Below are 112,472 nucleotides of genomic sequence, written 5' to 3' on the forward strand. Positions count from 1 at the left end.
CGAATCTCTGGAATGCCAGCTCAGTCCCCCCCCTACCTCCTTCAAGGCTCTAGACTAGGCGTCCCCGAAGAAATGCTGGAGCCTTTTTCGTTTATATCGAAAACAGAGCCGCAGATTCCGCCACACCGAAAATCAGCGCGTGTTGGAAGCTTGTGCGCCAGCCCTGTCCAACCCTGCCATCTTTAAGTAGGCATCCCCGAAGAAATGCAGCGGGGAAATCATATTGTTGTTATATCGAGCTATTATCGATGAATACAGCAATGTATTTGATGGCATTATTTTAGCTAAGAGTGTGATTAGCCTCAGGAAAATACCGTTGCTTTTATTGGCCAAGCCAGTAGAATGAGTGCTTATAGGGGTGTAGCTCCAATTGGCAGAGCAGCGGATTCCAAATCCGCGTGTTGGGAGTTCGAATCTCTCCACCCCTGCCATCTTCAAGGCTCTAGCAGAAATGCTGGAGCCTTTTTCGTTTCTGATATTTGTAAAACTGACCTTGCTAGCAGGTACAACGCAGCTCCTGGGCAACCGTGATCATGAGGATACGAGAGCCTTAGCGATGATTGGATTTTTGACTGTTTTCGTTGAAAAGTGCGCTGAGTTTTGTGGTGGATTGCATGAGGAAGGTTGCTTGGTAGCCTGTTATAAGAAAAAGCCCCCAACCAAGGTGGGGAGCTTTTCCTTATGCGGTAACAGTGTATGGTTAGCTTTTCATCATGAGTTGGTAGCCGATGAAGCAAGCTGCGACACTGACGATAACGTTGAGTAAAATATTTACCCCTGCTTTTAGAAATTCGCCTTGTTGCATCAAAATGACGTTATCCATTGAGAATGTCGAGAACGTAGTGAGTGCCCCGAGAAATCCTAATCCGATAAGCGGGCGTGCTGGAACCGCTTCAATCATTCCCTGGTTCAGGGCAGACATGAGCAGTCCCATAATCATTGAGCCTATTACGTTAACGACTAGCGTGCCGTAGGGAAAGCCTCGTCCGAACAGGGACACACAAAACTCAGATATGAGGTAGCGGGAGCAAGCACCAAACGCCCCGCCAAGGGCGATAAGCCCCAGAAACATTAATTGACTCATTGTTATCTCAAGTGCTGATATAAATTATTGCCATACTAATACCATGTTATGGCTGCCATGAGCATTTTTCCTGCCTCCTAAAAACGCAATCATTGATTTAGCGGTAAGTACTGCTGCAGTTTTGGTATAGGCTGTGTGTAGATATAGCAGAAAATTGGCACATTGATGAGTCGATAGGAGAATTGAGAGATGGCGCTCTACCAAACGATACTATTGGCCGTAGATCCTACAGACAATGAGGCTCACCGGTTAATGGTAAAAGCTGCCGTTATTGCTGAGCAGAACAATGCCGAATTGCACTTGGCGTTTGTTGAACCGGGTATGGGCAATGTTAGTTTTGCCGATGCCGAATTAGGGATTGAAGAAGCTCATAACGAGCTTGAACAGCGAAGAATGGAGCAGCTGAGGGGGTTAGCTGATACGTCACCTTATAAAGTTAGGGCTATTCATATGGCCAATGGCGATGTGGTTAAGCATCTTGTCTTCTTGGCTGATAAGGTAGGGGCTAATCTGGTGGTGACCGGACATCGACGATCTGGGATCCATTGGTTCAAGGATATTAGCAGAGCCTTAGCTGATGAATTGGATTGCGATGTGTTGATTTGCCAGTAATTGGGGATTGTTATCTAATTGTTGTCGCTGGGTTGCTGTGAACGCCAGAGTTCCTTATACTCGCTGTACTTGTCGGAGTGCCATCTGGCTGAGACCGCATTGCGGGATCCGTTGAACCTGATCAGGCTAATACCTGCGAAGGGAACAAGAGATAATCATCTGTATCGCTGCTCGTTTGGGCAGTAGTTCCTTCAGAATGTAAGCTATACACCCTACGTGTAGCCTCTTGTTTACGCACCCATCCGCCAAGCAACTTTCCCGATTAAGAAGACGAAAAGGAAATTGCTATGACGAATCGCAAGCAAGCGAGACTGGAAGCGAAACAATTTATCGATTCACTGACCACACAAGCCTATCCCAATTCGCGTAAGGTGTATGTCGCCGGTAGCCGGAGTGATATTCGCGTACCGATGCGTGAGGTATCGTTATCTGACAGCCTTGTGGGGGGTACCAAAGAAACGCCTGTTTTTGAGCCCAATGAGCCCGTTCGTGTTTATGATACCTCTGGTTATTATACCGATCCTGATCATCAACTGGATATTTATAGCGGTCTGCCAAAGCTTCGTGAGAAGTGGATCGTTGAACGAGCGGATTGTGATGTCCTTAGCGAGTTGAGTTCCCGCTACGCCAAAGAGAGATTGGCGGATGGTACGCTTGATGAACTTCGCTTTGGTCAGCCGGGAAGTGTTCGGCGTGCTAAACGCGGGGCCAAAGTCACCCAACTCCATTATGCTAGGCGCGGTATTGTGACCCCTGAGATGGAGTTCATTGCCATCCGCGAGAATATGGGGCGCGCTCAGTATCGTGATCAGACTCTTTCCCAGCAGCATCCCGGTATAGCGTTCGGGGCCAACCTTCCATCTGAAATAACCCCAGAGTTTGTCCGCAAAGAAGTGGCCGAAGGCCGTGCGATCATTCCTTCCAATATCAACCATCCCGAGTCGGAACCAATGATCATCGGGCGAAACTTTCTGGTTAAGGTCAATGCCAATATCGGCAATTCCTCGGTAAGTTCGTCCATTGAGGAGGAAGTGGAGAAACTGGTGTGGTCGACCCGTTGGGGAGGCGACACGGTGATGGATCTCTCTACTGGGCGCAATATTCATGAAACCCGGGAGTGGATTATCCGCAATAGCCCTGTGCCTATCGGCACGGTCCCTATGTATCAGGCGTTGGAGAAGGTGAACGGTATCGCCGAGAACCTCAACTGGGAAGTCTTTCGCGATACCTTGCTTGAACAAGCTGAGCAGGGCGTCGACTATTTTACAATCCATGCCGGTGTCTTGCTGCGTTATGTCCCTCTTACGGCAAAGCGGGTCACGGGGATTGTCTCTCGGGGCGGATCGATAATGGCGAAATGGTGCCTGGCCCATCATCAAGAGAGCTTTCTCTATGAGCACTTCCGTGAGATCTGTGAAATTTGTGCCCAGTACGATGTTGCGTTGTCGCTTGGTGACGGCCTGCGGCCGGGATCGGTGGCAGATGCCAATGACGAGGCGCAATTCAGTGAATTGCGAACGCTTGGTGAGTTGACCAAGATTGCATGGGAATACGATGTCCAAGTCATGATAGAAGGCCCGGGTCATGTGCCGATGCATATGATTAAGGAGAATATGGATGAACAGCTCAAGCATTGCCATGAAGCCCCGTTTTATACATTAGGCCCGCTGACAACGGATATTGCTCCTGGCTACGATCATATTACTTCCGGTATCGGTGCGGCAATGATTGGCTGGTATGGCTGTGCCATGCTGTGCTACGTCACCCCGAAAGAACATCTTGGCCTACCGAACAAAGAGGACGTAAAGGTGGGGCTGATCACGTACAAGCTGTGTGCCCATGCGGCAGACTTGGCCAAGGGCCATCCCGGTGCACAGGTTAGGGACAATGCCCTGTCTAAGGCTCGGTTTGAGTTTCGCTGGGAAGACCAGTTCAATTTGGCACTGGATCCGGAAACCGCGAAGGCCTATCACGATGAGACCCTGCCGCAGGAATCCGGCAAGGTGGCCCATTTTTGCTCGATGTGCGGACCAAAGTTCTGCTCAATGAAAATATCACAGGAAGTCCGCGATTACGCCAAGGGCCTAGAGCAGGAAGCGATAGAGATCCAATTGCTTGATGATCCGCTGGCAGGGATGCAGCAAAAAGCAGAGGAGTTTCGTGCCCTGGGCAGCGAGCTTTACCATCCCATAGGAGAGGACAGCAAATGAACACCTTGTGTTTACCCGATCACCTAACCCCGCTACTGATGCATATTGAGCCTTTGCTGGCGGCAGCTGATCAATTTCAGCTTGGCGAGCCAGTCAGTGTCGGGTGGAGTGATTCGGCAGTGGTAAACATTTCCCGTAACGGGCAGGCGTTGAGCGTAGCGTTTAACGCTTTGCAGCAGGACGTGGATTTTGATATTCGCGATCAATGGCTAGCTCCATATCCATCGGTTAGTGAGGTGCAGCAGCAGGTTGCTGCGAATCCTTCATTGGTTGTATGCGGATTGCCGACCGAGCAAGGTTGTATCGATATCTGGCATCACCAAGGTGTCGCCAGAGCGACCTATTGCCATCATGCTGGTAGTAGCGAAGCCCAGCGAGCTATGCTGCTGGTTGCACTCGCTTTGGATTTTCCGCTCGAAGATGGCGTGACCTTGGCTCGTGCCTATGCCAGAAGCTACTTGGAAAGCCATACCAATGGTTATGGCGATATAGGCTGGCCGACCGAGCCGCGCCTGTTTCCCCGGGCGCTGACAGCAAACCATCCGGAAGCCGTAGAGCTGGGGTGGGTGGAGAGAGGAAGGGTTCTCGCACCGTTCTCACCGGTCGAGGCCGATAAGTTGGCCTTGTACCCGGTGGTTGATAGTGCCCGCTGGGTCGAGCGGTTGCTGGATTTGGGTGTGAAGACGGTTCAGTTGCGGATTAAAGATCCCAATGCCTCGGCATTGGCTGAACAGATAGCCCAGGTTGTTGCCGTCGGTCGGAAGGACGATGCACAGGTTTTTGTGAATGACCATTGGCAGCTGGCGATTGAGCATGCGGCATTCGGGGTGCACCTTGGGCAGGAGGATCTGGATACCGCCGATTTGGCCGCGATTCAGGGAGCCGGGTTGAGACTGGGACTGTCGACCCACGGTTATTACGAGATCCTAAGGGCAGCAGAGTACCATCCTAGCTATATCGCCCTTGGTCATATATTCCCTACCACGACCAAGGAGATGCCCTCAAAACCACAGGGCCTTAACCGGCTCGCGCTGTACCAGAAACTTATTGGCTCAAGCTACCCGACCGTGGCGATTGGCGGGATCGACCTGGCCCGTGCCGAGCGCGTTTGGCGAACCGGCGTCAGCAGCGTGGCAGTGGTTAGGGCCGTGACAGAAGCGGAAGACCCGGGCGAGGCCGTTGCGGCATTTGCCAGAATCTTGATCAGGCCGGAAAGCGGTCAGGGGGATGCGGATGCTTGATGATCAGGTATTTGTCCGATACAGCCGCCAGATCATGCTGCCGGAGATCGGCGAGGTGGGTCAGGAGGCTATCGGTCAAGCCCGTGTGTTGCTGGTCGGGGCGGGAGGGCTCGGCTCGGCGGCCGCCCTCTATCTTGCCGGAGCTGGTGTCGGCACCATTGTCATTGCCGATGATGATGTTCTGGAAGGCTCTAATCTCCAGCGGCAGGTGCTGTATCGGCAGCATGACGAGGGGCTTAACAAGGCCGGTCAGGCCGCGGCCCAGCTGCGCTCACTCAACCCCCATATACGTATCAGGCCCGTCAACGCAAGGTTGTTGGGGGAGAGGCTTGCCTTGGAAGTTGCGCAGGCCGATGTGGTGCTGGATTGTTCGGATAACCTGCCGACCCGCTATGCGGTGAACCATGCCTGTTACCAAGCTGGCAAGCCTCTGGTTAGCGGAGCGGCGATCCGCTGGCAGGGGCAGCTGATGGTTTTTGGTTTCCATAACGGTCAAGGGCCTTGCTACCACTGCCTGTTCCCCGAGCCGGAGGCCAATGAGCCGGGCGGCTGCAGCCAGAACGGTATTGCCGGGCCGGTCGTGGGCATTATCGGTACCATGCAGGCTCTGGAAGCGCTCAAAATTATCTGTGGGGCTGGTTCGGTTGGGCTGGGCTGCCTGAGGCAGTTCGATGGCCTGACAATGCAATGGCATACCTTCAGGATAAGCCACGATATCAGCTGCCCAGTTTGTGGCCAAGGAGAATAACGCTACGATGACGACACACCAAGATATTCAAATAGTGGTCAATGACAAGCCGCTTACCGTTGCGGGTGGCACTCATCTGGCCGGCTTGCTGGCTCTGCTGGAGATGCCTCTGGCCGCCACGGCCGTCGCGCTCAATGAAGATATTGTTGCCCGCGGCAACTGGGAAGACACCGTTTTGAATGACGGTGACCGTATTGCACTGTTCCAAGCGATTGCCGGAGGCTAAATGCTAACCATTGCAGACAAGACTTTTTCGTCACGGCTATTTACCGGAACCGGTAAATACGCCAATCGCCATATGATGGCCGACTCGATTATTGCATCGGGCTCAGAGCTGGTGACGATGGCCCTTAAGCGGGTGGATATAGATAACCGGGATGATGACATCTTGGCGCCTCTGATAGGGGCGGGTGTCAACCTGTTGCCCAATACGTCCGGTGCCAAGACAGCTCGCGAGGCGGTTTTTGCCGCCAAATTGGCCCGTGAGGCCTTGGGGACCAATTGGCTCAAGCTGGAAATTCATCCTGATCCCAAATACCTGATGCCCGATCCCATCGAAACCTTGAACGCTGCCGAGCAGTTGGTCCGGGAGGGCTTCGTGGTGTTGCCGTATTGTCATGCCGATCCCGTCCTGTGCAAGCGGCTTGAGGAGGTCGGCTGTGCCGCGGTGATGCCGCTAGGGGCACCGATTGGTTCGAACAAAGGGCTGGCATCACGTGATTTTCTGGAGATTATCATCGATCAGGCCCGTGTTCCGGTTATTGTGGATGCTGGCATTGGTGCCCCTTCCCATGCCGCAGAGGCGATGGAGATGGGGGCTGATGCCGTACTGGTCAATACCGCAATGGCAGTGGCTGCAGATCCTGTCGCTATGGGGCGGGCATTCCGCTTGGCGGTTGAGGCGGGTCGGATGGCGTATGAAGCAGGGTTGGCCAGCCGGGCCAACCATGCTGTCGCATCGAGTCCGTTGACGGCTTTTCTAGACAGCGCTGGCTAAGGGGGCATGATGAGCTTTGTCGAGGTTTGGCAGCAGCTTGACTGGGATGCAGTCAAGCTGTCGATCTACAGCAAGGATACTGCCGATGTCGAACGCGCCCTGCGAAAACCGAAACGCGATCTGGAAGATTTTAAGGCACTGATTTCCCCTGCCGCTGAGCCCTACCTTGAGCAGATGGCTCGGCAGTCGGCTGCCCTGACTCGCCAGCGTTTTGGCCAAACAGTGTCTTTTTACGTGCCGCTTTATCTGTCCAATTTGTGCGCCAATGCCTGTACCTACTGTGGTTTTTCGATGGAGAACCGGATCCGGCGTCGAACGTTGGCAATGGACGAGGTGGAGCGCGAATGCGATGCCATTAAGTCGATGGGGTTCGACAATATCCTGCTGGTGACTGGGGAGCATGAACGCAAGGTCGGGATGGACTATTTTCGCCAGGCCCTGCCAGTGATCAAATCGCAGTTCAGTTACTTGGCGATGGAGGTTCAGCCGTTGGATCAAGACGAGTACGCCGAGCTGAAATCATTGGGGCTTGATGCCGTGATGGTGTACCAGGAAACCTACAGTGCACCGACCTATGCCCAGCATCATCTGCGCGGCAATAAGATGGATTTTGCTTATCGGCTTGAAACACCCGATCGGTTGGCCCGTGCCGGGATCGACAAAATAGGCATAGGCGCGCTGATTGGCCTGGAGGAGTGGCGGACAGACAGCTTCTTTGTGGCCGCGCATCTGGCGTATCTGGAGCGAACATACTGGCAGACCCGCTATTCGATCTCCTTTCCGCGCCTGCGCCCTTGTGAGGGTGGGTTGCAGCCAAAGTCTGTGATGAGCGACCGCCAACTGGTCCAGCTGATCTGTGCCTACCGCTTGCTCAACCCCGAGGTTGAGTTGTCGCTGTCGACCCGAGAGTCACCGCAGTTTCGAGATAATGTCTTGCCGTTGGGGATCACGACGATGTCGGCGGGCTCCAAGACCCAGCCCGGTGGTTATGCTGACGGCGGCGAGCCGGAACTCGAGCAGTTCGCGATTAGTGATGAGCGCGCAGTGGCTGAGGTTGCAGAGGCCGTGAGGTCGCGCGGACTGGAAGTGGTGTGGAAAGACTGGGATCGGGCCTATTCAGGCTGATCAGGTATGGGATGAAAGTGAAAACGCCCGCGGAGCGATGCTCTGCGGGCGTTTTTTTATTAGCGGCCTAGCGGGGCGGTTGCCTGCTGTAGCCATGCCAAATCGTCACCGTCCAGTGCTGGGCTGATCGCCGCGAACACTTTGTCATGGTAGGTGTTCAGCCAAGCCAGCTCACTGTCTGTCATCAAAGAGATTTCAATCAAGCGGCGGTCAATCGGCGCGCGGGTCAGCGATTCGAAGCCCAGTACGCTCATATCACCGTTGGTGCTCACCTCGACAACCTGCTCCAGGTTTTCGATCCGGATACCGAAGGCATCGGCGCGGTAGTAGCCAGGCTCGTTAGACAGCACCATGCCCGGCAGCAGTGCCGTTGGGTTGTAAACCTTGGCGATACGCTGCGGACCTTCGTGAACGCTGAGGAAGTGGCCGACGCCGTGGCCGGTGCCGTGATCGTAGTCGAACCCGTGTGCCCATAGGTGCTGGCGGGCAAGGGCATCCAGCTGCGAGCCTGTTGTGCCTTTCGGGAAACGGGCAGAAGCCAAGGCAATATGGCCCTTCAGGACCAAGGTGAAGGCCTGCTTGATCTCATCGCCCGGGGTACCGATCGCAATGGTGCGGGTGATATCCGTGGTGCCGTCCGGGTACTGGCCGCCTGAATCGACAAGGTAGACATTGTCCATTTCCAACACGCTAGGCGTTGGTTGTTTCAGGTGGTTGTAGTGACACATGGCGGCATTGGCACCTGCTGCAGAGATAGTATCAAAGCTGACATCGGTGCAGCTGCTGTCTTCGCTGCGGAAGGCCCATAGCTGGTCGGAAAGCGTCCCCTCGTCGAGCAGGTTGCCCTGTGCGACTTGGCGGTCAACCCAGGACAGGAATTTCGATACGGCAACACCATCGCGGATATGGCAGGCTTGCATACCAGCAAGCTCGGTGGCGTTTTTGGCCGCTTTGGGTAGCAGGCAAGGATCGGCTGCCTCAATGAGGGTGGCGTTGGCCGCACGCAGGACCTGGCTTGCCCAGGCATTGCTGGTGGCAGGGTCGACAAGTACGGTTTTGCCGCCGAGCTGCTGCAGGGTCGCCTCAAGGGCATCCGGCGCCTGGACGCGTACACCGGCGCCTACATGGCTGGCGAAGTCCGCAGGCAGGCGGGTCGGGTCGATAAAGAAGTCGACGCTCTCATCGGCATGGATAATAGCTGTCGATAGCAGGACCGGCAGGCTTGGTATGTCGCTGCCGCGGATATTTAGCAGCCATGCAATGCTGTCCAGCTGGGTCAGCAGCGCGGCAGCCGCTTTTTGCTTCTTCACGTTGGCAGCAATGTGCTGGCGCTTTTCCGCACAGCTTTGGCCGACGAACTCGATCCCCATTAGTTTGGCGTCGGACAGGGTAGGTGCCGGGCGGTCATGCCAGAACAGTTCGATAGGGTTTTCGTCGATACAAACCAACTCCAGTTCGCCGTTCACCATCTCGGAGTGGCGAGCGAGCCAGGCGCTGCTGTGAAGGCGGGCGTCAATGGCCACTTTGCTGCCGCGAGGCAGGTTCTCAAGCGCCCATTGCATTGGTGGTTCGTCAATCAGGTGGCGGTACTCGTAGATTTCGGCAGGAACCTGTTTGCGTACCTGCACCACATAACGCCCGTCGACAAACATCGCCGCGCTATCGCGCGCAATCACGGCCATGCCGGCCGAACCGGTGAAGCCGGTCGCCCAGTGCAGGCGCTCGTTGTGGTCGGGAATGTATTCACCGAGGTATTCATCCTCGTGGGGGATCAGGAGCGCATCGAGTTGCTGATCGGCCAGCCATTGGCGGATCTGCGCGACGCGTTGCGAGATTTCAGCTTGCATGGGGTTTCTTTTCCTTTCACTAAGTCACCGTCCCTGTGACGGTTTGGCGGGATTTCCTACGTTATCGCTTTTGCTGTCGGCCTGCAATTGGCCTGCAGACAAATCATGGCAGCCATGGATGATGATTTGGCGCAACCAGCTGTGCCCGAGATCTTTTTCCTGATGTTGATGCCAGAACAGGGTATAGGCCATAGGAGGAAGTGCTGATGGCAGCGGTAGCATCTCGAGTCCGAGTTGGCTGCTGATGTAACTGGCGAAGTGACTCGGTGCGGTGAAGACCAGATCGGTATGGGTACACAGGCTGGCGGCGCTGTTGAAATCCGGGACGTACATGGCGATGTCGCGGCACAGTCCGCGTTCGGCGAGCTTGAAGTCGAGCAGCCAGCGGTCGTTGTTGCCGCAGCGAACCTGAATATGGCGCTGGCGAAGGTAGCACTCTTCGTCCCAGCGTTGGCTGAGGACCGGGTGGCCTTGGCGGATCAGGCAGACTTGCGAATCGCGGCAGAGCTCGGTGGATCGGATCCCCTTGGGCGGCATCATGGTCATCATCGCATCCTGTGGGTTGAGATCCTTGCCGGTGATGCCGAAGTCGATTTCACCGCGGCCGAGTTTTTCGAATGTGTCCCCGTTCCAGGCTTGGGTGTCGAGGATGATATTCGGCCCCTTGGCAAAAATGTCGCCGAGGAAATGGGGCAGGAAGAGCGGATAGGCGCTTTCTACCAGTGCCATTTTGAAATGGCGGTGGCTGGTGGCAGGGACGAACTCGGCCGGCGCGGTGAGGTGGGCGATATCACGCAGTAACTGTTCGAGCTGTGGCTGTAGTGCTTGGGCCCTCGGGGTGGGCTTGAGGCCGTGGGCTGTGCGGGTGAATAGCGGATCGCTGAATTGTTCGCGTAATCGCCCGAGGCTCTTGCTGACGGCTGACTGGCTCAGGCAGAGGCGGTTGGCCGCTTGGGTGACGCTGCCTTCCTCGAGAAGGACAAACAGGCAGATCAAGAGGTTGAGGTCGAGACGGGAGAGTTTTTCCGGCAACACGGGAGCCTCGGTAGAGATATTCCAAATGGGAAATTAAGATTTGAATATATACCATTTCTATTCATATCTCTAACCACGTAGACTGCCGCTATCTCGATATAGGACACCTATTTATGCAAGTAACAACAACGGCAGGCCCGCGCCTGATCGCCTTGATGGTGGTGCTGGTCTTGTTCAGCCCCTTGGCCATTGATATTTATCTGCCGGCGTTCCCGGCCATCGCCGATACGTTTGCGGTCGACGTAACCCGGGTTCAGGATACCGTGACCTGGTTCATGTTCAGTCTGGGTCTTGGCCAGCTATTGGCCGGGCCGCTGGCCGATCGTTTTGGCCGCCGTCCTATCGCCTTGGGTGGCATTACCATCTACGGCCTGAGTGCCGCGTTGGCCTATACGGCCCAGTCGCTTGACCTGTTGCTGGTCGCACGCCTGCTGCAGGGGTTCGGTGCTTGTGCCACCTCGGTCGCGGCATTTGCTGCGGTGCGCGACAGTTTCGGCCCGGAGAAAAGCGGGCGGATGATCAGTTACCTCAACGGTGCGATCTGCTTTATTCCTGCTCTGGCCCCGCTGCTCGGGACATGGCTGACCCATGTATTCGGCTGGCGTTCTAATTTTAGCTTTATGGCAGGCTTTGCCATCGTCGCCGGTGCTCTGGTTCTGTGCCTGTTCCGCGAAACCCGCCCGGCCAATACTGATGTTTCCGGCTCGGCGATCAGCCTGTCGCGCTATCTGTCGGTACTGCGCGAGCCGATGTTCCTGTTCCACGCGACCCTGTGCATGCTGTCGATGTCAGTGATTTTGGCTTATGTCACCTCAGCCCCGGTCTGGCTGATGATGGAGCTGGGTCAGGATATGAACCAGTTTACGGTGTGGTTCGGGATCAATGCCGGCCTCAACATTATTGCCTGCATGGTGGCCCCTCGGTTCATTGACCGCTTTGGCACCCGCAAGACACTCAATACCGGTTTGTTGATCTTAGTGGTGGCTGGTGGCGCGATGCTGGTGATGAGCCACCTACATCAGGCATGGGCCTTCATGCTGCCGATTTTTGCCTCGTCGTTCGGCTTTGCCTTTGTGCTGGGCTCGGCGGCCGGCAAGGCTCTGGCACCATTCGGTGACCGGGCGGGTACGGCAGCGGCATTGTTGGGGCTGTTCCAGATGAGTGGTGCAGGGGCCTTGGTGAGCCTGACCCAGCGCCTGGATCTGACGCCGCCAAACCTGATGGTGCTGCAAATGTGGTTGTTGGTTCCGGGGCTGCTGCTGCTCTGGTCACGTTACGGCAAGCGCTGGCACGCACCGGCAACCGCCTGATTAGTTTTTAGGTTCTCGACATAATAAGACGCCGTCCCTTTCAAGGCGCAGGGTCTCGACAACCCATGATTCACTGCTTGTTTGCCTGCCACTGACGTGGCAGGCTTTTTTTTGCCCGTTATTTGCGTGGTAATGGATATGTCTCTAGGTCGCATTTTGGGTCGTGCTGGCCTTGCCTTTCCATTGCTGGACGACCAGACCGCAGATGATCAGTACCAGCCCGACCAAAGTCGACGGCTGGATCGTCTCGCCGATAATCGTGGCCAGCAGGAGCAGTGAGATAAACGGTGAGATGAAGATCAGGTTGCTGATGCGGGCGGTATTTCGGGTCAGCTTGAGGGCGTTGATCCACAGGACGAAGGTGATCCCCATCTCGAACAAGCCCACATAACTGACGGCGGCCCAGCCCTGCCAGGGAATCGAGCCCCACCCGCCTTGGTAGATACTCAGACCGATCGAGAAAGGCAGGGAGATAAGAAAGCCCAGTAGTACCCCGAGAACCGGGTCGGCTTGGTTCTTGGTATTGAGGATCCAGTACATCGCCCATAGCAGGGTGGAGAGCAGGGCCAGTGCGACCCCGGTCGGGTTGTCGAACTGCAGGGCCATGACATTGCCCTTGGTGGCGATCACGACCACGCCGAGGTAGCCAAGCAGGCAGGCCGCCCAGTCCTGCTTGCGGATGGTCTGGCCGAGGAAGACGGCCGCCATCAGGGTCAGGGTGATGGCCCAACTGTAGTTGAGCGGCTGGGCCTGCGATGCAGGCAGCAGATCATAAGCCTTGAACAGGACCAGATAATAGGCCAGCGGGTTGATAAGACCGAGCAGGAGGTAATACAGCGGCCGCTTGAGGAAGGTACGGCCAAGCAGATGGATCTTGCCTTGGAGGGCGGCGATGACCATCAAGGCGGCGGCCGATACCACGCTGGCGGCAGCGAGCATCTGGGTTGGGGTAAAATAATCGAGGGTTATTTTAAAGGCGGTAGCGACGGTCGACCACAGCAGGACGGCTGCCAGCCCGTAGCCGAGCGCATGACGTTCGTTCATTGTTCATCCATAAATCAAAGGCTGTCGGCAGGACAGCAGGTCAGGGGAGTCAGTGTAAGCGATTACAGTATCACCAACTAGCTTATCGATAGGGGGTGATGCGGATTTTGCTGGCGTGATCTTACCCTTGATGCGGGTCTGGACATTTATCAAGTGCCGACATAGCCTTGGTGTCAACAATACACAGGCTGCCGCCTGTTGGGATAATGGGTCTGGATAGAATAAGAATATGATCAGTGAGTGGTTATCGGGATACGGAGTGGTAGTGGTCAGTGGTGTGTCCGGGGCGGTACTGGCCGGTTCGGTTGCGGTATGGCTGGTCAATAATCGCTGGCAGCAGCAATTGGCTCTGCTTCGGCAGCAGGCAGAATCGGAGCTGGTGTTGGCTCGCCACCGTGAGCAGCATTGCCAGCAACAGCTTGATGAGCGCAACCAAGAGCTGGATGAAATGGATATCGAGCGCGATCGGCTGACGGCCGAGCTGCGCCAGATGCACGGCCGGTTGGCGGCGGCATTGGAGAAGATGCGCCATTTCGATGCGCTCAATAACGAGAAGCAGTATTTGTCCGAGCAGATCGAGAATGCCCGGATGGCCAATGCTGGTCTTGAGGCTGACTTGCGCGAGCAGGAAGCCCGCCACTTCGAAGAGCAAAAGGCGGCAGACGAGAAGATAGCCTTGTTGGAAAATGCCGAGGAGCGGCTGCGGATCCAGTTCGAGAGTTTGGCCAACCGCCTGTTCGAGCACAAGACCCGTACCGTGGATCAGCAGAACCAGCTGAGCCTCGATCGCTTGTTGGGGCCGCTGCGCGAGCAGCTGGAGGGGTTCCGCAAGCAGGTCAACGACAGTTTTAGCTATGAGGCCCGCGAGCGCCATACCCTGGTTCATGAGATCAACAACCTCAAGCAGCTCAATGAGCAGATGGCGCGCGAGGCCGTCAACCTGACGCAGGCCCTCAAGGGGGACAACAAAGCCCAGGGCAACTGGGGGGAAGTGGTCTTGGCGCGGGTGCTGAGTGAATCGGGATTGCGTGAGGGGCATGAGTACCAGACTCAGGTGAGTCTCGAGAACGAAGACGGCAAGCGCTACCAGCCTGATGTGGTGGTGCATCTGCCGCAGAACAAAGACGTAGTGATCGATGCCAAGATGTCACTGGTGGCCTACGAGCGCTTTTTCCATGCCGACACGGCTGCCGAGCGCGAGCTGGCACTCGGTGATCACGTCGCCTCGGTGCGCGGCCATATTCGCGGCCTAGGCCGTAAGGACTACCATCAGCTTCATGGCGTCGATAGCCTTGATTACGTATTGATGTTCATTCCGGTGGAGCCTGCGTTCCAGGCTGCGGTAGAAGCTGACCCGAGTTTGATCCGCGATGCGATGGATCAGAATATCATGCTGGTCAGCCCGACGACCTTGCTGGTGGCACTGCGTACCATCAATAACCTGTGGCGCAATGAGCGCCAGAACCAGAATGCCAAGCAGATAGCCGAACGGGCTAGCAAGCTATACGACAAGCTACGCTTGTTTGTCACGGATATGGAAGCGGTCGGGGCATCGCTTGACAAGGCGAGCCAGAGTTATCAGGGGGCGATGAACAAGCTGGTGACAGGTCGGGGTAACGTGATCCGTCAGGCCGAGGGATTCCGCCAGCTTGGGGTTGAAGTAAAGCGGGATATTAGCCCGCAGTTGGCCGAGCGGGCGATGTTCGGGGGGGCTGATGACATCCCCGGGCAAGCGGAGTTGCCAGTGGGATTGGCTGGCCGGGTAAATGAATAAGGTTGTGCTTTGAGCAAAGCTCAACCATCAAGTACACTAGGGCTTGTTTAATACAGCAAGTTAACCATGACGGAAGTAGCATGACGGACACCACACTAGAGACGACCCATTTTGGCTACCGTACTGTAGCCAAGGACGAAAAGGCGGAGCTGGTTGCAGAAGTATTCCACTCGGTCGCAGCCAAATACGACATTATGAATGACCTGATGTCGCTGGGTATCCACCGCGTATGGAAGCGCTTTACCATTGATTGCAGTGGTGTTCGCCGTGGTCACAAGGTGCTGGACCTAGGCGGGGGCACAGGTGATCTGACCGCCAAGTTCTCGCGCATTGTCGGTGATAGCGGGCAGGTGATTTTGGCCGATATCAACAACTCCATGCTCAAGGTTGGCCGCAGCAAGCTGCGCGACTCAGGGGTTGTTGGCAATGTCGGCTATGTGCAGGCCAACGCCGAGGAGCTTCCGTTCCCTGATGATTATTTTGATTGTATTACTATCAGTTTCTGCCTGCGTAACGTGACAGACAAGGACAAGGCGCTGCGCTCGATGTACCGCGTGCTCAAGCCGGGCGGCCGACTGCTGGTCTTGGAATTCTCCAAGCCGATCATCGAGCCGCTGTCCAAGATCTACGATGCCTATTCGTTCCACCTGCTGCCGAAAATGGGAGAGGTGATCGCCAACGATGCAGACAGCTACCGCTACTTGGCCGAGTCAATCCGTATGCACCCAGATCAAGATACGCTGGAAGGCATGATGCGCGAGGCCGGTTTTGAGCAGACCAACTACTACAACCTGACCGGTGGTATTGTTGCTCTGCACCGTGGCTACAAGTTCTGAGGATGCCATGCCGTTAGATGCTTTTGTTACCGGCGCGGTCGAGACCGCGCTAAACACCCTGCTCAACGAAGACGAGGCCAGCCAGCGCCGACTTGCCCGCCTTAAGGGGAAGGTGATCGGGGTAACGATCAACGAATTCGGCAAGCAGCTGTATTTTGTTTTCAGCCAGCAGATTGATGTGCTGGCCGGTTACGAGGGTGAGTTGGACTGTGAGTTGGCGCTTAACCTTTCGGTGCTGCCGGAGCTTCGCCAGCAGGCGAACCTGACTCAGCTGATCAAGGCCGATAAACTTTCGCTGGATGGTGATATCCAGTTGGCCCAGCAGTTCTCGACCCTTCTTAGTGGCCTCAAGCCGGATGTGGAAGAAAAACTGTCGCAATATACCGGCGATATCATAGCCCACACGCTGGTGTCTGGGGTAAAGAACGGAGCCGAGTTCGTCCGCCGTGGGATCGCCCGTCGCCAGCGCGATCTGGCCGAGGTGATCACCGAGGAGTGGCGTTTGGCCCCGCAGGCGCTGGAGATCGCCTATTTTGCCGATCAGGTTGATGATATTAAATCTGATGTGGCCCGTGCCGAAGCGCGGATCAACCGTTTGCTGGAGCGCCTCCCATCATGATGGCAATTTCCGAACTCAAGCGCTTGTACCGGATCACTGCCGTCCAGCTTCGATATGGCCTTGATGAGTTGCTGCCGGAAGACCCGCGCCTGCAACTGCCGAAAAGCCTGCGCAAATCACTGTTCTGGATCCGCAATGAGCATCCGGACAAGCCGCTCGGCGAGCGCCTGCGTCTGGCACTGCAGGATCTCGGTCCGGTATGGATCAAGTTTGGCCAGATGATGTCGACCCGACGTGATTTGTTCCCGCCGCATATCGCTGACCAACTGGCCCTGCTTCAGGATCAGGTCGCCCCATTCGATGGCCGCGAGGCGAAACTCCAGATGGAGGCCGCGCTGGGCGGGCCGATCGAAACTTGGTTTGATGATTTTGACGAGGTGCCGCTGGCATCGGCGTCGATTGCTCAGGTTCATACGGCAACCCTGCGCGAGACGGGCCGCGAGGTGGTGCTCAAGGTGATTCGCCCGGATATCCTGCCGGTGATACAGGCTGATATCCGCCTGATGTATCGAATGGCCGGCCTGTTGTCCAAGATTTTGCCCGAAGCCCGTCGCTTGCGCCCGGTCGAGGTGGTGCGCGAGTATGAGAAAACCCTGCTCGATGAGCTGAACCTGATGCGAGAAGCTGCCAACGGTATTCAGTTGCGGCGTAATTTCGAGGACAGCGATATGCTCTATGTCCCGGAGGTATTCACTGACTACTGTCGGGAAAACCTGCTGGTCATGGAGCGGATTTACGGTATTCAGGTATCGGATATCGACGCGCTGGTGGCCAACGGAACGGATATGAAGTTGCTGTCGGAAAATGCGGTGACGATCTTCTTCACCCAGGTGTTCCGCGATAGCTTCTTCCATGCCGATATGCATCCTGGCAACATTTTTGTTGCACGGGAAAACCCACAAAACCCACAGTGGATTGCACTCGATTGTGGTATCGTCGGCACCCTCAATAGGGACGACAAGCGGTATTTGGCTGAAAACCTACTGGCTTTTTTCAACCGGGATTACCGCAAGGTTGCTGAATTGCATGTCGATTCGGGTTGGGTACCTGCGGATACCAACGTCGATGAATTCGAGTTTGCGATCCGTACCGTGTGCGAGCCGATATTCGAAAAACCCTTGGCCGAGATTTCGTTTGGCCATGTGCTGTTGAACCTGTTCAATACCGCGCGCCGCTTCAATATGGAAGTGCAGCCGCAGCTGGTGTTGCTACAGAAGACGTTGTTGTACGTCGAGGGGCTGGGGCGGCAGCTGTATCCGCAGTTGGATCTGTGGGATACCGCTAAGCCGTTCCTCGAAGACTGGATGTCCCGTCAGGTCGGGCCGCAGGCCGTGATTGACGGGATTAAGAGCCGTGCGCCGTTCTGGGCGGAGAAACTGCCGGAGCTGCCGGAACTTCTTTACGATAGTTTGCGTCAGGGCAATGTGCTGAACCAGCGAATCGATACACTTTACGATCACTTTATGGAAAGTCGACGTTACCAGGGACAGGCAAGGTTCTACTTTGGCATTGGTGCAACTCTGGTTGTATGTTCTGCCATACTTTTTAGTAATCATGTGGAAACCTATCCTGCCATCAGCGCAGGTGTCGGTATCATGTTTTGGTTATTGGGGTGGCGTGCCTGCCGTAAATAAGGGTAGAGTATGCAGCCTACGAATAAAACTTTGTTATTAACCACAAGAAGCTGAGGTAAAACAAGCATGGGTGGTATTAGTATCTGGCAACTGTTGATCATCGCACTGATCATTGTCCTTCTGTTCGGCACCAAGAAACTGCGTACACTTGGTGGTGACCTTGGTTCTGCAGTGAAAGGCTTCAAGAAAGCGATCAGCGACGAAGAGCCAGCAGCCAAGAAAGACGTGGAAGTAGACGCTGATTTCGATCAGAAGAAACTGGCCGATCAGCAGGGCGAACAGGCTCAAAAGAGCCAAAAAGACAAAGAGCAGGTTTAACGCGTGTTTGATATCGGGTTCTGGGAATTAATACTGATCTCCGTGGTGGGATTGGTTGTACTGGGGCCGGAACGCCTCCCAGTCGCGATCCGTTCGGTATCGCGCTGGGTTGGTGCTGCTCGTAATATGGCAAACTCGGTTAAGGACGAACTGTCCCAGGAGCTGAAGCTTCAGGAGCTACAGGAAAACCTACGCAAGGCCGAGCAGATGGGGATGAAAGATTTGTCTCCTGAACTACGGGATTCTGTCGAGGAGCTGAAAAAAGCAGCCTCGGATGTGCAGCGCCCGTATGCCGAGAAAAAAGACGAGCAGCCATCGGCGACGACCTCTCATAAGCAGGAATAAACAACATCACTATGTCTAGCGTTGAAGATGCGCAGCCGTTATTCAGCCACCTGTTGGAGCTGCGTAACCGTCTGCTGCGAGCCATCCTGAGCGTCATCGTGGTTTTTCTTGGTCTGGTCTGGTTTGCCAATGACATCTATGCCTTCTTGGCCTCCCCGCTGGTAGAACGTCTGCCGGAAGGGGCGTCGATGATCGCAACCGATGTGGCATCGCCTTTCTTCACGCCAATTAAGCTGACTCTGGTGACCTCGGTATTTGTTGCGGTGCCGATGATTCTGTATCAGGTATGGGCGTTTGTCGCGCCGGGCCTGTACAAGCACGAACGCAAGCTGATCATGCCGCTGCTGTTTTCCAGCTCGCTGCTGTTCTATGCTGGCGTGGCTTTTGCCTACTTTGTTGTCTTCCCGCTGGTATTTGGTTTCTTTACCAGTATCGCGCCGGAAGGGGTACAGGTGGCAACAGATATTGCCAGTTACCTGGATTTTGTCCTTGCGCTGTTTATGGCATTTGGTATCGCATTTGAGATCCCGGTGGCCATTATCCTGCTGTGCTGGACCGGGGCAACTGATCCGGAAAGCCTACGCGAAAAGCGTCCGTACATTATTGTCGGGGCGTTTGTGGTCGGTATGCTGCTAACCCCGCCGGACATTATCTCGCAGACCTTGCTGGCAGTGCCGATGTGCCTGTTGTTCGAGGTTGGCCTGTTCTTCTCGCGCTTCTACGTGCGTGACGAGGAAGAGGAAGATGATGCCGCCGAGGAGCAATAGCCCTGCTAGCGACAGATGACAGTAATAAAAAACCGGCCAAGGCCGGTTTTTTATTATCTTTTGTTTTTGGATCGCGGTGGGAGATTAAAGCTCGGTGCCCCACTTGGCCAAGATAGATTCAGCAAGAGCCTTGTCTTTTAGTAGCAGGCTGAAGTGGTCCTTGCCCGTGCTGTTGGCTTGGTCGGCAATGGTCATGATGTTGCTGTCTTTGGTAAGCAGCTTGATGTTCATGTCATTTTCGCCCTCAGGGAAATCAATAAGCAGGGTGTTGTAGTCTCCGTTTTCGTTTTCTTGGATATGCCATTTGGCAGTCAAGATTTCATCGCCTTCGGTGATGGTTACGTTATCGTCTGTGCCGAATGTCATGCCAGCCAGCATAGGGTCAGCATGCTCGTTGATTGAGTCATCGCTTAGGAAGTACCAAGTTTGGCCAGTAAGTAGCGCGGTGGTGAACTTCTTAGGTGTATAGTCAGAAGCATTCAGATTCTCGGTAGTCCAAATACTCAAGTCGCCTTGCGGGGTAACTGCCAGACTGGTTTGCGCTGAAATGTAGACGAATTCTTCTTGGCTCTTTTCGCCTTCTTCTTCGTGGATCAGCGTATTGTCTTTGATGCTGTATGTACCCGTTATACTTTCGCCTAAGTCATTAGTTACGGTTAGGGTGCCTTTATCCAGATGGACTTGGAAAACGCCTTCTTCTGCCGCATAGGATTTGTTCATGCTGGCAAAGTGCAGGGTGTTACCTTCTAGATACTGGTTTAGCGAGGCGATCACCGGTGCCGTGCTGGTCTGACCGTTCTCGTCAATGTCGATCACGATATCATCGAGTTTGTCGGTGCCTTGGTTGTTGATGGTCTCATCAATAACCTTGGTGATTTTCTCAGCCGATGTCGCCAGAGTCTCGGGATTGTTGCCAGCCAGTGTCGGAGCCAATTCGTTGGTCAGGCTGCGGGCAAGCAGGTGGGCTTTCTGGGCTTCGGCTTTGTCAGCTGCCGTGCCTTTGGCTGCCACGTAGTCACCGCTGATCACGTTGGCATCTAGATTGAGCTTGGCTGCCAGCGCTTCGACAGTGGTGTTCTGCACTTCGGCCATGGTGGTGAACGGGGTAACAACCTTGCTGTCGGCATTGGCGACAAGCTCGTAGCTGCTGCCCAGCTTGCCCGCTTTGTCGCTGTCGCTGGTTTTGCCTGCAATCGCCTTGGCAATAACCGCGTGGCCGGCATCTTCTTTCTTGATGGTGATTTCGCCTTTGGCATTGGTCATGCCAACAACTTCATTGCTCTCACACAGGTCGTTTTTGTTACGGTCGACACACACTTGGGCTTCTGAGAGGTAGCCGTCGATTACCTTGATGACCTTTGCTGTTGGTGTGGTAGTACCACCGCCATTGTTGCCGCCTGTGGATGACGATGAATCGTCGCTACCACAGCCGGTAAGGGCTAGTGCGGAAAGAAGTGAGGCGGCAATAATTGAACGCTTGAACTGCATGAAAATTCCTTTCAAATAATATTTTTTGTTAATTATTCATCCGAGGTGTGATCCTTTACCGAAAAACGGTAAAAATCACCGTGACTATATAGGGTAACACTACTGTCTTGTTATTGATGACAATCACAATTGCAGAATTATCTTGTCGAAATTTTGCTTCGTTTTGCAGCTTTGTGCGGAGAGTGCTGAAGAAGTATTCTAAATGGAGGTTACAGCTCAGTATGAGGCGACTCTTCTGTGGTGCTTAAAAAGATAACCCGGGGAATTGTGTTGCCATATCTTCATTTTGAATTTTTATTCGTTTTTTATTCTTTGTACGGAATGGGATTGTCACGGTTCGGAGCAAGTGTAGCCGTGTGCGGGGAGGGGATATCGATTCGTTTGCTTGGCCTGGTGGCGCAATGTAAAAAGCCAGCGGCAAAGCGCTGGCTTTTTGTTGTCAGGCAGGGATTGTTAAAAGAACAAGTGTGCCATCAGCGTAATGACCGGCAGGGTGACCAGAGTACGCAGGATGAAGATCAAAAACAGTTCCCATGGTTTGACCGGGATTTTGCTGCCGATCAGCAGGGCACCGATTTCCGACATGTAGATCAGCTGGGTGACCGACATCGCGGCAATCACGAAGCGGGTCAGGTCGCTTTCGATACCGGAAGCCAGGATCGACGGCAGGAACATATCGGCAAAGCCGACCACGATAGTTTGCGAGGCCGCGGCTGCTTCTGGGATTTGCAGTAACTCGAGGAACGGGATAAACGGCTTGCCGAGTAGGCTGAAAATCGGGGTGTTCTCGGCAATCACCAGTGCCGTGGTGCCAATTGCCATCACGACCGGCAGTACGCCGAAGATCATATCGATGGCATTTTTCAGGCCTTCTGCCGCCACGGCGCGCAGGCTTTTTACCTCGGCGGCTTTTTCTAGGGCCTGTTCAAGGCCGAAGCTGAATACCGTTTTGCCTTCAGGCAGGGTTTCGCTGTCATTGTTCTCGATGGTACCGTCAATGAATCGGTCTTTCTTCCAAGATAGCGGTGGCAGGCGTGGTACGATCACGGCAGCCACTAGGCCAGCCAGACACACGGTCAGGTAGAACGGGGCAAACATGTGCTCGAGGTTAACCTGGGCGATGACCACCAGGCTGAAGGTGATGGATACCGCCGTGAAGGTTGTGCCGATCACGGCAGCTTCGCGTTCGGTGTAGATCTTGCTTTCATACTGCTTGCTGGTCATTAGCACGCCGACACTGCCGTCGCCGAGCCATGAGGCGATACAGTTGACGGCTGAGCGGCCAGGAAGGTTGAACAGCGGGCGCATGATACGGGTAAACAGCGCGCCGACAAATTCTAGCAGGCCGAAATTGAGCAGCAGTGGCAGCAGCAGGCCAGCAAACAGGAAGACCGAGAACAGTACAGGTAGCAGGTCGTTGAGCACCAGCCCGCCAGTCGCGCCGTCATAGATCATTGCCGGGCCGACTTGGAAATAGCTCATCAGTACAAACAAGGCCCCAGTTTGCTGAACGACAAACCACGGCAGGCTAGGGTTTAGCAACCCGCTGAGAAAGGCACTATTGGTAACAAGGCGGGGCTTGCACAGTTTGGTGGCAATGGTGGCTAAAGCCGTCAGGGATATCGCTGCTGTGACGATCGTTGTCAGCATTCCCTCGAATAGGGTCTGTACTGATTTGGCCAGAATGGCAATGGGGATGGTAAGTGAGCCTTCGTAGCTGATTGGTGCCATGAAGAGGAATACACCAAGCAATGATGGCAAGGCGAACATCAACCAGCGGTTTTTCTTGCCGGCCTGAGTAAGAACCTGATCCTGCATGTCTGACCTTTTGTTGTGGTAAAGAGGTAAATAACGGCCTTATTCCCAAGGAATAACTATTCACTGATCGTCCATAATCAGGGAGGGGCAAGGTTACATTCTTTATTCAGCAATTGGAATTTTTTTCGCTGGTATTTGAGGGATTATGCAGTGGCAGGTTTTAGCTTGTATTGTTATCAATGGTTTATTGTTCTGCCTGAATAACCGTATGCACTTTATTTGCAGGAATAAAAAAAGGAGGCGTAGCCTCCTTTTTTCAATTTATCATCTCGAAAGCCCGTGGCCCTTGAGAGGATCGGTTAGCGCATGGTTACGAACTCTTCCGAGCCGGTCGGGTGAATGGCGACCACTGAGTCGAAGTCGGCCTTGGTTGCGCCCATCTTCATCGCGACGCCGAAGCCCTGGATCATCTCGTCAACGGTGTAGCCGATACCGTGCAGGCCAACGACTTTCTCGTCTTCGCCGGCACACACCAATTTCATCTTGCATGGTTGGCGGTGGCTGGTTACCGCGGTGTACATCGCGGTGAAGCTCGAGGTGTAGACTTTGACGTTGTCCTCGCCGTAAAGGGCGATGGCATCAGGCTCGCTCAGGCCGATAGTGCCAATTGGCGGGTGGCTGAAGACCACGGTAGGCACCAGTTTGTAGTCCATCTTGGCGTTAGGCTTGTTGTTGAACAGACGCTCGGACAGCTGGCGGCCTGCCTTGACGGCCACTGGGGTCAGCTCGATACCGCCTTCCATGATGTCGCCGACACAGTAAATGCCGTCGATGTTGGTGCGCTGGTACTCGTCAACTTTGATGTAGCCGCGCTCATTGGTTTCGACACCGGCTGCTGACAGGTTGATGGCTTCGGTGGCCGGGTGGCGGCCGATCGCCCAGATCAGCAGGTCGGTATTGTGCGACTCGCCGTTTTCGAAGTGCAGGGTCAGGCTGCCGTCGGCTTCCTTGACCACTTCTTTCGGTACCGAGTGGGTATGTAGGCTTGGGCCTTCGCTGTCCATGACCTCGACCAGCGTATCGACGATCATCGGGTCGAAGCTACGTAGCGGCGAACCCTTGCGAACAAACAGGTGGGTGTCGGTACCCAGCGCGCTCAGTACCCCTGCGATTTCAACGGCGATGTAGCCGGCACCGACAACGGCGGTGCGTTTTGGCTGCTCGGTGAGCTCGAAGAAGCCGTTGGAATCGATGCCGTGCTCGGCACCCGGGATAGCCGGGATAGTTGGTTGGCCGCCGACGGCGATCAGGATGTGGTCGGCAGTGTAGTGCTCGCCGTCAACCTCGACGGTCTTGCTGTCTACGAACTTGGCAAAGCCGCGGATCACTTCCACCTTGTTGTTGCCCAGCACGTTGTCGTAGGCGGTGTGGATACGGCTGATGTAGGCTTCGCGGCTCTCGACTAGCTTGGCCCAGTCGAACTGGTTGACGCTGACATCGAAACCGTAATCCTTGGCGTAAAGGTGCATCGCTTCTGCAATCTGCGCACCGTGCCACATCACTTTCTTCGGCACGCAGCCGACGTTGACGCAGGTGCCGCCCAGTGCTTTGGCTTCAATCAGTGCCACCTTGGCGCCGTACATCGATGCACGGTTTGCCGAGGCGATACCGCCGCTGCCACCACCGATACAGATGTAATCAAAATGCTTTGCCATGACTCTACTCCAATGATTTTTTATTTATTTGGTTGGAGCTAGTGTAATCAAGAACGGGGGGAGTTACGAGGGGGGATGATCGAGAAAATCAGATTGCGAAAAAGGCGGGGGAAAACCCCGCCTCTCGTTTATTGTTGATGGCTGTCGTCGGCTTATTCCGGTACGACCCACTCGACCTTGCAGTGGCCGTGTGTCGGTGCAATGGCCTCTTTGAGCCACGGCAGGATTGCCTGCATCTGGCCTTCCAGCTTCCACGGCGGGTTGATCACAATCATGCCCGATGCGGTCATGCCACGCTCTTCTGTATCAGGCTCGACGCCCAGCTCGATTTGCAGGATCTTGCGGATGCCCAGCGCCTCGAGGCCGCTTAGCATCTTGTCGATATTGGCGCGGTAGACAACCGGGTACCAGATCGCATAGGTGCCGGTTGCCCAGCGCTTGTAGCTTTCGTCGATGGCTTTGACCACGTCCATGTATTCGTGCTTGAGCTCGTACGGCGGGTCAATCAGCACCACACCACGGCGCTCTTTCGGCGGCAGGCTGGCCTTGAGGCGGGCAAAGGCATCTTCCTTGTAGATTTTTACTTGGCGGTCGCCACGGAATTCCTGCAGTAGCAGCGGAAAGTCGCTCGGGTGCAGCTCGGTCAGTACCATTCGGTCCTGATCGCGGATCTGGGCCCTGGCCACTTTCGGTGAGCCCGGGTAATAGCGTAGCTCGTCGCCCTGGTTGAGGGCCTTGATCGCGTCGATGTAGCTGGCAATGTCGGCCGGGATATCGTCGCGCTGCCAGATCCGGGCAATGCCCTGCTTGAATTCGCCGGTTTTTTCACTGCGCTCGTCTTGCAGGTCGTAGCGGCCGACACCCGAATGGGTATCGTGGTAGACAAACGGCTTGTCCTTTTGCTTGAGGGCATCAAGGATCAGGCTTTGGACAATGTGCTTGACCACATCGGCATGGTTGCCGGCATGGAAACTGTGGCGGTAGCTCAGCATGGCTGGGATCTCGGCAGAAAAATGTGATGAGTTGGGGTCGTATTATGGCGAATTGGTACGGAATAGCCAGTATTGGCATGGATTTTCACCGCCCATGATGTTAATGGCAGGTTAAAATGGTAATATCGGTTCGTGACTTCTTGCCAGTAAAGGATTGAATTTGGCCTGATGAAGACACATTTAATAAGGGACAACATATTGAAGGAATAGCGCATGTCTAACCCATTACTCACCATGACGGATTTGCCTCCGTTTTCTCTTATCCAGCCTGAGCATGTCAAACCTGCGGTTGAGCAGGCGATTGCCGATTGCCGTGCAGCGGTAGAGACCGTGCTGGCAACCGATGCCGCGCCGAGCTGGGATACCATCTGCGTTCCGCTGGCTGAGGTCGATGATCGCTTGAGTCGTATCTGGTCGCCGGTAAGCCACCTTAATGCCGTAAAGAACAGCAATGAACTGCGTGAGGCCTATGAGAGTTGCCTGCCGATGCTGTCCGAATACAGCACTTGGCTTGGCCAGCATAAAGGCCTGTACGAAGCCTACAAGACGCTTAAGGCCGATGCCGGCTTTGCCGAGCTGAGCCTGGCCCAGCAGAAATCGATCACCGATGCACTTAAGGACTTCGAATTGTCCGGCATCGGTCTGCCAGCCAAGGAGCAGCACCGCTACGGCGAGATCAGCAAGCGCCTGTCAGAGTTGGCGTCTACATTCAGCAACAATGTCCTTGATGCCACGATGGGCTGGAGCAAATTGGTTTCCGACGAGGCCGAGCTTGGCGGACTGCCTGAATCGGCGCTGCTGGCTGCCAAGGCGGCAGCCGAAGCCAAAGAGCAGGAAGGCTACCTGTTTACCTTGGACATTCCGTCCTACCTGCCGGTGATGACCTACTGTGACAACCGCGCCTTGCGTCAGGAAATGTATGAGGCCTTCGTGACCCGCGCGTCGGATCGCGGCCCGAATGCCGGCAAGTGGGACAACACCGAGATCATCGCCGAGAAGCTCAAGCTCAATCACGAGATCGCGCGGATGCTCGGTTTCAATACCTACAGCGAGAAGTCGCTGGCGACCAAGATGGCCGAGACCCCGGCTCAGGTACTCGGGTTCCTCAATGATTTGGCCAGCCGTGCCAAGCCTCAGGGCGAGCGCGAAGTGGCCGAGCTGCGTGAGTTCGCCGCCGAAGAATTCGGGGCGGCCGATCTGGAGCCGTGGGACTTTGCCTTCTACGCCGAGAAGCTCAAGCAGCACCGCTACAGCATTTCCGACGAGGAGCTACGCCCTTACTTCCCAGAGCAAAAAGCCGTATCCGGCCTGTTCGAAGTCCTCAAGCGCGTGTTTGGTATGGATGTTAGGCAGCGCGAAGGCGTCGAGGTGTGGCACGAATCGGTCAAGTTCTATGACATTTTCGATGCCAAGGGTGAGTTGCGCGGCAGTTTCTACCTTGATTTGTATGCCCGCGAACACAAGCGCGGCGGCGCATGGATGGACGAGTGCATGGTACGCCGAGTCCGTCAGGACGGCAGCTTGCAGCAGCCGGTTGCCTACCTGACCTGTAACTTCAACAAGCCGGTCGGCGGCAAGCCAGCGCTGTTTACCCATGATGAGGTCGTCACCTTGTTCCACGAAACCGGTCACGGTATCCACCATATGCTGACCCAAATCGACGTGCCTGCCGTGTCGGGGATCAACGGGGTGCCTTGGGATGCGGTCGAGCTGCCGAGCCAGTTCCTCGAGAACTGGTGTTGGGAAGAAGAGGCGCTGGCGTTTATTTCCGGCCATTACGAAACGGGCGAGCCGCTGCCGAAAGACATGCTCGACAAGATGCTGGCTGCCAAGAATTTCCAATCGGCGATGGGGATCCTGCGCCAGTTGGAATTCGGCCTGTTCGACTTTACGCTTTACACCGAGTACGACCCAGAGGCTGGTGCCAAAGTGCTAGAGACCCTGTTCGATATCAAGTCGCGGGTGTCCGTGGTGCCGAGTCCGGAGTGGGGCCGATTCCCGCACAGTTTCAGCCATATCTTTGCCGGTGGTTACAGCGCGGGTTATTACAGCTACCTATGGGCCGAAGTTCTGTCAGCCGATGCCTACTCGCGCTTCGAGGAGGACGGGATCTTCAATGCCGACACCGGCGCGGACTTCCTGGGCTGTATCCTAGAGCGAGGCGGCAGCGAGGAGCCAATGGCATTGTTCAAGCGCTTCCGTGGTCGTGAGCCGCAGATTGATGCTTTACTCCGCCATTCGGGCATCACGGGTTAATGCACTGATTGGGCTGGCTCTTTCACCCCAGCCCTGCATCGGACATGCTCATTGATGGTTATCAACTGCGCGTGTCCTCTTTGTGCTGAGGCGAAATGTCTGCGTCATAAATACGAAATTAGATCTGAGCGGGATGAGGTTTTGGCTTTAGTGCGAATTCGAGCTCTAGCCAAACTCCGGCGCTTGCTCTGCCAATTAGAACGTGGAACGAACCGATAATAAAAAAGCACCCATTGGGTGCTTTTTTTTGTTGGTGGTGCGGGAGTTACTCACTGGCAATGAGGGTCAGCGGCCAGCCCATGTCGCTCTGGCGGTTTGCCTCTTGTTGCAGCTCGGCATCGGTCAGCGGGTTGGCGGCCAGCCAGCTTGCCGGTAGGGTCAGGCTCAGCTTGTTGTCCGTAACGTCCAGCGTAAATGGCGGCTGGTGGCAGTGGTCGCGGCGATGGCACAGGATCACGGCCAGACGGAGCAGGCGCAATAGTCGGGTTGCGCTCGGAGCCGACAGGGCATGTTGCTCCGGCAGGCTGCTTAGCTGCTCACGGTAGCGACGCAGCAATTCGCCGATCAGGTGCTTCTGGGCCCGGGTAAAACCGGGCAGGTCACTATGGTGGATCAGGTAGGCGGCATGCTCGCCGCTCTTCTTGAATTCCACCATGGTGCCGATCTCGTGCAGACCTGCACAGGCTTTCAGTAGGTAGCGGGCTTGGGGCTCAAGTTGCCAGGCCGACTGGCAGGCATCGAGCAGGTTGAGCGCGGTACCGGTGACTTCGGCAGCATGGCCGGTGTCGAGCTGGAAGCGATTTTGCAGACTGGCCAGCGTGCGTTCGCGAACATCATGGTGGCGCATCTGGGTCATCATGTCATAGACCATACCTTCGCGCAGGGCACCGCCAGCAAGGGTCATCGATTCAATGCCGAGCGATTCGAAAATCGCGATCAGGATAGACAGCCCGCTCGGGAAGACCAGAGCGCGCTCGAGCGTCAGGCCCTCGATATCGAGATCTTCCAGTCGCTCGTATTGCATGGCTTGGCGTTGCATCCGCTTGAGTTTGGCGAGGGTGATAATCTCGTCCATTCCTTGGGCCAGCATAATTTCCTGCAGGGCCTGGACAGTACCACTGGCGCCGACACAGGTCGTCCACCCTAGAGTCTGGTACTGCTCAACGATAGGGCTAATCGCTGCCTTGGCTGCGGTAATGGCCGTATCGAAGTTGGCTGCCGTCAGCGCGCGATCCTTGAAGTAGCGTTCGAGCCAAGTGACACAGCCGATCTTGAGGCTGGTCAGGGCGCTGGCATCGAACCCTTCGCCGATAATGACTTCGGTACTGGCTCCGCCGATGTCGACGACAAGACGCTTGCCGCAGCCGCCGGAGGTATGGGCCACGCCCTGATAGATGATCCGGGCCTCTTCCTCACCGGGAATGATCTGGATCGGGTAACCGAGAATCTTCTCGGCCTTGGAAAGAAAGGCATTGGCGTTAACCGCAGTACGAAGCGCTGCGGTACCGACGATGCGGATGTTTGCCGCTGGGATATCTTGCAGGCGTTCGGCAAACAGGCTCAGGCAGTCCCACCCCCGTTGCATGGCATCAAGGCTAAGCTCGTTGTTGCTGTTCAGTCCTGCCGCCAGGCGGACTTTGCGTTTGATCTTGGCCAGTGTCTGGACGGTGCCAGCGATGTCTCTGACAATCCACATATGGAAGCTGTTAGAGCCGAGATCAATCGCGGCATACAAGGGTGATACTGTTCTTTCCATGGTCATATCTACCGGTTACTGCTGTTTGTTTTGCTGTGGACGGCGACGGCCGCGCTGGCGTGACTGTCCTTGGCGTGACGAAGAGCCGTTACGGCGGCCGCCGCTCTGACGTGGTGAGCGTGGGACGTGAACCGGTGGTGGCAAATCGTCGAGCAGGGCATCCGCATTGTACTTTGACAGTGGGATTGCATGCTCAATATAGGTTTCGATCGCTGGTAGGTTGATCGCGTACTCTTCACAGGCGAAGCTGATCGAGTGGCCGCTGGCCCCAGCTCGGCCGGTACGGCCGATACGGTGGACGTAGTCCTCGGCATCGTCAGGCAGATCGTAGTTGAATACGTGTGTCACCTGCGGGATATGCAGGCCGCGTGCCGCCACATCGGTGGCAACCAGTACGTCCAGCTCACCTTGGGTGAATTGTTCCAAAATACGCACGCGCTTCTTCTGCGGTACGTCGCCGGTCAGCAGGCCGACACGGATCTGGTCTGCCATCAGGTGCGCCCAGATATCCTCGCAGCGGTGCTTGGTGTTGGCAAACACGATCGCGCGATCAGGCCATTCTTCTTCCAGCAGGGTCTGCAGCAGGCGCATTTTGTCCTGGTTGGACGGGTAGAACAGCTCTTCTTGAATGCGGTGGCCGGTCTTCTGCTCAGGCTCTACCACAACGCTTGCCGGATCGTTCATGTGCTCGAACGCCAGCTCTTTCACGCGGTAGGACAAGGTGGCCGAGAACAGCATGTTCAGACGCTCAGTCGGCGCAGGCATACGGCGGAACAGGAAGCGGATATCTTTGATGAAGCCAAGGTCGAACATACGGTCGGCTTCGTCTAGCACAACAGCTTGAATCGAACTCAGGTCGATAACGCGCTGCTTGAAGAAATCAATGATCCGGCCGCAAGTGCCGATCAGGATGTCGACGCCATCTTCCAGAATTTTCTGCTGTTTTTCGTAGGCTTCGCCGCCATAGGCCAGGCCTGCGGTCAGTCCGGTGCTTGCAATCAGCGGCTTGGCATCGTTATAAATCTGGATGGCCAGCTCGCGGGTTGGTGCCATAATAATGGCACGGGGATGGTTTTGTTTGCGTCCCTCTTTGGCTGGCGTTAGCAGCAAATGGTTAAAAGTCGCGGTCAGGAAAGCCAGGGTTTTCCCTGTACCCGTCTGGGCTTGACCTGCAATATCACGGCCGGAGAGCACTACCGGCAATGCCTGCGCCTGGATAGGCGTACAACTGTGGAAACCATGGGCTTCCAGTCCTTGTAAAACCTGAGGCTCTAGCCCCAGATCGGCAAATTTTTGCTCTGTGATGTGAGTCGTCTTCATTCGTATAGAATATCAGCTTAGGGTTGCATTACGAAACGGATTCCATTCAAATAGGGCATCGATTTGCTGGTTAAAATCAAATCAGCTAAGAAAATCAACCATTGGAGTGGAAGATGAGCGACAAGATTGTGCAGCTGACAGACGAAAGTTTCGAAAGCGACGTAATTAATGCTGCAGGCCCGGTACTAGTCGATTTCTGGGCAGAATGGTGTGGTCCTTGCAAAATGATCGCCCCTATTCTGGACGAGATCGCTAACGAATACGAAGGCCAGCTGACGATTGGTAAACTAAACATCGACCAGAACGCGGCAACCCCACCAAAATTCGGTATCCGCGGTATCCCAACTCTGCTACTTTTCAAAGACGGCAGCGTGGCGGCGACCAAAGTCGGTGCGCTTTCCAAGAGCCAGCTGAAAGAGTTCCTAGACGCGAACCTGTAACAGCCGGTGTCGAACCATGCACAATTTCTCAGTTGTGCATGGTTTGACAAACGTCTATGCTAGACGGATACGATCATTGGTGCTAACTTATTGCACGTATACTTCAGTATCGTTCATTCCTTGACCAGCCCTATAGGTCAACTTCATCTCAACCAATATAGAACCCCAATTTTGACTGACAAGAAACCCACCACTATGAATCTAACTGAATTGAAAAACCAACCTATTTCACAGTTGGTTGCGCTTGGCGAAAGTTTAGGACTGGAAAACCTAGCGCGTTTGAGAAAACAAGATATTATCTTTGCAATTCTCAAGCAGCATGCGAAAAGTGGTGAGGACATTTTTGGCGATGGTGTTCTAGAGATTCTGCAAGACGGCTTCGGCTTCCTTCGCTCTGCAGACAGTTCTTACCTTGCTGGTCCCGACGATATCTACGTTTCTCCTAGCCAAATCCGCCGCTTCAACCTTCGTACCGGTGACACCATTTCCGGTAAAATCCGCCCGCCTAAAGATGGCGAACGTTACTTTGCCCTGCTGAAGGTTAACGAAGTTAACTACGACAAGCCGGACAATGCCCGTAACAAGATCCTGTTCGAAAACTTGACTCCGCTGCACGCTAACGAGCGTATGCGTATGGAGCGTGGCAACGGTTCTACCGAAGATATCACGGCGCGCGTACTGGATTTGGCATCGCCAATCGGTAAGGGCCAGCGTGGCTTGATCGTGGCACCGCCGAAAGCCGGTAAGACCATGTTGCTGCAGAACATCGCCCAGAGCATTACCTACAACCACCCTGAGTGTGAGCTGATGGTACTGCTTATCGATGAGCGTCCTGAAGAAGTGACCGAGATGCAGCGTCTGGTTAAAGGCGAAGTGATTGCCTCTACGTTCGATGAGCCAGCTTCTCGTCACGTACAGGTTGCCGAGATGGTAATCGAGAAGGCCAAGCGTCTGGTTGAACACAAGAAAGACGTGGTTATCCTGCTTGACTCTATCACGCGTCTGGCTCGTGCTTACAACACCGTTATCCCATCATCAGGCAAGGTTCTGACCGGTGGTGTGGATGCTAACGCCCTGCACCGTCCGAAGCGTTTCTTCGGTGCGGCACGTAACGTGGAAGAGGGCGGCAGCCTGACTATCATCGCAACGGCGCTGGTTGATACCGGTTCTAAGATGGATGAAGTTATCTACGAAGAATTCAAGGGTACAGGTAACATGGAACTGCACCTGTCACGCAAGATTGCCGAGAAGCGCGTCTTCCCTGCGATCGACTTCAACCGTTCGGGTACCCGCCGCGAGGAGCTGCTGGCCAAGCCGGACGAGCTGCAGAAGATGTGGATCCTGCGCAAGATTGTCCACCCAATGGGCGAGACAGACAGCATGGAATTTTTGATCGACAAGTTGGGCATGACCAAGACCAACGACGAGTTCTTCGATGCGATGCGTCGCCAGAATTCATAATTTCACGCTGTGATCACAGATTGTCAAACGCCACCCCCGGGTGGCGTTTTTTATTGCCTGTCCATTGGGCATACTGCTATGAATTGCTGTTCGATTGCTGGATTGTTGCGAGTAGACTCCAGCTTGGGGTAAGTTGGGTATAATAATCATTTTCGCTCCTTCATGCAGATACTGGGAGGGGGCGTTGTCGGACATGGGTAACAATCATCGATGAAATTCAAGGATCTGCGCGACTTCATTGCCTATCTTGAGCAGGAAGGGCAACTGAAGCGAATCAAGCAGCCGGTCGATCCGGTTCAGGAAATCACTGAGATTTGCGATCGCACCCTACGGGCGGGTGGACCGGCATTGCTGTTTGAAAACCCCGTTGGCTATGGCATGCCGGTACTGGCCAACTTGTTCGGCACTCCGGGGCGGGTAGCCATCGGGATGGGGCGGCATGATGTCCGGGAGTTGCGCGAGGTGGGCAAGCTGCTGGCCTATCTCAAGGAGCCCGAGCCGCCGCGCGGTTTCCGTGATGCCATCGACAAGCTCCCGCTCTTCAAGCAGGTGCTGAACATGCCGGTAAAACGGCTGCGCAAGGCTCCGTGCCAGGAGGTGGTCTGGCAGGGCGACGAGGTGGATCTCGACAAGATTCCGGTGATGAGTTGCTGGCCGGGGGATGTTGCACCACTGCTGACCTGGGGGCTGACGATTACCAAGGGGCCGCACAAGAAGCGCCAGAACCTCGGTATCTACCGTCAGCAGAAGCTGGGCAAGAACAAGGTGATCATGCGCTGGTTGGCCCACCGTGGCGGCGCGCTGGATCTGCGTGACTGGATGGAGACCCATCCCGGCGAGCCGTTTCCGGTGACAGTGGCGTTCGGTGCCGATCCGGCAACAATTCTCGGGGCCGTGACCCCTGTGCCCGATACCCTGTCGGAGTACGCCTTTGCAGGCCTGCTGCGGGGTTGCAAGACCGAGGTGGTGAAGAGCCTCAGCAATGACTTGGAGGTACCGGCCAGTGCGGAAATCGTGCTGGAAGGATATATCTATCCGAATGAGTTTGCCGATGAAGGGCCATACGGCGATCACACCGGTTACTACAACGAGGTGGAGCGTCATCATGTGTTCACCATCACCCATGTCACGATGCGCCGCGATCCGATCTACCACAGCACCTATACCGGCCGTCCGCCCGATGAGCCAGCGGTGCTGGGCGTCGCGTTGAACGAAGTGTTCGTGCCGATATTGCAAAAGCAATTTCCGGAGATCACCGATTTCTACCTGCCACCGGAGGGGTGCTCCTACCGGATGGCGGTCGTCACCATGAAGAAGCAGTACCCGGGTCATGCCAAGCGCGTGATGATGGGGGTGTGGTCGTTCCTGCGTCAGTTCATGTACACCAAGTTCGTGGTGGTATGTGACGAAGATGTCGATGCCCGCGACTGGGGCAGCGTGGTCAAGGCGATGGGCGGCCATATGGATCCGGCTCGCGATACCCTGGTTATCGACAGCACGCCGATAGACTCGCTGGATTTTGCCTCGCCGGTGGTGGGGCTGGGCTCTAAGATGGGGGTGGACGCGACCCGCAAATGGGAGGCTGAAATTGCCCTGGGTGGCGAGGTGGCTTCCCCTGCGATGCTAGCGCCAGAGGCGCTGATCACTGCGGTGCGCGGGGCCTGTCCTGAAATTATTGACCTACACTTGCCCGATGGCGAAGGCAAGATGGCCATCGCGACGGTAGACAAGCAGGCTGCCGGTCTTGGGCCGGATCTGCTGGCTCGGATGTGGGCGGCTGCGGGTGACACCGGTGCATTGGCTCTGGTTATTCTGTGTGATGCCGGTGACGTCAACGGCCGTGATTGGAATGATGTGATCTGGGCGGTGACGACGCGGATGGATCCGGGGCGTGACAGCTTGATCGTGCCTGATGGCAATGGCGGTTCGCGTATGGGGTGGGATGCAACCAACAAGTGGCCGAGTGAAACCGGTCATCACCCGCGCGAGTGGGGGACGCCTATCAGCAAAGATCCGGCTGTTGTTGCTCGGGTCGATGCGATGTGGGATTCTCTTGGGATCCCCGGATAATAACGAATACGCTGCCCGGGTCTGTCTGGGCAGCAAGAGAAAACCTATGTACCAAGTGCGCCTGCTGCCTCATGATATAACCTTTAAGACTGACGGGGACGACTCCGTCCTTGAGGCTGCGCTCAACGCAGGCATTGCGTTTCCCAACCGCTGTCAGGTTGGGGCGTGTGCCATGTGCCTGTGCCGCAAACTGCAAGGCACTGTCCGCTACCCGCTTGAACCCATGCTCACCGAGCGTGAGCAGGAGGAAGGGTGGATTTTTGCGTGCCAGGCAATGGCAACCAGTGACTTGGTACTCCAGCTAGATTAGAGGAAGAGAATGTCCATCAAGTGTGAAGTAACGTCGGTCGAGCCTGTGGCCTGCCATACCTACCGTATCCTGCTTAAGCCCGAGCAACCTGTGCCGTTCAAGGCGGGTCAGTACCTGCTGGCGGTGATGGGCGAGAAAGACAAGCGTCCGTTCTCCATTGCTAGCAGCCCGTGCCGCGATGGTGAGTTGGAGCTGCATATCGGTGCGGCCGAGCACAACGCCTACGCGATGGAGGTGGTTGAGGCTATGCGGGCAGCGCTGGACAATGGCAGAACGGTTGAGGTTGAGGCCCCGCACGGTGAAGCATGGGTGCGTGCCGACAGTGACAAGCCTCTGCTGCTGATTGCTGGGGGAACCGGATTTTCTTACGTGCGCAGTATTTTGGATAACTGCCTGAGCCGAGGTGTCTCGCAGCCGATTTTCGTTTACTGGGGCGGTCGTGATGTGTGTCAGTTGTACGCCAACGATGAACTGGCTGAGTTGGCGGCCAAACACGCCAACCTGACCTACGTGCCGGTGGTGGAGAATGCCCCGGCCGATTGGCAAGGCAAGGTCGGTAATGTGCTGGAAGCGGTCTGTGATGATTTCGTGAGCCTGTCGGCCTACGATATCTATATCTGCGGCCGTTTTGAGATGGCGGGTGCGGCCCGTGAGATGTTCTCGGCCGAAAAGGGTGCCGAGCGCGAGCGGATGTTCGCCGATGCCTTTTCGTTTATTTGATTCCATCGGTTGAGTCATAAAAAAGCGAGGCCCTGGCCTCGCTTTTTTGTGCCCATGACATGGGCGATTAGGCTTTGTTGAGAGCCTTTTGCCGTTGTACCCGCTTGACCCAGGTCTCGTTGAGCCACAACGAGGCCATGATGATCGCCCCGCCGAGGATCAGGCGCGGGTAGTCGACGTCGCGGTTCCAGATCACGATGTTGACGATAAGGCCGGCCGGGACCAGGGCGTTGTTCATGATCGCCAGTGCGCCGGCGTTGACCAGGGTCGCGCCTTTGTTCCACAGGTAATAGCCAAGCCCCGAAGCGACGATGCCGAGATAGACGAGGATCCCCCACTGGGTATCGGTGGTCGGCAGTTTGTCGGTGTTGCCAAAGAGCAGGAACATCGGCAGGGCGACGCAGACCGCCCCGAGGTAGAACAGGCCGAACACCGTATGCTGTGGCAGGTCGGCGTTTTCCTTTTCCATTGTCAGTTTGTAGCCGACCTGACCGATGGCAAAGCTGAGGTTCGCCCCTTGGACAATCAGAAAGCCGGTAATGAAGTTCTCGTTGATCCCCTCGAATTTGATCACCGCAGCCCCGAGTACGGCGATGGCGGCGGTGGCCAGGTACCATGCCGAGAATCGGCGGTGCAGCAAATCGTAGATCAGGGTGACGTAGATTGGGGTGAAGATGGTGAACAGCAGGACTTCGGGCACGCTGAGGTAGAGGAACGACTGATAATAGAAGCAGTACATGATCCCGAGCTGGAAGGCGCCGACAGTCATCAGCTTGAGGACCAGTGCGCGGTGCAGGTGCTGGCGGCGCAGGAACGGCAGAAACACCAGTGCTGCGAGGCAGACCCGGGTCAGCACCGAGAACCAGCTGTCAACTTGGCCGGCAAGGTAGACGCCGATCAGGCTGAAGGAAAAGGCCCACAGTAGGGTGACGGCAGAAAGATATCCCATAGCATTCTTCGCGGTAGTGGTGGATTGACGGCCGCTAGTGTAGCGAATTATGGCGTTATTCTACATGCCCGCGCGACAGGGAGGGGGCTGGTAGGAGCAGACAGTGATCGCCCCCGGCGAGATCGGCGTAACGTGTTAGGTGATGAAACGAAAAGGGCGAGCCTCCCTGTTCGGTGGCTCGCCCTTGCAAGATTCGTTATTGAGAAAGGGTCAGGCTTATTTCAGCGGCACCATCAGCATGTCGACCGGTGAGCGGTTGATCAGCTGCTTGGCGGAGCTGAGGATTTTGCTCCAGAAGTCCTGGTGATGACCACAGACAACCAGTTCGATGTCCAGCTCCTGAATGGCATGGCAAATTTCGTCGCTCAGATCACCGCTGCCGACCAGGGTGTGCGCGACTGGGCAGTTGGCCTTGTCGGCGAGGGCCTGAAGCTGTTTCTGGGCGTCGTCGGCCATCTTGTGCTGGGCGTCGGCCAGGTTGATATCAATCAGGCCGGTATAGAGCTCGGCGTAGTTTACGTCGATGTGGATCAGCGACAGCTTGGCATCGAGGGCATTGGCCAGCTCGGCGGCTTTGGTGACGAGGGTGAGGCTTTCATCTGACAAGTCGATGGCAACCAGAATGTGTTTGTAAGCCATAGCTTGTACTCCTTGACCTAGGGTTGTTGGTTTTATGCTATCACCGGGTATGGTGAAAAAACATTACTCGGATCGCAACTTGGTAACCGTGGTTGTGGCAGTGTGAGCAAGGGAAATGGCTGAAACTTCAGGCTTATTGGCATGCCTTCATCAAGCTGTCCATGCACCCCGTTGCCATCCGTTGAGTTGCATTCTCAGTGGGGCGTTGTGACAATGAGGTAAAGACCGATTTCGTTCCAGTTGGCGAGATTGGTATACACTAGAATAGAAAGGAGTAGTGAGATGTTAGCTCAGACAATGGTAGAAAAGCTCAACGAGCAGATTAATTTGGAATTCTTTTCCTCTAATTTGTACCTGCAGATGAGTGCGTGGTGCGAGGACAAGGGTTTTGAAGGGGCCGCTGAATTCCTGCGTGTCCATGCTGCTGAAGAGATGACGCACATGCAGCGCCTGTTTACCTATGTGAGCGAAACGGGTGCCTTGCCTATTCTGGGGGCGATCGACGCACCCAAGCATGAGTTTGCCTCGTTGGGTGATGTATTCCGCGAAACGTATGAGCACGAGCAGCTGATCACCGAGAAGATCAACAAGCTGGCGCATGCTGCTTTTACCAGTCAGGACTACTCGACGTTTAACTTCTTGCAGTGGTATGTCGCAGAACAACACGAAGAAGAAAAACTATTCAAAGGCATTTTGGACAAGATTGAGTTGGTGGGTGAAGACGGCAAGGCTCTGTTCTTCATCGACAAAGACTTGGCAGCGATGGCCAAGGCTGAATCGACGTCTGTGATGGATACCACAGCAGGCTGATCAGGGACGGGGACATGCTTGCCATGTCCCTATTCATATCGGGTTAGCCGCTGGATGTTGTTTGTTGGGGGCAAATATGATTAGTGGTGATGCTCTTGTTCTTGCACTTTTTTTAGTGGCAGTTGTTAATGTTTCTCGTTATGTCAGTACGTTGCGAACGTTGTTGGCCGTGATGCGCGAATGTGACCCTCTTCTTTACCAGCAGGTCGACGGGCGTGGTTTTTTCTCCTCTCAGGGGAATGTGTCCAAGCAGATCCGCCTGTTCCACTATATCCGCAGCCAGCAGTACCAAAAACACCATGATCCTGTATTTATGGAAAAATGCGTCAAGGTACGGCGTCTGTTTGTGCTGGCCAGCACCTACCTCATGGTGTTTTTCATCTCAATCTTTGTCGTTGCCTATCTTGGGATTTAGCGACAGCCCGAGCTTGGCCCAACGAATTGGCCTGCCGGACTTGCGATCCTTTTAGGGGCACACTACCTTAGCAACCCAAAGACATTTGACTAGTCATAAGGTTGCGATGAATCGTATATATCAATGGTGGGAATCCCTGCACCAAGGCGTCAGCCAAGACTGGATGGGCAATGTTGGCCTGCTGCTACTGCTCAGTGCCTGTCTGTGGGCCGGTTGGCAGTTGCTGATGCGGCATTTGCTGCGGGCCACTGCCAAGACCCGCCTGATCTGGGACGAGGCCCTGGTTGAGGCTGTTAGGCGGCCGGTCAGTTGGCTGATCTGGTTGTGGCCAGCGGCGTTCTCTCTAGGGGTGCTGATCGAAAACACCTCGACCCATTCTGGTGCGTTTCTTGACACCCTGCGCCAGTTGATGCTGGTGTGGACGGTGATCTGGGTGCTGCTGCGGTTGATCAGCAACGCCGAGGAGGCGATGAGCCGGACCGCGAAAGACGCCACGACGATTGCCGCCGTGTCGAAGGTGCTGCGCCTGACCGTGATGGTGATCGGTGGGTTGGCCATGATGCAGAATTTGGGCTTGAGCCTGTCGGGGGTATTGACCTTCGGTGGGGTCGGCGGCCTGATTGTCGGTATGGCGGCCAAGGACTTGCTGGCAAACTTCTTCGGGGCGGCGATGATCTACTTCGACCGCCCGTTCAAGTTGGGCGACTGGATCCGCAGTCCCGATCGTCAGATTGAGGGTACGGTTGAGAAAATTGGCTTTCGGGTCACCATGATCCGGACATTCGACAAGCGCCCGCTCTATGTGCCCAACTCGGTGTTCAGCTCGATTGTGGTCGAGAACGCCTCGCGGATGCTCAATCGCCGGATCAAGCAGACGGTCAGCCTGCGCTACCAGGATGCGGACAAAGTCGCGGCGGTGGTGAAGGACATCAAGGCGATGCTGAGCCTCCATCCCGATATCGATACCACTCAGACCCTGATCGTCAGTTTTGACAACTACGGCCCGTCGTCGCTCGATATTCTGGTGTATACCTTCACCAAGACCGTTGCTTGGGTCGAGTACAAGGAGGTCCAGCAGGACGTGATGCTGAAAATCGTCGAGATCGTCAAAGAGCATGGCGCCGATTTTGCCTTCCCGACCATGACATTGGATCTGCCGGAGCCCGACGGCATGCTGCAGGCACAGCCTGTCCCGGGGCTCAAGCAGGGATAAGCCGTTGCCTTCGGGCGTGGTACGCAGGTAAACTCTGCCTGCCGGCAAAGGTATTGTCGGATGCAGATTGGAGAGGGATGCCCGCCATGAGGTGGGGCATCCTTTTTTTGTAACTAGGCCCAAGGGCCGATAGCGGTGGCAAGATGGCAGAGAAATTTGATGTAGTGATTATCGGCGCGGGTGCTGCGGGCCTGATGTGCGCAGCAGCAGCCGGCAAGCGCGGGCGCAAGGTGCTGGTGGTGGATAACGGCAAGAAGCCGGGACGCAAAATCCTGATTTCCGGCGGCGGCCGCTGCAACTTCACCAACTATGACGTATCGGCTGCCAACTATGTCTGCCGCAACCGCCACTTCGTCAAGTCGGCGCTGGCCCAGTACAGCCAGTGGGATTTCTTCTCGATGGTCAACGAGCACGGTATCGGCTGGGAGGAGCGCGAGCACGGCCAGTTGTTCTGCCTCGATTCGGCCAAGGATATCGTCGAGATGCTGCTCAAGGAGTGCGACTTGCCCAATGTCGGCCAGCGCTACCGCTGCGATGTTCATGATATCGAGCAGATCGACGGGGGCTTCTCTCTGAAGCTGGATACCGACACCGTCCATTGCGAGTCGTTGGTGGTAGCGACCGGCGGCCTGTCGATGCCGAAGCTGGGGGCGACGCCGTTCGGCTACCAGATCGCCGAGCAGTTCGGCCTCAAGCGGGTGCCGACCACGGCCGGGCTGGTGCCGTTCACCCTGCATGACAAGGACAAGGCCGCATTTGCCGATCTGTCCGGCATTGCCATCCCTGTCACCGTAGCCACCGAAAACGGGGTGCTGTTCAAGGAGAACCTGCTGTTTACCCACCGTGGCCTGTCCGGGCCGGTGATCCTGCAGGCGAGCTCCTACTGGACGCCGGGCGAGAAGGTCACGGTTGACTTGCTGCCGGATCTCGATGTGGTCGAAACGTTAGAGGCGATGCGCGAGAAGCACCCGGCCCAGAGCCTCAAGAACAGCCTTTCGCGCATGCTGCCAAAGCGCTTGGTCGAGGCACTGGTTGAGCGCGGGGATATCCAGGACAAGCCGCTCAAGCAGCTGAACCCGAAAGAGATCGCCGCATTGGCCGATTATCTGGCCAACTGGGCGGTGGCGCCCAACGGCACGGAGGGCTACCGCACCGCAGAGGTGACGCTGGGCGGGGTCGACACCGACGAGCTGTCATCCAAGACCATGGAGGCCAAGCAGGTGCCGGGTCTGTACTTTGTCGGCGAGGTGATGGACGTGTCCGGTTGGCTCGGCGGCTACAATTTCCAGTGGGCGTGGAGCTCCGGCTGGGTGGCCGGCCAGAACGTTTGATTTGAGTATTCTTTGAATTACAAGGCGATGCAGGGCATCGCCTTTTTCATGCCTGTCGTTTGGGTTCTGTGACTTTGCTGCGGAACGTTTGCAGGACAAATAACGCTTGTCCCACATCTTTTTCACACTTTTTTTTCAAAGGTAAAAAACAGTCAAAACCGGTACGAATTTGCTAGCCAGCTAGAGCAAATTCTCTATAATTCGCGCACTTTGTTCTTTATCCCACCAGTTCCATTTTCGGAGTTTATACCAGATGAAAAAAATCGCATTAAAAGCGGTTGCGATGACGATCCTTGCGACGTCTCTGACTGGCTGTATTGGCCAGATGGGGACATCCCAGCTTGTAACCAAGGTCAACCTGAGCGCAGTTGACAACCGTTACGCCCGTGCCGGCCTGTATGTATTGCTTGGCCCTGTATACGGCATCGCGGCAACAGCTGACCTGTTTATCTTCAACACCATCGAGTTCTGGACCGGTCGCAACCCAATTACCGGCAAGGCGCCGGCATTGGCGGATACTCCGATGAATGCGGTTATCAAGGTTAACGGCCAGCTGGATCGCCAGCTGACAACAGCCCCGCTGGCAAGCGTTCGCCAGAGCGATATCGACACGGCGACATTCCGCCAGCTGGACAACCAGACGCTGGAAATGAACGTGGCCTACACTGATGGTAAGACTGCGGTTCTGCGTGGCGAGAAAGCCGGTGATGAAGTGAACTTCTACCTTGACGGTGAGTTCATCACGGCTGTTAGCGTGGATGATCTGGAGCAGTACGCCCGTAACCAGGCTTAATTGATGGTTATGTGCCAAGAATAAATAACGGGAGCCTATCGGCTCCCGTTTTTTTTATCCGCGATGGAGACCCTGCCACAGCAACCGGAAACCGCCGTCGATATAGCTGTTCCGGTCTGCCTGAGCGGGTAGTTCGTTCAGCAGGCGGGCGGTGCCGAGGAAGTGGTGGTGGCTAAAGGCGAGCAGCAGCGGCAGCGGCAGGTCGGCGATGTCGCCTTGTTGCTGGGCCTCGAGGAGCATGGCCGGGAGAAAGGGCATGGTGGCCTCAAGCAGCTCGCTGTGGTGCCGGTTGGAGTAACCCGGGTCATGGCTGAGCTGGAGCATGAGCTGAAGCTGGTCCGGGTGGGCCTGCGCCCATGCCATAGCCCGTAGCCACAGCTGCCGGAAGCGGCTCTTGGCATTGCCCTCGAGCGGGAGGGCCGTCATGGCCGATGCCAGCGACGATTTGGCCCGGAGGTAGACCGCGACGATGAGCGCCTGCTTGGTCGGGAAATGGTGGAACAGGGTGCCGGTCGCGACCCCGGCAGACTTGGCGATGCTGGCGGTACTGGTGGCCCGGATCCCCTGCTCGACGAACAAATGCAGGGCGCTGTCGAGCAGCAGCTGTTGTTTGTTGGTCGTCATGGATGCGCTCCTAACGGGTGAAAAAAGCCAGCATCAGTTTCTGCCACCATCGGCCGTAGGGCGGCTTGACCAGCCCGGCGGTGCTGAACTTGCCACGGGCCAGAACCGTCTTGGCCTTGGAGAAGGTCAGGAATCCTTCATGGCCGTGGTAGTGCCCCATTCCTGAGGGGCCGATCCCGCCAAAAGGCGCGTCGTCGGCTGCCACGTGCATCACGGTGTCGTTGATGGCCATGCCGCCGGCGTGGGTCTGGTCGCGGACCATTGCCTGGGTCGCCGGATCGAGGCTCATCAGGTAGAGCGCGAGCGGGCGGGGGCGCTCGCGGATGTAGGCCACGGCCTGCGTCAGGTCGTCGTAGCCGATCACCGGCAGGAGCGGGCCGAAAATCTCCTCGGTCATTACGCTGAGGTCGGCGGGTACGTCGGTCAGCAGGTGCGGGACGAGGCGGTGCCGGCTGTCGTCTCGGGCATCGGCATGGCAGGGTTCGACGGCTGCGCCAGACTGCTCGGCCTCGTCGAGCCATTGGCACAGGCGCTGGTACTGGCGGGGGTTGATCACCGAGGCGAAGTCGGGATTGGCGGTCCCGCCGGGGTAATGGCGGTTGTACTGGGCCTTGAAGCGGGCAATGAAGGCCTGCTCCTGACCGCGTGGGACAAGGACATAGTCGGGGGCCACGCAGATCTGCCCGGCATTGAGGCACTTGCCGAATAGAATTCGCTCGACGGCTAGATCCAGCGGCATATCCGGGGCGATCAGGGCGGGTGACTTGCCGCCCAGCTCGAGGGTCACCGGGGTCAGGTTGTCGGCCGCGGCGCGCATGACGTGCCTGCCGACCGTCGTCGAGCCGGTGAACAGCAGGTGGTCGAACGGCAGGCGGGTGAAGTAGGCGGCCTCATCGGCCTCACCCTCGAAGACGGCGACAGTATCCTCGCTGAAGGCATCGGCCAGCAACTGGCGCAGAACCCGGTTGGTCGCCGGGGTGAACTCGCTGAGTTTGATCATTGCCCGGTTGCCCGCCGCAAGGGCGGTGATTAGCGGGCCGATGCTGAGCATGACCGGGAAGTTCCAGGGGACCACGATCCCGACCACGCCCAGTGGCTGGTAATGGACCTTGACCGAGGCCGGGGTCAGCAGTAGCCCGGCATGGCGGCGGGAGGGCTTCATCCATCCCTTGAGCTTGCGCCGGGTGTAGTTGATCGCGGCGATGCACGGCACGATGTCGGTGAGCAGGGTATCTTGGCGGTGGCGCTGGCCGAAATCCTGATCCAGGGCCTCGCACAGCGCGTTGCTGTGCGCCTTGAGGGCTTGCTTGAGGGCGTCGAGGCGGGCCTTGCGATCGTCAAGCGAGGGCATCGGCTCGGCGAGATAGGCCGCCTGCTGGCGGGCAAGGCGGTCAGCCATTTGGGTGCAGGCTGTGGTTGGGATATCAAGTTTTTCGGCGGCGGTCATAAGTAGGCTCCATCGTAAACCGACTAGTCAGTCGGTTAAATTGTAGACGATGATGGCCCGCTTTGCTGTGAGGATCTTATGATTTCCTGTGGCCGCTCTTGTCGGCATGGAACACCGTGATGAACGCCTCGAAGTACTTCAGCAGGGCATCCCCATCCGTGCCATACCCCAGTTCTTGCAGGACTGCGGCACCGGCCTCGCAGGTACAGAGGTTGCCGGGGGTCTGGTTGCGGCGTAGCTGGTAGCTCGACGGGGAGTCGGCGCTGATCGCCAGTCGCGGGAGCGCGGCCAGCCACGGGCTGCGGCGGACCATCTTGCGGGCTTCCTGCCAGGTCGCATCGAGGATGATCACCAGCGGGATTTTCTCCGCATCCGGTACATAGGCGCAGGAGGCCGTGTGCTCGTCGGCGGGGAACAGCAGCCACGGCTGGTAGCGGGGATCGACCAGCATCGCTAGCAGCTCGGACGGCGGGTTGGTTCGGTCCCAGATTTGGCGTTCGCAGTTGGGTAGGGTGCGCAGCATCAGCTCGCCGGTATTGGTGTCCTTGCCCATTTCTCGGGGATGGGTCAGCAGGACAATCGGCAGCGGGCAGTCCAGCTGCGGTTCGCTCTCGCAGATACAGTTGTGTTGGAACCCGCAGCGCGGGCAGGGTTGGCTATGATGCATGGTCAATCGGTGCTAGGGGCTGAATAGGGATGACGCAGAGTGTGGCATACCCAGCGTCATCGAGGCAAAAACTATCGTGGTAGCCGGATCAGCCGGGGGCCGCTATCACCAAGGAAATAGGACGAGCCATCAATGGTTTCCTGCCAGACAATCAGGCTATTGCCATCCCGTCGGTAGATCCGTTCGCTGGCTGCTGCCTGGCCGGGCTCGAAGGTGATGCTGAGCAGATCCTGCCCTGATTGATGCCAGAATCCGCTGGCCTGTGGCGCCCCGGAGTCGGGGGTGATGACGGCGGTGTGATCGGGGTTTAGCGTCAGCTGGTGGCCGTCCGGCGTGTCGCTGCTCTGGTAGTGGCCGAGCCAGGGGGCGGCCGGATCAGTATTGGCCAGGGTGGCGCAGCCGGTATAGGTTTGCTGCTGCCAGACGAGGGTCGATTGCCAGCCGAACAGGCTATCGCTCATCGTGTCGTTGCACTGGGCGCGTAGCAGGGTCAGGGTGAAGGGCGATCCGAGGTAGGTATGGCGATCCGGTTCGATATCGCGGGAAGCGACAGGGCTTGTCAGGGCGGCGGCATTCGGTCGCCGGAGGCTGGCCTGTTGGTTGTGAATGGACAGCGACCAGCCCGGCTCGGCTCCGAAGGCCCGTGTCGGCTGCGGGGTCTGCTGGCATTGGCCTTTGATGTCGGTTGTGAGGCGGTTGATATGATCAACCCTTAGCAGGGCATCGTAGTTAGCCGCGAACCCGTCATCCGGGGCGGGTTCGAGGGTGCCGACGAACTCGCCGTAGAGGGGGTGGTAGCCCGGTGCTGCGAGGGCACCGGCGGCAGGGGCATCGCCGCTTGGCAGCACGACCCAGTATTGGCGGGGGCTGCCGCATGGCTGGAAGCTGCGGGTTTCGTGGCCGAGGATGACCTCCCCCCTGAGCAGGAATGGTTGTGGGCTGGTGGTGACTGGCCCGGTTGCGGCCGGGGTCTCGGTGGGGGCGGCGTTGTTGGGCGCCGCCGGACGGACTGCCGGGGTGTGTGGGGCAAAGTTGCAGCCTGCCAGCAAGAGGGCTACAGGCACGAGGAGCAGGTGGCGGGACTGGCGTATCATCCGGTTCTCCCGTTGTGGTAGGCTGGCACTGTCTAGTCAGTCCCAACAGAAAGAGAATGCGATGGCATATTGGTTATTTAAGACAGAGCCGGACACCTTTTCAATAGATACCCTGAAGAAACAGCAGGTTTCATGTTGGGAAGGGGTGCGCAACTATCAGGCTCGCAACATGATGCGTGATCAGATCCGGGAAGGGGACGAGGTCTTTATATACCATTCGTCGTGCAAGGATGTCGGGGTGGTGGGGATTGCCGAGGTGGTGCGCGAGGCCTACCCGGATCATTTTCAGTTCGATCTGCAAAGCGCGTATTTCGACCCCAAGTCCGATCCGGCCAACCCCCGCTGGGTGATGGTGGATATTGCCTACCGGCGTCACTTGCGGCTGGTGTCCCTCAAGAAGATGAAGGCCAATCCAGCATTGGATGATATGCCGTTGGTGCAGCGCGGGAGCCGCCTGAGCATTATGCCGGTGACGGAGGCGCAATGGGAGGCGATTCTGATGATGACCGGTCAATTCCCGCCGGTTGTGTAACAAGAAAAACGCCCCAGGGGGAAGGGGCGTTGGTTTCGGTTATTTAACCAGATGCTCGCTGAGATAGCGGGCGACGGCCTCGTCGGCACAGTCACCGATCACCTCGTTGTCCGGCAGGGCGCGCTTGACCTTGTCATGGGCGGTGCCCATCACCAGCCCCTTGGCGGCCATCGATAGCATTTCGACATCATTCATGCCGTCGCCGAAGGCGATGCAGTCGCTCAGATCATAGCCCTTGGCTTTTGCCACGGCCTCGAGGGCAAAGCCCTTGGAAACGCCGGCGTCCATCACTTCCAGGCACCACGGGGTGGAGAATGCCACGTTGGCGCGCTCGCCCAGTTCGGCGTTGAACCTGTCTTCCCACTCAACCAATTTGTCGTGGTCCTGGTCGTCGCGGGTAAAGAATACCTTGGCAATCCCGTCCAGCGGCGGGTTGTCGACATCGAACAGCTGATAGGTGAAGGTTTCGTGGAAATCCTTGAGGTTTTCGTCCTCGACATTGAGGAGCCAGTCGTCGTTGCGGTAGATGTGGATTTTCAGCTCGGGATCCTGCTTGGCCATGGCGATCAGGGCCGCGACGACATCGGGCTGGACGTCCTGCTTGAAGATGGGATTATCGTTGCTGTCGTGGACGCGGGCACCGTTGGAGGTGATCATGTCGGCTGGGATCCCCAGCTGCTGGCGCATGTCGGCAACGTCGATATGGTGGCGGCCGGTGGCAAAGACGAAGTGCTTGCCTTGGGCGTGAAGGGCCTGCAATGTTGCCTTGGTGTAAGGGGCAATCTTGTGGTCAGGAGTCAGTAGTGTGCCGTCCAGATCGGACGCGATAAGCTGGTACATGAAACCTCTCGTGTAGCGACAGAGGCCCAAAACGTCACCGTCTTGGGCGATACTGGAGCAATTCTAAACCAGTTCACCCAAGATAAAAGAGGCTATTTTATACTGGGGTGATTTCCGCTTTACCGAAGTGTGCCAAGGCTGCTTCAAGCGCAGGCCGGCGGTACTGATCGGCCTCGAACAGCAGTTCATGGCGGGCCCCCTCGATGACGGTGAGATCGCAGGTTCCCCCCGTTGCCGCCATCGCCTGACAAAACTGCGCATGGGCGCCATTGTCGATGATGGTGTCCTCGCTGGCCTGTAGCAACAGTAACGGGGTCTGGATCTGGCCGGCCTCGCGGATGCTGCGCTTGGCCGCAGCCAGCCCCTGCCATACCCAGCGCGAGCTTGGCCCGCCAATTTTCAGTTCCGGTTTGTGCTCGTAGAGATCGCGGAACCATTGGTAGCGGATCTTGCTTTGGCTAAGCGGATTGCCCGCAAACGGCTTGGGGTAATAGGGAACCTGACCCGGCGCATAGCTGGGTTGGCGCTGGAGCTGCTCGACGACGCGGGCCAGCGGCGAGGCGATAGGGCGCATCCATTGGCGCAGGTGGATCCCGTGCATCGGGGCCGAGAGTACCGCGCTGTCAATCTTGCCGGGGTGGCGGGCCAGATACAGGCTGGCGATGGTTCCGCCCATGGAATGGGCCAGCATGAAATGCTGGCGGTAGCCCTTGGGGGCAACGATACTGTCAATGAAGGTGTTGAGATCGGCGACGTAGTCGTCGAACTCCTCGATATGGCCGAGCTCGCTGTCATCTGCCAGCCGGTCGGATACCCCCTGGCCCCGGTGGTCGAGGGCATAGACGTCATAGCCCTGGCAGACTAGGTCGTAGAACAGCTCCTGGTATTTCCAGTAGCTTTCGATCCGGCCGTTGACCACAATGATTGCCTTGTCGGGGTTGTATCCGGTCAGGGCGACCCAGCCGATTTGGCGCTGGTCAGCCCCGCAGAACATTCCCTCTTTGCGGTGCTGCCATAGCTCGGCGGCGGGACCGGCCATGGTCTGGGCAAAGGTATGCTCTTGGGTGAATGTGGTCGGTAGCTGGGGCTGGGCTGTCATTGTTTATCTCGTTCTATCGCGTGTCCGGCAAGTATATACTCAAGTTAGCGCAAGATGCAGACCCCGTGTTTTTCCGGTGCAGGGTGTTATTGAGCCTGTGCGGTATGCCGGGGGTTGATCTTAGTAATATTGGCGGCTGAAACCGGTTGCGCTGCAAGGCTTACACCTGCTACCGTGTAGTGTTTTTTTGTGTTTTTCTGTCCCTGCCGGGCAGGGAGCTGTATCACAGGAGTTTGCGGTGAGTGTCGAAATGTGGCTTGCCTATCTGGCAACGGCCATCGTCTTTAGCTTTGCGCCCGGATCCGGGACGGTAAATTCTATCAGCAACGGGATGGTGTATGGCTGGCGCAAGTCGCTGGCTTCGATTCTCGGTCTGCAAATCGGCCTGACGGTGCATATCGTGCTGGTTGGCGTCGGGCTCGGTGCTTTGGTGGCCCAGTCTGCGGCGGCTTTCACCTTGATAAAATGGGTCGGTGGCGCCTACCTGATTTGGCTCGGTATCCAGAAATGGCGTGATCGTGCCTCGCTGGCCGTCGGCAATCGAGATCTCGGTGTTTCTGGTTGGCAGCTTTGCCGTCAGGCTGTGTTGGTTAACCTGACCAACCCTAAAACGGTCGTGTTCCTCGTCGCCCTATTTCCTCAATTTATTGACCCGTCACAGCCCCAGCTCAGCCAGTTGTTGGTGTTGGGCGTGACCACCGTGGCAGTGGATGCATTGGTCATGTTGACCTATGTCACGTTGGCTTCCCGCTTGGCAGGGTATATTCGCTCCGATCGGGTCATGTCATCACTCAACCGAGTCTTCGGTTCTATGTTCATCGGTTGCGGTGCCCTGCTGGCAACTGCAAAGGCCTAATCAGGGAATGGCAGGCTGATGGCCTGCCTGTGCCACTTATCAGAGTCGTGATCACCTGCTATGTATTCATATGTCGCCCGCCAGCCGATTTTCAACCGTCAGCAGAAAACCGTTGGGTATGAACTGCTGTTCCGTGACGGCGAGAGCAATGCTTTCCCGTTGGATATGGATGAAAACAAGGCCACCTGCCGCCTGCTGGTGGATAACTTCCTTGCCGGAGGTAACACCCCTGCGATGTCTGGCAAGCGTTGTTTCATCAATTTTCCCCATCAGACACTGATCGAACTGTTGCCGGTCATCCTGCCCAAGCAGCAGATCGTTATCGAGGTGCTTGAAACCTGCCGGCCGGATGACGAACTGCTACAGGCGGTACGGATGCTGAATCAACGCGGGTATCTGATTGCCTTGGATGATTTCGACCTCGATCCTAGCTGGCAGCGCTTTTTGCCTTTCGTCCACATTATCAAGCTTGACCTGATCAAAATAGGGGTCGAAGCGGCATGTGCCTATGTGGCAGAGAACCGCCATCGCCGGCTGATGTTCCTTGCCGAGAAGGTCGAGAACCATGCCGAGTATGCCCGTACCCTCGAAGCCGGTTTCCATTTCTTTCAGGGGTACTACTTCAGTCGCCCCGAACTTATCAAACATCGTCCGCTCAAGCCGGAACGGCTGACGACCTTGCGTCTGCTGCAGGAGGTGTGCCGCGACGAGGTCAACTTTGATCGTGTCGAGCAATTGATCACCGGCGATGTCTCGCTTTCCTATTTGCTGCTGCGTTATGTCAATACCGCCAGTCAGACGATGGTGCCGATCAGCGGCTTTCGTCAGGCGCTGGTGTATTTGGGTGAGGATAGGCTCAAGATGTTTGTCAGCGCCGTTGCCACAGCCCAGGCATCGATGGCCAAGCCGCGAGAGCTGTATGCCTTGTCGCTTCAGCGCGGGCGGATGTGTGAGCTTATTGCACCGGCGATTGCCGGGGTGGACGACAAGGCCGCGTTTATGGTCGGTTTGCTGTCGTTGCTCGACGCGCTGCTTGATCAGCCGCTCGACAAACTGATGTCATTGTTGCCGCTCGAGCCGGAGATCACCAACGCGTTGCTGCAGCGATCCGGGCGGCTGGGCGATATGCTTGCCCTGGCGGTCGCCTATGAGCAAGCCGACTGGCAGGCTGTCAGCCAAATTTGCAGCCAGCATGCGTTGAGCGAAGAGCTTGTTCGGCACAGCTATAACAGCGCACTTGCATGGTCCTCGCAGTATCTGGCCGCGACGCCAAGCGCTTAGCGCTAGCACGCTTGGCTAAGAGCCTTAACCGCAGCGGCCAGAGCTGGGTTGAGGGTTTTGTTGGCGGGGTAGCACAAGCCGATCCGGCGGAACATCCTTGGCCCCTCGAGCGGTACGGTCACCAATGCCTTTGAGCCTTCTAGGACACCCGTCGGCAGGAACGAAATACCGAGCCCGGCCTGAACCAGATGCATAACCTGGGTTTTGTGCTCGGCCTTGGCGACAAGATTAACGGCCAGCCCGTCACAGGCGAGTAGGCCGATGGTCTGCTGGTGTGCCTCGCACGGCGGGCATTCGATAAAGTCATGCTGGTGGAGCTGTTCCGGCCTGACCCGCTCCAGTGTCGCCAGCGGGTGCCCTGGCAGCATGCACAGTACATAATCCTCATCCCATAGCGGCATGAATATCTCGTCGTCTCCCTTGAACATATCCAGCGTCAGCCGCGCATCATACTCGCCGTCGTGATCCACCAACTCCAAAAGCAGGTTGGGTATTGCCGTTTTGAGCGTGCGCAGTACGTTGGCCAGTGCGGTTTGGCTTAGGTCAGGGAAGTTGCCGAGCCGGAGCGGCAGGCATTCGGTGCGGGCCTGAAATAGCGACGGCAGGCGGTTGATGTCTGCCAGTAGGCGGATGGCAAGCGGGTAGAGGTAATGGGCCTCGTCGGTAAGGGTGACGCCTTTTTTGTGGCGCTCGAACAATGGGGTACCCAATTCGATTTCCAATTTTTTGATGGCGCTTGAAATGGATGGTTGTGAGACAAAGCAGCGTTCGGCCGCAAGGGTGATGTTCTTCTCTTCGTAGACAGCGACGAAGAAACGCAGGAGGCGCAGATCCATAATCAGGTATCCGAGGGAGTGGAAACGAGGCGCTATGATGGCCCGCCATGTAGAGAAAGGAAAGGAAAAGCCGGGCAGATGACCTTGCTTTTTGACACAGTGGGGGACGGGTAGTGGCTGTTTATCCATAGCTAAAACTTATGATAAGCAGAGGTAAACGGTATTTTTCATAGCAGGGCTGGCTCGTTATAGTGACAGCCATCATCAGTCGGCCGCTGATTTTGTCTAGAATCACGGGAAAGGGTTTCAACGTGATCTCTTTTTCCAATACATAGGTGAATGTTATGTCAAAGTCTCTTGTTGTGATCACTGGTGCAAGTTCGGGCATTGGTGAGGCTACTGCCCGTACCCTGTCTGCGCAGGGCCATCCGTTGTTGTTGCTGGCCCGTCGTGTTGATCGTCTGACCGCGCTTGGCCTGCCTGATACCCTTTGTCGCCAGGTTGACGTGACAGATGGCGAAGCGGTCAAGGCTGCGATTGACGAGGCCGAGGCGTTGTACGGTCCGGTAGACTGCTTGGTCAACAATGCCGGGGTGATGTTGCTGGGGCTGGCCCACGAGCAGGATCCTGCCGAATGGAAGACGATGTTTGACGTTAACGTGATGGGACTGCTAAACGGTATTCATGCGGTTCTGGCCAAGATGAAGGCCCGCCAGCACGGTACGGTTATCAATATCAGCTCGATTGCCGGTCGCAAGACGTTCCCTAACCACGCGGCATACTGCGGCACCAAGTTTGCCGTTCATGCGATCACAGAAAACATCCGCGAGGAAGTCGCCGACGACAACGTTCGCTTTATTACTATCGCTCCAGGTGCCGTGGATACCGAACTGCTGAGCCACACGACCAGCGAGGCGATCAAGGCCGGCTACGAGGAGTGGAAAGAGGGTATGGGCGGGGTGATTGCGCCGCAGGATATCGCCAATGCGATTAGCTATGCTTACCAGCAGCCACAGCACCTGTGTATCCGTGAGATCGTGCTGGCAGCAACGCGTCAGCAGCCTTAAGCCAGGTAATCGCCGGTTTGCAGGCAATGTACTGAATAAGAAAGGCAAGTTGCATCCTGTTGTCGAGTGTCTAAATAACGGCAGGCTGCTATAGTCAAAGCGGGCCATCCCACCGGGAGGCCCGCTTTTGTATTATTGCGCAGTGCTATTCACAGCGCCGGTTCGGCGGCAGGGAGGACAGGTGAGAGAGAAAATCCAATTTTTTGATGTGCTGCGCTGTATGGCGGCGGTGGCCGTGGTGGTGATCCATGTGCTGGGGCCGTACCGGGAGCAGCTTGGCCAGATCAGCGATGGCAGTTGGATTGTCGCGATCTCTTTCAACAGCTTCAGCCGCTGGGCAGTGCCGGTATTTATCATGATTTCCGGAGCATTGATGCTCAGCGATCGGCGGCCATTCGAGTTGGGCTATTATGTCCGGCGCCGGCTGGGCAAGGTGCTGGTGCCGTTTTTGGTGTGGTCCTGCTTTTATGCCGGCCTGAGCGGCTTGAGCGCTGGCGGGTATGACCAAACGCTGGCCTTGGATACCCTGCTGGCCCTGCCTATCCATGAAACGTACTACCACTTAGGGTTCTTCTATTACTTTATCCCGCTCTATTTTGTCGTGCCTTTCCTGCGTTATTTCGTCCAGCATTACGACCGCAAGGCGGTGATAGCCCTGACGGGGCTGTGGCTGGGGTTGACCGCCTTGTTCCTGTTTCGGATCGACGGGCCGTGGAGTCATGAACTGGTGCTCTATAGCGGTTATCTATTGTTGGGGTACGTGGTATTTCAATGGCAGTGGCCGTCATGGGGATGGTTGCTGCTGTTGGGCGGCGGCTGTCTGTTGCTGACCGATTACATGGTGCTCAGTAACAGTTTCGCTGCCGGCGAGTATACCGTCGGGCGCTGGCTGTCCTACAAGACCCTCAATACCGCCCTGATAGCCGCGATGATCTTTGCCCTAGGCCGTTATCTGGCCGACAGGATGAATGAGGAGTGGCTGGGGCGGTTGGCCTTTATGAGCCGCTATAGCTTGGGGATCTATCTGCTCCATCCCCTGTTTCTCTGGCCGGTACGGGCCTTTGATTGGTATTTCCTGCCGCCGTTGTTCATGATCCCCCTATGGACGGTAGTGGCCACCGGGCTGGCCCTGTGGGCCAGCTGGCTTCTGGGCAAAAGTTCGAAAACGGCCTGGTTGGTCCCTTGAGCCCAGCGGTGGGTTCAGCGCTGGAGCGCGAAGTGGAGGAACTTCAATCCCTGATAGGTCAGGGTACCGCTGTCCCCGGGATTGAGGGCATGATAGTAGTGGATACCGACCATGAATTCGCGCTTGGGGCCGCCGCGGGTAGGTTGGACGTAAATCCAGTATTCCTGATCGTCCTGGCCGGGCTGTGCCCCGATCACCGGCACGCTTTGCTTGTCGAGCACAGTGACGTCAATTTTGCGCTCTTTGGCGCTTTCGCCGAGCATATGCTGGCGGTAGATGCGGGCGAAGCTGGCAATGGCGACAGCGAGTAACAGCAGCATCAATGCTGGGATCCAGATTGGCATGTTGGGTCTTCCTTGGCTGTGACGGGAGAAAGGCGAATGTAATGATAGCGGGTTCTTATTATTCACAATCTCGCTTGCCTGCGTATGGGGATGGCTATATTTCGTGATCTCGGTTGAGTGGCGAGGCGCAATATGCCCTTGTGGCATTGTATTTTAGTGGCTTGACGGAAAACGGGGTCGGTGTACTTTGCTTCTTGGCCTAGTCACGGTAAGTTAGAAAGGATGTCGGTAGAGGAATGAAGCTGTATGGCGAATATTGAATTAGTGGTGACCCGCTCGCGACGGATTGAGCGCTTGCTGCGAGAGCATTACCATGCCGAGGGCAAGGGACTGCACCAGCTGATCACGAGCAGCGAGGAGCGCTTGCCTCATGAGATCATCCCCAAATTGCGGTTTATTGCTTCGGTGCGAAACAAAACGGTACATGAAGACGGCTATCGGCTCGATGACAAAAAAGGGTTCATTGCAGCCTGCAAAGCGTGCGAAAAAGAGCTGACCCCTCGGAGCGGTCGGTTTGTCTGGACCATTGCTGTTCTGCTGGTGCTGGGTGCCACGGCCCTTGCCATCTGGTTCTATTCGATCCACTGGCACCGTATCAACCTGATGCCGTAGTGATATCAACAAACAAAAAAAGGTGCCTGAGGGCACCTTTTTTTATGGGAATTTTTTATAGCCCTTAGGCTTAGTAGATAACAGGCAGCGTCATGAGACCGACAATTACGGCGATCATCATTAGGCCTTGTTTTTGAGAAGAGGTGAACATAGTAAGGCTCCTTGGTAGCTGCTTGTTAAGGTATGTATTTAGAATAGCATTGTTTTTGGTGGTTATTCAAGCAACATTGTCAAATCTTGGTAATAAATGAATTTTATTGAGCCATAAATGGTTGTTTTTGATGTTTTGAATGTTGTTTTCTCATAGGGTGAAAAATACCCACGCTGTTCAAATATGGTTCTCTATGTTTTAACTTGATGTTTTTATTGGTTTTTAAATGTGGTTTTGGTGTGTTTTTATTGAGCTTTTCTAGAAGTTTGTATTTTGGTGGTTTCCTGTCTGTCAGGTTGGTTTTGCTAAGTTAAATATTGTTTTTATCACCAAATTGATGGCCGATGGCTTCCTTTGTGTCACCCCGCCCTCAATACAGGGCATGAGTTGATATTTTTGAGGCTGCTAGAGGGGCGTGGCTATTCAGTGGCGACATTAGGCTTGTTTTTCATGTATATCTTATCTAATTAATTGTTTTGTATTGTATTTTTATCGATTTCTGGATTGTGTTAATTAATGTTTATGGGGTGTATTTATCTTCGTGAGTGATTCAGGGGAGGGAGCTGGTGGTGGAATTTGATGCCAAACGATTGCTTTTGTGCTTATGTGTGGGGTGGCAAGGATTAACATGACCACGGATGGGTTATTGGCTTGGCTTGCTAGACAATTATGGGTATCCCCCTAAACTGGGTTGGCCTCAAAAATAACTAATTTCAGCTATGTTAATAATAGTGGCGGTGATGTGATGTGGGTCTGGTTAGCTATTGCTCTTTCTGCGTTGTTGCATATCTCGGCGGCTTATAGTGGTCCTCGTTGGCAGTTTTACTTTTTTAAGCCCTTTACCCTTGTTTTGCTATTGGTGCTGGCTTGGCAGTCTGGCTCAGGCGATGCGTACCATTGGACCATCATGGTCGGCCTGGCCTTGTCGCTGGTTGGGGATGTTTTCCTGATGCTGCCCAATGACCGTTTCATCGCGGGGCTAACAAGCTTTCTCTTGGCCCATATTGCCTACTCGGCTGCGTTTTGGTCTCAGTTTGGTGGCGGCATGGTGTGGTGGTTGCCCGCCTTGTTGGCAGCCGCTGGGGTGATAGCGCTGCTGCTGTTGCTACCCGGGCTGGGGCGGTGGGTACTTCCGGTTGCGGTCTATATAGCGGTGATTTGCCAGATGGCCTGGGCGGCTGGTGAGTATTGGCTTACAGCTTCGGATATGCCGGCTTTGCTGGCATTTGTCGGTGCTCTGGTGTTTATGTTTTCGGATCTGTGCCTAGCCTTCAATCGTTTCCGGGGGGCGTTTCGCTCGGCGACAGCCTGGATCATGGGAAGCTATTTCTTGGCACAAGGACTGTTTGTGGCGACATTGGCTACCGGTGTGGTTCGCTAGGGGGCGATTGCCGGGAGGGAGGCGATATGACTGAGAGTTGGCTCGAAGTCTACAAGGCGGCGAACGCCTTGGAGGCGCATAGCCTGAAAGGGATGCTGGAGGCCGAGAATATCGAGGTATGCCTGCGTGGAGAGGGGCTGCTGGCCGCGGTCGGGGAGTTGTCTGCTGACGTGGTGGAAGTGACGATTTGGGTCGCCTCGTCTCAATTTGGGCTGGCAAGACAGCTATTGGCTGATTACGAGCAGGTTGCTCATCCGCCATGGTTTTGTCCTGAATGCAGTGAACGGAACGAAGGATCATTTGAGATATGCTGGCACTGCGGGCGGGAATCCCCGTGAGGTGAGGTGTTTCGGGGTATCTTGGCCAAAAGGTGTATTAAAAATATATTATTTGTTTTGCGTCAAGGCGGGCGGTGAAGAGCACGGTAATATGGCGGCAGTTAACTAACGTATCTGAGGTCGACCATGAGCCAAGTCCATGCCCATAATGTATTGAATAAGTTACTTGAGGCGAGCACGCCTTATACTTTGGATAGCCTGCGCAAGGCGGTGCTGGCTGAGTATGGTGATGAGGTGCGCTTTCATACCTGCAGCCAGCAAGATTTGACGTTTGATGCATTGATGGATTTCCTACTGTCAAAACAGAAAGTTGTCATCGACGGTGAGCATGTTGTTGCTAACCGCGATCGGATGTGTAATCACTGATTGGCAACGGGTAAACACTAGCCTATTGGCATTGAATTATTTTGCTTATCAGGTGGCAAAATTATCGCCACCTGATTGTTCGTTTGTTATACTCTCTCGTCTCTGGTCGACAGTCTGGTCGATCATCCTAATTCTCGATATATCTTTCTTTATATACACTTTCTGAGGTCTGCTCTGTGGAAATTATTTCTGCGGCGGTCATGCTTTTTCTGATCATGGATCCGCTCGGCAATTTGCCGGTCATTCTGTCTATTTTGCGACATATCGATCCGAAGCGTCGCCGCTTCATTATGATCCGTGAATTGCTGATTGCATTGGTGATTCTGTTGTTGTTCCTGTTCTGCGGCCAGAAAATGCTGAATTTTCTGCACGTGTCGACAGAGACTGTCAGTATTTCGGGGGGGATTATCCTATTCCTGATCGCGATCAGGATGATTTTCCCGCAACCGGGCGGGGTGTCGGGATTGGCAGCCGGTGAAGAGCCGTTTATTGTGCCGATGGCGATACCTATGATTGCTGGCCCGTCAGTGTTGGCTTCCCTGTTATTGTTGGCCAATCAGGAGCCGGGGCGCACCGGAGACTGGGTGATTGCCGTTTTGTTGGCCTGGGGTGCCTCGTTCATCATTTTGATGTTCTATGAAGTGTTTAACCGGCTATTGGGCGAGAAGGGCTTGAAAGCCGTAGAGCGTTTGATGGGCTTGCTGCTGATCATGATATCGACCCAGATGTTCCTTGACGGTATTCGGAAGTTTTTCCAGTTCTAGGCACGAAATCGGAAGATAAAAAAAGCGAGGTATATCCTCGCTTTTTTTGTGGTTGTAAAACCCAATTACATCATGTGTTTGCGTCGAATATCGAGCAAGGCAAAGATGCCGAAGATCAGAATAGACCATTTTTCCCAGCGGCTCATTGTGATCTTGTCGCCGAAGGCCCCTAGGAAGATCAGCATTTGTAGGCCATGCATCATAAACAAGAAGCCGGTCATAATGTAGAGCGCTATTGCGGCAACCCCGGGGAAGGGGTAGAAAATGTTAAGCAGCAATACCAACCACACGAACCCGATGGCGGCTTTGGCTAATTTGATCAGAATATTCATGCGTCCTCCCTTGTGTACAGCCGGTAGCATACCTGCCCCGCGGTTTTCTCCCGGTGCAGATGCCAGTCTGCGGGGGTATCCGGTGTGCCCAGCTCTTTTTCTGCTTCAATATAAATGACGGCATGGGGGGCTAGCCACTGGTTTTGCTCCAGCAGGCTGATCACTTGCTGAAGCAGCTCTTTGCGAAATGGCGGGTCGATAAATACCACATCGAATGGTGTCGCTGGCTGCTGTTTCAGGAACATCAGGCTGTCTGAGTTATGAATGGTGGCGTTGTCGGCACCAATGGTCTGGCGATTTTTCTCCAGTTGCTGGGCCGCTGTGCGGTCGAGTTCGAGCATGGTGACGTGGCGGGCACCGCGAGACAGAGCTTCGAAACTGAGGCTGCCGCTACCGGTGAACAGATCAAGGCAGTTGGCATCAATAATGTCTTGGGCCAGCCAGTTGAAGACGGTTTCCTTGACACGGTCGGTGGTTGGGCGCAGCCCTTCAACGTCGTGAACGGGCAGTTTGCGACCCCGCCAACGGCCACTGATGATCCGGACAAAGCCTTCGCGGCGGGTAGATGGCATTTTTTGCCCTGATTGTTGTCTGCGTCTTGACATAGATTTCTTCGACCGTTGAGAAAATGATAGTATAACCAAACCCCTGCCAATTATGTTTGTAAACCTGGCAGGGTAGGATGATCAAGCTGCAAATTGTACCAATCAAGCTCTAGGATTTGCCAATGGCAGAAAAAAAGAAACGCGGATTATTTTCGTGGCTGGGCTTTGGTTCGGAAGAGCCTGCCGAGCAAGTAGAACAAAAATCCTCAGCCGTCACTGGTGAGGAGCAAGACAAGGCCGCAGAGGCAGAAGCCAAAGCGGCTGCCGAAGCTGCGGAAGAGGCAGAAGCCAAAGCGGCCGCCGAAGCTGCGGCAGAGGCAGAAGCCAAAGCGGCCGCCGAAGCGGCCGCCGAAGCTGCGGCAGAGGCGGAAGCCAAAGCGGCCGCCGAAGCTGCGGCAGAGGCGGAAGCCAAAGCAGCCGCCGAAGCTGCGGCAGAGGCAGAGGCCAAAGCGGCTGCTGAAGCTGCGGCAGAGGCAGAAGCGCAAGCGAAAGCCGCCATTGAGGCGGAAGCACAGCTGGTACAGGAAAAGCCGAAAAGCGAGGGTTTCTTTGCCCGTTTGATGCGTGGCTTGAAAAAGACCAAGACCAATTTCGGTGCGGGGTTCTTCGGCCTGTTCAGCGGCAAGAAAATTGATGAGGATCTGTTCGAAGAGCTCGAGGAGCAGTTGCTGGTGGCCGATGTCGGTATGGACACCACGCTCAAGATCATCGAGAACCTGACAGACAAGGCCGAGCGCAAAGACTTGAAAGACGGCGAGGCATTGTTCGGCTTGTTGCGCGAAGAGCTCAGCGAGATGCTGGTCAAGGTCGAGCAACCGCTGGTCATTGACGAGGCCAAGAAGCCTTACGTGATCCTGATGGTTGGCGTGAACGGGGTGGGCAAGACGACTACCATCGGCAAGCTGGCCAAGCAGTTCCAGAACGAGGGCAAATCCGTGATGCTGGCTGCCGGCGATACTTTCCGTGCCGCGGCGGTGGAGCAGCTACAGGTTTGGGGTGAGCGCAATAATGTGCCGGTAGTGGCACAGCACACCGGTGCCGACAGTGCTTCGGTAATTTATGATGCCATCGAGTCAGCCAAGGCCAAGAATGTGGATGTGGTGATTGCCGATACGGCAGGCCGTCTGCAGAACAAAGGCAACCTGATGGAAGAGCTGCGCAAAATTGTCCGGGTAATGAAGAAGGTCGATCCGCATGCGCCGCATGAAATCATGCTGACGCTGGATGCCGGTACCGGTCAGAATGCTATCAGTCAGGCCAAGTTGTTCAGTGAAGTTGCACCGGTAACCGGTATTACCCTGACCAAGCTTGACGGTACCGCGAAGGGCGGGGTGATCTTCGCCATTGCCGATCAGTTCAATATTCCAATCCGCTACATTGGTATCGGCGAGGGTATTGAGGATTTGCGCCCGTTTGCCGCTGATGAGTTTATTTCGGCACTGTTTAGCGACGAGGAATAATACGTGATCAGGTTTCAGCAGGTAAGTAAGGCCTATCGGGGTGGGCGCCAAGCCCTGCAAAAGGTTGATTTCCATCTGCAGCCAGCAGAAATGGCGTTTTTGACCGGGCACTCCGGGGCAGGTAAAAGTACCTTGCTGAAACTGATCTGCGCCATGGAGCGGCCGAGCGATGGCAAGGTGTGGTTCAACGGCCATGATATCTCACGTATCGACAGCAAGCAGATCCCGTTTTTGCGCCGTAATATCGGGATCATTTTCCAAGACCACAAGTTGCTGATGGACCGCAGTATCTTCGACAATGTCGCGCTGCCGCTGCGGGTCGAGCAGGCAACGGAAAACGAGATCAAGCGCCGGGTATCGGCGGCGCTCGACAAGGTGGGGTTGCTCGACAAGGCACTCTGTTTGCCGATCCAGCTTTCCGGCGGCGAGCAGCAGCGGGTGGGTATTGCCCGTGCGATCGTCAATAAACCGTTGCTGTTGTTGGCCGATGAGCCGACCGGTAACCTCGATGCCGCCCTGTCACAGCAGATCATGAATCTGTTCGAGGAGTTCAATCGGGTCGGGGTGACGGTGTTGATGGCCACCCACGATACCTCGTTGCTCAACTCTCGAGACTACCGCCGGTTGGACTTGCATCTGGGACAACTGAGGGAGCTTGGTCATGGCGCGTAACAAAACGGGATTTTTTGCAATCCACAAGCAGCAATGTAAGCAGGCACTCACTGATCTGATGCGACGCCCGCTGGGGAATGTGCTGACCTTGGCGGTTTTGGCTTTTGCCTTGACCCTGCCCGCGACGTTTTATCTGTTTGCCAAGAATATCTCCCTCGCGGCCCAGGCTTGGCAGACCCCGACCCAGCTGACCGTCTATCTCGAGCCTTCGACATCGAAGGCGGTGACAGATACGCTGCGCGAAGAGCTGGCCGGTTGGCCGGAAGTGGCCAAATTAGACTATATTTCTCCCGAGCAAGGTCTCGATGAACTTCGTCAGCAAGCCGGGTTCGATCAGGCGGTGAGCCTGCTCGATGATAACCCGCTGCCGCCGGTGTTGGTGTTGGTGCCAAAGGCCGGGTGGCAGGAGGCCGGTCAGGCCGGCATGCTCGCGGCCAAGCTACGAAGGCAAAGTGCGGTCGAAGAGGTTCGCCTCGACAGCGACTGGATCCAGCGGTTGGATGCGATAAAACAATTGGTACTGGCGTTGGCCAGTGTGGTCTCCGGACTGATGCTGGTGGCGGTGTTTTTGATTGTCGGCAACACATTGCGGTTGCAAGTGCTCAATCAGCGTGACGAAATCCAGGTGATGAAGCTGGTCGGTGCGACAGACAGTTTTATTCTGCGCCCGTTCCTATATACCGGGGTCTGGTACGGAATTATCAGTGCGGTGTCGGCTTGGATCCTGACGGCACTGATCACGGTATTGCTTGATAGCGCCGTAGCGCACTTGGCGGGGCTGTATGATAGCAGCTTCAGTCTGGTTGGGCTGGGCTGGGACGAAAGTCTGCTGTTGCTGATGCTCGCGGCCTTTATCGGTTTGTTGGCCGCCAAGCTTTCGGCTGGTCGCCATTTGAAAGAAATTGAACCTGTGTGACGTTTTTGAGTCTACAAATAATGTAAATTTGCCAACTTGCTTGCAAACGAGGCTGCTTTTTGGGCATTATTGCAGGTTCAGGCGATTTCCCATTGGTACAAAAAATACACGAGGTTTGTTGAATGGCACAAGAGATGACATCAATGGCTCTGGTTTCTGCAGACAGCCTGGACAGTTATGTCCAGAGCGTCAACAGCTATCCGATGCTGTCGGCGGAGCAGGAGCGCGAGTTAGCTGAGCGTCTTCACTTCGAAGGTGATATCAATGCTGCAAAGGCGTTGGTTATGTCGCACCTGCGTTTTGTTGTTCACATTGCTCGCGGCTATTCAGGCTACGGCCTGCCAATGGCAGATTTGGTGCAAGAAGGCAACGTGGGCCTGATGAAGGCGGTCAAACGTTTCAACCCCGAAGTTGGGGTGCGGCTGGTATCGTTTGCTGTGCACTGGATCAAAGCTGAGATCCACGAATATGTGCTGCGCAACTGGCGTATTGTCAAAGTCGCGACCACGAAGGCCCAGCGGAAACTGTTCTTCAACTTGCGCAAGGCCAAAAAGCGCCTTGGCTGGTTCAATAACGATGAAGTCAACATGGTTGCCGAGCAATTGGGTGTTGATGCCAGCGAGGTCCGCGAGATGGAATCGCGCCTGGCCGCTCAGGATGCGGCATTCGAGCTGCAGCCTGAAGACGACGATCGCGATGGAGGCTACAGTGCTCCGGTCTATTACCTTGAGGATAAGTCATCGGATTTGGCCCGCAGTTATGAAGACAATAACTGGGAAAGCTATGCCAACAATCGTCTTTCTTCTGCCCTGTCCGGGCTGGATGAGCGTAGCCAGCATATCGTCCGTGCCCGTTGGCTGGATGACGAGAAGATGACCTTGCAGGAGCTGGCCGACTATTACAATGTCTCGGCCGAAAGGATCCGTCAGTTGGAAAAAAATGCGATGAAAAAGCTCAAGGATGCCGTCGGCGACGTTGCCTGAGGATCCTGAGAAAATATCCACAAAATTGATTTTGGAAAAACCAGCCATTGGCTGGTTTTTTTGTGCAATAAATCTGAGAGATAGCTCTAAAAAAATGGCCTTTTAAGCGTTATCCATGAATGTTATCCACAGCTTTTTATAGGATCCGAACTACATATAGTGGATCCTATTTTCTCTAGGCACATTATCAACGCAATTCACAGCCTTTTCCACAGAAGGTCGTTTTTTGACCGCCTGCTGGTATGGGGTGAGAGTGAGTATGGTGTGAGCCCTTGCTGGCACTGGCTTTGCTCATGCCATAGCGCGGGCTTATACCCGTACTTTTTCTATGGGGCTGTGGGTAACCGCATGGGTTACAATGGCCGGATAGGGATCGGCGGTACCGATGTTGTCGAAAACGGACGATCGTCACATTTTTGTGCCTGCCGATGATCCTATTCAATGATCATAATAGAGAGAGTAGAGTGCAGATGGATCAGTTTGAGCATATTTCGGTCGAGCAGGCCTATCAGTTGCTGTTTGAGCAGGACAGTGGGGCGGTGTTGGTGGATATTCGTGATCCGCAATCCCATGCCTTGGCGCACCCGGAAGGCGCATTTCACCTTACCAATGATACAATGGTTCAATTCATGGAGCAGGTAGATCCTGACCAGCCGGTGATTGTCATGTGCTATCACGGCATCAGTAGTCAGGGGGCCGCGCAGTACCTTATCCATCAAGGCTTTGATTGTGTCTATAGCCTTGACGGAGGGTTCGAGGCGTGGCGCCGCGAGTCTTACCCCTGCATCCAAACCGCCTAGTTGCTGAAGGGTTGCCATATCGTTGCCCGGCCCGGCGGATTATCAAGGCAAATGGCAACCATTGGATGAGGAGACGAAAATGTATCGTTTAGCCGGGTTGGCGAATCCGCGTCAGGCACAGGCCTTTATTGATTATATGGCCTCACGGGGTATCGAGTTGGTGCTGGCACCGGAGCCCGAGGGGCGTTTTGCGTTGTGGCTGGAAGATATCCAGTATCAGGTCGAGGCGGAGGCAGAGCTCAACCATTTCCTTGCCAATCCCTATGATCCCAAGTACCAGGCTGCCTCTTGGCAGGTTGCCGATACGCGTACGGCCCGTTTCAGCTACCGTAATCCGAGCCTGATCAAGATGGTCAAGGCACAGGCCGGCCCGTTCACCTTGCTGGTGATGGGGGTAACCATAGGGATCTATATCTTGTGGTTGCTCGGCATGCAGCAGGAGGTGTTTTCGGCCGCCCATTTCCCGCTGATGGATGGCGATCAGTGGCAGCTATGGCGTTTCTTCAGCCATGCACTGATCCATTTCTCGGCGGTGCATATTATTTTCAACTGCCTGTGGTGGTGGCTGCTCGGCGGCCAGCTGGAGCTGCAGCGCGGCAGTAGCAAGCTGGTGCAGCTATTTTTGGTGTCGGCCTTGGTGTCGGGTTTTGCCCAGTTCTGGTTCTACGGCCCGAATTTCGGGGGATTGTCGGGGGTCGTCTATGCCCTGATGGGCTATATCTGGTGGATGGGGTGGCTGGCTCCTGAACGGGGATTGGCGATTCCGAAATCCTATGTGGTCTTTATGCTCGTTTGGTTAGTGCTGGGGTTCGCCGATATCGTGGGAATGTCGGTGGCCAATATGGCTCATTTGTTCGGCCTGCTGACCGGCTGTGCCCTTGCCCTGTTTGACGCCAAGCTGGGTTCGGCCAAGTAAATTCAAGACCCTCCTGATGCAAAAGGTGGACGCTATTTGGGTGTTCACCTTTTTTGTTGATATACCTATCTAATTCTTATTTTCGGTAAAAAGTAGCGCATTTTCGGCTCAATACCGAAATAAAACCCGCCAATTCGATTTCATTCACATTTTATTACCAGTTTTAGAGCAATAATTTGCATACTTTGAGCGAAATGGATTGGTTTCGCGCGTTCTGTATTCGTTTGTACCCATACCATTGCTAAAAACTAATTAAAAAGGAACATTTTATGTTTGGTCTGTTCAAACCCGCGCCGCATCGCGAGCGCTTGCCCGACGGGCAGGTTGATAGCGTCTACCAACGTCTCCGCTGGCAGTTGTTTGCCGGTATTTTTATTGGTTATGCCGGTTACTACCTTGTTCGTAAAAACTTTAGCCTGGCAATGCCTTATCTGATTGAAGAATACGGCTACAGCCGCGGTGATCTTGGTGTCGCGCTGGCTGCCGTTTCGATTGCGTACGGCCTGTCCAAGTTCTTGATGGGTAACGTTTCAGACCGCTCCAACCCGCGGTATTTCCTTGCCGCCGGCTTGAGTATGTCGGCCATTGTGATGCTCTGCTTCGGCTTTATGCCGTGGGCAACGGGCAGCATTGCGGCAATGTTCATCTTGCTGTTCCTGAACGGTTGGTTCCAGGGTATGGGCTGGCCTGCTTGTGGCCGGACCATGGTGCACTGGTGGTCGCGCAAGGAACGCGGCGAGATCGTGTCGGTATGGAACGTGGCCCACAACGTGGGTGGCGGCTTGATTGGTCCACTATTCCTGCTGGGTCTGTGGGCGTTCAATGACGACTGGCGTTCGGCTTTCTACGTGCCTGCATTCTTCGCCCTGATGGTGGCGGCGTTTACCCTGCTGACCATGCGCGATACACCGCAGTCATGCGGCCTGCCTTCAATCGAAGAGCACAAGAACGATTATCCTGATAGCTACGACGGTTCGCATGAGAAGGAGATGACGGCCAAGGAGATCTTCTTCAAGTATGTATTCAGCAACAAATTGCTATGGTTCATCGCGATTGCCAACGCCTTCGTATACCTGATCCGCTACGGCGTGCTTGACTGGGCTCCGGTTTACCTGAGCGAAGTGAAGGATTTCACCGTAGACAAATCATCTTGGGCGTACTTCCTGTACGAGTGGGCCGGTATCCCTGGTACCCTGCTGTGTGGTTGGATGTCGGATAAATTCTTCAAGGGCCGCCGTGCGCCGGCAGGTATCTTGTTCATGGCTTTGGTTACCGTGGCTGTGCTGGTTTACTGGTTCAACCCGGCGGGCAACCCGACTGTGGATATGGCGGCACTGGTTGCCATCGGCTTCCTGATCTACGGCCCGGTAATGCTAATCGGCTTGTATGCCCTTGAATTGGCTCCGAAGAAAGCAGCAGGTACTGCAGCAGGTCTGACTGGCTTGTTCGGCTACCTTGGCGGTGCGGTTGCGGCGAATGCCATCTTGGGCTACACCGTTGACCACTTCGGTTGGGACGGCGGCTTCATTGTCCTGACGGCATCTTGTGGCCTGTCTATCTTCTTCCTGACCCTTGCGCTGATTGGCGAGAGCAAGCTGCACCGCGAGCGGATGGAGCAAAAGGCTGCCGAGACGGCTTGATTGGGATCGCCATCATTGGCATCTTGGCTAGAGCCTAGGTAATATGACAAGGCCCCGCATCGGCGGGGCCTTGTTGTTTATTAAGCTTGACCGCACGCCGCAGCCCGCACAGCCTGAGCCTGCGTCAGCTTGTTGAAGGTGATATAGGAGCCTCGTCAGCAGTGAAGCAAAGCAAACGACACCAGGAGATCATCGATCTCGTTAAAACCCAGGGCTACGTCAGCACTGACGATCTGGTTGAGCGGTTCAATGTCAGCCCGCAAACTATCCGCCGGGATCTCAATGAACTGGCCGCCGACAACAAAATCCGCCGCCACCATGGTGGGGCAACCATACCGTCGAGCTCAGTTAACGCCTCCTACAGTACCCGTAAGGTGATGCAGCTGGCCGAGAAGGACAAGATTGCCCAGGCGATGGTTCAGCATATCCCGGACGGCGCAACCCTGTTTATCGATATCGGCACCACGCCGGAAGCCGTGGCTCGGGCGTTGCTTGAGCACCACGACCTGCGTATCGTCACCAATAACCTCAATGTGGCCAGTATCCTGACCGGGAAAGATGACTTCCGGGTGATCCTCGCCGGGGGAGAAGTGCGCAACCGCGATGGCGGTATCGTCGGCGAAGCTACATTGGATTTCATTTCCCAGTTCCGGCTTGATTTTGGGATCCTCGGTATCAGCGGTATTGACCTTGACGGCTCGCTGCTTGATTTCGATTACCACGAAGTTCGGGTCAAGCAGGCGATTATCGAAAACAGCCGTTGCGTGATGCTCGGCGTTGACCATACTAAGTTTGGTCGCAATGCGATGGTCAATCTGGGTGACATAAGTCAGGTTGATATGCTGTTTACCAACCATATGCCGCCGGACTCGTTGGCGAAGAAACTGACCGAGTATGATTTGCATATCGAAATCATCTAGCCTGTACCCTATCTGTTTTTCGTAAAGCTGCCATCAGGCAGCTTTTTTTATGCCATATTGCTGACGCGATCATAAAATCATCGAATTCGAATATATTTGTGATGATCTTGATCAAGTCTTTGTCTATTATGTTCGCATTCGAGCGTTAATGCTCGAATACGAACATTTAAATTAGCGTGGGTAGGGTGGTGATATGGCAGAAGCAGTACTGGATGTAATTGTTGTGGGTGGCGGGATCAACGGGGCGGGTATCGCGGCCGATGCGGCGGGGCGCGGGCTGACGGTCGGCCTATATGAGGCGGCGGATTTTGCCAGTGCGACATCGTCGGCGAGCTCGAAGCTGATTCATGGTGGTTTGCGTTACCTTGAACACTACGAGTTTCGTTTGGTGGGGGAAGCGCTGGCCGAGCGCGAGGTGTTGTTGCGCAAGATCCCCCATATCGCCAAGCCGATGCGCTTTCGCCTCCCGCATCGTCCGCACCTGCGTCCGGCCTGGATGATCCGCGCCGGCCTGTTTCTCTACGATCACCTAGGCAAGCGAACAACGCTTCCTGCAAGCCGCAGCCTGCGCTTTGGCGAAGAATCCGTGCTAGTACCGGAGATCACCAAGGGGTTCGAGTACTCCGATTGCTGGGTGGATGATGCCCGTCTGGTGATCCTCAACGCGATGGAGGTGGCCGAGCGGGGGGGTGAAGTACGTAACCACTGCCGGGTCGAAAAAGCGGTGCGGGAGCAAGATATCTGGCGGGTGAGCATCCGCGATACGCTAAGCGGTGACGTGTTCGAGCGCCGTTGCCATGCCTTGGTCAACGCCGCCGGCCCTTGGGTCAAGGCCTTTTATGATCAGAGCCTCAACTGTCCATCGCCGCGCAATATCCGCCTGATCAAGGGGTCGCATATTGTCGTGCCGCGGGTGCATGATCAGGAGCAGGCCTATATTCTGCAAAACAGCGACAATCGAATCGTATTCGTGATCCCTTATCTCGATAAGTTCTCGATCATCGGTACCACAGACGTCGAGTACCGGGGCGATCCGCGCGAGGTGGCCATCGACGAGCCGGAGATTGGCTACTTGCTTGATGTCTACAACCAGCATTTTGTTCGCAAGCTGGGGCGTGACGACGTGGTATGGACTTACAGTGGCGTGCGTCCACTGTGTGATGACGAGTCCGACTTGCCGCAGGCGATCACCCGCGATTACACGCTGGAGCTGGAGCAGGAAGACAATCAGCCGCCGTTGTTGTCGATTTTCGGCGGCAAGCTGACAACCTACCGCAAGCTGGCCGAGGCTGCGATGGCCAAGCTGGCTCCGTTTTTCCCCGCGATGGGGGCACCATGGACGGCTGATAGCTACTTGCCTGGTGGCGAGGCTGGATTTAATCCGACCCAGCAGGCCGATGCGCTGAAGGGACGTTACACTTGGCTGCCTGCCGCCAGTGCGTTGCGGATGGCCACTAATTACGGCAACCGGGTTGAGCGGATTATGGGTGGGGTTGAGAAGGAAGCCGATATGGGACTGCATTTCGGTGCCGGTTTCTATGCCCGTGAACTTGATTACTTGCTGGAGCATGAGTTTGTACGTGAAGCGAGTGATGCCTTGTGGCGCCGCAGCAAGCTAGGCTTGTATCTGGATCAGGCACAGCAGCAGGCTGTTGCGGAGTATATTGCGCAATGGTACGCGGTTCGGGTCAATGCGGCCTGAGCGCGATAACGAAAGAGGCGGATTGCCATTATTCTGCCCATGATGAAAAAGGCGCCGAAAGGCGCCTTTTTCATATATAGCCGGGTATAAAACAGGCTTATTGGAAGAGGTATTTGGTGAACAGCAGTTCGGTAACCAGCTTCTGGTTGGTTTCGGCGATCAGCAATTCGTTGACCTTGGCGAGGCAGGCTTGGCGGATTTCCTCGCGTCCGGCTAACGATTGTACCCGGGCTTCTGGCTGCTGGCCGATCACGGTGATGATGGCGTCGCGGATCAGCGGCGCGTGGTGCTCGACCAGCTTGCTCATCGACGGGTCAAGTAGCATGAGGTCGACTTGGAGGCGCAGATAGCCGAGTCGTTTGCCCTGGGTGACATAGTTGGTGGTGATATCGGGGGCAAGGGTGTAATAGGTATAGTCAGGCATTGCGGCGCTGGTATCTGTTTCGGTATTGGTATCGTTATTGGCAAAGGCCGAAGACGGCACCAACATGATGGCCAATAACAGCAGCAGGCCGGGGATGGTCTGTTTCATTGTGACACTCACGGGTTATTAGTTTTTAGCCGCATAATCGTTTTCTTTCGATCGTAACGATATTCGTCGTGGTTACGGCTTGCTACAATAGTGTTTCCTCATGGTAATCAATTAACCTTGAACTACCAAGCTTTTGCCTTGGTAGGTAGTCGTTTTTTATTGGAAAGATGTCGAAATTCAATCAGTTGTACAATCCCTTGCTAGAAAGTGCCCATTGGCAGGCAGCCCAGAGCATGCAGTTGGAAGGGAATGAGTTTGGGCATTGGTTGCTGGAACTGGACTCGCTCTCGCGCCGTTTTGAGCGCCATTGCGAGCATTTTACCGTGTCGCTGGTTGAGCAGGGGATGCTGGAGCATTCTTGCTTGGTGCCGAACGAGCGGGCGCTGATTGGTGATGTGGATTGCCTTCAGCGCAAGGTGGTGCTGCTGGGAGACGGGGTGCCGTGGGTGTACGCCCGGACCCTGATCCCGATGACCACCCTGACCGGGCAGGAGCGCGACTTGGCCGAATTGGGCGAGATGCCGCTCGGGTTCCGGGTGTTTACCGATCGCAGTGCGCGGAGGGATGCGTTGGAAATCGCGCGTATTGCTGGCGGGGAAACGGGATTATGGGCTCGCCGTTCGCGGTTGTGGCTCAATGGCAAGCCGCTGCTGGTGGCGGAAGTATTTTTGCAGGATGCGCCGATGTATAAGGAGACCCAAGCGTGGAGATGACAAAAGCAAGGGCCTTTTGGCAGCTAGCCCGATTCGACCGACCGATCGGCAGCCTATTGCTGCTGTGGCCGACATTGTGGGCGTTGTTCCTGGCAGCCGATGGCATGCCCGATCCTGGTGTGATGCTGGTTTTCGTCTTGGGCGTGATTTTCATGCGTGCAGCAGGTTGTGTGATCAACGATTTTGCTGACCGCAATTTTGACGGCCACGTCAAGCGAACCGCACAGCGGCCGATGCCGTCAGGCAAGGTCTCCGAGCGAGAGGCGCTGGGGCTGTTTGCCTTGCTGGTACTGGTCTCTTTCCTGTTGGTGCTGACCATGAACAGCCTGACCATCATGATGTCGGTGGTCGGCCTTGGGCTGGCGGCGGCCTATCCGTTTATGAAACGTTATACCCATTTGCCTCAACTGGTGCTCGGGGTGGCGTTCGGTTGGTCGATCCCGATGGCCTATGCGGCACAGGCGGGTGAGGTCCCGGCCGTCGCCTGGTTGCTGTTTGTTGCCAATATTCTGTGGACGGTGGCCTACGATACCCAGTATGCGATGGTTGATCGCGACGATGACCTCAAGGTTGGGATCAAGTCGACGGCTATTTTGCTGGGCCGCTATGACAAAATGGGCATAGGCTTGCTTCAGCTCGGCACTCTGGTTTTGCTTATTGGGGTCGGGGCACTCAAGGCCTTGCCGCAATGGTATTACTGGTTCTTGCTGTTGGCCTCGTCGCTGTTTGTCTACCAGCAGATGCTGATCCGCAATCGTGAGCGTGAACCCTGCTTCAAGGCGTTCCTCAACAACAATTATGTCGGTATGTTGGTATTTGTCGGTATTACCGTCAGCCTTTGTCTGGTTGGTTAAATTTATCGACGTGCCGATAAAAAAGCGCCTTGGGGCGCTTTTTTTGTCCGTGCTATCAGGCCAAAGAAAAAGGCTGCCATCATGGCAGCCTTTTTTGTTCAAGGAAGGGCGGGAATCAAGCTGTTTCTGGCTCGTCTTCCTGACGCTCTTCGCGGTTCATTACCGCTTGGATGGTCAGCTTCACCTCTGGTGAGACTTGGGCCGCGAGCTGCTCGGCCAGGATCTGGACCGGCTTGGATACCGCGTGGCAGTCCTCGTTGAGGTAGCCTTCCTCGCGCAGGGTCTTGACCAGAATGGCGAAGACGCCCTTGTCGAAGAACTCCGGCGCGTTGATGCCGTGCAGGCGGCTCAGGCGCTGGGCCATCATCTGGCTCTGCTGCTCGAGGTCGCTCTTCATCAGCTGCGGCTCGGAGTTGAGCAGGGTCAGGGCGATGGCATAGCGCTGCAACGTCTCGGAAATGGTGCGTGCCAAGAGGTGCAGCGGGCCAATCCGGGAGTTGTTGAGGCTGATGATATCGCCGTCGCGCAGGATCAGGCGCTGGCGAACCAGCTCGTTGATCTGGGCATCGACTACCGCAGCCAGCTCATTATCGCTGTAGCGCAAGAACAACTCGGCCTTGAGGAACGGGTACAGGCGGGCGACTTGGGCTTGAATTTCACTGATATCGAGCTGCTGGTGGTGGATAACGATATTGGCAATCAGCGACGGCAGCGCAAACAAGTGGATAATGTTGTTGCGGTAGTAGGTCATCAGGATCGCCTGCTCGCGGTTGAGCGAGACCATTTCCCCGAGGCTGTCGCGCTCGACCAGGAACTTGTCCATCTCGAGGGCATGCTCGACCATTTCCTTGGCGTTGTTGTCCGGAATGGTGAACTGCTGCGAGTACGGTACGTTGCGCAGCAGCTGCAGGTAGCACTCGAGTTGCTGTTCGAGATCCTCACGGCTCAGGGCACGCTGGCGCGAGGCAAGCAGCGCCATACCGCACAGGGTCAGGGCATTGGTTGCCGCCGCATCGTTGATGTGGGTCATCATCTTGTTGGCCAAGCCGTTCACAACCGGGTTTAGCCATTCAGGGCGTTGTGGTTCGATCGGGTCGATGTCCTTGTGCCACTCTGGCGCGTTTTCGTTGAGGTACTGGTTCAGCGAGATTGGCTCACCGAAGTTGACGTAGCCTTGGCCCAGGTTGCGGAGTTTGCGCAGGGTTCGCAGCACTTGGCCGACGTTTTCTTTTTCCTTGCGCTTGCCGCGTAGCTCCTTGGCGTAGGTTGCCACTTCCATGACGTGCTCGTAGCCGATGTAGACAGGCACCAGGGTGACAGGTCGGTTGAGCCCGCGCAGCATCGCCTGGATAGTCATCGACAGCATGCCGGTTTTGGCCGGTAGCAGTCGGCCGGTTCGGGAGCGGCCGCCTTCGCTGAAGTACTCGACCGAATAGCCCTTGGCAAACAGCTCGGCAAGGTACTCGCGAAATACCGTCGAGTAGAGGCGGTTGCCCTTGAAGCTACGGCGAATGAAGAACGCGCCGCCCCGGCGGAAAATCGGCCCGGCCGGGAAGAAGTTGAGGTTGATGCCGGCAGCGATGTGCGGCGGAACCAATCCTTCCCGGTACAGCACGTAGGACAGTAGCAAGTAGTCCATGTGGCTGCGGTGGCAGGGAACATAGACGATTTCGTGGCCGTCTTGGGCTAGGCGACGTACCTGCTTGGCGTTGTTGATGTTCAGGCCCTGATAGAGCTTGTTCCACAACCAGCCGAGGAAGCGCTCGCCCCGCTTGATCAGCGAGTAGGAGAAATCGGCGGCGATCTCTTCCATCATGTCGACGGCTTCCTTGCGGACCTTCTCGATCGGCACATCACGGCTGGCGGCTTCTTCGGCCACAACTTTCTCGATGGCCTTGGAGGCCAGCAGGCGCTTGAACAGGGCTTGGCGGTCAGGCAGCTTCGGCCCAGACGCAGCAAGCTGCTGGCGCGAGAAGTGAATACGGGCAACCCGTGCCAGCTTGTTGGCGATCGAGTCGTCGGTACCGTGGTGGTCGGCCATGTAGCGCAGCGAAACCGCCGGGCTCAGGCGTACCATGCAATCGCGGCCGTGGGCCACGATGGTGATGAACTTCTCCGGCCCGTTGAGCGGACGCAGGATCGGGCGGTGGTTGTCTTCCTTGCCCGGCTGGCGCCCCCACAGGATCGATGCCGGAACGACCTGGATATCGAGCTCGCCGTCTTGCTTATGCTGCTCGAGCAGGGCGGTGAATAGCTCGATGGACTCTTGCGGCAACTCGCCTTTTTCGGCGAACAGGCGCGGACCGTCGGAGATATACACGTAGCGGACGAATGACTGGCCGTTGATCTCCAACGGTGACAGCGGGTCGGGCAACCCCAGCATCGCGGTGCTCTTGCGCAGGGTCATTAAATCGGTATTGGAGCGGAACGGCAGGATATAAACAATCGGGCGTTCCGGGTCCAGTTCCAGATCCGCAATCGGATTGGACGGAATTGAATGGGTTTTAACCAGCAGAGAAAGCGGCAAATCCAGTAACTTTTGATAGATCTTCTGCCAACTTGACATATCTTTTACTAGCCTCGAATTCTTAATGCGCGGCAAGGATAGCAGAAAACCCCCTGCCATTAGCAGCGAATTAGCACATACTTGCAGTTACATGACATTTTTATTGTGTTTTTGCTGCATTTCCTGAATGTTACGGCTTGCTCGGCGCCGAGTGGCGATCAAAGTGTAGGTCAGAGCCTACATCAGAGTGGCGATTTAGCGGCAAAATTGTTGTTTTCCTAGGCAATAGCCTTTTCAACCGCGTTGACACTGGATATACTCACAGTAGACTGTATAAAAAGACAGGGTAAGTGATGAAGCCGTTAACGCCGCGCCAACAAGAAGTCTTTGAATTGATCAAAGCAAAAATTGACGATACTGGAATGCCGCCAACACGCGCTGAAATAGCCCGTGAACTCGGCTTCCGATCTGCCAATGCCGCCGAGGAGCACCTCAAGGCGCTCGCTCGTAAAGAAGTGATTGAAATTATACCGGGAGCCTCTCGCGGTATCCGTCTTATTCAGACTGCAGAACCCGAAGTGAGTGGCTTGCCGCTGATCGGACAGGTTGCTGCCGGAGAGCCGATTCTGGCTCAGGAGCACGTCGAGACCCATTACGATGTTGATCCGTCCTTGTTCAAGCCGCGTGCTGATTTCCTGCTGCGGGTGAACGGGATGAGCATGAAAGACATCGGTATCATGGATGGCGACCTGCTGGCGGTCCACAAGACGCAGGATGTTCGTAACGGGCAGGTTGTCGTGGCCCGAGTCGATGAGGACGTAACCGTTAAGCGACTCGAGCGCAAGGGCTCGCAGGTTCTGCTTCATGCTGAAAACGAAGAGTTCGAGCCGATCCTCGTGGATTTGAACTGCCAGCACCTGACCATCGAAGGTTTGGCTGTTGGGGTTATCCGCAGTAGCGACTGGATGTAAACCGGAATTATTTTCCGTCAAGGTTTGCAACTGCTAATGAGAGTTATTATCATCTCCTTGTAGGTTTCTGGAGGTGATAATGACTGGCCCATCCCGCTTTGATATTCCGTCCGAGCTGCTTCAGCCGCTTTGGCTTCGTAGCCGAGAAAGCTTGGCTGATGATCGCCTGCTTTATGATCCCGTCGCTGCTGTCGCCTGCAGCCAATGTACCCTGATCCCCGAATGCCTGCGCGGTAATGTGACCGAGCAACAGTTGCTGCATGCCAGCTTGACCCTGCAAGGGGATCGCCGGGTGCAGGATTTTCTGCGCCGTCATCCCAACGGGGTGATCCTCAATCTGGGTGGGGGGCTAGATACCCGTTTCTATCGCATTGATAATGGCCGTTGCCGCTGGTTCGATATCGACGTTACCGAGCATCTGTTGTGGCGCCAGCGCTTGTTTCACCGCAGCGAACGCTATCGGATGCTGCCAGGCTCGCTAGAGGAGCTTGATTGGCTCCAGTTGCTGCCGGCCATGTCCGGCTCGCCGGTGATGCTGGTGTGCGATCAGGCGATGCTGGCTTATTCCGCCCCGGTGATTTCCGGCTTCCTCCAGTCGGCGGCCTGTCATTTTGGCCGACTTGAAATGTGTTTGGTGTTAGCTGGTGACTGGTGCGCCAGCCCGCTGGCTGATCGGCTGGGTGTCAGGGGCCATTACGGCCATGCCCTGCGGGATCCTCAGCAGCAGCTGCTGGCATGGCTGCCTTGGGCTGAGCCTGTCGGGCGGTTCAGTCCGTTTGACACCGGCTGCCGTCGCTGGCGGTTGTGGCAGCGTTGCCTTTCCCGTTTCCCCGGGGTGAAATATCGCCTTCTCCCGGTCCTCTTGCATATTCGGCTGTGAATTCGCAGCCCCCTCCATTTCCCCGCTACCTTCCTTGTCGATAGTCTTGGTGATCTCCTGTGTCATCGGAATGAAAAGGCAAGTTTTTTGCTGCAATTTTATTGCGCTTTGTCGCATTTCTGTCCTAAGTTGAATGTAAATAAACTGTTAATGGCACGGTTGGCGGAACTGATTGCTGCTTTGGATGTGTCAGTATTTTTCTGCTGATCTGAACCATTTCCGCAACGGATCGGTAGTTATATATAGGAAAAGGATGAGGAGGGAACCGGGAGATGATCCGCTTTCTGCTGTGTTGTCTGGTAGCCATGCCGGCTCTGGCCGATACCCAGTCCATGCCGCTCAATATGACCCAAGGGGTCACGGCGGTGAGCCAGCAGGTTTACGACCTGCACATGACGATATTTTATATCTGCGTGGCGATCGGGGTGGTGGTTTTCGGCGTGATGTTCTGGGCCATCATCCACCATCGTAAGTCTAAGGGGGCAGTGGCTGCTTCCTTCCACGAAAGTACCAAGGTGGAAATTGTCTGGACCTTGATCCCGTTCGTCATCCTGATCCTGATGGCGATTCCGGCCACCAAAACGCTGCTGGCGATGGAGGATACCTCCAAGCCTGACATGACGGTACAGGTCACGGGTTCGCAATGGAAATGGCACTATCGTTACTTCGACGAAGAGGTCGAATTCTACTCCCTCCTTGCTACCACCTCGGCGCAAATCGCCAACGAGCGCGACAAGCGCGACAACTACTTGCTGGAAGTCGACCGCCCGCTGGTGCTGCCTGTCGGTAAGAAAGTGCGTTTTTTGATCACTTCGCAGGATGTTATCCATTCCTGGTGGGTGCCCGATTTTGCGGTGAAGAAGGACGCCAACCCCGGCTTTATCAATGAGGCGTGGACCCGGATTGACGAGCCCGGTATCTACCGTGGCCAGTGTGCTGAGTTGTGCGGGAAAGACCACGGATTTATGCCGATTGTGGTGATTGCCAAGTCCCAGACGGACTACGACCAGTGGCTACAGGCCACCCGGACGGCCCAGCGCGAGGCGCGAGAGGAAGAGCAGCGCCTGCTTGATATGCAGATGGGGATGGACGAGCTAATGGCGCTTGGCGAAAAGGTTTATACCACACGCTGTGCTATGTGCCATCAGGCCAACGGACAGGGTCTGCCCGGGGCCTTCCCGGCATTGGCCGGCCAAGGGGTGTCGGTGGATCCTGCGGCGCGGCTGGAGCACATCAGCGTTGTCGTTCACGGTCAGGCCGGGACGGCAATGCAGGCGTTCGGGCCGCAGCTGAGTCTCAAGGAGTTGGCGGCGGTGATCACCTATGAGCGCAATGCATGGGGCAACAATACCGGCGATGCTGTGCAGGCAGCCGAGATCCAGGCGGTGATGAATGGCGAAGAGCTATAGGGGAGAATAGCGATGACGGATATGTTGCGCGAGCAGACGGTTGACGAGGCGGGCACGGAGCAAGAGCATCATCATGCCCATCACCCGAGTGGATTGCGGCGCTGGCTGCTGACCACTAATCACAAGGATATCGGCTCCCTCTACTTGATGTTCAGCTTCGCGATGTTCTTGATTGGCGGGGCGATGGCGATGGTGATCCGTGCCGAGCTGTTCCAGCCCGGCTTGCAGCTGGTCGAGCCGAACTTTTTCAATCAGATGACGACGGTCCACGGTCTGATCATGGTCTTCGGCGCGGTGATGCCGGCCTTTACCGGGTTGGCCAACTGGATGGTGCCGCTGATGATCGGTGCGCCGGATATGGCACTGCCGCGGATGAACAACTGGAGTTTCTGGATCCTGCCGTTTGCTTTCTCGATGCTGCTGATGTCGCTGTTCATGGAGGGTGGCGGCCCCAATTTCGGCTGGACCTTCTATGCACCGCTCTCGACCACCTACAGCCCGGAGAGTACCGGCCTGTTCGTGTTTGCCATCCATATCATGGGGATTAGCTCGATAATGGGGGCGATCAACGTGATTGTGACCATCGTCAATATGCGGGCGCCGGGGATGACCTACATGAAGATGCCGCTGTTCGTCTGGACCTGGCTGATCACCGCCTTCCTGCTGATCGCGGTGATGCCGGTGCTGGCCGGCGCGGTCACCATGGTGCTGACGGACAAGTATTTCGGTACCAGTTTCTTCGACGCAGCCGGGGGCGGGGATCCGGTGATGTTCCAGCATATCTTCTGGTTCTTCGGCCATCCCGAGGTCTACATCATGATTTTGCCGAGCTTCGGTATTATTTCGGCAATTATCCCCGCGTTTTCTCGCAAGAAGCTCTTCGGTTACAGCTCGATGGTGTACGCCACTGCCTCGATCGCCGGCTTGAGCTTTCTGGTTTGGGCCCACCATATGTTCACCACCGGGATGCCGGTGGCGGCCGAGCTCTTCTTCATGTACTGCACCATGCTGATCTCGGTGCCGACTGGGGTTAAGGTGTTCAACTGGGTGGCGACCATGTGGCGCGGATCGCTGACCTTCGAGGTGCCGATGCTGTTTGCCATCGCCTTCATCGTCCTGTTCACCATCGGCGGCTTCTCGGGGCTGATGCTGGCGATCACGCCGGCCGATTTCCAGTACCACGACACCTATTTCGTGGTGGCCCACTTCCATTATGTGCTGGTTTCAGGCGCCATCTTCTCGATTATGGCCGCGGCCTATTACTGGCTGCCGAAATGGACCGGCCATATGTTCGATGAAAAGCTGGCGAAGTGGCATTTCTGGTGCTCGCTGATCTCGGTCAACATCCTTTTCTTCCCTATGCACTTCCTCGGTCTGGCCGGGATGCCGCGTCGGATCCCCGACTATGCGCTGCAGTTTGCCGATATCAATGCGGTGGTCAGCATCGGCGGGTTCCTGTTCGGCCTGTCCCAGCTGATATTCCTCGCGGTGGTGGTCAAGTGCGTCCGTGGCGGTGAGAAGGCCGCGGCCAAGCCGTGGGACGGTGCCGAGGGGCTGGAGTGGAGCGTGCCGTCACCGGCGCCGCACCATACGTTCTCGACACCACCCAAAGTCGACTAGGAGGCGATATGGCCGATCAGACCCCCAAATCTCCCGCTGGCCGCCGGACCTTCTGGTCTCTGGTTCTGGCATCGGTTGCCATGTTCGGTTTTGCCTTTGCTTTGGTCCCGCTCTACGACGTGTTTTGTGACATCACGGGGATCAACGGCAAGACGGCGGATACCGAGGCGGCCGCCAGTGAGCGTGTCGATCGTAGCCGGGCGATCACGGTGGAGTTCGTCGCCTATATCAACCCCGGGGTGTCATGGGAGTTCGAGCCTGAGGTGACCACGCTGGTGGTCCATCCGGGGCAGACCCATACGATTAACTACCGGGCTCGCAATCTGTCGCAGGCCAGCAGCGTTGGGCAGGCTGTTCCGTCGGTCAGTCCGGGGCTCGGAGCCCAGTATTTCAACAAGATCGAATGCTTCTGCTTTAACCACCAACCGCTTGAGGGCGGCGAGAGCGCCTCGCTGCCACTGATTTTTTACGTCGACCCTGAACTGCCGTCCGATATCACGACCCTGACGCTGGCTTACACCCTGTACAGCGCCAAGGCGGATCCCGCGGTAAAAACCCAATGAGGCTGAATCATGGCAAATCCTTATACCGAGCATGACCAGACCCTTCCTCCCGAGCAGCATCCGGCCCCCGAGCCCTACTACGTGCCCGAGGCGAGTGCCTGGCCGATAGTGGGAGCGGTGGCGCTGTTCCTGATCGCGATGGGGGCGGGGGCAACCGTGGGCAATTTGTTTGGCGGGCAGGGCCCCTGGCTGCTGCTCGGCGGGGTCGGCCTGTTGCTGATTATGCTGGCGGGGTGGTTCCGTGACGTCATCCATGAGTCGATGGGGGGGCTGTACAGCCAGCAGATGGATCGCTCTTTCCGCCAGGGGATGAGTTGGTTCATTTTCTCCGAGGTCATGTTTTTCGCCGCCTTTTTCGGGGCGCTGTTCTATGTCCGGATGATCGCCGTGCCTTGGTTGGGCGGTGCCGGTAACAATGAGATGACCCAGGCCGTGTTGTGGCCGGAATTTATTGCCCACTGGCCCTTGGTCAAAACCCCAGCCGGTGGTGAAACGCAAGCGATGGGCCCGCTGGGGCTGCCGTTGTATAACACCCTGATCCTGCTGACGTCCTCGGTCACCATCCATATTGCCCATACCGCGCTGGAGCAAGGCAACCGGCCCCGGCTGACGCTGTTCCTGCTCCTGACTGTGCTGCTCGGCAGCCTGTTTGTCTACCTGCAGGGGGTGGAGTATATCCATGCTTACCGGGACATGGGTTTGACGCTGGATGCGGGGACGTACGGCAATACCTTCTTCATGCTGACGGGGTTCCACGGCCTTCATGTGACCTTGGGGACAGTGATTTTGTTTATTATCTGGCTGCGGGTTTTGCGCGGACACTTCACCCCTGAGAAGCATTTCGCCTTTCAGGCCGGGGCGTGGTACTGGCACTTTGTTGACGTGGTGTGGCTCGGCCTGTTTGTGTTTGTCTATATCCTGTGAGGAGCTCAGTATGGGCGTGGGTTCGGGGTGATATAACCGCTGGCCAGCGCCAATAGCAGCAGGGCAAAAAGGACAACGGAAATGGCAATCCGCCAGCCGAGATAGCGCGACATCCTCGGTGTTTTGGGGGCAGCCTTGCTGCCGGAGTCGCTTCCGCTCTTGAGCATCATCGGCAAGGCGCGGAACAGATTGAGGATGATAAAAGCAAGCAGGATCACAAGCAGGGCTTTTAGCAGCATAGTTCGACTCCGGAGGGGATGGTTGTTACTAGAAGTGTAGGTGCAACGACGGGGAGAGGGATGCGCAGAATTGGTTTTGTGATCTTTACGGTGGCGGTGCTGGCGACCTTGGTCAAGCTGGGGATGTGGCAGATATCAAGGGCGCAGGAGAAGGAGAGCCTCGGGCATGCCTTGGACTTTCGTAGTGAGCAGATGTACTACAGCCTGGCCAGTCTTCCGCCTGACCCCCGTTGGTACAGCCTTACCTTGCGGGGGCGCTTCGATCACAGCCGTGCCCTGCTGCTCGATAACCAGATTTACCGGGGGCGGGTCGGCTACCATGTCCTTTATCCGTTTGACGTCGAGGGGCAATGGTTGTTGGTGAACCTCGGGTGGATCCCGGCACCGGCCTACCGCGAGCAGATGCCGGTGTTGCCCGAGCACCACGGGGAGGTGCTGGTGAGCGGAATTATCGCCCCGCCATCTAGCCTGCTTGAGCTATCCCCCGAGACATTGGAAGACAGTTACCCGTTGCGGGTGCAGAACCTCAACACCGGGGCGCTTAGCATGCACATGGGGCTGGTGCTCCAGCCCTGGATATTGCAAATCGACCCGCAGAGCCCGGTGGCCTTGGAGCAGACATGGACGCCGGTGGTAATGGGGCCGCACAAGCATTATGCCTATGCTTTGCAGTGGTTCTTGATGGCGGTGGCCGTGAGCGGTCTGGCGCTGTGGTGGCTGCGGCGAGGCAAGACCTAGAGGGAGCGAATAATGAAGGGAAAAACAGCCTTGGTGCTGATGTTGCTGGTATTTGTCCTGCCGGTGGGGCTGGCCAAGTTGATCCTTGATTTGAACTGGTATCAGGGCGGGGTGACCAATCGCGGGCACCTGCTCGAGCAGCCGCTGAGTGCGGCATGGTTGGCGGAGGCGGAGCAGTGGAAGCTAGTCTACCTGATGCCGGAGCAGTGTGATGCGCGCTGCCAGGGTGCCTTGTTCAACCTGCGTCAGATCCCACAGGCGATGGGGGCCGGCAAGACGCGGGTCGGGAGCGTCTTGTTGGTTGGTTCACTGGAATTAGCACAGGCAGACGTGGAGCCGAAACAATTGGCCGGGGTGCGGCTTGAGCTGGCTCGGGACGATCAGCTTGATGTGTTCCGCCATCTAGAATTTGGCGGTGAGGCCATTTATATCGCAGATCCGCTTGGTAATGTGATGATGGCGTACCCGTTGGTGAGCGGCAAGGCAGAAATATTGGCACAGGGCAAGGACGTGCTGCGCGATCTCAAGCGGCTGCTGAAAGTCTCGAAGATAGGGTGACTGGGGGAGGAATTGGCAATGGATGGATTCAAGCGTTTGGTGAGTATCACCTTTCTTCTCGCCTTGGTGGTCATTGCACTCGGGGCATACACCCGGCTGACAGAGGCTGGGTTGGGGTGCCCAGACTGGCCCGGCTGTTACGGTTTTGCCGGGGTGCCGGAGACAGCTGCCGATCAGCAATTGGCACAGGTTCGCTTTCCCGATGCCCCTATCGATTTGGCAAGGGCATGGAATGAGATGATCCACCGCTATGTTGCGGGTACCTTGGGGTTGCTGATTCTGGCTATCAATATCATGGCCTGGCGCCAACCGGGGTTGCCGCGTCGTTTGCCGGCAATGCTGCTGGTGCTGGTGGTGTTTCAGGCCGTGCTGGGAATGTGGACGGTGACCATGGCGCTGATGCCTGTGGTGGTTATGGGGCATTTACTCGGTGGTTTCACGACGGCTTCCCTGCTGCTGTTGTTGCGACTCAGGCTGGCCCCCCGATCTGTTCCTTCTATGCTGTCTGCGTCGGCCCCGGGTAAGGGGCTACAGTTGCTGGCGGCTTTAGGGTTGGTGATTGTGGTGGGTCAGGTTGCCTTGGGAGGCTGGACTGCGGCTAATTACGCTGCGGTGGTGTGTACCCAGCTGCCGTTTTGCGAGGTGGACTGGCAACAGCAGTTCGACGTGACGGCCTTCCGCCTGATCCAGCCAGAGCATGACAGCTACCAGTACGGGGTGCTCGATTACGCCCAGCGGGTGTCGATCCATGTCGCCCACCGGATCGGGGCGGTGGTGACGGCGGCGGTGCTGCTCCTGCTCGCCGCCGGGTTATGGCGACGCCCCAGCCTGCGGCGCTGGTCCGTGGCGTTGGTGGCGGTGCTGGGGCTGCAGGTTGCCCTCGGGATCACCAATGTGGTGGCCAGCCTGCCATTGGCTGTTGCCGTTGCCCATAATGTTACCGGGCTGGCATTGGTCCTGCTGTTGGTGGCGGCGAATTATCAGCTGTACCGGATGGGATCGCGCTGGTCCCTTCGGGCCTCGTGGCCGCGTCCTGTCGGGACGATAGGGCGGCGGGGATAGAGTCTGTGTTGTCCGGCCCATAAGGGGCTGGGCTGACAAGGTATAGGAAGCAAGGGAGGGCGCGAGCAATGGCTAAATTGACACTGGCCGCCAAGGGCGGGATGAAATCATCGTCCGGGGTGGCGAGAAAACGGATCTGGCAAGATTACCTAACCATGACCAAGCCCAAGGTCGTGGCGATGCTTCTGCTTACGGCGCTCGTCGGGATGTGTCTGGCGGTACCGGGGATCCCGCCTGCCGAGGCGGTGGTGCTTGGCTTGTTGGGGATCGGCCTGCAATCGGCGGCGGCGGCGGCCTTCAACCATGTGCTGGATCGCCGGTTCGATGCCCAGATGGCCCGTACCCACCACCGTCCCTTGGCCAAGGGGCGGGTAACGACCGGCCGGGCGGTGGCGTTCGCGTCGGTGCTGATGGTGGCCGGTTTTGCCCTGCTGTGGCAGCTTAACGCATTGACCGCTTGGCTGACACTGGCCAGTTTGGTGGGGTATGCGCTGGTCTATACGGTCTGGCTCAAGCATGCCACGCCGCAGAATATCGTGATCGGCGGACTGGCGGGGGCCGCGCCGCCGCTGTTGGGCTGGACCGCGGTCACAGGGCAGCTTGACCCGCATGCATTGCTGCTGGTGATGCTGGTATTTACTTGGACGCCCCCCCATTTCTGGGCGTTGGCGATCCACCGCAGGGATGACTATGCCAAGGCTGGGATCCCGATGCTGCCGGTTACTCACGGGATCGGCTTCACCAAGACCATGGTGCTGCTCTATACCGTGATGCTGGTGATGGTCGGGCTGCTGCCCTGGCTGACCGGGATGAGCGGGTGGCTGTATCTGGCGGGCAGTACCTTGCTCAATGTCGGCTTTGTCGGTTATGCCCTGAAACTGAAATTTGCCGATCAGCCCGGCTATGCCTGGGCAACGTTCAAATATTCTATCTGGCACTTGCTGGGGTTGTTTGTGGTGTTGTTGGCCGACCACTGGCTGACGGGCCTGCTTGCACCCTGATAGGCTTGCCGTCCTACGCTCTTCGCCTCGGCTCGATCGCCGGGGCTTTTTATTTTCCCCATGAGGCCGGATAATCGTATTGTGTGATTGCCAGCTGAATGAGGTTACTGTGCTGACTGCTTTGCGAGACCGAACACTACACCGTCAGGTATTTGCCTTGGCGCTGCCGATGGTGCTATCGAATATTACCGTCCCCCTGCTGGGATTGGTTGATGCGGCAGTGATTGGGCATCTGGATTCGGCATGGTATCTCGGCGGGGTGGCTGTCGGCGGTACCATGATCAACGTGACGTTCTGGCTGCTGGGCTTTTTGCGGATGGCGACCACGGGCTTGAGCGCCCAGGCATTCGGTGCCGGTGACAAGGATGCCCAAGCCGAGGTGTTCGTGCAGGGGCTGGCCCTGGCGTGGCTGTTGGCGCTTTTGCTGGTGGCCTTCCATCAGCCGGTGGCGGGCTGGATATTCCAGTTCAGCGAGGCCAGCGACGCGGTCAAAACCTATGCCGCCCAGTATTTCTCTATCCGGATCTGGGGGGCCCCGGCGGCATTGGCCAATTTTGTCATTATGGGGTGGTTGCTCGGCACCCAGAATGCCAGACGCCCGATGTGGCTGCTCATTATCACCAACGTCGCCAATATCGTGCTGGACATACTGTTCGTGATCGGTTTCGGTTGGAAGGTGCAGGGGGCTGCATTGGCCTCGGTGCTGGCAGAATACAGCGGCCTGATTTTGGGCCTGTGGTTCGTTTCTCGGCATTGGCTGGCCCATGCCCTGCCGGCTTGGCGCGAGAAGCTGGGGTCGGTGAGCAATGGGATGGGGCGGCTGCTCCGCCTAAACCGGGATATTTTCCTGCGCAGCTTGTGCCTGCAATTGGCGTTTACCTTCATGACCTTCCAAGGGGCAACGCTGGGGGACGACACCGTGGCGGCCAATGCCGTACTCATGAGTTTCCTGATGCTGGTGTCCTATGCGATGGACGGTTTTGCCTATGCGATGGAGGCGATGGTCGGTAAGGCAATCGGTGCCCGCAGCCGCGGCGAGCTGGGCCGGACCCTGATCGGCACGACGTTCTGGAGTCTTGTGATATCCGTGCTGATGACGCTGGTGTTTGTTCTGTTCGGCAGCCAGATCATTGCCCTTATTTCCGATATTCCTGCCGTCAGGGAAGAGGCCGCGCGTTACCTGCCGTGGCTCTCGGCAGTGCCGCTGGTGGCCATGTGGTGCTTCTTGCTTGACGGGGTGTTTATCGGTGCCACTCGCGGACGCGAGATGCGAAATAGCATGTTTGTTGCAACCTCTTGTTTCTTCATGATTTGGTGGCTGTTTTCAGAGTGGGGGAACCATGCCTTGTGGGCGGCTATGCTTTGTTTCTTGGCGATGAGGGGGCTGGCGCTGGCGGTAATATTTGCTTACCAATGGCAGAAAAATATTTTCCTTGAATCCTGTTAGTACAAACAGGGAGTTAGGATTTTATCCTAATGTCTGGTGGTTTTTTCGGCAAAAAAAACTACCCAAGCCTATATCGATCTGGTTAAATTGCGACCACTTTGAAATAGGGGAGAGTCGATGAAAAAGGCAATAATCGCATTTGTTGTCGCGGTAATGACACTGAGTTGGGCACTGCCGGCAGCGGCGGGGATCCAGGGCAAGAGCTACAAAGTAACCGCAACAGCGTATAACTCGTTGCGGGCCCAGACTAACTCCAACCCGAGCATTGCGGCTTGGGGCGATCGGCTAAAGCCGGGGATGAAAGCCATTGCGGTCTCCCGTGATTTGTTGGGACGAGGCTTCAAACGCGGTACCCGCGTCAAGATTTCCGGGCTGCCGGGTGAGTACGTGGTGTTGGATAAAATGAACAAGCGCTGGCGCAATAAAATTGATATCTACATGGGTAAAAACGTTCAGGCTGCCCGTAACTGGGGACGTCGTCATGTGACCATTACGGTGGTGAAAGCCTGACAAAGGGAACCTGAAAACATAACGGCTTTGCGTCAGCTCTGGCGTGCTAAGAGTCGCTATATTTTCAGATTGCAGTTTGACCTGACACCCGCCTCGAGCGGGTGTTTTGGTATTTGGCGTGAATGTTATTCATGCCCAGCGGTATAAAAAACGGGAGCCTCGTGGCTCCCGTTTGTGTTTCTTGTGGTTATAGCTGGGCGGACGTTAGTAGTAAGAGTGCTCGCCGCGGGCATGCTCGGTAATGTCACGAACGCCAGTCAGCTCGCCCTGGAATTGTGCCAGAAGCTCTTTTTCGATCCCTTCTTTCAGGGTCACGTCAACCATCGAACAGCCGTTGCAACCGCCGCCGAACTGAAGGATGGCAATACCGTCCTCGGTGATTTCTGACAGCGAAACGTGGCCGCCGTGGCCAGCTAGCTGTGGGTTGACCTGAGTCTGAATCACGTAGTCGACACGCTCCATCAACGGTGCATCGTCAGCGACCTTGCGCACTTTGGCATTTGGCGCTTTCAGGGTCAGCTGCGAGCCCATCTTGTCGGTGACGAAGTCAATTTCCGCATCTGCCAGAAACGGCAGGCTCAGCTCATCGACAAAAGCTGAAAATAGGTCGAAATCGATTTTTGTGTCCGTGGCCTCTACCGCTTCTGGCGGGCAGTAGGAAACACCGCACTCAGCGTTTTGCGTACCAGGGTTCACCACGAACACTCGGATATTGGTGCCTTCCGGCTGTTGGGCCAAAAGCTTGCCGAAGTGTTGTTGAGCAGCTTCAGAAATAGTAATCATAGACACGACGTAATACCTGACTTAATTAGTAAGATTAATTTTATTCTACTCTGAGATGGCCTTTCTATCACCCCTTAATCGTTGTAACTATGATTTTGGTACGGGTTCAGGTGAGTTTTCACCAATATTCTCTCAGCGGATGGCGGGGGTGTGGCAGAGGCAGTAGATATCAATGCGCTCGACGCCTTGGCCGTGCAGCAAAACACAAAGGGCCGAGAGGGTACTGCCGGTGGTGACGACGTCGTCGACCAGGGCAACGTGGCGTGGAAGCCTTGTATTGTTCAGGGCAAAGGCGTGGTTCAGGTTGTGGCGGCGCTCGGTCTTGGTCAGCAGGCGTTGGTAGGGGGTATGGCGAACCCGGCGAATGGCCCTGGGGAGGCACTGGCTGTCGAGTGTGTTAGCGAGGGGCTGGGCGATCAGGGTACTTTGGTTGAAGCCTCGGCTGAGGTGTCGCAGGGGATGGAGCGGTACCGGGAGCAGGACCGGGGCCGGTGCGGTGATTTGGGGGGCCAGCGCCAAGGCCAGCGGTTTGGCGAGCCAGAAGTGGCGGCGGAATTTGAGCTGGCGGATCAGCTGGTCGAGCGGGAAGCGGTATTCGCCGAGCCGGTAGAGGCGCTGCCACGGCGGGGGATCGCGAAGGCAGGCGCCGCAATAGGGGGTTGTGTGGTGATGGGTTGCCCCGCAGTGTTGGCAGTAGGGGAGCTCGGCAAACCGGGCCCGGCAGTCTGGGCACCAGTAGTCGTGCGGCGGCGGGGTCGGCAATTGGCAGAGCTGGCAGCGGTGCGACTGGCGCAGAAAGTTGGCGATGGCGGGGAATGGCGATAACATTCTGGTTCTCTTGCGGCAATGACATGAAGGAAGTGTAAATGACAGCCAAGCTACATTGGGAAACTTACGGCCAGGGTTCCGATCTGGTTCTCATTCACGGTTGGGGGATGAACGGGGCCGTATGGCAATCGATGCTTCCTGTATTGGCCGAGCATCACAAGGTTCATGTGGTGGATCTTCCCGGCTATGGCCATAGCCAGCCTTTCCCGTCACAGGCATTGCCTGAGATTGCCAAGACCGTGCTGGCATCGGCGCCGCCATCGGCCGCTTGGCTCGGTTGGTCATTGGGGGGGCTTGTTGCCACCGAGGCCGCCCTGCAGGCCCCGGAGCGTGTGAGCCGGCTGGTGACGGTCGCCAGTTCCCCGTGTTTTGCGGCCTCGGAAGGGTGGCGCGGGATCAAGCCCGAGGTGCTGGTGGATTTTCGCCATCAGCTGAGGGACGATTTCAAGGGGACGGTCGAGCGCTTCATGGCTTTGCAGGCAATGGGCAGCCCGTCGGCAAGACGTGATATCAAGCAGCTCAAGGACCATGTGCTGTCAAGGCCGGCGCCGTGCCAGGATGCCCTTGCCGGGGGGCTGAATATTTTGGCTGACGAGGATCTGCGAGGTCGGGTCGCGGACGTCAAGCAGCCCTGGTTACGGGTTTACGGTCGCCTCGACGGTCTGGTTCCGGTTAAGGTGGCGGCGGATACCGATCTGCTGGCCCCGTTGTCACAGAGCCATGTGTTGGGCAAGGCATCCCATGCCCCGTTTGTTTCCCACCCAGATGCCTTTTTGGAAGCTGTGCTGCCATTTTTGGTGACGGGCCGCGCGGCTTAGCAGATGAGCGGGAAATTGCATGGTAAGGTTTAAACTTTACGTGCATTCTGTCGATATAGTTGAAGACGGGATTTGCCCTTACTGATAGAGATTCATCATGACAATTGGACAGCTCACCTCGGGGGGCTCAGATAGCCTGACGAGTCTGCCGCAGCATATCTGTGGTGGGAACGGTTGCAACTGTATTGTCGGCCATTGTGCAGCGGTGTGCTCTCCCCCCGTATCCCTGACGGCATTCGGTGTAGTGGCTAACCATGGGGGGAGGGCTGTGACATGCTGGTAACCCCCGCGCACGTAGGTGCACCCAACTTGGCCCCGTCGGTCAATCCGCCCACCGAGCAGGCGGCACGGGATAATCGCGTCCGGAAGAAGATCACCCCGCCTAGCGAAATGGTGGCGGCGAACCGCCAGCGGCCGCTTGGCAGTGAAGAGAAAAACCGCCGTCAGGCGATTAAAGAGGAGCTGGCCGATTCCAAGGGGAACAGCCATGTTATTCGTTACAGCGAAGAGCTGGAGCGGATCATCAAGCAGCTCTCTGCCGGAAGTTACCTGCCGGAGTCCTCCAGCCTTGGCTATAGCATGCACATCAAGCTGCCGCGAGAATTGCTCGAGGCGCTTGCCACCATCAGCGAAGCCGAACGGACCAAAGGGGTGGTAACCCATAAATATGCCCTGTCGACTATCCCCAATCCGCCGAATGACTATGTGGTTGTGATTTGAGCGGAGATGAAAAGCCAGCAAGAAAAAAAGCGAGTGCCAGGCACTCGCTTTTTCGTTTCTGGGCTTCAGTTACGCCCGGTTATTTCTTCTTGGCATTGGCAAAGGCCGCGGCAAAGGCACCGCCCATCGCATTGCCGCCGTTGTCCTGCTGGCGAGGAGTGCTCTGGCGTGGCGAACGGTTGCTGCCGGCTGCCGGGCGCGGCTCTTGGGCCTTGCGGGCTGGCTTGTCCTGTCCCGGCTCGTCGCCAAGGCGCATGGACATACCGATGCGGTTGCGCTGCAGATCCACTTCCATCACTTTCACCTTGACGATATCACCCGCCTTGACCACCTCGCGCGGATCGGAGACGAACTTGTCCGACAGCGCCGAGATATGGACTAGGCCATCTTGGTGAACGCCGACATCGACGAAGGCACCGAAGTTGGTGACGTTGGTGATCACCCCTTCCAGTACCATGCCCGGGATCAGATCCTTCACCTCGTTGACGCCATCGGCAAAGGTTGCGGTCTTGAACTCGGGACGCGGGTCGCGGCCTGGCTTGTCGAGCTCGCCGATAATATCGGTCACGGTCGGCAGGCCGAACTGCTCGTCGGTATAGTCGGCGGCCTTGAGGCCGCGCAGGAATTCGCTGTTGCCGATAATCGCATCAAGCGGCTTGCCGTTGGCCGCCGCGATGTTCTTGACCACCGCATAGGATTCCGGGTGTACCGCGGAGCTGTCGAGCGGGTTCTTGCCGCCCATGATCCGGAGGAAGCCGGCACACTGTTCGAAGGCCTTTGGCCCGAGGCGCGAGACTTTCTTGAGGGTGGTGCGACTGTCGAAGCGGCCGTTTTCATCGCGGTAGCTAACGATGTTCTGGGCGATGGTCGGGTTGAGGCCTGCCACGCGGGTCAGCAGGGCCGGCGAGGCCGTGTTGACGTCAACGCCGACGGCGTTCACGCAGTCTTCCACCACCGCATCGAGGCGCTTGGCCAGCATGCTTTGGCTGACGTCGTGCTGGTATTGGCCGACCCCGATCGATTTCGGGTCGATTTTCACCAGCTCAGCCAGCGGATCCTGCAGGCGGCGGCCGATAGACACCGCCCCGCGCAGCGATACGTCGAGGTTAGGGAATTCGTTGGCGGCCAGCTCGGAAGCCGAATAAACAGAGGCTCCGGCCTCGCTGACCATCACGCTCTGGATCTTCAGGTTGTTGGCCTTTAGCAGGGCGGCGACGAAGCTGTCGGTCTCGCGCGAGGCCGTGCCGTTGCCGATGGCGATCAGATCGACATGGTGCTTGTTGAGCAGTGCCAGTACGGTGGCCTCAGCCTCTGCCACTCGCGCCTTGGCGGTATGCGGGTAGATCGTCGCGGTGTCGAGCAGCTTGCCGGTGGCATCGACCACGGCGACCTTACAGCCAGTCCGCAGGCCCGGGTCAAGGGCAAGGGTCACGCGTGGGCCAGCCGGTGCGGCCATCAGCAGATCTTTCAGGTTGTCGGCAAACACCTGCATCGCGCCGTCCTCGGCCTTCTCGCGCAGGGCGGCCATCAGCTCGGTTTCCATGTGCATCAGGATCTTGATCCGCCATGCCCAGCTGATCACCTGCTTGCGCCAGCTGTCGGCAGGCTGGGTACCCAGCGATACGCCGTAGTGCTCGGCGATCATCACCTCGCAGTAGGAGCCGCGGACATTTTCGTCCTGGCCGGGGTCGGCATTGAGCGACACCTGCAAAATTCCTTCGTTGCGGCCGCGGAACAGGGCCAGCGCACGGTGGGAGGGAATGCGCTTAAGGGTTTCGTTGTACTCGAAGTAGTCCTTGAACTTGGCGCCTTCCTCTTCTTTGCCTGCTACGACGCGGGAGGTCAGTTCGGCATTGTTCTGCAGCTGGCGGCGGATTTTTTCCAGCAGTCCGGCATCTTCGGCAAAGCGTTCCATCAGGATCGCCCGGGCGCCGTCGAGTGCTGCCTTGGTATCGGAGATGCCCTTGTCGGCATCGACAAAGGCATCGGCGGCGTGCTCTGGCTGCTGGCCGGCGTTGTTCCACAGGCTGTCGGCCAGCGGCTCAAGGCCTGCCTCGATGGCGATCTGGCCCTTGGTGCGGCGCTTGGGTTTATAAGGCAGGTAGAGATCTTCGAGGCGCGTCTTGCTGTCGGCGGTGTTGATTGCCGCTTCTAGCTCGGCAGTCAGCTTGCCTTGTTCGGTAATCGATTTGAGGATCACCTGACGGCGGTCTTCCATCTCGCGCAGGTAGCCAAGGCGTGATTCCAGGGTACGCAGCTGGGTATCGTCCAGCCCGCCGGTTACTTCTTTACGGTAACGGGCGATGAAGGGTACCGTGTTGCCGTCATCAAGCAGGGTGATGGCTGCCGTGACTTGCTGCTGGCGCACCGCCAGTTCTTGGGCAATCGTCTGGTTGATCGTGTTGCTCATTCCGTTGTATCTCATTTTGTCGTTGATAGCCCCATTTTACGGGGGAACGGGGCATAGGCAAGGTGTTGGGTGTTAGTACTGTGTCAGCGGTAGCGGATACTGTTGACGAACCATTCTTTGCGCCCGGCCGGGGTGTTGACCACGAAGTCGTCGTCGACTTCTTTTTTGAGCATGGCCCGGGCCATCGGCGAGTCGATGGAGATATAGTCATTGCGGCCGTAGATCTCGTCCGGCCCTACGATGCGGAACTGGAGGGTATCGCCGGCATCGTTTTCGATTTCGACCCAGGCCCCGAAGAACACCTTGCCGTCCTGCTGCGGCGAGTAGTCAACGACCTGAACCTGCTCGAGGCGCTTGCGCAGGTAGCGCACCCTCCGGTCGATTTCGCGCAGGCGTTTTTTGTTGTACTGGTAATCGGCATTCTCCGAACGATCACCCAGGCTGGCGGCCCAGGTCACCTTTTTGGTCACCTCCGGGCGATCTTCCTTCCACAGGAAATCGAGCTCTTGCTTGAGCTTGTCGTACCCTTCGCGGGTGATCAGGTTGGTTTTCATGGTTCGGTCCGGCTCCTGAGAGGTTGATGAAAGCTGAACAGCTCGGTCATGGTGGTTATCCTCCTGCGGGACGAGGCCAAGATCAAGGGTTTACGCTAACATCCGGTATTGTTTTGGATAGTTCTTTGAATTTAGGTTAGTTTATGGGGAAAAGGAAAGATTTTTGGCCCGCTGCTTCCCCGCTTGGCAACGTGGCGAGAGCCTCGGTACGGACATACTCAGTAACAATTTTGCTTCTGTTTTGGCGGCAAAATTCAGCTACCCGCTGGGTCGCTCAAGTACACTAGCTACAGTTTGACAGATACCGTTTTAACAGAGACAGTTTCGATAGAACCTGTCTATGCAAGTAAGGTGAACTATGCAGGAAAATTATAAGATTCTGGTTGTGGATGATGACATGCGCCTGCGCGCGCTGCTTGAGCGTTACCTGTCCGAGCAGGGCTTTCAGGTGCGCAGCGTAGCCAACGGCGAGCAGATGGATCGTCTGCTGTCGCGGGAGAACTTCCATCTGATGGTGCTTGACCTGATGCTGCCGGGCGAAGACGGCCTGTCGATCTGCCGCCGCCTACGCAATGCCAACAACATGCTGCCGATCCTGATGCTGACAGCCAAGGGCGACGAGGTCGACCGGATTGTCGGGTTGGAAGTCGGTGCCGATGATTACCTGCCAAAGCCGTTCAATCCTCGTGAGCTGTTGGCCCGTATCCGTGCGGTGCTGCGTCGCCAGACTGTCGAAGCCCCGGGTGCGCCGAGCGTCGAGAGCAAGGTGATTGAGTTTGGCGAGTTCCGCCTCAACCTAGGCACCCGCGAGATGTTCCGTGGCGAGGAGCCGATGCCGTTAACCTCGGGTGAGTTTGCCGTGCTCAAGGCACTGGTGACCAACGCCCGCGAGCCGATGTCGCGCGACAAGCTGATGAACATGGCCCGCGGCCGAGAATATTCGGCGATGGAGCGTTCCATCGATGTCCAGATCTCCCGTCTGCGCCGGATGGTCGAGGAGGATCCGAGCCGTCCGCGCTATATCCAGACGGTCTGGGGCTTGGGTTACGTGTTCGTGCCGGATGGCAGTGAGGCGTAAGCCATGCGACTATCTCCACGCAGTACGTTCACCCGAACTTTGATTCTTCTCGCTGGCTTGCTGATTGCAAGCCAGATTTTTTCCTACCTTGCGGTTTTGAACTACGCCCTGCTGCCCAGCCTGCAGCAGTTCAACCGGATCCTCGCCTACGAAGTCCGGCTGATGCTCAAGGAAGATGTCGAGCTGGCCGATGGCAATACTTTCCATCTTGATACCCCGCTGCGCCGCCAGTTGCTCGAGCAGCTCGGGGTGACCCTGCATGCCGAGGACGGCACTGATCCGGTCCATGACGAGGAGCTCAGGGAGTACGCCAAGGCGACGGAAGTCGAGTATCTTAGCGAAGAGATGAGCAGCGAGCTGGGCTCGCCGACTCAGGTCAGGCTGGTGTTGGGTACCGACAGTTACGTGCTGTGGCTCAAGAGCGAGGCGATACCGGGCTACTTGATGCGGATCCCGCTGTCGGAGTTGCAGGAGGACGATTTCTCGCCGCTGTTCCACTACAGTTTGATTATCGCCTTCATGGTGATTGCCGGTGGCTGGCTGTTCATCCGGATCCAGAACCGGCCGCTGGTGGCCCTCGAGCAGGCGGCCTTGCAGGTTGCCCGGGGCGAGACCCCGCCGGTGCTGCCTGAGCGCGGGGCCTCGGAAATCCGTGCGGTGACCAAGGCGTTCAACAAGATGGCGGCGGGGATCAAGCAACTTGAGGATGACCGGGCCTTGCTGATGGCCGGGGTCAGCCATGATTTGCGTACCCCGTTGACCCGGATCCGGTTGGCGACCGAGATGATGTCGCCCGAGGACGGCTATCTGGCCGAGAGCATGATCAAAGATACCGAGGAATGTAACGAGATCATCAGCCAGTTCATGGACTACCTCAAATCCACCAAGAAGCAGGCCGAGGAAGACATTTTTCTCAATGCCCTGTTGCAGGAGGTGGCGGAATCCGAGGGGGGCTACGAGCGCGAAATCGATCTGGCTCTGGGCGATATTCCCGGGGTGATATGTGCCAACGGCGTATCGATAAAGCGTTCGGTGGCCAATCTGGTGGTCAATGCGCTTCGCTATGGCAACGGCTGGGTTAGGATTTCCAGCGGTGCGACGGCCGACCGGAAAAGCGCGTGGTTCTGCGTCGAGGATGACGGCCCTGGGATCGAACCGTCTCAGGTTGCCAAGATGTTCCAGCCGTTGACCCGGGGCGATGCCGCGCGCGGGACGGATACCGAGGGTACCGGGCTGGGCTTGGCCATCGTCAAGCGGATTATCGACCAGCATGAAGGGACGATACAGGTTTCCAACCGGCGCGAGGGCGGGCTCAAGGTCCAGATCAGCCTGCCGTTGCTGGTGCGCAAGTAGCGTGAACCTCGTCATTGTCTGATATGAAAAACGGGAGCCTCGGCTCCCGTTTTTTTATGCCCGTTATTCACGCTTAGTCGCGCTCTTCCGGCAAGATCAGGTTGAGGATGATGGCGGTGATGCCGCCGGCCGCCATCCCTGAAGATAGGATGCTCTTGACGATATCCGGCATGAACTGGAGGATTTCCGGTTTCTGGGCGATCCCCAGTCCCATCGAGAACGACAGGGCCATGATCAGGATGGCACGGCGGTCGAGCTTGCAGCGCGAGATAATGCGGACGCCTGAGGCGGCAATGGTGCCGAACATCACGATGGTGGCTCCGCCCAGTACCGGCTCGGGGATCAGCTGGACCAGGTTGGCAACCCCGGGGAACAAGCCGAGCAGTACCAGCATGCCCGCGACGAAGTAGCCAATGTAGCGGCTGGCGACGCCGGTCAGCTGGATGATGCCGTTGTTCTGGCTGAAGGTGGAGTTCGGGAAGCTGTTGAGAACAGCGGCCACGGCGGAGTTGATGCCGTCGGCCAGTACCCCGCCTTTGATCCGTTTCATGTAGACCGGGCCGGCGACTGGCTGCTCGGAGGTTTCCGAGGTCGCGGTGATATCGCCGATAGCCTCGAGCGAGGTGATGGCAAAGACGATGATTAGCGGGAACAGCAGGCCCCAGTCAAACCCGAGGCCGTACTGCATCGGCAGCGGGATAGCGATGAAATCGGACTCGGCCATCCGGGTGGTGTCGACCATGCCCATGAGCCATGCCAGTAGGGTACCTGCCGCCATCGCGATGACAATCGACGAGACCCGCAGGTAAGGGTTCTTGACCCGGTTGAGCAGGACAATCAGGCCGAGCACGGTGCCGGCCAGCATTAGGTTGTCGAGGCTGCCGAAGGTGCCGCCCTCGATAGCAGCATAGCCGCCGCCCATCGATGTCAGGCCGATTTGGATTAGGGTCAGGCCGATCAGGGTTACCACGATCCCCGAGACCAGCGGGGTGATGACACGCTGGGCATGCTGGAGAACCCGAGAGATCAGCACTTCGGTCAGCGAGGCAAACAGGATAGTGCCGAAGATGGCCGCCATCATGGTCGGGATATCCGCACCGCCTGCCTTGAGTGCGAGGCCAGCCCCGATAATCGGACCGAGGAAATTGAAGCTGGTTCCTTGGATGGACAGCAGCCCCGAGCCGACCGGGCCGAAGGTTCGGATTTGGATGAAAGAGGCAACGCCGGAGGCAAACAGCGACATGCTGACGATGGTGTTGGTATCGCTGGCTGGCAGGCCGAGGGCCTGGCAGATGATCAGCGAGGGGGTGATCACGGCGACGAACATCGCGAGTAGGTGCTGGGCGGCGGCAAACAGGGTTTGTGGCAGCGGCGGGCGGTCTTCGAGACGGTAGACCAGATCCGATTTCTGGGGTGTATCAATGGCACTGTGCTGGCGTGTCATGGCCGGTGGTTTCCTGATTGTTCGCCGGTATTCCCGTCTATCCGCGCTGAATGGGCGGTAGGGTGTGCAGGCCGGATAATGCTCTGTGATTGCTGTTAGTCAGATCCGGGCGATGCACCGAGAGTGGCGGTGGCTAGTTGGGTTGGCCGCTATTTTAGTGATCTACAACCAAAAAGCAAACGTTTGCGCTGTTTTTATCAGTAGCACGAAGAAGGTGCGGAAGAGCCAACTGCCATAGGCAGCTGGCTTGATAAGGGGGATCAGGCGTTGGAGTAGTTTTCGCGCTGGCCCAGCCAGCGGTCGATAATCGCCTTGGCATTGGCTGGATAGTGGTCGTGGAGGTAGCGGGCCAGCTTCTGGACCTGCGGGATCAGGTGTTGGTCGCGAACCAGATCGGCGACCTTGAATTCGGCAATACCGGTCTGTTTGGTGCCCAGCAGCTCGCCCGGGCCACGGATCTCCAGATCGCGCTGGGCAATCACGAAGCCGTCGCTGCTCTCGCGCAGTACGCCGAGGCGCTTCTGGGCCGTTTTCGATAGCGGGGCGCGGTAGAGCAGGACACAGTGGCTGGCAACCTTGCCCCGGCCGACCCGGCCACGGAGCTGGTGGAGCTGGGCAAGGCCGAGCCGCTCCGGGTTTTCAATGACCATCAGGCTGGCATTGGGCACGTCGACCCCGACTTCGATCACCGTGGTGGCGACCAGCAGGTGGAGCTCGCCGTCTTTGAATTGCTGCATGATGGTCTGTTTTTCTGCCTGTTTCATCCGGCCGTGGACCAGCCCGATCTTGAGCTCCGGTAGCTGGGCGGTGAGCTCGGCGGCAGTATCGGAAGCGGCCTGGGCCTCTAAGACTTCTGACTCGTCGATCAGGGTGCAGACCCAGTAGGCCTGACGGCCCTCGTCGAGGCAGGCGGCACGGATCCGGTTGATGATGTCCGCCCGGCGTGAGTCCGGCAGCGCCACGGTTTGGATCGGGGTCCGGCCCGGCGGCAGCTCGTCAATGACCGAGGTTTCGAGATCGGCATAGGCGGTCATCGCCAGCGTGCGCGGGATCGGGGTCGCGGTCATGATCAGCTGGTGCGGGTAGCGGCCTTCGTTGGCCCCTTTTTCGCGCAGCTCGAGTCGCTGGTGGACGCCGAAGCGGTGTTGTTCATCGATGATGACCAGTGCGAGATTGGCAAAGACAACCTGCTCCTGAAACAGGGCGTGGGTACCGACCACCATTTTGGCCTCGCCGCTTTCGATGCGGGCCAGCTCGCTGTCGCGGGCCTTGCCCTTGAGCTTGCCGGCCAGCCAGCCGACCTCGATCCCGAGCGGATTGAGCCAACTGGCAAAGTTGCTGGCATGCTGCTCGGCCAACAGTTCGGTCGGGGCCATCAGGGCCACCTGAAAGCCATGTTCTATGGCGCGCAGTGCCGCCAGTGCCGCAACCAGCGTTTTGCCTGAGCCAACGTCACCCTGCACCAGCCGCATCATCGGATGGGGGCGGGCAAGATCCTGTTCGATATCGGCCACGACCCGCTGTTGGGCTCCCGTTGGGCTGAACGGCAGGCTGCCGAGCAGTTGCTGTTTTAGGTTATCGGAGGTTGTCAGAGGCCAAGCGGCATGTTGCTGGCCCTTGCTGCGAACTGCCAGCATCGAGAGGTTCTGGGCCAAGAGCTCTTCGAGGATCAGGCGCTGCTGGGCGGGGTGCTTGCCGGCCTCGAGCTGGTCGAGAGAGACGTCCGGGGTCGGGCGGTGCATGATGTGCAGCGCCTCGGCCAGTGTCATCTGGCGGTCGTAGAGCCCCTCCGGCAGCAGTTCGCGCACCGCGGCTCGGTCGAGTAGGCGCAGAGCCTGATCGGTGAGGTTGCGCAGGGTCAGCTGGCGCAGGCCGTCGGTGGTCGGGTAGACCGGGGTCAGGGTCTCCTCGACGCTGAGCTCGGTTGGCTCAGAGAAGACCTTGTAATCGGGGTGGATGATCTCCAGCCCGTACTGGCCGCGCTTGAGCTCGCCGTAGGCCTTGACCTGCTTGCCGTCGGCAAGGCTATTTTTCATTGCGGCGTTGAAATTGAAAAAACGCAGGGTCGCCGTGCCGGTCTGGTCGCCGATTTTGACGGTCAGCATCTTGCGCTTGCCGAAGCTGATGCTGCTGTGGAGCACCTCGCCCTGAACGGTCAGGTACTGGCCGGGCATCGCACTGCCGATCGGCCAGATCCGGGTACGGTCCTCATAGCGGAGCGGCAGGTGGAACAGGAGATCCTGAATTGTCACCAGACCGATTTTGTGCAGTTTTTCTGCCATTTTGGCCCCGACCCCGGAAAGTTCGGTCAGGGCGATGGTATCGAGTAGTTGTCCGCTCATGCTATGGGATGTCCGTGTCGGTTACTTGCGTTTTTTGGGTTCGATGGCCTGGATTGCGGCCCACCACTGCTCGTCGGCATCGATTTGGCCGTCGGCATCCAGCGGCGGGTAGGCTAGCCCCTTGCGCTTGGCGACCTTGGCCAATACCGGGTGACCGCGCTCGAACAGGATTCGGTGGACGGTCTCGTCCGGCAATTGGGTGCGCTCGCGCTGGTACATTCCAGCATTTTGCCGCTGGCGCTGTGCTTCGTAAAGGAGCAGTGCGCTGGCGACCGAGACATTGAGCGACTGGACCATGCCGACCATCGGGATGATGATGTCCTGATCGGCCATCGCCAATGCTTCCGGGGTGATCCCGTTCTTCTCGCCGCCGAGGATGATGGCCGTCGGCTTGGTGTAGTCGACTTCGCGGAAATCAATCGCGGTGTCTGACAGGTTGGTTGCCAGTACCTGCATGCCCTGTGCCTTGAGGCTGCTTACGGCGTCGATCATGGAATCGTGGACATCGAGCTCGACCCAGTTGCGGGCGCCGGCCGAGGTGTTGCTGAGTACCCGCATGTTTGATTTTGGCCAGACGGCATGAACCTTGTGAACCCCGACGGCATCGGCGGTACGGATGATGGCCGAGACGTTGTTGGGCTTGTGGACCTCCTCCATGCACACGGTCAGGTCGGGCTGGCGGGTGGCAAGTACCTCGTGGATACGCTGGAATCGCTCTGGAGTCATTGTTTTCTACCTAAAGAAAACGCCCGTTAGCGGGCGTTTGTGTATTGCTTTGCGAGCCTGCAGCGGCAGACCACAGTGTCAGTTTTTCTGTCGAGATACCCGGACGACGTTCGGCATGACCCGGATCCGGCGCATGATGTTGGCCAGATGGATCCGTCCTTTGGTCGTCAGGCGCACCGTGATGGTGTACAGGCGTCCGTCCTTTTCCTCCGTTGCCAGGCCTTGGATATTGGATCCGGTCGCGGCAATGGTGTTGGTCAGATCAGCCAGAGCACCTTGGTGGTTCTGCATATCGACCTTGAGGTTGGTGACGAACTCCTGCTCGAAGTCCTCGCTCCACTCGACGGCCATGTACTTGTCCGGCTCGCGCTGGTAGCCGCGGATGTTGGCACATTCCTCGCGGTGGATCACCAGCCCCTTGCCCGGGCTGACATGGGCCATGATCGGGTCGCCGTGGATCGGGTGGCAGCAGTTGGCAAAGGTCAGCAGGATGCCATCGGCACCACGGATCGGCAGGCGCTTGCTGTGCTCGTCGAGATCGTTGAGCTCGTCGGCATTGCCCAGCAGGCGTCGGGCGATGACCACGCTCATCAGCTCGCCAAGGCCGATTTCGGCCAGCAGATCCTCGGTGTTGGCCAAGCGCAGATCGGCCAGTACCTGCTGGAGGTTGTCCGGGTTGATCTGGTCGAGCTTTGGCCCGCCAAGGGCATGGTTGAGCAGGCGTCGGCCGAGGACAACAGATTCCTCGCGGCGCATGGTCTTGAGGACCTGGCGGATCTTGGTGCGTGCCCGCGAAGTGACCACGAAGTTGAGCCATGCCGCGTTCGGGCGGGCACCCGGCGCGCTGATGATCTCGACGGTCTGGCCGTTCTTGAGCGGCTTGCTCAGCGGGTAAGGCTGGCGCTCGACACGCGAACCGACACAGGCGTTGCCGACATCGGTATGCACGGCATAGGCAAAGTCCACGGCGGTTGCACCGACAGGCAGTTCGACGATTCGGCCTTTCGGGGTAAAAACGTAAATCTCATCTGGGAACAGATCGGATTTGACGTTCTCGATGAACTCGAACGAGCTGCCGGCACTCTGCTGGAGCTCGAGCAGGCTTTGCATCCAGCGCTGGGCCTTGACCTGGGCGGTGGTGCCTGAGTTCTCATTGTCTTTGTACGACCAGTGGGCCGCGACGCCCTTGTCGGCCATCTGGTCCATGTCCTCGGTCCGGATCTGGACTTCGACAGGGACGCCGTGCGGGCCGACCAGTGAGGTGTGCAGCGACTGGTAGCCGTTGGCTTTCGGGATCGCGATATAGTCTTTCATCCGGCTCGGGCGAGGCTTGTACAGGTTGTGGACCTGTCCCAGCACCCGGTAGCAGGTATCTAGATCTTTGACCAGAACCCGGAACGCGTAGATATCCATGATCGAATGGAAGCGCTGCTCCTTGTTCTTCATCTTGTTGTAGATGGAGTAGAGGTTCTTCTCGCGGCCCAGAACGGTACCTTCGATCCCCGCGTCACTGAGGCGGCCCTCGATTTCGGCGTGGATCTTGTTAATCATTTCTTTGCGGTTGCCGCGGGCGGAGGCCACGACTTCCTTGAGGACACGGTAGCGGTTAGGGTACAGCGCCTCGAAACCCAGCTCTTCGAGCTCGGTCTTGATATTGTGGATACCCAGTCGGTGTGCGAGCGGTGAGAAGATTTCCAGGGTCTCGCGGGCAATGCGGCGGCGCTTGTCAGGGCGCAGGGCACCGAGGGTACGCATGTTGTGCGTTCGGTCTGCCAGCTTGATCAGGATAACGCGGATATCATGGGCCATTGCCATGATCATCTTGCGGAAGTTCTCCGCCTGCGCTTCTTTGCGGTCGCGGAACTTGAGTTTGTCCAGCTTGGATACCCCGTCAACCAGCTCGGCAACGGTCGAACCGAAACGGCTGTCGAGATCGTCTTTGGTGATCTCGGTGTCTTCGATGACGTCGTGGAGCAGGGCGGCCATGAGGGTCTCGTAGTCGAGGCGCATTTCGGCCAGGATACGGGCTACGGCAATGGGGTGGATGATGTAGGGCTCGCCGCTAGAGCGAGTCTGCCCTTCGTGGGCATCGCGCGCAACAAGGTAGGCCTGCCTGAGCGCCTCGATTTGAGACTCAGGCAGGTAGTCAGTTGCGACTTCTTTCAGGCTATCAAAAAGATACAATTCGCCCGGTTCCCTGAATTAACGGTTGTTGCCGGCAATGGCACTGACAGCGGCTAGTTCAGCTGCTTCTTGCTCTTGAAGCTCCTGGCGCTCGCGGGCATCAAGGATGTCTTTGGTGATCAGGCCTTCTTCGATTTCGCGCAGCGCGATAACGGTGTACTTATCGTTTTCTTCCGGAACCAGTGGATCCTTGCCGCCGGTTTGCATTTGACGAGCGCGGCGTGCAGCAATTTGGATTAGATCGAAACGGTTACCAATTTTATCAACTGCGTCTTGAACGGTTACGCGTGCCATGGAGGACTCCAGTGGTTAACAAATAAAGAAAGATGGAAAATTGTACAAAAATACGGGCTACTCTGCCAGTAGGGCAGTGAGCATGCTGTTATATTTAGCAGCTTGCTTGTCTTGCTTCAATCGTTCGGCGCGGATAATGGCTTTTAAATCCATCAGGGCAACGTCGAAATCATCGTTGACGATCACGTAGTCGTACTCGTTGTAATGGGAGATTTCCGAGCGGGCTTCTTGCATGCGACGGGCAATTACGGTGTCGCTGTCCTGGCCGCGGGCATTGAGACGGCGCTCAAGCTCTTCTTTCGATGGCGGTAGGATGAACAGGCTTTTGGCCGCTGGCATCTGCTTGCGGATTTGACGCGCGCCTTGCCAGTCGATATCCAGGAATACGTCGATTCCCTTGTCCAGCTGCTGCTCAATCCACAGGCGCGAGGTGCCGTAGTAGTTGCCGAAGACTTCCGCATGCTCAAGGAATGACCCTTGTTCTACAAGCTCAAGAAATTCTTCTACGCGAACGAAATTGTAATGAACACCGTGTTCTTCGCCTGGGCGCATGCCGCGAGTGGTGTGGGACACGGATACTTTCATGTCATAGGTCGGGTTAGTTTCCAGTAGGGCGTTGATCAGACTGGATTTGCCTGCGCCGCTTGGTGCCGACACGATGTATAGAGTACCTTTGCTCATTGCCTATTTTCACTCAGTGATAGAAGGGCGCGCAGATTATCACGAACTGCGGGCAATTGAAATTGGCTGATTGCTGGATAATTGATCTTTTTGATCTTCGGCTTCACATGTTATACGCGGGATCGCCACCCCCAGATGCTACTTGGATAAGTATATACCCAAGCCCTTCTAAAAGGCTGGTTTTCGCTGGTTGCTGACTCGTCGTCGTTGGTACCGGAGGTTTGGCATCCGGAGATTTGTCAGGATTTTCCAAAATGTGCCGGTTTTGCAGGATAAAAGGGCGGCGAACGTAGAGGATTGGAGCGGCTTCAGGTTAAACTGTGACCCTTGCCGCGATATGCCAACGTCTGTGTGGACGTCATATTGTGCGCTAATCTGGCTTTGTGGCTGATTTACAATGTTTGCGTATTTGGGATAACAAGAGTTGCAGGTTATGAAAGCGATAGTTAGTCGAATTCAGCGTTGGAGGGACACGGTGCGCCGCCAGCTGGGCATCATGCTGTTTGATACCAATCGACCGGTATCGATGGAGATGGGGCAGGCCCGCAGTATCTTGTTTGTCCGCAACGATGCCAAGCTCGGTGACGCGATTGTGTCGTCAGGCTTGATCCGCAAGCTGCGTAAATACCGCCCCGAAGTCAAAATTTCGGTGCTGACATCGGCTGGCATGGCTTCGCTGTTCAAGGACGACTTCGGTGTTGACCAAGTGGTGCACCTTAGTAAGCGCCCGAGCTATCGTGAAATCCGCGAGGTGGCCGAGGCCGTAGGGCCGGTTGATATGGTGGTGTCGCTCAATCAAGATATGAAGATGAAGGACATTTACCTGCTGCGCCAGCTCAAGTCGCAGTTGAATGTCGGCTTGGACCCGGCGGTCAAGTTGGTCAACGTCAACATCCAGCAGGCGATCCGCGATGTGCACTTCGCCGACAAGTTTGACCATCTGGCCAGCATGATGGGGATTGAGGGGCCTTGTGAACCGTACATGGTGCCGCTGCATCAGGCATCGCTGGAGAAGGTATCGGCCTTTCTTCGCCAGCGAGGCATTGAACGCTATGCGCTGCTGAACCCTTATGGCAGTGGCAACGAGCGAAAATTGAATGCCGAGAAGATAAATCAGATCATCCATACCTTGCAGGCGGATGACGACGAGCTGGCGGTAGTGATACTGTCGGCACCGGATAGCCGAGAGGCGATTGCCGCCCTGCCAGTGGAGTATTCCGAGCGGGTGGTGCATTTCGACCAGAGCGGGTCGATTTACGACGCGATTGCCGCCGTTGAGTTGGCCGAGTTGGTGATTAGCGTCGATACTGCCATTGTCCATATCGCTACAGGGCTTGGCAAAAACCAAATTGCGATCTATCGGGACGATAAGGATAATTTTGCTAACTGGCATCCAAACTCAGAACAGGCTAAGGTGATTATAGCGACTGAGGATATAAATAGTTTTCAGTTCTGAATGCAACGTTAGACCTCAACATGGAGTTAGTTGATGAAAAACGTCGTGTACTCGACTACCAGACAGTGGAACCCAGGTGATGAATTTATCCTGATGGGGACACAGTACCTAATGGAAAAGGTAATTGGTAAGCACAATCCAATTATTTATAACCGTAACCCTCAAACACGTAGAGCCAGAAAATTCGACCTGATTAAGGCCATTGATAACCTCGTTGGTAAAGATTTTGTTGAAAAGTTCTTGGATAACTCGGTAAAAGACCGTCCGGAAATGGATTACGCCGACATGGTGGTATTCGCCGGTTCGCCTGAGTGGCGCGGACGCCGGATGAACAAGCTGTATGAGTCGATCAATACTTACCAGCTGCCGTCCGTGTTCCTAGGTCTAGGTACTAGCGGCCCGTTCTCTTTCTCGCCGGAGCATTTCTCTGCGGCGGAAATGCCGGTGTTCGAAAAGGCCAAGCTGATCACCTGTCGTGACGAGGTCTGCCATGCGGGGCTGCAGTCACTAGGTGCCCACCACTTGCCGTGTCCGGCGCTGTTCTCCAGCCCGAGCTACCGCAAGGTGACCAAGGTTAAGAAGATCGGTATTTTGTACGGTACGAGCAGTGCTGTGGCCTGTAACAACGTGTCTGACGATACTTACCAGTTCATGATGCGTAATTACAAGGCGATGATCGAGCAGTTGTCGCCAGAGTATGAATTTGAGTTCATTGCCCACTACATCGATGAACTGTCTGATTTCAAGAAAGACTTCCCGGGCCACACCCTGCGTTATTCGTTCGATGCCAAGGACTACCGCGATATCTTCGCCGAGTACGATCTGATTGTCGGCTACCGGGTACACGGTATCGGTATGTGTGCTTCGATGGGTACGCCGGGCATCATGATTGCCCATGACCCGCGTGCGAGCACAGTGAAGGGCTTCTTGGCCGATATGGTCAACCTTGACTGCTCGACCGAGGATTTCATGGCGACGGTCAATGCCGCGATCGACGAGATTGCCGACCGCAGCGAGCGCCTGATCGCCCACCGTATTGCCACCGAGCAGGCTTATTTGGATCTGCTACGCCCGGCCTTGGCAGACTGCCAGTAATAGGCTGCTTGCCAGCCATACCGTGGCCGATAGGCGGTAGGAACAAAAAAGGACGCATTGTGCGTCCTTTTTTCGTTTTGGGCGAGGCTTCAGCGGGGGGGCATGATGCTGTCCAAGGTGCGCTGGTTGGCTCCGCGGTTGGCCTCGACGAAGGCCAGCAGGCTGTCGTGCTGCCGGGACATCTGCTCTGGGCTGTCCCACAGCTGGCACAGCCGGTGGGCGATCTCTGCGGGGGTTGTTACCACGGCCAGCCCGCCTGTTGCGGCCAGCGATTCGGTGATGTCGGCGAAGTTGTAGTAGCTCGGGCCGGTCAGGATCGGCGTGCCCAGCGCCGCAGGCTCTAGGACGTTGTGCCCGCCGACCTTGTCCCCGATGAGGCTTCCGCCCATGAAGCAGAGATCCGCCGCACCGATCAGCTGGAGCATCTCGCCCATGGTATCGGCGAGGTAGACCTGGGTTTCTGGTGCCAGAGTTCCACGGGATTCAGTCCGGCGCTTGCAGGCAAACCGCGCTTGGCAAAGGGCGAATACGTCGTTGAACCGCTCGGGATGACGGGGGACGAGGATCAGCAGGGCATCCGGTTTCGTTGCCAGGAGCTGCGCATGGGCCTCGAGCAGCTGCTCGTCTTCGCCGGGGTGGGTGCTGGCAGCGATCCAAACCGGGCGTTGCGGCCCCAATGTCTGCCGCAGTTGCAGGCCCTGTTCGATGACGTCCGGTGAGGGGCTGATATCGAACTTGATCGATCCGGTGACCGCTACCTTGTCAGGAGAAAGCCCGAGCCGGACAAAGCGCGCTGCATCGTCGGGGTACTGGCAAAGCACCCGGGTGAGGTTGCCTGCCAGCAGGTCAAAGACCCTCTGGAATTTGGCATAGCGTTGGCAGGAGCGCTCGGAGAGGCGGGCGTTGATCACCGTGATCGGGATGCCGGCTTTGGCCACGGTATGCAGGGTGTTGGGCCACAACTCGGTTTCCATGATCAGCAGCTGGCTGGGGCGGACGCTATCCAGAAATCCCTTGACGGCAAAGGGGAAGTCGAAAGGCATGTAGCGGTGCTCGGCTATGTCGCCGAGCTTGGCGGCTTGCTCGGCCCCTGTCGGCGTGGTGGTGGTAATGACAATCGACTGGTCCGGGTACTGCTGCTTGAGGGCGCGGACGAACGGGGTCACGGCAATGGTCTCCCCGACGGATACGGCATGGATCCAGATTGGGGCCTTGGCCGCGCCCAGCGGTGGTGTCTGGCCGAAATGCTCTTTCCAGCGGCGACCGACAGCGGGTTTGCCGTCGCGTTTCTTGTAGAGTCCCCACATCAGGAATGGCGAGGCGAGGCCGAGGACGAAAGTATAAAGCCTGCGAATGAGCACGGTATTCCCTTCTGTTGTGTATGGTTGAAATTGACCCGGGTGATAAGCCAGCTTGCTTTGGGTGTGCCTGGAAACAAACGGGAGAACCTGACGGCTTTCCCATTGTCTGGTTTAGCAATATGCGGCTTGGGGCTCCAGTGCCGCCTCCATGCCAGCGATGATTTGCTCGCTGTTAGGCACGGTGCCGTCGGCATTCATCACGATCTGGTGGTTGCCGTCCAGCGGGGTGTAGCGGAACGGCACGGTGGAGTAAAAAATACCGACGGTCGGGGTGTGGGTCGAAATAGCAACGTTGCGCACGCCGGTATCCGGCGCGACGACAAGACGGGCCTCGGCGACGAGCTCCACCAGTTGTTCTAGCGGCAGGCAGGGTTGGATCGAGAAGTTGTCGTTGGTTTCCAGAACGCTCAGGAACTCGCCCTTCTCAAAAGTGTTTTTGCCTTCTAGGTAAACATGGTGGTAGTCGGGGAAGCGCACGATGGCCTGCTCGATGAACGCCTTCATTTGCTCCTTGCTCAGGATTTTCGACTGGGTCGAGGCACCGTTGAAGTAAAGCACCTTCGGCATTGACTGCTGCTGGTCAAACAGGTCGAGATGGCTAGGGTAGCCGAAGTCCAGCGGGCGCCGCGGGTTGTGGCCCAGCATCTTGAGCATGTCGAGCATGCACTCCAGCTCCGGCTGGTAGTCGGAGCGGAATACCGCGATATTGTACAGCGTCCCGCACAGGTATGGCTTGTAGGGGAAACCGAACTTGAGCTTGGCCTTGCTGAACAGGGTCATCCAGTACGAGCGGTTGGTGCCGGCCAGATCGAAGATGATGTCCTGCTCCTCAAGCTGGGTGAAGTCGGCGATACGCTCTTTGAGGGTCAGCTCGTTCTTGCGGTGCTTGCCCTGCATGAACAGGGTCTCGTCGGCCAGATCCGACGGCGTCCCGTACTGGTAGTTCGAGACCCCGACCAAGGTGATCTTGGCATTTGGGAAAAACTTGCGCGCCTCGATCAGGAACGGGCGGACAATAACCTGATCGCCCAGCGCCGCGTGGCGAAAGACCGCGATTTTTTGGATTTTCTCGGGGGAGAAATCGTTGGCAATATAGCGTCGTGCCTGTTTCGATGCATAGGCACCGCGTTCAAACCATAGGTGTTGCATGCATTCATCCGATAAATTTTTCTACGGCTTGCAGAACCGTTGAGGGTGGTAGCTTGTTGAGACAGTCTAGGTGTTGCAGAGGGCACTCGCGCTTGAAGCACGGGCGGCACTCGATATCTGTGTGAACCATTTCCACGCTATCAGCAAGCGGCGGGGTGTATTTTGGTGAGCTAGAGCCATAAATTGCCACGATATTGCAGCCAACGGCGGCGGAGACATGCATCAGGCCGGAGTCGTTGCTGACCACGGTGTGGCAGGCCGCCAACAGGTCAACCGCCTCGATCAGGGTCGTTTCCCCGGCAAGGTTGTGACAGTGGGCCTGCAGTTCCGCTGGGAGCGTGTTGCGGATAGCCTCGGTAACTTCGCGGTCTTTGGCCGAGCCGAATAGCCAGATCTGCTGGCCTTTTTCGATTAGGCGCAGGGCAATCTCGGCATAGTGCCTTTCCGGCCAGCGCTTGGCTGGGCCGAACTCAGCCCCCGGGCACAGGCCGATAGCCGGCCGGTCGGTCGAGAGGCTATGGCGTGCCAGTGCCTGCTGTTGCGCTTGCGGGTCGACGCTCAGTGCTGGGCGCGGGCAGTTGGCCAGTTTGACCTGCTGCAACATGCTGTCCTTGGGATAGGCGAGGGCGACGTAGCGTTCGACCATGTACTGGAATACCTTGCGGTCAGGACGCAGGTCATTGAGCAGGCCGTAACGCATTTCGCCTTTCCATCCGGTGCGGGACGCGATCTCGGCAAATAGCGGGATCAGGGCCGATTTGGCCGAGTTTGGCAGTACGAATGCATGGGTGTAGCCGTTGCCGGCCAGGCTGCGGCCAAGCTTCCAGCGGCCGCTCAGGTTGAACATGCCGTGACCGATTGGCATTTCCAGGGCCTGGTTGATTTCCGGCATGCGCTCGAGGATCGGTTTGCACCAAGCCGGGGCCAGTACGTCGATGGTGGCTTCGGGATGCTGTTGCTTCAGTGTGGTGTAGAGGCTTTGTGACATCACCATGTCACCGACCCATGACGGGCCGATAATCAGAATCTTCATTGAGTGTGGCTCGGTTGCTCGATGCTATTGTCTATATTGTACTTTTCGATGCTGACCTGCGCAAAGAACACCGCCAGCATGAAGCCGTAGAAGGCACTGATGGTGTTGGCTTGCAGCAGGGCCTCGGTCAGGCCGTAAATCATGAATCCGGCAATGAATACGGTGGCGGTGAACCCCCACTGGCTGCGGTGCGATCGGTAGTGGCGCAGGAAAATCACGGCGGGCACGATCAGCATCATCAAGATAGTGAGGAAGCTCAGGCTGCCGGTACTGGCGAGCATTTCAAAGTACTGGCTGTGGGCATGGCCACGGTTGAGATCGCGGATATAGGCGTTGACCTTGCCTTCGGCATAGAGTTGGTGGTTCAGGGCCTCGCGGTCATGGTACGGCAGGCCGATCAGCGGGCTCTGCTCGAAGGCGTCAGTGGCTGCCCGCCACAGCAGGAGCCGGGTACCGCTCGAAGTGGCCTCGGCAACCTTGCCAGTGGCGATATTGGTAAATTCGACCAAGGTGTAGTTCATTCGCGCTTTGAAGCTCGGTGAGAGTTGGTAGACGGTGAGTGATGTGAATACCACCCCCAGCGCCGCGATAACCAGTAGCTTCCAGTTGGTGCGTTGCCAGTAGATAAGAATGCCGAAAAACAGCAGGAGCGGCAGGGTGAAAATTGCCCCTCGGGTTAGGGTTAGCAAGGTGGCAGCAGTAGCACAGCAGGCCGCGGTCGCCAGTGTTTTCTTCCAGCGGGCAAAGGGGATCAGGCAGGCTGCAAGGGCGGTCAGGGCGGCGGAAAGGTAGCCGAAGTTGATGCTGTAGAGAAAACCGTCCACTCGTGGCATGCCGAGGACGAAGAACTGGTAAACGGCGAGGCACAGTGCGCCGAGGCTGCCGGCAATGATCCCCGCTGAGAGATAGGGCGCAATATCCTGTCCTTTGAGGACCCGCGAGAACATCAGGTAGATTGGGATACACAGCAGCAGCCTCAGCCCCCCATCGAAATAGCGCAGGGTGGTGCCATCGAGGACCGTGATCGGGATATTGGCCAGGAAGTAGACGGACAGACAGGCCATCACCAGCGCGTCGAAACGGGTCAGCCGGATGGTTTTCCTGTGCTTGGCGAGATAGGTGACTGAAACCAGTACCATCAGCGCAATGACCGCCACGCTCCAGTTGTCCGTGGTCAGCAGCAGGGCCGGGACCAAGGCGATACTCAGTAGCGACAATGGGGTCGTGATATTTTTTATTGATTGCATTTAATTATTTCTTGGCTTTTCTGAAGGTGTAATTACCGCGAACCTTGCGCCACAGGCTGAAAACATCGGTTTTCGGGAATATGGCGATCCGGCGGATCTGGTAGCGGTCTTGGTGCAGTGCCAGCGGGCCGCTGTTGGTCGCGACGGCAAACTGGTAATCCAGCTCTGCCGCCAAGTCCTTGGAGTCCTGATTGTGGTCGCCGTACGGGTAGGCGAAGGAGCACAGCGGCTCGCCCAGCAGGGCTTCCAGCTCGGCCTTGTTCTGCGCGATTTCGGTTTGCTGCTCGTCCCGGCCAAGCTGGCTCAGGCGCGGGTGGGTCAGGGTATGGCCGCCGATCTCGATACAGCCCGAGTCGTGCAGCGCCTTGACCTCGTCGCGTGACATCAGGACGACGGGTTTCTCCGGGTTGTTCTCTACCTCGACATCCCACTTGTTGAAGGTTTCCCCGGTGACCACGTACACCACAGCCTTGAAGCCGTATTTCTGCAGCAGCGGCAGCAGCAGTTCGTGGTTGTCGCGGTAGCCGTCGTCGACGGTGATGATGATGTAGCGCTTGCCGTACTCGAGCCGGTGGATGAGGCCCTTGTCGGCCAGATCCCGGAAGGTCAGGGTCTCGAAGCCCATCTTTTTGAGCAGGGCAAAGTGCTTGTCGAGCATGTCGACATGCATGTAGGTGCCGTGTACCCCCTTCTCGCTGTCATCCTTGATGAAGCGGTGGTACATGATCACCGGGACTTCGCGCTGCAGTTTCTCGACGTAGACGCTCTGGTAGTTGTCTTCGAGCTGGTCGACGATGGCGGCAAGGTCGTAGTTGGCCTTGATGGCTTGCGCCACCGCTTGGTCGCAGTGAGGCTGGCTGAGGCCTTGCTCGACCAGTGCCGGGATGGTGGTGAAATCGATATCGAGGTTCTTCGGCCCGATATCGCCGAAGTTGGTGGCCATGGCGTCGGCCAGGTTGTCCGGGCCGACGATGCCGATACAGCGCGCCTCACCGATAGCCAGGGTCGGGCGGCCGCAGAGCAGCGCTTCCATCGCGACCCGTCCTGCCCCGATCACCAGATCGGAACCGGCCATGACGGACTGGACGTCATTGGTATAGCCGGCAAAGGTGACGGTATCGGTAAACGGCGCGAAGGTGTCGGTGAGCTCGGAGCCAGACACGACGCGGATATCGTACTTTTCCGCATCGAGGCATTCGCTGAGCAGCTTGTGGCAGACATCGCCCTTGGGGCCGGACAGGCGGCCGATAATGGTAATGACCGGCTTGCGGTTGGCCGGGGCCGGCTGCCACTGGAAGGTGCCGGTTTCAATGCCGTTGCGGCTGACGGCCATGGTATCGAGCGGCACGTCCAGATCGCGGTGGAGCTGGTCGCGGATGGCTTCGCAGACCGGCAGGGCCTTGTCGCCCATGGCATGGAATTTCTTGCGCGAGGCATGGACGGGCTGGCGGCCGTGGACCGTGGTCACCATCGGGGTGTTGGTCAGCTTGCAGGCGATATGGCAGCTCCAGCTCGAGGCGCGAGAATGGGCATGGACCAGCTGGATGTTGTGCTTTTTGATTAGGTAGATCAGGTAGGCGACGTGCCAGAAACGGCGGGGTACGCTGCGTTTGTTGAACCGCAGTTTGAAAAATGGCCCTTGGTGAGGCTTGGTTAGCGTGTCGGACACGTAAAACACATTGTGTCCACGCTGGGTCAGCTCGTCGCCGACGGTCGTTGCGTAGACTTCCGCACCAGTCACTTCGAGCTGGGATAGGGCCATTAAAATATTCATCAAATCACACGTATTTAAAATGTCGTTTTTTTATTAAGGACTCTCATTATTCATGATAGCCTTTGGATCTGCAACGCCTAGGGATCTGCTTCTATATGGTTAGGATCCCATTACTGACAAGCAAAAAAACGCCCTGCTAGCAGGGCATTTAGGAATAGACAAGTAGCAGCCTAAGCGGCGTTTACTCGATGTTCTGGATCTGCTCGCGCATCTGTTCGATGAGCACTTTGAGCTCGACAGCCGCGCTGGTGATTTCGGTGTTGATCGACTTCGAGGCCAGAGTGTTCGACTCGCGGTTGAATTCCTGCATCATAAAGTCGAGGCGTCGGCCACAGGCACCGCCTTTCTTCATGATTTTCTGGGTTTCCTTGACGTGTGAGTCTAGGCGGTCGAGCTCCTCGGCCACGTCACTCTTTTGTGCCAGCATGATCAGTTCCTGCTCGACGCGGTTGGCATCCAGCTCGACCTTGGCTTCTTCTAGGCGGGTAAGGATGCGCTCGCGCTGCCAGTTCATCACTTCCGGCATCATGCTGCGTACCTTGGCGGCTTCCGCCGAGATGGCGTCAAGGCGCTGTTCAATCAAGACCTTCATGTTGTCGCCTTCGCTGGCGCGGGCGGCAAGGAAGTCATCGACCGCCAGTTCAAAGCCCGCCAGCAGATCCTGGTTGATGGCGTCGAGATCCTGCTCGGGTGCTTCCATCACGCCAGGCCAGTTCAGTACCTGGAAAGGACCGATGCTGCCTTCGCCAGCGGCATCCTTCACCCATTTGGCCGCTTTGATCACCTGCTTGGCTAGCTCTTCGTTGATGGTCAGCTCGGTATTGGCGGCTGGGTTGATCTCAAAGCGCAGGCCACATTCCACCTTGCCGCGTGCTAGGCGCTTGCGGAAGCGCTCGCGCAGAACCGGCTCAAGGCTGCGGAACTGCTCCGGGAGGCGGAGGTAGGTTTCTAGGTAGCGTTGGTTGACGGAGCGGATTTCCCAAACGGCTGTTCCCCAGTCGGCTTTTACTTCGCGACGGGCATAGGCGGTCATACTGTGGATCATTGGCGGTTGGCCTCTTTGCTAAAGGTAAGAATCCTGCTGTTTTGCTGTCGGCTCGGGGGCTGCCAGCGTTGTGCTCACCAAGGGGCGCAGGCTTCATGGTGGCCTGATTATAGCACTCTCTATAAGGGTGTTTCAGTGCGAATTTAATAGCTTGGCTATCCGGTCGGTGATTATCGGCATTGCGTCACATCCTCGGCTGGCGGGGGCTGTGATGATAAATTGGCCGTAGCGGTGGAATATCGAGTGCGTTTTGTGTTTTTTGCCGTTACACTCCGCCACCTTTTGTTTTTTTTAACCAAATAGTTGATGAAAATTACACGTTCTGTTGTTTTGGCCGGGGTGCTGGTTGCACTGTCCGGGTGTGTGACATTCCCGACGGCTGAGTCACGCCAGGTCAAGGTGCTGTGGAATGACAGTGATGCGCTGCGCGGCTGCGAGCATCTGGGTACAGTGATCGGGTCGGAAGGCCATTTTTATGATTACTGGCTGCATGCCGACAAGGATATGGTGTGGGGCGCGGTCAATCAGATGCGGATCAAGACGGCGGCACAGGGTGGCGACACGCTCTACCTTTACGAGCCGTTCGGCTTTATGAGCTCGGTGACCATGATGGGCAATGTCTACCGTTGTGATAGCACCGGTACTGCTCAGGCTCCAGCAGAGATTGAGCTTGAGGCAGTAGATATTCAGGCCGAGCCTGCCACTAACGGCAGCACTCTGTAACCCTATGTTGCAGGGGCTCGCTTTTCTCGTGCACTGGCCAGCGGTTGTAGCTATAATCGCCGGTTAATGTCAGCCAGCCGGAGAAAACCCGATGCGTCCAAGCGGAAGAAGTGCCAACCAGGTGCGCCCAATCACCATTACCCGTCAGTTTACTGCCCATGCCGAAGGGTCGGTATTGGTTGAGTTTGGCAATACCAAAGTGATCTGTACCGCCAGCGTCGAGGAAAGTGTTCCGCGTTGGCTTAAAGGCAAGGGCCAAGGCTGGGTGACTGCCGAGTACGGCATGCTGCCGCGCGCAACCCACTCGCGTAACCGCCGTGAGGCGGCAAGCGGCAAGCAGGGTGGCCGAACGATGGAAATCCAGCGCCTGATCGCCCGCAGCCTGCGTGCAGCGGTTGATTTGGATGTACTGGGCGAGCAGATGATCACTGTCGACTGTGATGTCATCCAAGCCGATGGTGGTACCCGTACCGCGTCAATCACCGGTGCGATGG

Annotated in this window: 109 protein-coding genes, 1 tRNA gene and 1 riboswitch (1 of these 111 running past the window's edge); of the genes, 69 read left to right on the top strand and 41 right to left on the bottom strand. The window is 56.7% G+C overall.

The window, feature by feature from the left end; translation table 11 throughout:
- Window positions 1-354: 354 nt before the first annotated feature.
- Window positions 355-431, top strand: a tRNA-Trp gene (locus ABT56_RS04490).
- Between the two features lie 269 nt (window positions 432-700).
- On the opposite strand, the gene crcB is transcribed toward ABT56_RS04490, so the two are convergent.
- Window positions 701-1,084: a fluoride efflux transporter CrcB gene (gene crcB, locus ABT56_RS04495; RefSeq protein WP_047877675.1), complete on the bottom strand. Its 384-nt coding sequence runs from the start codon at window positions 1,082-1,084 to the stop codon at window positions 701-703.
- A 189-nt stretch (window positions 1,085-1,273) separates the two neighbouring features.
- On the opposite strand from crcB, the gene ABT56_RS04500 reads away from it, so the two are divergent.
- From ABT56_RS04500 to thiH, 7 genes are all read left to right on the top strand, one after another.
- Window positions 1,274-1,696 (top strand): universal stress protein, encoded by a 423-nt coding sequence (locus ABT56_RS04500; RefSeq protein WP_047877676.1) that lies wholly within the window; start codon window positions 1,274-1,276, stop codon window positions 1,694-1,696.
- Between the two features lie 63 nt (window positions 1,697-1,759).
- A riboswitch (TPP riboswitch) is annotated at window positions 1,760-1,857 on the top strand.
- A 126-nt stretch (window positions 1,858-1,983) separates the two neighbouring features.
- Window positions 1,984-3,906, top strand: coding sequence for a phosphomethylpyrimidine synthase ThiC (thiC, locus tag ABT56_RS04505; protein WP_047877677.1), 1,923 nt, complete (start codon window positions 1,984-1,986; stop codon window positions 3,904-3,906).
- A complete protein-coding gene (gene thiE / locus ABT56_RS04510; RefSeq protein WP_047877678.1) occupies window positions 3,903-5,147 on the top strand; it encodes a thiamine phosphate synthase in 1,245 nt (414 codons plus the stop codon). Before thiC ends, thiE begins: the two co-directional genes overlap by 4 nt.
- On the top strand, window positions 5,140-5,895 hold the full coding sequence (locus ABT56_RS04515) for a HesA/MoeB/ThiF family protein (protein ID WP_047877679.1): 756 nt from the start codon (window positions 5,140-5,142) through the stop codon (window positions 5,893-5,895). Before thiE ends, ABT56_RS04515 begins: the two co-directional genes overlap by 8 nt.
- A gap of 7 nt (window positions 5,896-5,902) precedes the next feature.
- Entirely contained in the window at window positions 5,903-6,121 is a 219-nt protein-coding gene (gene thiS / locus ABT56_RS04520; RefSeq protein WP_053062378.1) for a sulfur carrier protein ThiS, read from the top strand.
- Complete coding sequence (locus tag ABT56_RS04525) at window positions 6,122-6,892, top strand: thiazole synthase (RefSeq protein WP_047877680.1); 771 nt, start codon at window positions 6,122-6,124, stop codon at window positions 6,890-6,892.
- A gap of 9 nt (window positions 6,893-6,901) precedes the next feature.
- Entirely contained in the window at window positions 6,902-8,017 is a 1,116-nt protein-coding gene (gene thiH / locus ABT56_RS04530; RefSeq protein WP_047877681.1) for a 2-iminoacetate synthase ThiH, read from the top strand.
- Window positions 8,018-8,076: 59 nt separating this feature from the next.
- On the opposite strand, the gene ABT56_RS04535 is transcribed toward thiH, so the two are convergent.
- Together ABT56_RS04535 and ABT56_RS04540 are read right to left on the bottom strand one after the other, a co-directional pair.
- On the bottom strand, window positions 8,077-9,864 hold the full coding sequence (locus tag ABT56_RS04535) for an aminopeptidase P family protein (protein WP_047877682.1): 1,788 nt from the start codon (window positions 9,862-9,864) through the stop codon (window positions 8,077-8,079).
- Window positions 9,865-9,888: 24 nt separating this feature from the next.
- Window positions 9,889-10,860 (bottom strand): LysR family transcriptional regulator, encoded by a 972-nt coding sequence (locus ABT56_RS04540; protein ID WP_420835118.1) that lies wholly within the window; start codon window positions 10,858-10,860, stop codon window positions 9,889-9,891.
- A gap of 152 nt (window positions 10,861-11,012) precedes the next feature.
- On the opposite strand from ABT56_RS04540, the gene ABT56_RS04545 reads away from it, so the two are divergent.
- Window positions 11,013-12,209, top strand: coding sequence for a multidrug effflux MFS transporter (locus ABT56_RS04545; protein WP_047877684.1), 1,197 nt, complete (start codon window positions 11,013-11,015; stop codon window positions 12,207-12,209).
- 144 nt (window positions 12,210-12,353) lie between these two features.
- Here the strand turns inward: ABT56_RS04545 and ABT56_RS04550 are convergent, their stop codons facing one another.
- Window positions 12,354-13,253, bottom strand: a complete 900-nt coding sequence (locus ABT56_RS04550) for a DMT family transporter (protein WP_047877685.1) — start codon at window positions 13,251-13,253, stop codon at window positions 12,354-12,356.
- 229 nt (window positions 13,254-13,482) lie between these two features.
- Between ABT56_RS04550 and rmuC the strand changes: the two genes are divergently transcribed.
- The 7 genes from rmuC to tatC all read left to right on the top strand — a co-directional run bounded on the left by rmuC (window position 13,483) and on the right by tatC (window position 19,546).
- On the top strand, window positions 13,483-15,027 hold the full coding sequence (gene rmuC / locus ABT56_RS04555) for a DNA recombination protein RmuC (protein ID WP_084722157.1): 1,545 nt from the start codon (window positions 13,483-13,485) through the stop codon (window positions 15,025-15,027).
- An 80-nt stretch (window positions 15,028-15,107) separates the two neighbouring features.
- Window positions 15,108-15,863, top strand: a complete 756-nt coding sequence (gene ubiE, locus ABT56_RS04560) for a bifunctional demethylmenaquinone methyltransferase/2-methoxy-6-polyprenyl-1,4-benzoquinol methylase UbiE (protein WP_047877686.1) — start codon at window positions 15,108-15,110, stop codon at window positions 15,861-15,863.
- Between the two features lie 7 nt (window positions 15,864-15,870).
- Window positions 15,871-16,482 carry a ubiquinone biosynthesis accessory factor UbiJ gene (locus ABT56_RS04565; protein ID WP_047877687.1) on the top strand — a complete coding sequence of 204 codons (612 nt, stop codon included), beginning with the start codon at window positions 15,871-15,873 and terminating at the stop codon, window positions 16,480-16,482.
- A complete protein-coding gene (ubiB, locus tag ABT56_RS04570; protein WP_047877873.1) occupies window positions 16,482-18,116 on the top strand; it encodes a ubiquinone biosynthesis regulatory protein kinase UbiB in 1,635 nt (544 codons plus the stop codon). The genes ABT56_RS04565 and ubiB overlap by 1 nt, the downstream gene beginning before the upstream one ends.
- A gap of 66 nt (window positions 18,117-18,182) precedes the next feature.
- Entirely contained in the window at window positions 18,183-18,434 is a 252-nt protein-coding gene (tatA, locus tag ABT56_RS04575; RefSeq protein ID WP_047877688.1) for a Sec-independent protein translocase subunit TatA, read from the top strand.
- A 3-nt stretch (window positions 18,435-18,437) separates the two neighbouring features.
- Complete coding sequence (gene tatB, locus ABT56_RS04580) at window positions 18,438-18,779, top strand: Sec-independent protein translocase protein TatB (protein WP_047877689.1); 342 nt, start codon at window positions 18,438-18,440, stop codon at window positions 18,777-18,779.
- 11 nt (window positions 18,780-18,790) lie between these two features.
- On the top strand, window positions 18,791-19,546 hold the full coding sequence (gene tatC, locus ABT56_RS04585) for a Sec-independent protein translocase subunit TatC (RefSeq protein WP_047877690.1): 756 nt from the start codon (window positions 18,791-18,793) through the stop codon (window positions 19,544-19,546).
- Window positions 19,547-19,630: 84 nt separating this feature from the next.
- On the opposite strand, the gene ABT56_RS04590 is transcribed toward tatC, so the two are convergent.
- From ABT56_RS04590 to ABT56_RS04605, 4 genes are all read right to left on the bottom strand, one after another.
- Window positions 19,631-21,034, bottom strand: a complete 1,404-nt coding sequence (locus ABT56_RS04590; RefSeq protein WP_047877691.1) for a hypothetical protein — start codon at window positions 21,032-21,034, stop codon at window positions 19,631-19,633.
- A gap of 453 nt (window positions 21,035-21,487) precedes the next feature.
- On the bottom strand, window positions 21,488-22,852 hold the full coding sequence (locus ABT56_RS04595) for a YjiH family protein (protein WP_047877692.1): 1,365 nt from the start codon (window positions 22,850-22,852) through the stop codon (window positions 21,488-21,490).
- Window positions 22,853-23,151: 299 nt separating this feature from the next.
- Complete coding sequence (gorA, locus tag ABT56_RS04600) at window positions 23,152-24,507, bottom strand: glutathione-disulfide reductase (RefSeq protein ID WP_047877693.1); 1,356 nt, start codon at window positions 24,505-24,507, stop codon at window positions 23,152-23,154.
- A 152-nt stretch (window positions 24,508-24,659) separates the two neighbouring features.
- A complete protein-coding gene (locus ABT56_RS04605) occupies window positions 24,660-25,499 on the bottom strand; it encodes a 23S rRNA (adenine(2030)-N(6))-methyltransferase RlmJ (RefSeq protein WP_047877694.1) in 840 nt (279 codons plus the stop codon).
- Between the two features lie 213 nt (window positions 25,500-25,712).
- On the opposite strand from ABT56_RS04605, the gene prlC reads away from it, so the two are divergent.
- Window positions 25,713-27,755 (top strand): oligopeptidase A, encoded by a 2,043-nt coding sequence (gene prlC / locus ABT56_RS04610; RefSeq protein WP_047877695.1) that lies wholly within the window; start codon window positions 25,713-25,715, stop codon window positions 27,753-27,755.
- A 265-nt stretch (window positions 27,756-28,020) separates the two neighbouring features.
- Here the strand turns inward: prlC and gppA are convergent, their stop codons facing one another.
- Both gppA and rhlB read right to left on the bottom strand, forming a co-directional pair.
- Complete coding sequence (gppA, locus tag ABT56_RS04615) at window positions 28,021-29,511, bottom strand: guanosine-5'-triphosphate,3'-diphosphate diphosphatase (protein ID WP_047877874.1); 1,491 nt, start codon at window positions 29,509-29,511, stop codon at window positions 28,021-28,023.
- A gap of 15 nt (window positions 29,512-29,526) precedes the next feature.
- Window positions 29,527-30,831: an ATP-dependent RNA helicase RhlB gene (gene rhlB, locus ABT56_RS04620; RefSeq protein ID WP_047877696.1), complete on the bottom strand. Its 1,305-nt coding sequence runs from the start codon at window positions 30,829-30,831 to the stop codon at window positions 29,527-29,529.
- Between the two features lie 113 nt (window positions 30,832-30,944).
- Here rhlB and trxA point away from each other — a divergent pair, with 113 nt between their 5' ends.
- The 5 genes from trxA to fre all read left to right on the top strand — a co-directional run bounded on the left by trxA (window position 30,945) and on the right by fre (window position 35,832).
- The gene (trxA, locus tag ABT56_RS04625; RefSeq protein WP_047877697.1) at window positions 30,945-31,271 is read left to right on the top strand and encodes a thioredoxin TrxA; all 327 of its coding nucleotides are present in this window, start codon (window positions 30,945-30,947) and stop codon (window positions 31,269-31,271) included.
- 195 nt (window positions 31,272-31,466) lie between these two features.
- On the top strand, window positions 31,467-32,732 hold the full coding sequence (rho, locus tag ABT56_RS04630) for a transcription termination factor Rho (protein WP_047877698.1): 1,266 nt from the start codon (window positions 31,467-31,469) through the stop codon (window positions 32,730-32,732).
- A 210-nt stretch (window positions 32,733-32,942) separates the two neighbouring features.
- Window positions 32,943-34,802, top strand: a complete 1,860-nt coding sequence (ubiD, locus tag ABT56_RS04635; RefSeq protein ID WP_047877699.1) for a 4-hydroxy-3-polyprenylbenzoate decarboxylase — start codon at window positions 32,943-32,945, stop codon at window positions 34,800-34,802.
- A gap of 46 nt (window positions 34,803-34,848) precedes the next feature.
- Window positions 34,849-35,112: a 2Fe-2S iron-sulfur cluster-binding protein gene (locus ABT56_RS04640; RefSeq protein WP_047877700.1), complete on the top strand. Its 264-nt coding sequence runs from the start codon at window positions 34,849-34,851 to the stop codon at window positions 35,110-35,112.
- 9 nt (window positions 35,113-35,121) lie between these two features.
- Window positions 35,122-35,832, top strand: coding sequence for an NAD(P)H-flavin reductase (gene fre, locus ABT56_RS04645; protein ID WP_047877701.1), 711 nt, complete (start codon window positions 35,122-35,124; stop codon window positions 35,830-35,832).
- 67 nt (window positions 35,833-35,899) lie between these two features.
- Here fre and ABT56_RS04650 read toward each other — a convergent pair whose 3' ends face one another.
- Window positions 35,900-36,781: a carboxylate/amino acid/amine transporter gene (locus ABT56_RS04650; protein WP_047877702.1), complete on the bottom strand. Its 882-nt coding sequence runs from the start codon at window positions 36,779-36,781 to the stop codon at window positions 35,900-35,902.
- Between the two features lie 216 nt (window positions 36,782-36,997).
- Window positions 36,998-37,420, bottom strand: coding sequence for a universal stress protein (locus tag ABT56_RS04655; RefSeq protein ID WP_047877703.1), 423 nt, complete (start codon window positions 37,418-37,420; stop codon window positions 36,998-37,000).
- 282 nt (window positions 37,421-37,702) lie between these two features.
- Here ABT56_RS04655 and ftnA point away from each other — a divergent pair, with 282 nt between their 5' ends.
- The 5 genes from ftnA to ABT56_RS04680 all read left to right on the top strand — a co-directional run bounded on the left by ftnA (window position 37,703) and on the right by ABT56_RS04680 (window position 41,982).
- The gene (ftnA, locus tag ABT56_RS04660; protein WP_047877704.1) at window positions 37,703-38,230 is read left to right on the top strand and encodes a non-heme ferritin; all 528 of its coding nucleotides are present in this window, start codon (window positions 37,703-37,705) and stop codon (window positions 38,228-38,230) included.
- Window positions 38,231-38,306: 76 nt separating this feature from the next.
- Window positions 38,307-38,645 carry a universal stress protein UspB gene (gene uspB / locus ABT56_RS04665; protein ID WP_047877705.1) on the top strand — a complete coding sequence of 113 codons (339 nt, stop codon included), beginning with the start codon at window positions 38,307-38,309 and terminating at the stop codon, window positions 38,643-38,645.
- A gap of 106 nt (window positions 38,646-38,751) precedes the next feature.
- Window positions 38,752-39,858 (top strand): mechanosensitive ion channel family protein, encoded by a 1,107-nt coding sequence (locus tag ABT56_RS04670; RefSeq protein ID WP_047877706.1) that lies wholly within the window; start codon window positions 38,752-38,754, stop codon window positions 39,856-39,858.
- Window positions 39,859-40,001: 143 nt separating this feature from the next.
- A complete protein-coding gene (locus ABT56_RS04675; RefSeq protein ID WP_047877707.1) occupies window positions 40,002-41,189 on the top strand; it encodes a BaiN/RdsA family NAD(P)/FAD-dependent oxidoreductase in 1,188 nt (395 codons plus the stop codon).
- Window positions 41,190-41,442: 253 nt separating this feature from the next.
- Window positions 41,443-41,982, top strand: a complete 540-nt coding sequence (locus tag ABT56_RS04680; protein WP_047877708.1) for a DUF3332 domain-containing protein — start codon at window positions 41,443-41,445, stop codon at window positions 41,980-41,982.
- Window positions 41,983-42,036: 54 nt separating this feature from the next.
- On the opposite strand, the gene ABT56_RS04685 is transcribed toward ABT56_RS04680, so the two are convergent.
- From ABT56_RS04685 to ABT56_RS04700, 4 genes are all read right to left on the bottom strand, one after another.
- The gene (locus tag ABT56_RS04685; protein WP_047877709.1) at window positions 42,037-42,606 is read right to left on the bottom strand and encodes a TetR/AcrR family transcriptional regulator; all 570 of its coding nucleotides are present in this window, start codon (window positions 42,604-42,606) and stop codon (window positions 42,037-42,039) included.
- Window positions 42,607-42,616: 10 nt separating this feature from the next.
- The gene (locus tag ABT56_RS04690) at window positions 42,617-44,053 is read right to left on the bottom strand and encodes a coniferyl aldehyde dehydrogenase (protein ID WP_047877710.1); all 1,437 of its coding nucleotides are present in this window, start codon (window positions 44,051-44,053) and stop codon (window positions 42,617-42,619) included.
- Between the two features lie 76 nt (window positions 44,054-44,129).
- Window positions 44,130-44,720, bottom strand: a complete 591-nt coding sequence (locus ABT56_RS04695) for a tRNA-uridine aminocarboxypropyltransferase (RefSeq protein ID WP_047877711.1) — start codon at window positions 44,718-44,720, stop codon at window positions 44,130-44,132.
- A 71-nt stretch (window positions 44,721-44,791) separates the two neighbouring features.
- Entirely contained in the window at window positions 44,792-45,814 is a 1,023-nt protein-coding gene (locus ABT56_RS04700; RefSeq protein WP_053062379.1) for a COG3650 family protein, read from the bottom strand.
- A 61-nt stretch (window positions 45,815-45,875) separates the two neighbouring features.
- On the opposite strand from ABT56_RS04700, the gene ABT56_RS04705 reads away from it, so the two are divergent.
- Complete coding sequence (locus ABT56_RS04705) at window positions 45,876-46,346, top strand: EVE domain-containing protein (RefSeq protein WP_047877712.1); 471 nt, start codon at window positions 45,876-45,878, stop codon at window positions 46,344-46,346.
- Window positions 46,347-46,385: 39 nt separating this feature from the next.
- On the opposite strand, the gene ABT56_RS04710 is transcribed toward ABT56_RS04705, so the two are convergent.
- Together ABT56_RS04710 and ABT56_RS04715 are read right to left on the bottom strand one after the other, a co-directional pair.
- Window positions 46,386-47,186, bottom strand: coding sequence for a Cof-type HAD-IIB family hydrolase (locus ABT56_RS04710; RefSeq protein ID WP_047877713.1), 801 nt, complete (start codon window positions 47,184-47,186; stop codon window positions 46,386-46,388).
- Between the two features lie 97 nt (window positions 47,187-47,283).
- Window positions 47,284-48,285 (bottom strand): alpha/beta fold hydrolase, encoded by a 1,002-nt coding sequence (locus ABT56_RS04715; RefSeq protein WP_047877714.1) that lies wholly within the window; start codon window positions 48,283-48,285, stop codon window positions 47,284-47,286.
- Between the two features lie 238 nt (window positions 48,286-48,523).
- On the opposite strand from ABT56_RS04715, the gene rhtB reads away from it, so the two are divergent.
- Entirely contained in the window at window positions 48,524-49,141 is a 618-nt protein-coding gene (gene rhtB, locus ABT56_RS04720) for a homoserine/homoserine lactone efflux protein (RefSeq protein ID WP_047877715.1), read from the top strand.
- A 60-nt stretch (window positions 49,142-49,201) separates the two neighbouring features.
- On the top strand, window positions 49,202-50,422 hold the full coding sequence (locus ABT56_RS04725; RefSeq protein WP_047877716.1) for an EAL and HDOD domain-containing protein: 1,221 nt from the start codon (window positions 49,202-49,204) through the stop codon (window positions 50,420-50,422).
- Window positions 50,423-50,424: 2 nt separating this feature from the next.
- Here ABT56_RS04725 and ABT56_RS04730 read toward each other — a convergent pair whose 3' ends face one another.
- Window positions 50,425-51,258, bottom strand: coding sequence for a LysR family transcriptional regulator (locus ABT56_RS04730; RefSeq protein ID WP_047877717.1), 834 nt, complete (start codon window positions 51,256-51,258; stop codon window positions 50,425-50,427).
- A gap of 284 nt (window positions 51,259-51,542) precedes the next feature.
- Here ABT56_RS04730 and ABT56_RS04735 point away from each other — a divergent pair, with 284 nt between their 5' ends.
- Both ABT56_RS04735 and ABT56_RS04740 read left to right on the top strand, forming a co-directional pair.
- Window positions 51,543-52,265 carry an SDR family oxidoreductase gene (locus tag ABT56_RS04735; protein ID WP_047877718.1) on the top strand — a complete coding sequence of 241 codons (723 nt, stop codon included), beginning with the start codon at window positions 51,543-51,545 and terminating at the stop codon, window positions 52,263-52,265.
- A 181-nt stretch (window positions 52,266-52,446) separates the two neighbouring features.
- Window positions 52,447-53,451: an acyltransferase gene (locus tag ABT56_RS04740; protein WP_047877719.1), complete on the top strand. Its 1,005-nt coding sequence runs from the start codon at window positions 52,447-52,449 to the stop codon at window positions 53,449-53,451.
- Between the two features lie 14 nt (window positions 53,452-53,465).
- Here ABT56_RS04740 and ABT56_RS04745 read toward each other — a convergent pair whose 3' ends face one another.
- Window positions 53,466-53,795, bottom strand: coding sequence for a DUF2500 domain-containing protein (locus ABT56_RS04745; protein WP_047877720.1), 330 nt, complete (start codon window positions 53,793-53,795; stop codon window positions 53,466-53,468).
- Window positions 53,796-54,041: 246 nt separating this feature from the next.
- On the opposite strand from ABT56_RS04745, the gene ABT56_RS04750 reads away from it, so the two are divergent.
- From ABT56_RS04750 to ABT56_RS04770, 5 genes are all read left to right on the top strand, one after another.
- Window positions 54,042-54,407, top strand: coding sequence for a hypothetical protein (locus ABT56_RS04750; RefSeq protein WP_047877721.1), 366 nt, complete (start codon window positions 54,042-54,044; stop codon window positions 54,405-54,407).
- Window positions 54,408-55,303: 896 nt separating this feature from the next.
- Complete coding sequence (locus ABT56_RS04755) at window positions 55,304-55,939, top strand: lysoplasmalogenase (RefSeq protein ID WP_047877722.1); 636 nt, start codon at window positions 55,304-55,306, stop codon at window positions 55,937-55,939.
- Window positions 55,940-55,965: 26 nt separating this feature from the next.
- Window positions 55,966-56,277, top strand: a complete 312-nt coding sequence (locus ABT56_RS04760) for a putative signal transducing protein (RefSeq protein ID WP_047877723.1) — start codon at window positions 55,966-55,968, stop codon at window positions 56,275-56,277.
- A 126-nt stretch (window positions 56,278-56,403) separates the two neighbouring features.
- A complete protein-coding gene (locus tag ABT56_RS04765; protein ID WP_047877724.1) occupies window positions 56,404-56,643 on the top strand; it encodes a YecH family metal-binding protein in 240 nt (79 codons plus the stop codon).
- A 176-nt stretch (window positions 56,644-56,819) separates the two neighbouring features.
- Entirely contained in the window at window positions 56,820-57,407 is a 588-nt protein-coding gene (locus ABT56_RS04770; RefSeq protein WP_047877725.1) for a YhgN family NAAT transporter, read from the top strand.
- Between the two features lie 65 nt (window positions 57,408-57,472).
- Here ABT56_RS04770 and ABT56_RS04775 read toward each other — a convergent pair whose 3' ends face one another.
- Complete coding sequence (locus tag ABT56_RS04775; protein WP_047877726.1) at window positions 57,473-57,739, bottom strand: DUF1145 domain-containing protein; 267 nt, start codon at window positions 57,737-57,739, stop codon at window positions 57,473-57,475.
- The gene (rsmD, locus tag ABT56_RS04780; RefSeq protein WP_047877727.1) at window positions 57,736-58,344 is read right to left on the bottom strand and encodes a 16S rRNA (guanine(966)-N(2))-methyltransferase RsmD; all 609 of its coding nucleotides are present in this window, start codon (window positions 58,342-58,344) and stop codon (window positions 57,736-57,738) included. Before rsmD ends, ABT56_RS04775 begins: the two co-directional genes overlap by 4 nt.
- Window positions 58,345-58,466: 122 nt before the next feature.
- On the opposite strand from rsmD, the gene ftsY reads away from it, so the two are divergent.
- The 9 genes from ftsY to glpD all read left to right on the top strand — a co-directional run bounded on the left by ftsY (window position 58,467) and on the right by glpD (window position 68,353).
- Entirely contained in the window at window positions 58,467-59,804 is a 1,338-nt protein-coding gene (gene ftsY, locus ABT56_RS04785; RefSeq protein ID WP_047877728.1) for a signal recognition particle-docking protein FtsY, read from the top strand.
- Window positions 59,805-59,807: 3 nt separating this feature from the next.
- Complete coding sequence (gene ftsE, locus ABT56_RS04790; RefSeq protein ID WP_047877729.1) at window positions 59,808-60,476, top strand: cell division ATP-binding protein FtsE; 669 nt, start codon at window positions 59,808-59,810, stop codon at window positions 60,474-60,476.
- On the top strand, window positions 60,466-61,392 hold the full coding sequence (gene ftsX, locus ABT56_RS04795) for a permease-like cell division protein FtsX (RefSeq protein ID WP_047877730.1): 927 nt from the start codon (window positions 60,466-60,468) through the stop codon (window positions 61,390-61,392). The genes ftsE and ftsX overlap by 11 nt, the downstream gene beginning before the upstream one ends.
- Window positions 61,393-61,514: 122 nt before the next feature.
- A complete protein-coding gene (gene rpoH / locus ABT56_RS04800; protein WP_047877731.1) occupies window positions 61,515-62,375 on the top strand; it encodes an RNA polymerase sigma factor RpoH in 861 nt (286 codons plus the stop codon).
- 470 nt (window positions 62,376-62,845) lie between these two features.
- The gene (gene glpE, locus ABT56_RS04805; RefSeq protein ID WP_047877732.1) at window positions 62,846-63,175 is read left to right on the top strand and encodes a thiosulfate sulfurtransferase GlpE; all 330 of its coding nucleotides are present in this window, start codon (window positions 62,846-62,848) and stop codon (window positions 63,173-63,175) included.
- A 79-nt stretch (window positions 63,176-63,254) separates the two neighbouring features.
- Window positions 63,255-64,091 carry a rhomboid family intramembrane serine protease GlpG gene (gene glpG, locus ABT56_RS04810; RefSeq protein WP_047877733.1) on the top strand — a complete coding sequence of 279 codons (837 nt, stop codon included), beginning with the start codon at window positions 63,255-63,257 and terminating at the stop codon, window positions 64,089-64,091.
- A gap of 269 nt (window positions 64,092-64,360) precedes the next feature.
- Window positions 64,361-65,731 (top strand): glycerol-3-phosphate transporter, encoded by a 1,371-nt coding sequence (gene glpT / locus ABT56_RS04815; RefSeq protein WP_047877734.1) that lies wholly within the window; start codon window positions 64,361-64,363, stop codon window positions 65,729-65,731.
- 161 nt (window positions 65,732-65,892) lie between these two features.
- A complete protein-coding gene (locus tag ABT56_RS04820; RefSeq protein WP_047877876.1) occupies window positions 65,893-66,651 on the top strand; it encodes a DeoR/GlpR family transcriptional regulator in 759 nt (252 codons plus the stop codon).
- A 193-nt stretch (window positions 66,652-66,844) separates the two neighbouring features.
- Entirely contained in the window at window positions 66,845-68,353 is a 1,509-nt protein-coding gene (gene glpD, locus ABT56_RS04825; protein WP_047877735.1) for a glycerol-3-phosphate dehydrogenase, read from the top strand.
- 97 nt (window positions 68,354-68,450) lie between these two features.
- Here glpD and ABT56_RS04830 read toward each other — a convergent pair whose 3' ends face one another.
- The gene (locus tag ABT56_RS04830) at window positions 68,451-68,885 is read right to left on the bottom strand and encodes a flagellar basal body-associated protein FliL (RefSeq protein ID WP_047877736.1); all 435 of its coding nucleotides are present in this window, start codon (window positions 68,883-68,885) and stop codon (window positions 68,451-68,453) included.
- Window positions 68,886-69,052: 167 nt separating this feature from the next.
- Here ABT56_RS04830 and ABT56_RS04835 point away from each other — a divergent pair, with 167 nt between their 5' ends.
- Both ABT56_RS04835 and ubiA read left to right on the top strand, forming a co-directional pair.
- Window positions 69,053-69,598 (top strand): chorismate--pyruvate lyase family protein, encoded by a 546-nt coding sequence (locus ABT56_RS04835; RefSeq protein ID WP_047877737.1) that lies wholly within the window; start codon window positions 69,053-69,055, stop codon window positions 69,596-69,598.
- Entirely contained in the window at window positions 69,589-70,452 is an 864-nt protein-coding gene (gene ubiA, locus ABT56_RS04840; RefSeq protein ID WP_047877738.1) for a 4-hydroxybenzoate octaprenyltransferase, read from the top strand. Before ABT56_RS04835 ends, ubiA begins: the two co-directional genes overlap by 10 nt.
- A gap of 115 nt (window positions 70,453-70,567) precedes the next feature.
- On the opposite strand, the gene plsB is transcribed toward ubiA, so the two are convergent.
- On the bottom strand, window positions 70,568-73,018 hold the full coding sequence (plsB, locus tag ABT56_RS04845; protein ID WP_047877739.1) for a glycerol-3-phosphate 1-O-acyltransferase PlsB: 2,451 nt from the start codon (window positions 73,016-73,018) through the stop codon (window positions 70,568-70,570).
- A gap of 293 nt (window positions 73,019-73,311) precedes the next feature.
- Here plsB and lexA point away from each other — a divergent pair, with 293 nt between their 5' ends.
- From lexA to ABT56_RS04875, 6 genes are all read left to right on the top strand, one after another.
- Entirely contained in the window at window positions 73,312-73,929 is a 618-nt protein-coding gene (gene lexA / locus ABT56_RS04850) for a transcriptional repressor LexA (protein ID WP_047877740.1), read from the top strand.
- Between the two features lie 79 nt (window positions 73,930-74,008).
- On the top strand, window positions 74,009-74,809 hold the full coding sequence (locus ABT56_RS04855; RefSeq protein ID WP_047877741.1) for a class I SAM-dependent methyltransferase: 801 nt from the start codon (window positions 74,009-74,011) through the stop codon (window positions 74,807-74,809).
- Between the two features lie 272 nt (window positions 74,810-75,081).
- The gene (coxB, locus tag ABT56_RS04860) at window positions 75,082-76,218 is read left to right on the top strand and encodes a cytochrome c oxidase subunit II (protein WP_084722158.1); all 1,137 of its coding nucleotides are present in this window, start codon (window positions 75,082-75,084) and stop codon (window positions 76,216-76,218) included.
- Window positions 76,219-76,230: 12 nt separating this feature from the next.
- Entirely contained in the window at window positions 76,231-77,838 is a 1,608-nt protein-coding gene (gene ctaD, locus ABT56_RS04865; RefSeq protein WP_047877742.1) for a cytochrome c oxidase subunit I, read from the top strand.
- A gap of 8 nt (window positions 77,839-77,846) precedes the next feature.
- Entirely contained in the window at window positions 77,847-78,401 is a 555-nt protein-coding gene (locus ABT56_RS04870; protein ID WP_047877743.1) for a cytochrome c oxidase assembly protein, read from the top strand.
- 9 nt (window positions 78,402-78,410) lie between these two features.
- Complete coding sequence (locus ABT56_RS04875; RefSeq protein ID WP_047877744.1) at window positions 78,411-79,325, top strand: cytochrome c oxidase subunit 3; 915 nt, start codon at window positions 78,411-78,413, stop codon at window positions 79,323-79,325.
- Window positions 79,326-79,330: 5 nt separating this feature from the next.
- Here ABT56_RS04875 and ABT56_RS04880 read toward each other — a convergent pair whose 3' ends face one another.
- Window positions 79,331-79,564: a DUF2909 domain-containing protein gene (locus tag ABT56_RS04880; protein ID WP_047877745.1), complete on the bottom strand. Its 234-nt coding sequence runs from the start codon at window positions 79,562-79,564 to the stop codon at window positions 79,331-79,333.
- A gap of 60 nt (window positions 79,565-79,624) precedes the next feature.
- Here ABT56_RS04880 and ABT56_RS04885 point away from each other — a divergent pair, with 60 nt between their 5' ends.
- From ABT56_RS04885 to ABT56_RS04910, 6 genes are all read left to right on the top strand, one after another.
- The gene (locus ABT56_RS04885; RefSeq protein ID WP_047877746.1) at window positions 79,625-80,302 is read left to right on the top strand and encodes an SURF1 family protein; all 678 of its coding nucleotides are present in this window, start codon (window positions 79,625-79,627) and stop codon (window positions 80,300-80,302) included.
- 12 nt (window positions 80,303-80,314) lie between these two features.
- Entirely contained in the window at window positions 80,315-80,860 is a 546-nt protein-coding gene (locus tag ABT56_RS04890; protein WP_047877747.1) for a hypothetical protein, read from the top strand.
- Window positions 80,861-80,878: 18 nt separating this feature from the next.
- On the top strand, window positions 80,879-81,922 hold the full coding sequence (locus tag ABT56_RS04895; RefSeq protein WP_047877748.1) for a COX15/CtaA family protein: 1,044 nt from the start codon (window positions 80,879-80,881) through the stop codon (window positions 81,920-81,922).
- Between the two features lie 68 nt (window positions 81,923-81,990).
- Window positions 81,991-82,923, top strand: a complete 933-nt coding sequence (gene cyoE, locus ABT56_RS04900) for a heme o synthase (RefSeq protein ID WP_047877749.1) — start codon at window positions 81,991-81,993, stop codon at window positions 82,921-82,923.
- A 109-nt stretch (window positions 82,924-83,032) separates the two neighbouring features.
- On the top strand, window positions 83,033-84,370 hold the full coding sequence (gene dinF / locus ABT56_RS04905; RefSeq protein WP_047877750.1) for an MATE family efflux transporter DinF: 1,338 nt from the start codon (window positions 83,033-83,035) through the stop codon (window positions 84,368-84,370).
- Between the two features lie 117 nt (window positions 84,371-84,487).
- The gene (locus ABT56_RS04910) at window positions 84,488-84,880 is read left to right on the top strand and encodes a 3D domain-containing protein (protein ID WP_047877751.1); all 393 of its coding nucleotides are present in this window, start codon (window positions 84,488-84,490) and stop codon (window positions 84,878-84,880) included.
- Between the two features lie 204 nt (window positions 84,881-85,084).
- On the opposite strand, the gene nfuA is transcribed toward ABT56_RS04910, so the two are convergent.
- On the bottom strand, window positions 85,085-85,663 hold the full coding sequence (gene nfuA / locus ABT56_RS04915) for a Fe-S biogenesis protein NfuA (protein ID WP_047877752.1): 579 nt from the start codon (window positions 85,661-85,663) through the stop codon (window positions 85,085-85,087).
- Between the two features lie 132 nt (window positions 85,664-85,795).
- Entirely contained in the window at window positions 85,796-86,491 is a 696-nt protein-coding gene (locus tag ABT56_RS23510) for a ComF family protein (RefSeq protein WP_084722160.1), read from the bottom strand.
- Between the two features lie 38 nt (window positions 86,492-86,529).
- Here ABT56_RS23510 and bioH point away from each other — a divergent pair, with 38 nt between their 5' ends.
- The 3 genes from bioH (at window position 86,530) to ABT56_RS04930 (ending at window position 88,029) form a co-directional block, all read left to right on the top strand.
- Window positions 86,530-87,309, top strand: coding sequence for a pimeloyl-ACP methyl ester esterase BioH (gene bioH / locus ABT56_RS04925; protein ID WP_047877754.1), 780 nt, complete (start codon window positions 86,530-86,532; stop codon window positions 87,307-87,309).
- Window positions 87,310-87,406: 97 nt separating this feature from the next.
- Window positions 87,407-87,592 (top strand): hypothetical protein, encoded by a 186-nt coding sequence (locus ABT56_RS23850; protein WP_157037779.1) that lies wholly within the window; start codon window positions 87,407-87,409, stop codon window positions 87,590-87,592.
- A complete protein-coding gene (locus ABT56_RS04930) occupies window positions 87,583-88,029 on the top strand; it encodes a hypothetical protein (protein WP_047877755.1) in 447 nt (148 codons plus the stop codon). Before ABT56_RS23850 ends, ABT56_RS04930 begins: the two co-directional genes overlap by 10 nt.
- A 79-nt stretch (window positions 88,030-88,108) precedes the next feature.
- Here the strand turns inward: ABT56_RS04930 and ABT56_RS04935 are convergent, their stop codons facing one another.
- Window positions 88,109-90,439 (bottom strand): Tex family protein, encoded by a 2,331-nt coding sequence (locus ABT56_RS04935; protein WP_047877756.1) that lies wholly within the window; start codon window positions 90,437-90,439, stop codon window positions 88,109-88,111.
- Window positions 90,440-90,522: 83 nt separating this feature from the next.
- Complete coding sequence (gene greB / locus ABT56_RS04940) at window positions 90,523-90,993, bottom strand: transcription elongation factor GreB (RefSeq protein ID WP_047877757.1); 471 nt, start codon at window positions 90,991-90,993, stop codon at window positions 90,523-90,525.
- A gap of 358 nt (window positions 90,994-91,351) precedes the next feature.
- On the opposite strand from greB, the gene ompR reads away from it, so the two are divergent.
- Together ompR and envZ are read left to right on the top strand one after the other, a co-directional pair.
- Window positions 91,352-92,071 carry an osmolarity response regulator transcription factor OmpR gene (gene ompR / locus ABT56_RS04945; protein ID WP_047877758.1) on the top strand — a complete coding sequence of 240 codons (720 nt, stop codon included), beginning with the start codon at window positions 91,352-91,354 and terminating at the stop codon, window positions 92,069-92,071.
- Between the two features lie 3 nt (window positions 92,072-92,074).
- Window positions 92,075-93,424 carry a two-component system sensor histidine kinase EnvZ gene (envZ, locus tag ABT56_RS04950; RefSeq protein WP_047877759.1) on the top strand — a complete coding sequence of 450 codons (1,350 nt, stop codon included), beginning with the start codon at window positions 92,075-92,077 and terminating at the stop codon, window positions 93,422-93,424.
- Between the two features lie 73 nt (window positions 93,425-93,497).
- Here the strand turns inward: envZ and ABT56_RS04955 are convergent, their stop codons facing one another.
- From ABT56_RS04955 to gmk, 6 genes are all read right to left on the bottom strand, one after another.
- Entirely contained in the window at window positions 93,498-94,868 is a 1,371-nt protein-coding gene (locus ABT56_RS04955; RefSeq protein ID WP_047877760.1) for a uracil-xanthine permease family protein, read from the bottom strand.
- Window positions 94,869-95,128: 260 nt separating this feature from the next.
- A complete protein-coding gene (gene recG / locus ABT56_RS04960) occupies window positions 95,129-97,210 on the bottom strand; it encodes an ATP-dependent DNA helicase RecG (protein ID WP_047877761.1) in 2,082 nt (693 codons plus the stop codon).
- A gap of 21 nt (window positions 97,211-97,231) precedes the next feature.
- Complete coding sequence (gene trmH / locus ABT56_RS04965; RefSeq protein WP_047877762.1) at window positions 97,232-97,936, bottom strand: tRNA (guanosine(18)-2'-O)-methyltransferase TrmH; 705 nt, start codon at window positions 97,934-97,936, stop codon at window positions 97,232-97,234.
- 78 nt (window positions 97,937-98,014) lie between these two features.
- Complete coding sequence (spoT, locus tag ABT56_RS04970; RefSeq protein WP_047877763.1) at window positions 98,015-100,120, bottom strand: bifunctional GTP diphosphokinase/guanosine-3',5'-bis pyrophosphate 3'-pyrophosphohydrolase; 2,106 nt, start codon at window positions 100,118-100,120, stop codon at window positions 98,015-98,017.
- Window positions 100,121-100,138: 18 nt separating this feature from the next.
- Complete coding sequence (gene rpoZ / locus ABT56_RS04975) at window positions 100,139-100,414, bottom strand: DNA-directed RNA polymerase subunit omega (RefSeq protein ID WP_007469460.1); 276 nt, start codon at window positions 100,412-100,414, stop codon at window positions 100,139-100,141.
- A 57-nt stretch (window positions 100,415-100,471) separates the two neighbouring features.
- The gene (gmk, locus tag ABT56_RS04980) at window positions 100,472-101,095 is read right to left on the bottom strand and encodes a guanylate kinase (RefSeq protein WP_047877764.1); all 624 of its coding nucleotides are present in this window, start codon (window positions 101,093-101,095) and stop codon (window positions 100,472-100,474) included.
- Window positions 101,096-101,528: 433 nt separating this feature from the next.
- Between gmk and ABT56_RS04985 the strand changes: the two genes are divergently transcribed.
- The gene (locus ABT56_RS04985; RefSeq protein ID WP_047877765.1) at window positions 101,529-102,551 is read left to right on the top strand and encodes a glycosyltransferase family 9 protein; all 1,023 of its coding nucleotides are present in this window, start codon (window positions 101,529-101,531) and stop codon (window positions 102,549-102,551) included.
- 33 nt (window positions 102,552-102,584) lie between these two features.
- Complete coding sequence (locus tag ABT56_RS04990) at window positions 102,585-103,646, top strand: polysaccharide pyruvyl transferase family protein (RefSeq protein ID WP_047877766.1); 1,062 nt, start codon at window positions 102,585-102,587, stop codon at window positions 103,644-103,646.
- A gap of 89 nt (window positions 103,647-103,735) precedes the next feature.
- Here ABT56_RS04990 and waaA read toward each other — a convergent pair whose 3' ends face one another.
- The 6 genes from waaA to ABT56_RS05020 form a co-directional block, all read right to left on the bottom strand.
- Complete coding sequence (gene waaA, locus ABT56_RS04995) at window positions 103,736-105,007, bottom strand: lipid IV(A) 3-deoxy-D-manno-octulosonic acid transferase (protein ID WP_047877767.1); 1,272 nt, start codon at window positions 105,005-105,007, stop codon at window positions 103,736-103,738.
- A gap of 111 nt (window positions 105,008-105,118) precedes the next feature.
- Complete coding sequence (locus tag ABT56_RS05000; protein ID WP_047877768.1) at window positions 105,119-106,156, bottom strand: glycosyltransferase family 9 protein; 1,038 nt, start codon at window positions 106,154-106,156, stop codon at window positions 105,119-105,121.
- A 4-nt stretch (window positions 106,157-106,160) separates the two neighbouring features.
- Window positions 106,161-107,189 carry a lipopolysaccharide heptosyltransferase II gene (gene waaF, locus ABT56_RS05005; protein WP_047877769.1) on the bottom strand — a complete coding sequence of 343 codons (1,029 nt, stop codon included), beginning with the start codon at window positions 107,187-107,189 and terminating at the stop codon, window positions 106,161-106,163.
- Window positions 107,186-108,436, bottom strand: coding sequence for an O-antigen ligase family protein (locus ABT56_RS05010; RefSeq protein WP_047877770.1), 1,251 nt, complete (start codon window positions 108,434-108,436; stop codon window positions 107,186-107,188). Before ABT56_RS05010 ends, waaF begins: the two co-directional genes overlap by 4 nt.
- A 4-nt stretch (window positions 108,437-108,440) precedes the next feature.
- Entirely contained in the window at window positions 108,441-110,210 is a 1,770-nt protein-coding gene (locus ABT56_RS05015) for a bifunctional glycosyltransferase family 4 protein/polysaccharide deacetylase (RefSeq protein ID WP_047877771.1), read from the bottom strand.
- A gap of 181 nt (window positions 110,211-110,391) precedes the next feature.
- Complete coding sequence (locus ABT56_RS05020; RefSeq protein ID WP_047877772.1) at window positions 110,392-111,255, bottom strand: YicC/YloC family endoribonuclease; 864 nt, start codon at window positions 111,253-111,255, stop codon at window positions 110,392-110,394.
- 306 nt (window positions 111,256-111,561) lie between these two features.
- On the opposite strand from ABT56_RS05020, the gene ABT56_RS05025 reads away from it, so the two are divergent.
- The gene (locus ABT56_RS05025) at window positions 111,562-111,978 is read left to right on the top strand and encodes a DUF4156 domain-containing protein (RefSeq protein WP_047877773.1); all 417 of its coding nucleotides are present in this window, start codon (window positions 111,562-111,564) and stop codon (window positions 111,976-111,978) included.
- Between the two features lie 91 nt (window positions 111,979-112,069).
- Window positions 112,070-112,472 carry the 5' portion of a ribonuclease PH gene (gene rph, locus ABT56_RS05030; RefSeq protein WP_047877774.1) on the top strand. The gene runs 314 nt beyond the window's last position, so the window shows 403 of its 717 coding nt (coding positions 1-403); its start codon is at window positions 112,070-112,072; its stop codon lies off the right edge, out of view.

It is taken from the genome of Photobacterium aquae (genome assembly GCF_001029445.1).
Taxonomy (GTDB): Bacteria; Pseudomonadota; Gammaproteobacteria; order Enterobacterales; family Vibrionaceae; genus Photobacterium; species Photobacterium aquae.

Coding starts and splice junctions, on each gene's coding strand:
- ABT56_RS04855 (WP_047877741.1), top strand. CDS start 74,009: ATGACTGGCCCATCCCGCTTTGATATTCCGTCCGAGCTGCTTCAGCCG.
- ftsX (WP_047877730.1), top strand. CDS start 60,466: ATGGCGCGTAACAAAACGGGATTTTTTGCAATCCACAAGCAGCAATGT.
- envZ (WP_047877759.1), top strand. CDS start 92,075: ATGCGACTATCTCCACGCAGTACGTTCACCCGAACTTTGATTCTTCTC.
- ABT56_RS04565 (WP_047877687.1), top strand. CDS start 15,871: ATGCCGTTAGATGCTTTTGTTACCGGCGCGGTCGAGACCGCGCTAAAC.
- ABT56_RS04670 (WP_047877706.1), top strand. CDS start 38,752: ATGAATCGTATATATCAATGGTGGGAATCCCTGCACCAAGGCGTCAGC.
- ABT56_RS04640 (WP_047877700.1), top strand. CDS start 34,849: ATGTACCAAGTGCGCCTGCTGCCTCATGATATAACCTTTAAGACTGAC.
- ubiB (WP_047877873.1), top strand. CDS start 16,482: ATGGCAATTTCCGAACTCAAGCGCTTGTACCGGATCACTGCCGTCCAG.
- ABT56_RS04705 (WP_047877712.1), top strand. CDS start 45,876: ATGGCATATTGGTTATTTAAGACAGAGCCGGACACCTTTTCAATAGAT.
- ABT56_RS04890 (WP_047877747.1), top strand. CDS start 80,315: ATGAAGGGAAAAACAGCCTTGGTGCTGATGTTGCTGGTATTTGTCCTG.
- greB (WP_047877757.1), bottom strand. CDS start 90,993: ATGAAAACCAACCTGATCACCCGCGAAGGGTACGACAAGCTCAAGCAA.
- rho (WP_047877698.1), top strand. CDS start 31,467: ATGAATCTAACTGAATTGAAAAACCAACCTATTTCACAGTTGGTTGCG.
- ABT56_RS04650 (WP_047877702.1), bottom strand. CDS start 36,781: ATGGGATATCTTTCTGCCGTCACCCTACTGTGGGCCTTTTCCTTCAGC.
- rhlB (WP_047877696.1), bottom strand. CDS start 30,831: ATGAAGACGACTCACATCACAGAGCAAAAATTTGCCGATCTGGGGCTA.
- ABT56_RS04680 (WP_047877708.1), top strand. CDS start 41,443: ATGAAAAAAATCGCATTAAAAGCGGTTGCGATGACGATCCTTGCGACG.
- ABT56_RS05010 (WP_047877770.1), bottom strand. CDS start 108,436: ATGCAATCAATAAAAAATATCACGACCCCATTGTCGCTACTGAGTATC.
- ABT56_RS04760 (WP_047877723.1), top strand. CDS start 55,966: ATGACTGAGAGTTGGCTCGAAGTCTACAAGGCGGCGAACGCCTTGGAG.
- waaF (WP_047877769.1), bottom strand. CDS start 107,189: ATGAAGATTCTGATTATCGGCCCGTCATGGGTCGGTGACATGGTGATG.
- ABT56_RS04595 (WP_047877692.1), bottom strand. CDS start 22,852: ATGCAGGATCAGGTTCTTACTCAGGCCGGCAAGAAAAACCGCTGGTTG.
- ABT56_RS04880 (WP_047877745.1), bottom strand. CDS start 79,564: ATGCTGCTAAAAGCCCTGCTTGTGATCCTGCTTGCTTTTATCATCCTC.
- glpD (WP_047877735.1), top strand. CDS start 66,845: ATGGCAGAAGCAGTACTGGATGTAATTGTTGTGGGTGGCGGGATCAAC.
- tatA (WP_047877688.1), top strand. CDS start 18,183: ATGGGTGGTATTAGTATCTGGCAACTGTTGATCATCGCACTGATCATT.
- rsmD (WP_047877727.1), bottom strand. CDS start 58,344: ATGTCAAGACGCAGACAACAATCAGGGCAAAAAATGCCATCTACCCGC.
- thiE (WP_047877678.1), top strand. CDS start 3,903: ATGAACACCTTGTGTTTACCCGATCACCTAACCCCGCTACTGATGCAT.
- ABT56_RS04755 (WP_047877722.1), top strand. CDS start 55,304: ATGTGGGTCTGGTTAGCTATTGCTCTTTCTGCGTTGTTGCATATCTCG.
- ABT56_RS04655 (WP_047877703.1), bottom strand. CDS start 37,420: ATGGCTTACAAACACATTCTGGTTGCCATCGACTTGTCAGATGAAAGC.
- ABT56_RS04990 (WP_047877766.1), top strand. CDS start 102,585: ATGAAAAACGTCGTGTACTCGACTACCAGACAGTGGAACCCAGGTGAT.
- ABT56_RS23510 (WP_084722160.1), bottom strand. CDS start 86,491: ATGTTATCGCCATTCCCCGCCATCGCCAACTTTCTGCGCCAGTCGCAC.
- fre (WP_047877701.1), top strand. CDS start 35,122: ATGTCCATCAAGTGTGAAGTAACGTCGGTCGAGCCTGTGGCCTGCCAT.
- gmk (WP_047877764.1), bottom strand. CDS start 101,095: ATGAGCAAAGGTACTCTATACATCGTGTCGGCACCAAGCGGCGCAGGC.
- trmH (WP_047877762.1), bottom strand. CDS start 97,936: ATGACTCCAGAGCGATTCCAGCGTATCCACGAGGTACTTGCCACCCGC.
- ABT56_RS05020 (WP_047877772.1), bottom strand. CDS start 111,255: ATGATCCACAGTATGACCGCCTATGCCCGTCGCGAAGTAAAAGCCGAC.
- ABT56_RS04690 (WP_047877710.1), bottom strand. CDS start 44,053: ATGACCGCCGCCGAAAAACTTGATATCCCAACCACAGCCTGCACCCAA.
- coxB (WP_084722158.1), top strand. CDS start 75,082: ATGATCCGCTTTCTGCTGTGTTGTCTGGTAGCCATGCCGGCTCTGGCC.
- rmuC (WP_084722157.1), top strand. CDS start 13,483: ATGATCAGTGAGTGGTTATCGGGATACGGAGTGGTAGTGGTCAGTGGT.
- ABT56_RS04935 (WP_047877756.1), bottom strand. CDS start 90,439: ATGAGCAACACGATCAACCAGACGATTGCCCAAGAACTGGCGGTGCGC.
- prlC (WP_047877695.1), top strand. CDS start 25,713: ATGTCTAACCCATTACTCACCATGACGGATTTGCCTCCGTTTTCTCTT.
- tatC (WP_047877690.1), top strand. CDS start 18,791: ATGTCTAGCGTTGAAGATGCGCAGCCGTTATTCAGCCACCTGTTGGAG.
- ubiE (WP_047877686.1), top strand. CDS start 15,108: ATGACGGACACCACACTAGAGACGACCCATTTTGGCTACCGTACTGTA.
- thiS (WP_053062378.1), top strand. CDS start 5,903: ATGACGACACACCAAGATATTCAAATAGTGGTCAATGACAAGCCGCTT.
- ABT56_RS04675 (WP_047877707.1), top strand. CDS start 40,002: ATGGCAGAGAAATTTGATGTAGTGATTATCGGCGCGGGTGCTGCGGGC.
- ABT56_RS04735 (WP_047877718.1), top strand. CDS start 51,543: ATGTCAAAGTCTCTTGTTGTGATCACTGGTGCAAGTTCGGGCATTGGT.
- thiC (WP_047877677.1), top strand. CDS start 1,984: ATGACGAATCGCAAGCAAGCGAGACTGGAAGCGAAACAATTTATCGAT.
- ABT56_RS05015 (WP_047877771.1), bottom strand. CDS start 110,210: ATGAATATTTTAATGGCCCTATCCCAGCTCGAAGTGACTGGTGCGGAA.
- ABT56_RS04700 (WP_053062379.1), bottom strand. CDS start 45,814: ATGATACGCCAGTCCCGCCACCTGCTCCTCGTGCCTGTAGCCCTCTTG.
- ABT56_RS04685 (WP_047877709.1), bottom strand. CDS start 42,606: ATGACGACCAACAAACAACAGCTGCTGCTCGACAGCGCCCTGCATTTG.
- trxA (WP_047877697.1), top strand. CDS start 30,945: ATGAGCGACAAGATTGTGCAGCTGACAGACGAAAGTTTCGAAAGCGAC.
- ABT56_RS04730 (WP_047877717.1), bottom strand. CDS start 51,258: ATGGATCTGCGCCTCCTGCGTTTCTTCGTCGCTGTCTACGAAGAGAAG.
- ABT56_RS04605 (WP_047877694.1), bottom strand. CDS start 25,499: ATGCTGAGCTACCGCCACAGTTTCCATGCCGGCAACCATGCCGATGTG.
- rpoZ (WP_007469460.1), bottom strand. CDS start 100,414: ATGGCACGCGTAACCGTTCAAGACGCAGTTGATAAAATTGGTAACCGT.
- rpoH (WP_047877731.1), top strand. CDS start 61,515: ATGGCACAAGAGATGACATCAATGGCTCTGGTTTCTGCAGACAGCCTG.
- ABT56_RS04910 (WP_047877751.1), top strand. CDS start 84,488: ATGAAAAAGGCAATAATCGCATTTGTTGTCGCGGTAATGACACTGAGT.
- ABT56_RS04535 (WP_047877682.1), bottom strand. CDS start 9,864: ATGCAAGCTGAAATCTCGCAACGCGTCGCGCAGATCCGCCAATGGCTG.
- plsB (WP_047877739.1), bottom strand. CDS start 73,018: ATGTCAAGTTGGCAGAAGATCTATCAAAAGTTACTGGATTTGCCGCTT.
- ABT56_RS04750 (WP_047877721.1), top strand. CDS start 54,042: ATGGCGAATATTGAATTAGTGGTGACCCGCTCGCGACGGATTGAGCGC.
- ABT56_RS04870 (WP_047877743.1), top strand. CDS start 77,847: ATGGCCGATCAGACCCCCAAATCTCCCGCTGGCCGCCGGACCTTCTGG.
- ABT56_RS04745 (WP_047877720.1), bottom strand. CDS start 53,795: ATGCCAATCTGGATCCCAGCATTGATGCTGCTGTTACTCGCTGTCGCC.
- ABT56_RS04985 (WP_047877765.1), top strand. CDS start 101,529: ATGAAAGCGATAGTTAGTCGAATTCAGCGTTGGAGGGACACGGTGCGC.
- gppA (WP_047877874.1), bottom strand. CDS start 29,511: ATGGAAAGAACAGTATCACCCTTGTATGCCGCGATTGATCTCGGCTCT.
- ubiD (WP_047877699.1), top strand. CDS start 32,943: ATGAAATTCAAGGATCTGCGCGACTTCATTGCCTATCTTGAGCAGGAA.
- ABT56_RS04955 (WP_047877760.1), bottom strand. CDS start 94,868: ATGACACGCCAGCACAGTGCCATTGATACACCCCAGAAATCGGATCTG.
- ftsY (WP_047877728.1), top strand. CDS start 58,467: ATGGCAGAAAAAAAGAAACGCGGATTATTTTCGTGGCTGGGCTTTGGT.
- ABT56_RS04545 (WP_047877684.1), top strand. CDS start 11,013: ATGCAAGTAACAACAACGGCAGGCCCGCGCCTGATCGCCTTGATGGTG.
- glpE (WP_047877732.1), top strand. CDS start 62,846: ATGGATCAGTTTGAGCATATTTCGGTCGAGCAGGCCTATCAGTTGCTG.
- ABT56_RS04590 (WP_047877691.1), bottom strand. CDS start 21,034: ATGCAGTTCAAGCGTTCAATTATTGCCGCCTCACTTCTTTCCGCACTA.
- gorA (WP_047877693.1), bottom strand. CDS start 24,507: ATGGCAAAGCATTTTGATTACATCTGTATCGGTGGTGGCAGCGGCGGT.
- crcB (WP_047877675.1), bottom strand. CDS start 1,084: ATGAGTCAATTAATGTTTCTGGGGCTTATCGCCCTTGGCGGGGCGTTT.
- uspB (WP_047877705.1), top strand. CDS start 38,307: ATGATTAGTGGTGATGCTCTTGTTCTTGCACTTTTTTTAGTGGCAGTT.
- ABT56_RS04525 (WP_047877680.1), top strand. CDS start 6,122: ATGCTAACCATTGCAGACAAGACTTTTTCGTCACGGCTATTTACCGGA.
- ABT56_RS04695 (WP_047877711.1), bottom strand. CDS start 44,720: ATGCATCATAGCCAACCCTGCCCGCGCTGCGGGTTCCAACACAACTGT.
- ABT56_RS04885 (WP_047877746.1), top strand. CDS start 79,625: ATGCGCAGAATTGGTTTTGTGATCTTTACGGTGGCGGTGCTGGCGACC.
- ABT56_RS04775 (WP_047877726.1), bottom strand. CDS start 57,739: ATGAATATTCTGATCAAATTAGCCAAAGCCGCCATCGGGTTCGTGTGG.
- nfuA (WP_047877752.1), bottom strand. CDS start 85,663: ATGATTACTATTTCTGAAGCTGCTCAACAACACTTCGGCAAGCTTTTG.
- ABT56_RS04930 (WP_047877755.1), top strand. CDS start 87,583: ATGCTGGTAACCCCCGCGCACGTAGGTGCACCCAACTTGGCCCCGTCG.
- thiH (WP_047877681.1), top strand. CDS start 6,902: ATGAGCTTTGTCGAGGTTTGGCAGCAGCTTGACTGGGATGCAGTCAAG.
- bioH (WP_047877754.1), top strand. CDS start 86,530: ATGACAGCCAAGCTACATTGGGAAACTTACGGCCAGGGTTCCGATCTG.
- ftnA (WP_047877704.1), top strand. CDS start 37,703: ATGTTAGCTCAGACAATGGTAGAAAAGCTCAACGAGCAGATTAATTTG.
- ABT56_RS04765 (WP_047877724.1), top strand. CDS start 56,404: ATGAGCCAAGTCCATGCCCATAATGTATTGAATAAGTTACTTGAGGCG.
- ABT56_RS04875 (WP_047877744.1), top strand. CDS start 78,411: ATGGCAAATCCTTATACCGAGCATGACCAGACCCTTCCTCCCGAGCAG.
- ctaD (WP_047877742.1), top strand. CDS start 76,231: ATGACGGATATGTTGCGCGAGCAGACGGTTGACGAGGCGGGCACGGAG.
- ABT56_RS04895 (WP_047877748.1), top strand. CDS start 80,879: ATGGATGGATTCAAGCGTTTGGTGAGTATCACCTTTCTTCTCGCCTTG.
- ABT56_RS04725 (WP_047877716.1), top strand. CDS start 49,202: ATGTATTCATATGTCGCCCGCCAGCCGATTTTCAACCGTCAGCAGAAA.
- ABT56_RS04835 (WP_047877737.1), top strand. CDS start 69,053: ATGTCGAAATTCAATCAGTTGTACAATCCCTTGCTAGAAAGTGCCCAT.
- glpG (WP_047877733.1), top strand. CDS start 63,255: ATGTATCGTTTAGCCGGGTTGGCGAATCCGCGTCAGGCACAGGCCTTT.
- ABT56_RS23850 (WP_157037779.1), top strand. CDS start 87,407: ATGACAATTGGACAGCTCACCTCGGGGGGCTCAGATAGCCTGACGAGT.
- glpT (WP_047877734.1), top strand. CDS start 64,361: ATGTTTGGTCTGTTCAAACCCGCGCCGCATCGCGAGCGCTTGCCCGAC.
- ompR (WP_047877758.1), top strand. CDS start 91,352: ATGCAGGAAAATTATAAGATTCTGGTTGTGGATGATGACATGCGCCTG.
- ABT56_RS04830 (WP_047877736.1), bottom strand. CDS start 68,885: ATGAAACAGACCATCCCCGGCCTGCTGCTGTTATTGGCCATCATGTTG.
- ABT56_RS04515 (WP_047877679.1), top strand. CDS start 5,140: ATGCTTGATGATCAGGTATTTGTCCGATACAGCCGCCAGATCATGCTG.
- ABT56_RS05000 (WP_047877768.1), bottom strand. CDS start 106,156: ATGCAACACCTATGGTTTGAACGCGGTGCCTATGCATCGAAACAGGCA.
- cyoE (WP_047877749.1), top strand. CDS start 81,991: ATGGCTAAATTGACACTGGCCGCCAAGGGCGGGATGAAATCATCGTCC.
- ABT56_RS04710 (WP_047877713.1), bottom strand. CDS start 47,186: ATGTACCAGCTTATCGCGTCCGATCTGGACGGCACACTACTGACTCCT.
- recG (WP_047877761.1), bottom strand. CDS start 97,210: ATGAGCGGACAACTACTCGATACCATCGCCCTGACCGAACTTTCCGGG.
- ABT56_RS05025 (WP_047877773.1), top strand. CDS start 111,562: ATGAAAATTACACGTTCTGTTGTTTTGGCCGGGGTGCTGGTTGCACTG.
- ABT56_RS04500 (WP_047877676.1), top strand. CDS start 1,274: ATGGCGCTCTACCAAACGATACTATTGGCCGTAGATCCTACAGACAAT.
- lexA (WP_047877740.1), top strand. CDS start 73,312: ATGAAGCCGTTAACGCCGCGCCAACAAGAAGTCTTTGAATTGATCAAA.
- ABT56_RS04715 (WP_047877714.1), bottom strand. CDS start 48,285: ATGACAGCCCAGCCCCAGCTACCGACCACATTCACCCAAGAGCATACC.
- ABT56_RS04550 (WP_047877685.1), bottom strand. CDS start 13,253: ATGAACGAACGTCATGCGCTCGGCTACGGGCTGGCAGCCGTCCTGCTG.